The sequence below is a fragment of the Sulfitobacter sp. 1A12157 genome (genome assembly GCF_043557345.1).
GTDB lineage: Bacteria > Pseudomonadota > Alphaproteobacteria > Rhodobacterales > Rhodobacteraceae > Sulfitobacter.
In genome coordinates, this window is record NZ_JBIFFV010000001.1 from 330,974 (window position 1) to 443,418 (window position 112,445).

Annotated in this window: 111 protein-coding genes (2 of these 111 running past the window's edge); 46 read left to right on the forward strand and 65 right to left on the reverse strand. The window is 62.3% G+C overall.

Going from position 1 to position 112,445, the window contains the following annotated elements:
* A protein-coding gene (gene secA, locus ACGYLC_RS01680; RefSeq protein WP_394421293.1) for a preprotein translocase subunit SecA crosses the window boundary here: on the reverse strand, positions 1-624 show its 5' end (the start). The gene continues 2,079 nt to the left of window position 1, outside the view; the window shows 624 of its 2,703 coding nt (coding positions 1-624); the start codon lies at positions 622-624; the stop codon falls past the left edge of the window.
* Between the two features lie 173 nt (positions 625-797).
* On the opposite strand from secA, the gene ACGYLC_RS01685 reads away from it, so the two are divergent.
* The 5 genes from ACGYLC_RS01685 to ACGYLC_RS01705 all read left to right on the forward strand — a co-directional run bounded on the left by ACGYLC_RS01685 (position 798) and on the right by ACGYLC_RS01705 (position 5,320).
* On the forward strand, positions 798-1,646 hold the full coding sequence (locus tag ACGYLC_RS01685) for a peptidylprolyl isomerase (RefSeq protein ID WP_394398168.1): 849 nt from the start codon (positions 798-800) through the stop codon (positions 1,644-1,646).
* A gap of 3 nt (positions 1,647-1,649) precedes the next feature.
* Positions 1,650-2,876: a bifunctional glutamate N-acetyltransferase/amino-acid acetyltransferase ArgJ gene (gene argJ, locus ACGYLC_RS01690; RefSeq protein WP_394421295.1), complete on the forward strand. Its 1,227-nt coding sequence runs from the start codon at positions 1,650-1,652 to the stop codon at positions 2,874-2,876.
* Between the two features lie 4 nt (positions 2,877-2,880).
* Positions 2,881-3,279 carry a (deoxy)nucleoside triphosphate pyrophosphohydrolase gene (locus ACGYLC_RS01695; protein ID WP_394421297.1) on the forward strand — a complete coding sequence of 133 codons (399 nt, stop codon included), beginning with the start codon at positions 2,881-2,883 and terminating at the stop codon, positions 3,277-3,279.
* A 320-nt stretch (positions 3,280-3,599) separates the two neighbouring features.
* Positions 3,600-4,517: a diacylglycerol/lipid kinase family protein gene (locus tag ACGYLC_RS01700; protein WP_394421298.1), complete on the forward strand. Its 918-nt coding sequence runs from the start codon at positions 3,600-3,602 to the stop codon at positions 4,515-4,517.
* Complete coding sequence (locus ACGYLC_RS01705; RefSeq protein WP_394421300.1) at positions 4,514-5,320, forward strand: metallophosphoesterase family protein; 807 nt, start codon at positions 4,514-4,516, stop codon at positions 5,318-5,320. The genes ACGYLC_RS01700 and ACGYLC_RS01705 overlap by 4 nt, the downstream gene beginning before the upstream one ends.
* Before the next feature lie 9 nt (positions 5,321-5,329).
* Here the strand turns inward: ACGYLC_RS01705 and infB are convergent, their stop codons facing one another.
* The 6 genes from infB to pip form a co-directional block, all read right to left on the reverse strand.
* Entirely contained in the window at positions 5,330-7,798 is a 2,469-nt protein-coding gene (infB, locus tag ACGYLC_RS01710) for a translation initiation factor IF-2 (RefSeq protein WP_394421302.1), read from the reverse strand.
* Between the two features lie 9 nt (positions 7,799-7,807).
* Positions 7,808-8,428 carry an RNA-binding protein gene (locus ACGYLC_RS01715; RefSeq protein ID WP_394398180.1) on the reverse strand — a complete coding sequence of 207 codons (621 nt, stop codon included), beginning with the start codon at positions 8,426-8,428 and terminating at the stop codon, positions 7,808-7,810.
* Positions 8,429-8,448: 20 nt separating this feature from the next.
* The gene (nusA, locus tag ACGYLC_RS01720) at positions 8,449-10,077 is read right to left on the reverse strand and encodes a transcription termination factor NusA (RefSeq protein ID WP_394421304.1); all 1,629 of its coding nucleotides are present in this window, start codon (positions 10,075-10,077) and stop codon (positions 8,449-8,451) included.
* Positions 10,077-10,655 (reverse strand): ribosome maturation factor RimP, encoded by a 579-nt coding sequence (gene rimP, locus ACGYLC_RS01725; protein ID WP_067265355.1) that lies wholly within the window; start codon positions 10,653-10,655, stop codon positions 10,077-10,079. Before rimP ends, nusA begins: the two co-directional genes overlap by 1 nt.
* A gap of 136 nt (positions 10,656-10,791) precedes the next feature.
* Positions 10,792-11,655 carry an ABC transporter substrate-binding protein gene (locus tag ACGYLC_RS01730; protein WP_394421305.1) on the reverse strand — a complete coding sequence of 288 codons (864 nt, stop codon included), beginning with the start codon at positions 11,653-11,655 and terminating at the stop codon, positions 10,792-10,794.
* Positions 11,652-12,623 carry a prolyl aminopeptidase gene (gene pip / locus ACGYLC_RS01735; RefSeq protein ID WP_394421306.1) on the reverse strand — a complete coding sequence of 324 codons (972 nt, stop codon included), beginning with the start codon at positions 12,621-12,623 and terminating at the stop codon, positions 11,652-11,654. The genes ACGYLC_RS01730 and pip overlap by 4 nt, the downstream gene beginning before the upstream one ends.
* A 48-nt stretch (positions 12,624-12,671) precedes the next feature.
* Between pip and ubiG the strand changes: the two genes are divergently transcribed.
* On the forward strand, positions 12,672-13,442 hold the full coding sequence (ubiG, locus tag ACGYLC_RS01740) for a bifunctional 2-polyprenyl-6-hydroxyphenol methylase/3-demethylubiquinol 3-O-methyltransferase UbiG (RefSeq protein WP_394421308.1): 771 nt from the start codon (positions 12,672-12,674) through the stop codon (positions 13,440-13,442).
* Here ubiG and ACGYLC_RS01745 read toward each other — a convergent pair.
* Genes ACGYLC_RS01745 through ACGYLC_RS01760 form a run of 4 tightly spaced genes read right to left on the reverse strand, consistent with a single transcriptional unit; the run spans position 13,417 to position 15,725 of the window.
* Complete coding sequence (locus ACGYLC_RS01745; RefSeq protein WP_067265366.1) at positions 13,417-13,857, reverse strand: MarR family winged helix-turn-helix transcriptional regulator; 441 nt, start codon at positions 13,855-13,857, stop codon at positions 13,417-13,419. The two genes, ubiG and ACGYLC_RS01745, sit on opposite strands and share 26 nt — an antisense overlap.
* Positions 13,858-13,868: 11 nt before the next feature.
* Complete coding sequence (locus ACGYLC_RS01750; RefSeq protein WP_394421310.1) at positions 13,869-14,699, reverse strand: carbon-nitrogen hydrolase family protein; 831 nt, start codon at positions 14,697-14,699, stop codon at positions 13,869-13,871.
* Positions 14,696-14,956, reverse strand: coding sequence for a glutaredoxin 3 (gene grxC / locus ACGYLC_RS01755; RefSeq protein ID WP_067265371.1), 261 nt, complete (start codon positions 14,954-14,956; stop codon positions 14,696-14,698). Before grxC ends, ACGYLC_RS01750 begins: the two co-directional genes overlap by 4 nt.
* A gap of 37 nt (positions 14,957-14,993) precedes the next feature.
* Positions 14,994-15,725, reverse strand: a complete 732-nt coding sequence (locus tag ACGYLC_RS01760) for a ComF family protein (protein WP_394421312.1) — start codon at positions 15,723-15,725, stop codon at positions 14,994-14,996.
* Between the two features lie 14 nt (positions 15,726-15,739).
* On the opposite strand from ACGYLC_RS01760, the gene ACGYLC_RS01765 reads away from it, so the two are divergent.
* Together ACGYLC_RS01765 and hemH are read left to right on the forward strand one after the other, a co-directional pair.
* Complete coding sequence (locus ACGYLC_RS01765; RefSeq protein WP_394421313.1) at positions 15,740-16,558, forward strand: methyltransferase domain-containing protein; 819 nt, start codon at positions 15,740-15,742, stop codon at positions 16,556-16,558.
* Positions 16,559-16,610: 52 nt separating this feature from the next.
* Entirely contained in the window at positions 16,611-17,684 is a 1,074-nt protein-coding gene (hemH, locus tag ACGYLC_RS01770) for a ferrochelatase (protein ID WP_394421315.1), read from the forward strand.
* 103 nt (positions 17,685-17,787) lie between these two features.
* On the opposite strand, the gene ACGYLC_RS01775 is transcribed toward hemH, so the two are convergent.
* On the reverse strand, positions 17,788-17,970 hold the full coding sequence (locus ACGYLC_RS01775; protein WP_067261136.1) for a hypothetical protein: 183 nt from the start codon (positions 17,968-17,970) through the stop codon (positions 17,788-17,790).
* A 141-nt stretch (positions 17,971-18,111) separates the two neighbouring features.
* On the reverse strand, positions 18,112-18,723 hold the full coding sequence (locus tag ACGYLC_RS01780) for a L,D-transpeptidase (RefSeq protein WP_394398200.1): 612 nt from the start codon (positions 18,721-18,723) through the stop codon (positions 18,112-18,114).
* A gap of 168 nt (positions 18,724-18,891) precedes the next feature.
* On the opposite strand from ACGYLC_RS01780, the gene ACGYLC_RS01785 reads away from it, so the two are divergent.
* Positions 18,892-19,389: a CAP domain-containing protein gene (locus ACGYLC_RS01785; protein WP_394421317.1), complete on the forward strand. Its 498-nt coding sequence runs from the start codon at positions 18,892-18,894 to the stop codon at positions 19,387-19,389.
* Positions 19,390-19,451: 62 nt separating this feature from the next.
* Here ACGYLC_RS01785 and ACGYLC_RS01790 read toward each other — a convergent pair whose 3' ends face one another.
* The 7 genes from ACGYLC_RS01790 to ACGYLC_RS01820 all read right to left on the reverse strand — a co-directional run bounded on the left by ACGYLC_RS01790 (position 19,452) and on the right by ACGYLC_RS01820 (position 27,885).
* Positions 19,452-19,949 (reverse strand): murein L,D-transpeptidase family protein, encoded by a 498-nt coding sequence (locus ACGYLC_RS01790; RefSeq protein ID WP_394398204.1) that lies wholly within the window; start codon positions 19,947-19,949, stop codon positions 19,452-19,454.
* 112 nt (positions 19,950-20,061) lie between these two features.
* Entirely contained in the window at positions 20,062-21,285 is a 1,224-nt protein-coding gene (locus tag ACGYLC_RS01795) for a class I SAM-dependent RNA methyltransferase (RefSeq protein WP_394421318.1), read from the reverse strand.
* Positions 21,286-21,322: 37 nt separating this feature from the next.
* Entirely contained in the window at positions 21,323-23,155 is a 1,833-nt protein-coding gene (locus ACGYLC_RS01800) for an ABC transporter ATP-binding protein (protein WP_394421320.1), read from the reverse strand.
* Positions 23,152-24,990: an ABC transporter ATP-binding protein gene (locus tag ACGYLC_RS01805; protein WP_394421322.1), complete on the reverse strand. Its 1,839-nt coding sequence runs from the start codon at positions 24,988-24,990 to the stop codon at positions 23,152-23,154. Before ACGYLC_RS01805 ends, ACGYLC_RS01800 begins: the two co-directional genes overlap by 4 nt.
* A 165-nt stretch (positions 24,991-25,155) precedes the next feature.
* Positions 25,156-26,316: a CCA tRNA nucleotidyltransferase gene (locus ACGYLC_RS01810; RefSeq protein ID WP_394421324.1), complete on the reverse strand. Its 1,161-nt coding sequence runs from the start codon at positions 26,314-26,316 to the stop codon at positions 25,156-25,158.
* On the reverse strand, positions 26,313-26,909 hold the full coding sequence (locus tag ACGYLC_RS01815) for a CoA pyrophosphatase (protein WP_394421326.1): 597 nt from the start codon (positions 26,907-26,909) through the stop codon (positions 26,313-26,315). The genes ACGYLC_RS01810 and ACGYLC_RS01815 overlap by 4 nt, the downstream gene beginning before the upstream one ends.
* A gap of 1 nt (position 26,910) precedes the next feature.
* Positions 26,911-27,885 (reverse strand): Hsp33 family molecular chaperone HslO, encoded by a 975-nt coding sequence (locus ACGYLC_RS01820; RefSeq protein WP_394421328.1) that lies wholly within the window; start codon positions 27,883-27,885, stop codon positions 26,911-26,913.
* Between the two features lie 76 nt (positions 27,886-27,961).
* Between ACGYLC_RS01820 and ACGYLC_RS01825 the strand changes: the two genes are divergently transcribed.
* Complete coding sequence (locus tag ACGYLC_RS01825; protein ID WP_394421329.1) at positions 27,962-28,399, forward strand: NUDIX domain-containing protein; 438 nt, start codon at positions 27,962-27,964, stop codon at positions 28,397-28,399.
* On the opposite strand, the gene ACGYLC_RS01830 is transcribed toward ACGYLC_RS01825, so the two are convergent.
* Positions 28,396-29,655 carry a PP2C family protein-serine/threonine phosphatase gene (locus ACGYLC_RS01830; RefSeq protein ID WP_394421331.1) on the reverse strand — a complete coding sequence of 420 codons (1,260 nt, stop codon included), beginning with the start codon at positions 29,653-29,655 and terminating at the stop codon, positions 28,396-28,398. The two genes, ACGYLC_RS01825 and ACGYLC_RS01830, sit on opposite strands and share 4 nt — an antisense overlap.
* 78 nt (positions 29,656-29,733) lie before the next feature.
* Positions 29,734-30,966 carry a threonine ammonia-lyase IlvA gene (ilvA, locus tag ACGYLC_RS01835; RefSeq protein WP_394421333.1) on the reverse strand — a complete coding sequence of 411 codons (1,233 nt, stop codon included), beginning with the start codon at positions 30,964-30,966 and terminating at the stop codon, positions 29,734-29,736.
* A 124-nt stretch (positions 30,967-31,090) separates the two neighbouring features.
* On the opposite strand from ilvA, the gene ACGYLC_RS01840 reads away from it, so the two are divergent.
* Entirely contained in the window at positions 31,091-32,317 is a 1,227-nt protein-coding gene (locus ACGYLC_RS01840) for an argininosuccinate synthase (RefSeq protein ID WP_394421334.1), read from the forward strand.
* Between the two features lie 140 nt (positions 32,318-32,457).
* Here ACGYLC_RS01840 and ACGYLC_RS01845 read toward each other — a convergent pair whose 3' ends face one another.
* Both ACGYLC_RS01845 and ACGYLC_RS01850 read right to left on the reverse strand, forming a co-directional pair.
* On the reverse strand, positions 32,458-32,871 hold the full coding sequence (locus ACGYLC_RS01845) for a hypothetical protein (RefSeq protein ID WP_394398226.1): 414 nt from the start codon (positions 32,869-32,871) through the stop codon (positions 32,458-32,460).
* A 67-nt stretch (positions 32,872-32,938) separates the two neighbouring features.
* On the reverse strand, positions 32,939-33,637 hold the full coding sequence (locus ACGYLC_RS01850) for an HAD family hydrolase (RefSeq protein ID WP_394421335.1): 699 nt from the start codon (positions 33,635-33,637) through the stop codon (positions 32,939-32,941).
* A 154-nt stretch (positions 33,638-33,791) separates the two neighbouring features.
* On the opposite strand from ACGYLC_RS01850, the gene msrA reads away from it, so the two are divergent.
* The gene (gene msrA, locus ACGYLC_RS01855) at positions 33,792-34,457 is read left to right on the forward strand and encodes a peptide-methionine (S)-S-oxide reductase MsrA (protein WP_394421337.1); all 666 of its coding nucleotides are present in this window, start codon (positions 33,792-33,794) and stop codon (positions 34,455-34,457) included.
* 14 nt (positions 34,458-34,471) lie between these two features.
* On the opposite strand, the gene ACGYLC_RS01860 is transcribed toward msrA, so the two are convergent.
* Positions 34,472-35,347 (reverse strand): ribokinase, encoded by an 876-nt coding sequence (locus ACGYLC_RS01860; RefSeq protein WP_394421339.1) that lies wholly within the window; start codon positions 35,345-35,347, stop codon positions 34,472-34,474.
* Positions 35,347-37,605 carry an NADP-dependent malic enzyme gene (locus tag ACGYLC_RS01865; protein WP_394421341.1) on the reverse strand — a complete coding sequence of 753 codons (2,259 nt, stop codon included), beginning with the start codon at positions 37,603-37,605 and terminating at the stop codon, positions 35,347-35,349. The genes ACGYLC_RS01860 and ACGYLC_RS01865 overlap by 1 nt, the downstream gene beginning before the upstream one ends.
* 192 nt (positions 37,606-37,797) lie before the next feature.
* Here ACGYLC_RS01865 and mutS point away from each other — a divergent pair, with 192 nt between their 5' ends.
* The gene (mutS, locus tag ACGYLC_RS01870; RefSeq protein ID WP_394421811.1) at positions 37,798-40,419 is read left to right on the forward strand and encodes a DNA mismatch repair protein MutS; all 2,622 of its coding nucleotides are present in this window, start codon (positions 37,798-37,800) and stop codon (positions 40,417-40,419) included.
* Positions 40,420-40,450: 31 nt separating this feature from the next.
* On the opposite strand, the gene ACGYLC_RS01875 is transcribed toward mutS, so the two are convergent.
* A complete protein-coding gene (locus ACGYLC_RS01875; protein ID WP_067267873.1) occupies positions 40,451-41,014 on the reverse strand; it encodes a nucleotide exchange factor GrpE in 564 nt (187 codons plus the stop codon).
* Between the two features lie 9 nt (positions 41,015-41,023).
* The gene (gene hrcA, locus ACGYLC_RS01880) at positions 41,024-42,088 is read right to left on the reverse strand and encodes a heat-inducible transcriptional repressor HrcA (RefSeq protein ID WP_394398234.1); all 1,065 of its coding nucleotides are present in this window, start codon (positions 42,086-42,088) and stop codon (positions 41,024-41,026) included.
* 110 nt (positions 42,089-42,198) lie between these two features.
* Between hrcA and rph the strand changes: the two genes are divergently transcribed.
* Genes rph through hemW form a run of 3 tightly spaced genes read left to right on the forward strand, consistent with a single transcriptional unit; the run spans position 42,199 to position 44,667 of the window.
* The gene (gene rph, locus ACGYLC_RS01885; RefSeq protein ID WP_394421343.1) at positions 42,199-42,912 is read left to right on the forward strand and encodes a ribonuclease PH; all 714 of its coding nucleotides are present in this window, start codon (positions 42,199-42,201) and stop codon (positions 42,910-42,912) included.
* A complete protein-coding gene (rdgB, locus tag ACGYLC_RS01890) occupies positions 42,909-43,520 on the forward strand; it encodes an RdgB/HAM1 family non-canonical purine NTP pyrophosphatase (RefSeq protein ID WP_271688631.1) in 612 nt (203 codons plus the stop codon). The genes rph and rdgB overlap by 4 nt, the downstream gene beginning before the upstream one ends.
* Positions 43,513-44,667, forward strand: coding sequence for a radical SAM family heme chaperone HemW (gene hemW, locus ACGYLC_RS01895; protein ID WP_394421345.1), 1,155 nt, complete (start codon positions 43,513-43,515; stop codon positions 44,665-44,667). The genes rdgB and hemW overlap by 8 nt, the downstream gene beginning before the upstream one ends.
* On the opposite strand, the gene ACGYLC_RS01900 is transcribed toward hemW, so the two are convergent.
* From ACGYLC_RS01900 to ACGYLC_RS01930, 7 genes are all read right to left on the reverse strand, one after another.
* Positions 44,664-45,563 carry a ParB/RepB/Spo0J family partition protein gene (locus ACGYLC_RS01900; RefSeq protein WP_067267864.1) on the reverse strand — a complete coding sequence of 300 codons (900 nt, stop codon included), beginning with the start codon at positions 45,561-45,563 and terminating at the stop codon, positions 44,664-44,666. The genes hemW and ACGYLC_RS01900 overlap by 4 nt on opposite strands.
* Positions 45,564-45,575: 12 nt before the next feature.
* Positions 45,576-46,373: a ParA family protein gene (locus ACGYLC_RS01905; RefSeq protein ID WP_394421347.1), complete on the reverse strand. Its 798-nt coding sequence runs from the start codon at positions 46,371-46,373 to the stop codon at positions 45,576-45,578.
* Complete coding sequence (gene rsmG, locus ACGYLC_RS01910) at positions 46,366-46,971, reverse strand: 16S rRNA (guanine(527)-N(7))-methyltransferase RsmG (RefSeq protein WP_394421349.1); 606 nt, start codon at positions 46,969-46,971, stop codon at positions 46,366-46,368. The genes ACGYLC_RS01905 and rsmG overlap by 8 nt, the downstream gene beginning before the upstream one ends.
* Positions 46,968-48,830 (reverse strand): tRNA uridine-5-carboxymethylaminomethyl(34) synthesis enzyme MnmG, encoded by a 1,863-nt coding sequence (gene mnmG / locus ACGYLC_RS01915; protein ID WP_394421351.1) that lies wholly within the window; start codon positions 48,828-48,830, stop codon positions 46,968-46,970. The genes rsmG and mnmG overlap by 4 nt, the downstream gene beginning before the upstream one ends.
* A 13-nt stretch (positions 48,831-48,843) precedes the next feature.
* Positions 48,844-50,130 carry a tRNA uridine-5-carboxymethylaminomethyl(34) synthesis GTPase MnmE gene (mnmE, locus tag ACGYLC_RS01920; RefSeq protein ID WP_394421352.1) on the reverse strand — a complete coding sequence of 429 codons (1,287 nt, stop codon included), beginning with the start codon at positions 50,128-50,130 and terminating at the stop codon, positions 48,844-48,846.
* Positions 50,131-50,162: 32 nt separating this feature from the next.
* On the reverse strand, positions 50,163-51,434 hold the full coding sequence (rho, locus tag ACGYLC_RS01925; RefSeq protein WP_067267859.1) for a transcription termination factor Rho: 1,272 nt from the start codon (positions 51,432-51,434) through the stop codon (positions 50,163-50,165).
* Positions 51,435-51,558: 124 nt separating this feature from the next.
* Positions 51,559-52,008 carry a CopD family protein gene (locus ACGYLC_RS01930; RefSeq protein ID WP_394421354.1) on the reverse strand — a complete coding sequence of 150 codons (450 nt, stop codon included), beginning with the start codon at positions 52,006-52,008 and terminating at the stop codon, positions 51,559-51,561.
* A gap of 406 nt (positions 52,009-52,414) precedes the next feature.
* On the opposite strand from ACGYLC_RS01930, the gene ACGYLC_RS01935 reads away from it, so the two are divergent.
* From ACGYLC_RS01935 to dnaQ, 4 genes are read left to right on the forward strand one after another with little or no spacing between them, the layout of a single operon-like run.
* Positions 52,415-53,014, forward strand: coding sequence for a Maf family protein (locus ACGYLC_RS01935; protein WP_394421355.1), 600 nt, complete (start codon positions 52,415-52,417; stop codon positions 53,012-53,014).
* A complete protein-coding gene (locus ACGYLC_RS01940) occupies positions 53,011-53,844 on the forward strand; it encodes a shikimate dehydrogenase (protein WP_394421357.1) in 834 nt (277 codons plus the stop codon). The genes ACGYLC_RS01935 and ACGYLC_RS01940 overlap by 4 nt, the downstream gene beginning before the upstream one ends.
* A complete protein-coding gene (gene coaE, locus ACGYLC_RS01945; RefSeq protein WP_394421359.1) occupies positions 53,844-54,434 on the forward strand; it encodes a dephospho-CoA kinase in 591 nt (196 codons plus the stop codon). Before ACGYLC_RS01940 ends, coaE begins: the two co-directional genes overlap by 1 nt.
* Positions 54,427-55,116, forward strand: coding sequence for a DNA polymerase III subunit epsilon (gene dnaQ, locus ACGYLC_RS01950; RefSeq protein WP_394421361.1), 690 nt, complete (start codon positions 54,427-54,429; stop codon positions 55,114-55,116). Before coaE ends, dnaQ begins: the two co-directional genes overlap by 8 nt.
* A gap of 3 nt (positions 55,117-55,119) precedes the next feature.
* On the opposite strand, the gene secB is transcribed toward dnaQ, so the two are convergent.
* Both secB and ACGYLC_RS01960 read right to left on the reverse strand, forming a co-directional pair.
* On the reverse strand, positions 55,120-55,602 hold the full coding sequence (gene secB / locus ACGYLC_RS01955) for a protein-export chaperone SecB (protein WP_067267736.1): 483 nt from the start codon (positions 55,600-55,602) through the stop codon (positions 55,120-55,122).
* Between the two features lie 65 nt (positions 55,603-55,667).
* Entirely contained in the window at positions 55,668-56,165 is a 498-nt protein-coding gene (locus tag ACGYLC_RS01960; protein ID WP_394421363.1) for an FxsA family protein, read from the reverse strand.
* A gap of 104 nt (positions 56,166-56,269) precedes the next feature.
* Here ACGYLC_RS01960 and ACGYLC_RS01965 point away from each other — a divergent pair, with 104 nt between their 5' ends.
* The 3 genes from ACGYLC_RS01965 to ACGYLC_RS01975 are packed head-to-tail and all read left to right on the forward strand — an operon-like array spanning position 56,270 to position 58,544.
* A complete protein-coding gene (locus tag ACGYLC_RS01965) occupies positions 56,270-56,929 on the forward strand; it encodes a Tim44/TimA family putative adaptor protein (protein ID WP_394421365.1) in 660 nt (219 codons plus the stop codon).
* 41 nt (positions 56,930-56,970) lie between these two features.
* A complete protein-coding gene (locus ACGYLC_RS01970; protein ID WP_394421367.1) occupies positions 56,971-57,963 on the forward strand; it encodes a murein transglycosylase A in 993 nt (330 codons plus the stop codon).
* Complete coding sequence (locus ACGYLC_RS01975; RefSeq protein ID WP_394421369.1) at positions 57,960-58,544, forward strand: Smr/MutS family protein; 585 nt, start codon at positions 57,960-57,962, stop codon at positions 58,542-58,544. Before ACGYLC_RS01970 ends, ACGYLC_RS01975 begins: the two co-directional genes overlap by 4 nt.
* Here ACGYLC_RS01975 and ACGYLC_RS01980 read toward each other — a convergent pair.
* The 11 genes from ACGYLC_RS01980 to regB all read right to left on the reverse strand — a co-directional run bounded on the left by ACGYLC_RS01980 (position 58,541) and on the right by regB (position 73,737).
* Positions 58,541-59,758 carry an MFS transporter gene (locus tag ACGYLC_RS01980; protein WP_394421370.1) on the reverse strand — a complete coding sequence of 406 codons (1,218 nt, stop codon included), beginning with the start codon at positions 59,756-59,758 and terminating at the stop codon, positions 58,541-58,543. The genes ACGYLC_RS01975 and ACGYLC_RS01980 overlap by 4 nt on opposite strands.
* A gap of 38 nt (positions 59,759-59,796) precedes the next feature.
* Positions 59,797-61,098 carry an ATP-dependent protease ATPase subunit HslU gene (gene hslU, locus ACGYLC_RS01985; RefSeq protein ID WP_394421372.1) on the reverse strand — a complete coding sequence of 434 codons (1,302 nt, stop codon included), beginning with the start codon at positions 61,096-61,098 and terminating at the stop codon, positions 59,797-59,799.
* Positions 61,095-61,655 (reverse strand): ATP-dependent protease subunit HslV, encoded by a 561-nt coding sequence (gene hslV, locus ACGYLC_RS01990; protein WP_067623712.1) that lies wholly within the window; start codon positions 61,653-61,655, stop codon positions 61,095-61,097. Before hslV ends, hslU begins: the two co-directional genes overlap by 4 nt.
* Before the next feature lie 198 nt (positions 61,656-61,853).
* Positions 61,854-62,174 (reverse strand): thioredoxin, encoded by a 321-nt coding sequence (trxA, locus tag ACGYLC_RS01995; protein ID WP_007118424.1) that lies wholly within the window; start codon positions 62,172-62,174, stop codon positions 61,854-61,856.
* 36 nt (positions 62,175-62,210) lie between these two features.
* A complete protein-coding gene (gene addA, locus ACGYLC_RS02000; RefSeq protein ID WP_394421374.1) occupies positions 62,211-65,582 on the reverse strand; it encodes a double-strand break repair helicase AddA in 3,372 nt (1,123 codons plus the stop codon).
* A complete protein-coding gene (addB, locus tag ACGYLC_RS02005) occupies positions 65,579-68,536 on the reverse strand; it encodes a double-strand break repair protein AddB (protein WP_394421375.1) in 2,958 nt (985 codons plus the stop codon). Before addB ends, addA begins: the two co-directional genes overlap by 4 nt.
* On the reverse strand, positions 68,529-69,221 hold the full coding sequence (locus tag ACGYLC_RS02010) for a nucleotidyltransferase family protein (RefSeq protein WP_394421377.1): 693 nt from the start codon (positions 69,219-69,221) through the stop codon (positions 68,529-68,531). Before ACGYLC_RS02010 ends, addB begins: the two co-directional genes overlap by 8 nt.
* Entirely contained in the window at positions 69,194-70,207 is a 1,014-nt protein-coding gene (locus ACGYLC_RS02015) for an aminoglycoside phosphotransferase family protein (protein ID WP_394421379.1), read from the reverse strand. Before ACGYLC_RS02015 ends, ACGYLC_RS02010 begins: the two co-directional genes overlap by 28 nt.
* Positions 70,204-70,677, reverse strand: a complete 474-nt coding sequence (tsaE, locus tag ACGYLC_RS02020) for a tRNA (adenosine(37)-N6)-threonylcarbamoyltransferase complex ATPase subunit type 1 TsaE (protein ID WP_394421381.1) — start codon at positions 70,675-70,677, stop codon at positions 70,204-70,206. The genes ACGYLC_RS02015 and tsaE overlap by 4 nt, the downstream gene beginning before the upstream one ends.
* Positions 70,678-70,733: 56 nt before the next feature.
* Complete coding sequence (locus tag ACGYLC_RS02025; protein WP_394421383.1) at positions 70,734-72,260, reverse strand: PAS-domain containing protein; 1,527 nt, start codon at positions 72,258-72,260, stop codon at positions 70,734-70,736.
* An 85-nt stretch (positions 72,261-72,345) separates the two neighbouring features.
* Complete coding sequence (regB, locus tag ACGYLC_RS02030) at positions 72,346-73,737, reverse strand: sensor histidine kinase RegB (RefSeq protein WP_394421385.1); 1,392 nt, start codon at positions 73,735-73,737, stop codon at positions 72,346-72,348.
* 99 nt (positions 73,738-73,836) lie between these two features.
* Here regB and ACGYLC_RS02035 point away from each other — a divergent pair, with 99 nt between their 5' ends.
* Positions 73,837-74,451, forward strand: a complete 615-nt coding sequence (locus tag ACGYLC_RS02035; protein ID WP_394421387.1) for an SCO family protein — start codon at positions 73,837-73,839, stop codon at positions 74,449-74,451.
* A 46-nt stretch (positions 74,452-74,497) separates the two neighbouring features.
* Positions 74,498-75,052 (forward strand): ActR/PrrA/RegA family redox response regulator transcription factor, encoded by a 555-nt coding sequence (locus ACGYLC_RS02040; protein ID WP_394421389.1) that lies wholly within the window; start codon positions 74,498-74,500, stop codon positions 75,050-75,052.
* On the opposite strand, the gene ACGYLC_RS02045 is transcribed toward ACGYLC_RS02040, so the two are convergent.
* Positions 75,049-75,528 (reverse strand): GNAT family N-acetyltransferase, encoded by a 480-nt coding sequence (locus ACGYLC_RS02045; RefSeq protein ID WP_394421390.1) that lies wholly within the window; start codon positions 75,526-75,528, stop codon positions 75,049-75,051. The genes ACGYLC_RS02040 and ACGYLC_RS02045 overlap by 4 nt on opposite strands.
* Positions 75,525-76,121, reverse strand: coding sequence for an HD domain-containing protein (locus tag ACGYLC_RS02050; protein ID WP_394398282.1), 597 nt, complete (start codon positions 76,119-76,121; stop codon positions 75,525-75,527). The genes ACGYLC_RS02045 and ACGYLC_RS02050 overlap by 4 nt, the downstream gene beginning before the upstream one ends.
* Positions 76,122-76,196: 75 nt before the next feature.
* Between ACGYLC_RS02050 and ACGYLC_RS02055 the strand changes: the two genes are divergently transcribed.
* The 4 genes from ACGYLC_RS02055 (at position 76,197) to ACGYLC_RS02070 (ending at position 79,606) form a co-directional block, all read left to right on the forward strand.
* Positions 76,197-76,499: an S-adenosyl-L-homocysteine hydrolase gene (locus tag ACGYLC_RS02055; protein ID WP_394421392.1), complete on the forward strand. Its 303-nt coding sequence runs from the start codon at positions 76,197-76,199 to the stop codon at positions 76,497-76,499.
* Between the two features lie 84 nt (positions 76,500-76,583).
* Complete coding sequence (ahcY, locus tag ACGYLC_RS02060; protein WP_394421394.1) at positions 76,584-77,975, forward strand: adenosylhomocysteinase; 1,392 nt, start codon at positions 76,584-76,586, stop codon at positions 77,973-77,975.
* Positions 77,976-78,179: 204 nt separating this feature from the next.
* A complete protein-coding gene (locus ACGYLC_RS02065) occupies positions 78,180-79,091 on the forward strand; it encodes a PRC-barrel domain-containing protein (RefSeq protein WP_394421395.1) in 912 nt (303 codons plus the stop codon).
* A gap of 173 nt (positions 79,092-79,264) precedes the next feature.
* On the forward strand, positions 79,265-79,606 hold the full coding sequence (locus tag ACGYLC_RS02070; RefSeq protein ID WP_394421397.1) for a DUF2853 family protein: 342 nt from the start codon (positions 79,265-79,267) through the stop codon (positions 79,604-79,606).
* Positions 79,607-79,856: 250 nt separating this feature from the next.
* Here the strand turns inward: ACGYLC_RS02070 and ACGYLC_RS02075 are convergent, their stop codons facing one another.
* From ACGYLC_RS02075 to tsaD, 4 genes are read right to left on the reverse strand one after another with little or no spacing between them, the layout of a single operon-like run.
* A complete protein-coding gene (locus tag ACGYLC_RS02075; RefSeq protein ID WP_394421398.1) occupies positions 79,857-80,276 on the reverse strand; it encodes an EVE domain-containing protein in 420 nt (139 codons plus the stop codon).
* Entirely contained in the window at positions 80,276-80,548 is a 273-nt protein-coding gene (locus tag ACGYLC_RS02080) for a YciI family protein (protein ID WP_394421399.1), read from the reverse strand. Before ACGYLC_RS02080 ends, ACGYLC_RS02075 begins: the two co-directional genes overlap by 1 nt.
* A gap of 1 nt (position 80,549) precedes the next feature.
* A complete protein-coding gene (locus ACGYLC_RS02085; protein ID WP_394421401.1) occupies positions 80,550-81,503 on the reverse strand; it encodes an NAD(P)H-dependent glycerol-3-phosphate dehydrogenase in 954 nt (317 codons plus the stop codon).
* Positions 81,500-82,603, reverse strand: coding sequence for a tRNA (adenosine(37)-N6)-threonylcarbamoyltransferase complex transferase subunit TsaD (gene tsaD, locus ACGYLC_RS02090; RefSeq protein WP_394421402.1), 1,104 nt, complete (start codon positions 82,601-82,603; stop codon positions 81,500-81,502). The genes ACGYLC_RS02085 and tsaD overlap by 4 nt, the downstream gene beginning before the upstream one ends.
* 75 nt (positions 82,604-82,678) lie before the next feature.
* Here tsaD and ACGYLC_RS02095 point away from each other — a divergent pair, with 75 nt between their 5' ends.
* Entirely contained in the window at positions 82,679-83,377 is a 699-nt protein-coding gene (locus ACGYLC_RS02095) for a uroporphyrinogen-III synthase (protein WP_394421403.1), read from the forward strand.
* 127 nt (positions 83,378-83,504) lie between these two features.
* Here ACGYLC_RS02095 and ACGYLC_RS02100 read toward each other — a convergent pair whose 3' ends face one another.
* On the reverse strand, positions 83,505-84,068 hold the full coding sequence (locus ACGYLC_RS02100; RefSeq protein ID WP_394421405.1) for a hypothetical protein: 564 nt from the start codon (positions 84,066-84,068) through the stop codon (positions 83,505-83,507).
* On the opposite strand from ACGYLC_RS02100, the gene ACGYLC_RS02105 reads away from it, so the two are divergent.
* Both ACGYLC_RS02105 and ACGYLC_RS02110 read left to right on the forward strand, forming a co-directional pair.
* Positions 84,055-84,999: a COG4223 family protein gene (locus tag ACGYLC_RS02105; RefSeq protein WP_394421406.1), complete on the forward strand. Its 945-nt coding sequence runs from the start codon at positions 84,055-84,057 to the stop codon at positions 84,997-84,999. The genes ACGYLC_RS02100 and ACGYLC_RS02105 overlap by 14 nt on opposite strands.
* 10 nt (positions 85,000-85,009) lie before the next feature.
* Positions 85,010-86,515 carry a heme biosynthesis protein HemY gene (locus ACGYLC_RS02110; RefSeq protein ID WP_394421408.1) on the forward strand — a complete coding sequence of 502 codons (1,506 nt, stop codon included), beginning with the start codon at positions 85,010-85,012 and terminating at the stop codon, positions 86,513-86,515.
* Here ACGYLC_RS02110 and ACGYLC_RS02115 read toward each other — a convergent pair.
* The 5 genes from ACGYLC_RS02115 to ACGYLC_RS02135 form a co-directional block, all read right to left on the reverse strand.
* Positions 86,505-86,954 (reverse strand): GNAT family N-acetyltransferase, encoded by a 450-nt coding sequence (locus ACGYLC_RS02115; protein ID WP_394421409.1) that lies wholly within the window; start codon positions 86,952-86,954, stop codon positions 86,505-86,507. The genes ACGYLC_RS02110 and ACGYLC_RS02115 overlap by 11 nt on opposite strands.
* Positions 86,955-86,999: 45 nt before the next feature.
* Positions 87,000-87,845, reverse strand: coding sequence for a carboxylating nicotinate-nucleotide diphosphorylase (nadC, locus tag ACGYLC_RS02120; RefSeq protein ID WP_394398308.1), 846 nt, complete (start codon positions 87,843-87,845; stop codon positions 87,000-87,002).
* 2 nt (positions 87,846-87,847) lie between these two features.
* A complete protein-coding gene (locus ACGYLC_RS02125) occupies positions 87,848-89,404 on the reverse strand; it encodes an L-aspartate oxidase (RefSeq protein ID WP_394421410.1) in 1,557 nt (518 codons plus the stop codon).
* Between the two features lie 11 nt (positions 89,405-89,415).
* Positions 89,416-90,468 carry a quinolinate synthase NadA gene (gene nadA, locus ACGYLC_RS02130; RefSeq protein ID WP_394421411.1) on the reverse strand — a complete coding sequence of 351 codons (1,053 nt, stop codon included), beginning with the start codon at positions 90,466-90,468 and terminating at the stop codon, positions 89,416-89,418.
* 136 nt (positions 90,469-90,604) lie between these two features.
* Positions 90,605-91,477: a MurR/RpiR family transcriptional regulator gene (locus ACGYLC_RS02135; protein ID WP_394398314.1), complete on the reverse strand. Its 873-nt coding sequence runs from the start codon at positions 91,475-91,477 to the stop codon at positions 90,605-90,607.
* A gap of 120 nt (positions 91,478-91,597) precedes the next feature.
* Between ACGYLC_RS02135 and ACGYLC_RS02140 the strand changes: the two genes are divergently transcribed.
* The 7 genes from ACGYLC_RS02140 to ACGYLC_RS02170 are packed head-to-tail and all read left to right on the forward strand — an operon-like array spanning position 91,598 to position 99,302.
* Positions 91,598-92,365 (forward strand): N-formylglutamate amidohydrolase, encoded by a 768-nt coding sequence (locus tag ACGYLC_RS02140; RefSeq protein WP_394421413.1) that lies wholly within the window; start codon positions 91,598-91,600, stop codon positions 92,363-92,365.
* A gap of 5 nt (positions 92,366-92,370) precedes the next feature.
* Positions 92,371-92,928: a TRAP transporter small permease subunit gene (locus tag ACGYLC_RS02145; protein WP_394421813.1), complete on the forward strand. Its 558-nt coding sequence runs from the start codon at positions 92,371-92,373 to the stop codon at positions 92,926-92,928.
* Complete coding sequence (locus ACGYLC_RS02150) at positions 92,928-94,253, forward strand: TRAP transporter large permease subunit (RefSeq protein WP_394398318.1); 1,326 nt, start codon at positions 92,928-92,930, stop codon at positions 94,251-94,253. Before ACGYLC_RS02145 ends, ACGYLC_RS02150 begins: the two co-directional genes overlap by 1 nt.
* A gap of 50 nt (positions 94,254-94,303) precedes the next feature.
* Positions 94,304-95,341, forward strand: coding sequence for a TRAP transporter substrate-binding protein (locus ACGYLC_RS02155; protein WP_136720278.1), 1,038 nt, complete (start codon positions 94,304-94,306; stop codon positions 95,339-95,341).
* Between the two features lie 59 nt (positions 95,342-95,400).
* Positions 95,401-96,765 (forward strand): glutamine synthetase family protein, encoded by a 1,365-nt coding sequence (locus tag ACGYLC_RS02160; RefSeq protein WP_394421415.1) that lies wholly within the window; start codon positions 95,401-95,403, stop codon positions 96,763-96,765.
* A gap of 2 nt (positions 96,766-96,767) precedes the next feature.
* Positions 96,768-98,141: an aldehyde dehydrogenase family protein gene (locus tag ACGYLC_RS02165; protein WP_394421416.1), complete on the forward strand. Its 1,374-nt coding sequence runs from the start codon at positions 96,768-96,770 to the stop codon at positions 98,139-98,141.
* A gap of 3 nt (positions 98,142-98,144) precedes the next feature.
* Entirely contained in the window at positions 98,145-99,302 is a 1,158-nt protein-coding gene (locus ACGYLC_RS02170; protein WP_394421418.1) for an iron-containing alcohol dehydrogenase, read from the forward strand.
* A gap of 58 nt (positions 99,303-99,360) precedes the next feature.
* On the opposite strand, the gene ACGYLC_RS02175 is transcribed toward ACGYLC_RS02170, so the two are convergent.
* Complete coding sequence (locus ACGYLC_RS02175; RefSeq protein ID WP_394421420.1) at positions 99,361-99,852, reverse strand: c-type cytochrome; 492 nt, start codon at positions 99,850-99,852, stop codon at positions 99,361-99,363.
* A gap of 166 nt (positions 99,853-100,018) precedes the next feature.
* Between ACGYLC_RS02175 and idi the strand changes: the two genes are divergently transcribed.
* Both idi and hemF read left to right on the forward strand, forming a co-directional pair.
* A complete protein-coding gene (idi, locus tag ACGYLC_RS02180) occupies positions 100,019-100,570 on the forward strand; it encodes an isopentenyl-diphosphate Delta-isomerase (RefSeq protein WP_394421421.1) in 552 nt (183 codons plus the stop codon).
* A 16-nt stretch (positions 100,571-100,586) separates the two neighbouring features.
* Complete coding sequence (hemF, locus tag ACGYLC_RS02185) at positions 100,587-101,468, forward strand: oxygen-dependent coproporphyrinogen oxidase (protein WP_394421422.1); 882 nt, start codon at positions 100,587-100,589, stop codon at positions 101,466-101,468.
* Positions 101,469-101,707: 239 nt separating this feature from the next.
* On the opposite strand, the gene hemE is transcribed toward hemF, so the two are convergent.
* Positions 101,708-102,748: a uroporphyrinogen decarboxylase gene (gene hemE / locus ACGYLC_RS02190; protein ID WP_394421424.1), complete on the reverse strand. Its 1,041-nt coding sequence runs from the start codon at positions 102,746-102,748 to the stop codon at positions 101,708-101,710.
* Positions 102,749-102,832: 84 nt separating this feature from the next.
* On the opposite strand from hemE, the gene hemC reads away from it, so the two are divergent.
* From hemC to ACGYLC_RS02215, 5 genes are all read left to right on the forward strand, one after another.
* Positions 102,833-103,780: a hydroxymethylbilane synthase gene (gene hemC, locus ACGYLC_RS02195; protein ID WP_394398334.1), complete on the forward strand. Its 948-nt coding sequence runs from the start codon at positions 102,833-102,835 to the stop codon at positions 103,778-103,780.
* On the forward strand, positions 103,777-104,709 hold the full coding sequence (locus ACGYLC_RS02200) for a LysR family transcriptional regulator (protein WP_394421426.1): 933 nt from the start codon (positions 103,777-103,779) through the stop codon (positions 104,707-104,709). Before hemC ends, ACGYLC_RS02200 begins: the two co-directional genes overlap by 4 nt.
* A gap of 62 nt (positions 104,710-104,771) precedes the next feature.
* Positions 104,772-106,847 carry a hydantoinase/oxoprolinase family protein gene (locus tag ACGYLC_RS02205; protein ID WP_394421428.1) on the forward strand — a complete coding sequence of 692 codons (2,076 nt, stop codon included), beginning with the start codon at positions 104,772-104,774 and terminating at the stop codon, positions 106,845-106,847.
* A 4-nt stretch (positions 106,848-106,851) separates the two neighbouring features.
* Entirely contained in the window at positions 106,852-108,561 is a 1,710-nt protein-coding gene (locus ACGYLC_RS02210) for a hydantoinase B/oxoprolinase family protein (protein ID WP_394421430.1), read from the forward strand.
* A gap of 98 nt (positions 108,562-108,659) precedes the next feature.
* The gene (locus ACGYLC_RS02215) at positions 108,660-109,349 is read left to right on the forward strand and encodes a fumarylacetoacetate hydrolase family protein (RefSeq protein WP_394421431.1); all 690 of its coding nucleotides are present in this window, start codon (positions 108,660-108,662) and stop codon (positions 109,347-109,349) included.
* A 15-nt stretch (positions 109,350-109,364) separates the two neighbouring features.
* Here the strand turns inward: ACGYLC_RS02215 and ACGYLC_RS02220 are convergent, their stop codons facing one another.
* The 3 genes in view from ACGYLC_RS02220 to ACGYLC_RS02230 are tightly spaced (each overlapping or abutting the next) and all read right to left on the reverse strand, a layout consistent with a single transcriptional unit that may run on beyond the window.
* The gene (locus tag ACGYLC_RS02220; RefSeq protein ID WP_394398344.1) at positions 109,365-110,732 is read right to left on the reverse strand and encodes a tetratricopeptide repeat protein; all 1,368 of its coding nucleotides are present in this window, start codon (positions 110,730-110,732) and stop codon (positions 109,365-109,367) included.
* Positions 110,729-111,538 (reverse strand): alpha/beta fold hydrolase, encoded by an 810-nt coding sequence (locus ACGYLC_RS02225; RefSeq protein ID WP_394421433.1) that lies wholly within the window; start codon positions 111,536-111,538, stop codon positions 110,729-110,731. Before ACGYLC_RS02225 ends, ACGYLC_RS02220 begins: the two co-directional genes overlap by 4 nt.
* Positions 111,531-112,445: the 3' portion of a P1 family peptidase gene (locus ACGYLC_RS02230; protein WP_394421815.1), read on the reverse strand. It continues 75 nt past the right edge of the window; only the last 915 of its 990 coding nucleotides appear in the window; its start codon lies off the right edge, out of view; the stop codon is at positions 111,531-111,533. The genes ACGYLC_RS02225 and ACGYLC_RS02230 overlap by 8 nt, the downstream gene beginning before the upstream one ends.

Consider the following 112,445-nt stretch of genomic DNA (forward strand, 5'->3'; position numbering starts at 1 on the left):
GGCAAAGTTATGCCCGCGTTGCAGCATGTCCGAGAGGTTCGACTTCATATTGTCGCGCAGGTAGTCGAAGCCCAACTCGTTGTTGGTGGCATAGGTGATGTCGCAGGCATAGGCCGCGCGTTTCTGATCCTCGGGCATGCCGGAATAGGCGACCCCGGTGGTCAGACCGAGCGCGCCAAAAACCTTGCCCATCCATTCGGCGTCACGTTTGGCGAGGTATTCGTTCACGGTCACCACATGGACGCCCTTATGCGTCAGACCGTTGAGGTAGGCCGCGAAGGTCGCGGTCAGGGTCTTGCCCTCACCGGTCTTCTGCTCTGCGATATTGCCCTGATGCAGGAAGATGCCGCCCAGAAGCTGGGTGTCAAAGGCGCGCAGACCAAGGGTGCGGCGGGCGGCTTCGCGGCAATTGGCAAAGGCTTCGGGCAGCAGATCGTCAAGGCTTTCGCCCGCCTCGGCCCGTTTGCCCAGTTCCGCGGTGCGCGTTTTGATCTCGTCGTCGCTTAGCTTTTCGAACTCAGGCTCCAGCGCATTGATCCGTGCCACAAGCGGACGGGTCGCCTTGATCTTCCGGTCGTTTGGCGTGCCAAAGACCTTTTTGGCGATTGTTCCGATACCCAGCATGTAATCTCCCGCCGAAGTTATGATGTCTTGCGCCGATCTGGTTGCCGAGCGCCATGGCAGCCCATAGATAGTGGATGAGCCCGCGCCTCTCAGCGCCATAAGGCGATGTAAGGGGCGTGCCATACACTGTCAATGTAGCAGCCCTGCTACGAAGGAAGCGATTGGACCCAACCATGCAAAAACCCCTCACTTTTCTGTCGTCTTTGGCGCTTGCCGCCGCTGTGGCGCTGCCTGTGGCCGCCCAGGACGAACCGGGTCTCGACACGGTTGTTGCCACCGTCAACGACACTGAAATCACGCTTGGGCATATGATCGTCGCCCGCGCAAGCCTGCCCCAGCAGTACCAACAACTGCCCGAGGACGTGCTGTTCAAAGGTCTTCTGGACCAGCTCGTGCAGCAAACGGCCCTCGCCGACAGCTTTACCGGCGAATTGCCGCCGCGTGTGACCCTGTCGCTCGAGAATGAGACCCGCTCGCTCACCGCCGGTGAAGCGATCGAAGGCGTCATGGCCGAGCCGGTCAGCGACGAAGAACTGCAAGCGGCCTATGACGCGCAGTACAAAGATGCCGAGCCTGAGCCAGAGTTCAACGCCTCGCATATCCTTGTCGAAACCAAGGAAGAAGCCGACGCGATCAAAGCAGAACTTGATGGCGGCGCGGACTTTGCCGAGCTTGCCAAAGAGAAATCGACCGGTCCCTCCGGCCCCGGTGGCGGCTCCTTGGGGTGGTTCGGCCCCGGCATGATGGTGCCCGCCTTTGAAGAGGCTGTGACCGGCATGGAAGCTGGCAGCGTGTCCGAGCCGGTGGAAACCCAGTTCGGCTGGCATGTCATCAAGCTGAACGAGACGCGCACCGCCGAAGCCCCCGCGCTGGAAGACGTGCGTGAAGAGCTGGAAACCCAAATCCGCCAGACCAAGGTGCAAGAGGCTATCGAAAGCCTGACTAACTCCGCCGAGGTGGACCGCAGCGCGGCCGAAGGCATCGACCCTTCCGTTCTTAACAACATTGAATGGCTGAACTAACTCATGGCTAAATCCCTGGCTGTCTCGCCGCTCGCCCCGGCCCGTTTTCCCGATCTGCCGGTTATCGACGGCGTGACATTCGCCACCATCGCCGCAGGCGTGCGCTATCAAGGGCGCACCGATGTGATGTTGGCGAAACTGGCGCCGGGCAGCGCCGTGGCGGGGGCGTTCACACGCTCCGCCACCCGCGCGGCCCCGGTGCTGGATTGCCAGGCCAAGATCGGCGGCGCCTCGGACGAAGGCGCCGCCATCGTCGTGAACTCCGGCAACGCCAATGCCTTTACCGGACGCGGCGGCATCGACGCGGTCGAAGCGATCACCGCCGCCGCTGCCGATGCCTGCGGCGTGCCGCAAGCTCGTGTCTTCACCTCCTCCACCGGGGTGATCGGCGAGCCGCTGCCACATGAGCGTATCACTGCCGTATTGGGAGACCTCCACGCGAAACTCGACCCCGCGGGAATCGAAGACGCGGCGCGCGCCATCATGACGACAGACACCTTCCCCAAAGGGGCCAGCGCCAAGGTTGAGATCGACGGCAAAACCGTCTCTATCGCGGGGATCGCCAAGGGCTCGGGCATGATCGCGCCCGATATGGCCACCATGCTGGTCTATATCTTTACCGATGCGGTCCTGGCGACCGACGCGCTGCAACAGCGCCTTTCGATCCATACCGAGACGACATTCAACTGCATCACCGTCGACAGCGACACCTCCACCTCTGATGCTCTGATCATGGCCGCGACAGGCGCCTCCGGTGTCGATGTATCGGGCAACGAGGCATTCGATGCGGCCCTGCGCGACGTGATGATGGACCTCGCACATCAGGTCGTCAAAGATGGCGAAGGCGCGCAGAAATTCGTCGAGGTGGCCGTGACCGGCGCCTCCAATGACAACGAGGCCAAGGTTCATGCCATGGCCATCGCGAACTCCCCCCTGATCAAAACCGCCATCGCCGGCGAAGACCCCAACTGGGGCCGCGTCGTCATGGCCATCGGGAAATCGGGTGCTGCGGCGGACCGTGACCGTTTGTCGATCCGGTTCGGCGATATCGAAGTTGCCCGCGAGGGATGGCGCAGCCCCGACTACTCCGAAGAGGATGCCGCCGCGCATATGAAGGGTCAGAATATCACCATCGGGGTCGATCTGGGCCTTGGTGAGGGGCAGTGCACCGTTTGGACCTGCGACCTGACCCATGGCTATATCGATATCAACGCCGACTATCGGTCCTGAGCAGATGAAGACAGTGCTGGTTTCCGCCGCGGCCTTGATCGACATCGATGGCCGCGTGCTCTTGACCCAACGGCCCCAAGGCAAGCCGATGGCGGGCCTTTGGGAGTTTCCGGGCGGCAAGATCGAACCGGGAGAGACACCAGAGGCGGCGTTGATCCGCGAGTTGCACGAGGAACTGGGGATTGAGACATGGGAATCCTGTCTTGCCCCGCTAACCTTTGCCAGCCACAGCTACAGTGATTTCCACCTGCTGATGCCGCTGTTCGCCTGCCGCAAATGGGGCGGCACCCCGGTTTCGCGCGAGGGGCAGATCCTGAAATGGGTGCGCCCGAACGAAATGCGCGCCTATCCGATGCCCGAGGCAGACGTGCCGCTAATATCAATATTGCGTGATTGGCTCTAGCGCAGAGTGGCAGAATTGCACTAGTGAACGGCAATCGCTCAGCATGTTGCGGATTTTTTAACCGAATGCGCATCATCCTGAGGCAGAGTTGTAACATCTGTATGAAAGGGTGCCGACATGTTGAGAACCATCGCAATCGGAAGTTCCATTTACGTTCAGGGTATCTTTGTAAAAATGTTGGCGGGCGGTCGCATGGCCGTTCAGGTCGACGGGAAGATTTTCGAAGGCAGACCTGTCTGAAAAATCTCTTCGGAACGCCTATTGAGGTGAACAAATAGGCGTTCCACCGCGTTTTCCCCGAGCATTTGGCAGGGGAACTTATGTCATCGAAGCGCGCTATCGTCATTCTGAACCGCGGTTCAGGCCGTCAAGACGGTGACCAAGCCGAAAACACGATCCGCTCCGCCTTTGCGCGGCATGGGATCACGGCAGAATTCATTCACATTGACAAACGCAACGACCCCGCCAGCGCAGCGCGTGAGGCGCTGTCTAGTGGCGTTGGGATCATCGCCGTCGCGGGCGGGGATGGCACGATCTCGGGCGTGTCCTCGGCGATGGTGGGCCACGACCGTCCGCTCGGCATCATCCCGCAGGGCACCTTCAACTATTTCGCGCGGTCGATCGGCATTCCCGAGAACCTCGAAGAAGCCGTCGACGTCATCGCCGCTGGTGACAGCCGCCCGCTGCATGTGGCGACGATTAATGGTGAGACCTTTTTGAACAACGCCAGCATCGGCGCCTATCCCGCGATCCTCAAGACCCGCGAAGGCATCTACCGCCGTTGGGGCCGCAGCCGGATCGCCGCCTATTGGTCAGTGATCAAAGCCTTGATCGGTTTCCGCACCTCGCTCAAACTGACCATCGTGGTGGATGAGAAAGAGACACAGCTGCGCACTCCGCTGGTTTTCGCGGTGAACAACGCCTTCCAGTTGGATCAAATGGGGCTCGACGGGCAAGACTGCATCGCCCGCGGCGATATGGTGCTGCTGGTCGCCCCTGACACCTATCGCTTCGGCCTGCTGCGCCATGCGGTGGCGCTGGCCACGGGCCGCGCGAAACATCACACGGACTACGAAATGCTCTGCGGGTCCGAGATCGAAATACGCATGAAACAGCGCAAACGCTATGTCGCGCGGGATGGGGAGATCGCGGTGATGCGCGGGCCGTACCGGCTCACCCGCGCCAGTTCGCCCATTCATATCTACGTGCCGAGCGCGCGCGGAAAGGCCGTAAGATGAGCCGTTTGATCCACCTATCCGACCTGCACTTCGGCAAGGACCGCCCCGACCTTCTGCTACCTTTGCTGGAAGCCGTAAATGGCTATGACCCCGATCTGGTGATCATCTCGGGCGACCTGACCCAACGCGCCCGGGAAAAGGAGTATCGCGCCGCACGAGCCTTTATCGATCGGATCAACGCCCCGGTGCTGAGCGTGCCGGGCAACCACGATATCCCGCTGCACCGCCCCTTTACCCGGTTCTTTGCTCCTTGGCGCTATTACCGGCGCTGGATCAATCACGACCTCACCCCGGTCCATGAAGGCGCGGATTTTGTTGCCGTGGGGATCAACACCGTCGACCGGTTCAAATGGCAGACCGGCAAGTTGGGCCTGCGCCGTTTGGGCCGCGCCTGCCGCGCCCTGTCACGTGGGAGCGAAAAAACCCTGCGCATCGCCGTTTGCCACCATCCGCTGGATCACCCCAATGAGACCCACAAGAAGCCCATCCCCGGCGCGCCACGGGCGCTCAGGCGGCTCTTGGACTGCGGAGCGGACCTGATCCTCTCGGGACATCTGCACATCTGGCACGCGGGCACCTTTGCCCATCCGGCGCCGGAGCATGACGGCCATCTGGCGATCCAGCTACACGCGGGCACCAGCCTGTCTTCGCGCCAACGGGGGGAGCCGAACGATTTTAACCTGATCGATATCTCGCCCCTGCATGTCAATCTGGCGCGGATCAGTTTCGACGACAGCAAAAAGGCCTTCACAAAAGCAGAGGCCCGGCAATTTGACCGGGCCTCTGGAGAATTTGTTTTGTAAGCGCTCGGCTTAGGCCAAGGTGCGGGTCACTTCTTCGCGTTCGAAAATCTCGATCACATCGCCGGGACGGATGTCTTCGTAGTTTTCGAATGCCATGCCGCATTCCTGACCGGACTGAACCTCGGGCACCTCGTCTTTGAAGCGCTTGAGCGTCTTCAGCGTGCCTTCGTGGATCACGACGTTGTCGCGCAGCAGACGCACACCGGCGCTGCGGCGGGCGACGCCCTCGGTGACCAGACAGCCTGCGACTTTGCCCACACCGGTGACCTTGAAGACCTCTTTGATATTGGCGTAGCCAATGAAGTTCTCTTTGATCTCGGCGCTGAGCAGGCCGCTTGCAGCCGCTTTGACGTCATCCACAAGGTCATAGATGACCGAATAGTAACGGATCTCGACGCCTTTCTGGTTGGCCGTGTTCCGGGCCGAGGCATTGGCACGCACGTTGAAGCCCATGATCGGCGCGCCGGAGGCTTCGGCAAGGCCGACATCCGTCTCGGTGATCGCGCCCACACCGGAGTGAAGAACCCGAACGCGGACTTCGTCGTTGCCGATCTTTTCCATCGCCTGAACGATGGCTTCGGCAGAACCTTGCACGTCGGCCTTGACCAAGATCGGCAGCTCGCTCACGTTCTCATCCGCCTTGGCGTTGGCCATCAGCTGTTCCAGCGTGGTGGCCGCACCGGCAGCGGCACGTTTGTCCTTGGCGGCCTGTGCGCGATACTCGGCAATCTCACGGGCCTGCGCTTCGGTCTCGGTCACGTTCAATACGTCACCGGCCTCGGGCGTGCCGTTGATGCCCAGCACCTCCACCGGCACCGAGGGCCCGGCTTCTTTGACGCGCTCGCCTTGGTCGTTGATCAGCGCACGAACCTTACCGTACTGCTCACCCACGACGAAGATATCACCCTGACGCAGCGTGCCGTTCTGAACCAGCACAGTCGCGACGGGGCCGCGGCCCACGTCAAGCTGCGCTTCGATCACTGCACCTACGGCGGCCCGGTTCGGGTTCGCCTTGAGTTCGAGGATTTCCGACTGCAGCGCGATGGCTTCGAGCAGATCGTCCAGACCTTGACCCGTGGCCGCCGAAACTTCGACATCTTGCACGTCGCCCGACATCTTCTCGACGATGACTTCGTGCTGAAGCAGGTCGGTACGGACCTTGTCGGCATTGGCGGCGGGTTTGTCGATCTTGTTGATCGCCACGATCATCGGCACTTTGGCCGCTTTCGCGTGGGCAATCGCTTCGACCGTCTGCGGCATCACAGCGTCATCCGCCGCGACCACCAGAACCACGATATCCGTCACCTGAGCCCCGCGCGAGCGCATGGAGGTGAAGGCCGCGTGACCCGGCGTGTCGAGGAAGGACAGCACGGTGCCATTGTCGGTTTTCACCTGATAGGCGCCGATGTGCTGGGTGATGCCACCGGCTTCGCCCGCCACAACTTTGGCGTTGCGGATCGCGTCCAGCAGCGAGGTTTTGCCGTGGTCGACGTGGCCCATGATCGTGATGACCGGGGGACGCGATTGCAGATCCTTCGGATCGTCCTCAACCTCTTTGATGACATCTTCGACATCGGCGTCGGAAACGCGCACCACTTTGTGGCCGAATTCCTCGATAATCAGTTCAGCTGTATCGGCGTCGATGGTTTCGTTCTGGGTCACCATCAGGCCGTTTTGCATCAGTGCCTTGACCACCGCGCCGGTCTTCTCGGCCATACGGTTGGCGAGTTCAGAGACCACGATGGCGGGCGGCAGTTGCACGTCACGCACGATCTTTTCACGCTCGACCTGACCACCCATCGCTTTTTGACGCGCACGTTCTTGCTTGCGCTTCATCTGCGCCATGGAGCGCTGACGGCCACCTTCGCCACCGGCAAGTGCCTGATTGACGGTCAGCTTGCCCGCGCGGCGGCTGTCGCCACCTTTGCTGCGCTTCTTGGTGTCGTCGCGGTCACGGTCGGTGGTTTTGCGCGGCGTGGCGGCGGGCGCAGGTTTGTTGCCCGGCTCGCGTGCAGCGGCAGGTTCCGGCGCGGGGGCAGCAGCCGCCGCTTCGGCCTCTGCCTTGCGACGGGCGTCTTCCTCGGCCTTGGCCTTGAGGCTTTCTTCGCGCTCACGCTCTTCGCGCTCTTTGGCCTCAAGCTCGGCCCGGCGACGCTCACGCTCTTCGGCGCGGGCTTTTTCTTCGGCTTCACGCTGCGCGGCTTCCTCGGCCTCACGGGCCTTGGCGGCCTGAACGGCCTTCAGACGGCGCTCCATCTCGGCATCGGTGATGCCTGCGGGGCGCTTCTTGGGATCGCCAATCGGCCCGGCGCCCGGACCTGTTGATTTCTGGCCACCCGGTTTGGGCACCACAACACGTTTGCGCTTGGTTTCGACCACAACGTTTTTGGTACGCCCGTGGCTAAAGCTTTGCTTTACGTTCCCCGGACGTGCGCCACCGCGCAGACCCAATGTTTTCTTGCCGTCACTATCGCTCATGAAGCTCGTCTATCCTTTCGGATGGCCGTTGCCACCCTCGTTTACGCGCACGCCTTTAAGTCTACCGGCTTCCTCTACAACACGTTGCGTGAGTCCACCAGAGGCGAGCGCCCCATGTATCACAGTTTGGCGACCGAATGCCAAACCCAATTCATCGGCTGTCAACCAACCGATGTAATGACCATAGTGTGGGGTGCTCAGCTTGGACTTACCGCGCCCTGACCCATCTACGGCCTGTATCAATACTTCGGCCTCTTCGGTTTGTAACCAACCCTTGACCTTTTCGTAACCGGCGACCGCCTTGCCCGCCTTGCGCTGGAGCGAGATCAACTCGACCACCCGGCGCGCCAACTGCTGCTCGACCTCGTCGACCAGCCCGTCGGGCAGGGTAACCGGCTGTTTCGCCGAGCGGGAAAAGGCCTTTTTCTTGATGGCCAATTCCAGCGCCGCACGATCCGCCGCGACATAGATGCCCCGGCCCGGCAGTTTACCCAGAATATCCGGGTACACCTGATTGTCCGGGCCGATCACGAAACGGATCAACCCGTGTTTCGGCTGCACCTCGCCCGTGGCGATGCACTTGCGTTCCGCACCGTCTGAGCGGTCTTTCGAGGCGCCACCGCGTCCCATGTGCAACCCCCGAGGCCCGATTAGGCCTCGGCCTCCTCGGCGGTTTCGCCGTCTGTTTCTACGTCGTCTTCTTCCGCGTCGCCCTCAAGCTCGGCCGGGTCGACCCAGCCCAGCATGACGCGCGCGGTCATGATCATGGCCTGCGCATCTTCAAGGCTAACATCAAAGGGCTCAAGCGCGCCGTCGTCTTTGACACGCTCGCCATTGACCGTGGTCCAGCCGCCAGCCAGTTCCCAATCGGCACAGGTGGCGAAATCTTCCAGCGTTTTGACATCGTCTTTGGCCAGCGCTTCTATCATTTGGGGGGTCAGCCCCTCAAATTCAACCAGACTGTCTTCGACACCCAGTGCGCGGGCGTTATCAAGCGCCGCCCTGTTCTGCGCTTCAAGCACGTCACGGGCGCGGGCCTGCAACTCACCCGCCGTGTCTTCGTCCACACCGTCGATGACCAACAGTTCGTCAACTTCGACATAGGCCACTTCTTCGAGGTTGGTGAAACCTTCGGAGACCAGAAGCTGGGCGAAGAATTCGTCGAGATCGAGGTTGTCCATGAACAGCTTGGTGCGCAGTTCGAACTCGGCCTGACGGCGCTGACTTTCCTGCTCTTCGGTCATGATGTCGATGTCGAGACCGGTCAACTGGCTGGCCAGACGCACGTTTTGACCACGACGACCAATGGCGAGCGACAGCTGCTCTTCGGGCACGACGACTTCGATCTTGCCGGCTTCTTCGTCCAGAACCACTTTCGACACTTCCGCGGGCTGAAGCGCGTTCACGAGGAAGGTGGGCTGGTCTTCGTTCCACGGAATGATGTCGATCTTCTCGCCCTGAAGCTCGTTCACCACGGCCTGCACGCGGCTGCCGCGCATACCGACGCAGGCACCCACGGGGTCGATGGAGCCGTCATGCGAGATCACGGCGATCTTGGCGCGCGAACCGGGGTCGCGGGCGACCGCTTTGATCTCGATGATGCCGTCATAGATCTCCGGCACCTCCATCTTGAACAACTCGGCCATGAATTCAGGCGCGGTGCGGCTGAGGAAAATCTGCGGGCCGCGCTGCTCGCGGCGCACGTCTTTGATATAGACGCGGATGCGGTCGTTCGGGCGATAGCTTTCGCGGCCGATCTTCTCGTTCCGGCGCAGGATCGCTTCGCCAGCGCCCACGTCGACGATGACGTTGCCATATTCCTCGCGCTTGACCAGACCGTTGATGATGGTGCCGGCGCGGTCTTTGAACTCTTCGTACTGGCGGTCACGCTCGGCTTCGCGGACCTTTTGCAAGATCACCTGCTTGGCCGACTGCGCCGCGATACGGCCCATTTCGACCGGGGGCACTTCCTCGACGAAAGTATCGCCAACCTTGGGATCGGCCATATACTGCTTGGCCTGCTCCACGGTGAACTCGGCCTGATAGTTCTCAAGCTCGTCATCCTCGACCACGGTGCGGACGCGGGTAAAGGTGGCCTTGCCGGTCTTGCGGTCGATGTCGACCCGGATGTCCATCTCGGCGCCATAGCGGGACTTGGCGGCGCGGGCGAGGGATTCCTCCATCGCTTCGACGACCAGACCGGGGTCGATCATCTTCTCGCGCGCCACCGCCTCGGCGGTTTGCAACAGCTCAAGCTGGTTTGCAGATGTAATGGCCATTAGGTGTCTCCCTCAGCAGACTCTTCAGTCTCGATATCATCAAAATCGGTTTCGTCGATCGCACCAGACGCTTTGCGCTGGCGGAGCATTTCCTTGATCAGGTCGTCGGTCAGAACCAGTTTGGCATCGCTGAGCCAGTCGAATTGCAACCCGATGGTGCCTTCTTCGACATTGATCAGCACTTCGCCGCCCTCGACGCCAGCCAACTCACCCTTAAAGCGGCGGCGGCCGTCGATCAGCTCGGTCGTCTCGATCTTGGCCTCATAGCCTTCGAAAGCGTCAAAATCCTTAAGCCGCGTCAACGGGCGGTCGATGCCAGGACTGGAGACCTCAAGCGAATATTCGTCCAAGATCGGGTCTTCGACATCCAGCACGGCGCCGATGGCCTGCGAGATCTTGGCGCATTCATCCACCTCGATCCCGCCCTCGGGCCGGTCGGCCATGACTTGCAGGGTGGTGGACTTGCCCGACATCAGGCGCACGCGCACCAGTTCAAAGCCCATGTCCTCGATCACCGGGGTGATGATCTCGGCCAGGCGGCGGTCGATGGCGGCTTTGGCGATCAGGTCATTCGACATGAGACATCCATTTTCACTGGGCACAAAAAAACGGGCGCGCGGCCCGTTCACGAATTCGGTGGAGCCTTCGGTTTGGACCCGGAAGCGCCGCTGTTGAAGGGGATATAGGCCGAATGCGGCGAAACTGCAACCCCTCTCAGCCGAACCACCACCGCTCGGGCGCGCGCAGGTTGTCCATAGGCGCTTGCCGTCCGGGGTTCGGGGGCTGACGCAGATCGCCCGACAATGCGCTGACCCCGCCTGCGCTGTCGGCCTGAAGGGTCACATCCCCCCGGTCGCGGTAACGGGGCCGCGCGGGTAAATCCGCTGCATCAACAAGCCCTTCGCTCAGCGCCTGCGCCCGCACTTCTCGGGCGGGGATCGAGACCAGTTCGACCGTATCGAACCACCCGGCGGTGCCGTCCTTGTAATGCGTCTCTACCCGTTCGGCCAAAACCTGACGTCCGGCGGAAAAGCGCCGCAGACGGTAAAGCCCGGTGCCGATCCCGGCCTCGGGCGCATGGGCGGGGCGGATCACATAGCGCGATTGCGCCAGCAGCAGCGGCAGGTCGGGATTCGCCGCCGCCAATGTGACCTGCACGCGCAGATCGTCCTGAACCGTGACCTCGGCACCCGCTAGCGGACCGCGCAGGCTGGCCACTACATCGCGGGCGGTCAGGGGGTGACCATCGTGAAAACGCACATCGGGGCGCAGATCGAACTGCCACTGCCGCGCGCCATCGCTGGCCTGCCAAGCCACCGCCAACTCGCCCTTGAGGATGCCATTGCCGGTAACCTCGGTCAGCGTGTCAAAGATCATGCCCTGACGCGCGACCTGCATGAAGAGCCCGTGACCATCGACCCAAGTATCCTCTCGCGTGGCGCCCGACAGCGCCAGCCGCAAACGACCGCCGCGCCGGGGTGGCTCCCCTGCGCTCGCACCTGTCGCGGCCAGCAGGGCCGCCGCCGCACCGCTGGTGAAAAGCGCGCGGCGATCCAGCAGAGAGTTGCGCCCGCTCATCGCTGCCCGATCCTATCCATCGTGCGCACCAATTCGGCACTGATCCCCGGCTCCGACAGGGCGTGGCCCGCATCCCGGATCATCCGCAGGTCGGCATTGGGCCAGCGTTCGGCCAGCGCATAGGCGCCCGAAGGGGGGCAGATCATGTCATAGCGCCCCTGCACGATGACCCCCGGGATATGCGCGATCCGCCCCATATGTTCGAGGATCTGACCGTCGAATTCTAAAAAGCCATTGTTGGTGAAATAATGATTTTCCAACCGCGAAAAGGCCCGTGCATAGGCGGATGGACCGCCATGGGACACGCCATCGGAATGCACCGAGGCAAGCGCGTTCTCCCAAGCGGCCCAGGCGCGGCCATAGTCCTGCTCGACCCGCAAATCGCCCGAGAACAGCCGCCGGTGATAGGCCGCGATCAGATCGTGCCGCTCATCTTCGGGGATGAGGTTCACGAAACGTGCCCAAAGCTCTGGCCAGAACCGTCCGGCCCCACCACCGTAGAACCAATCAAGCTCGGCCTGCGTCATCAAAAAGACGCCGCGCAGGATCAGATGGCGCACCGCTTCGGGGTGCGCTTGGGCATAGATCAGCGACAGCGTCGCGCCCCAAGAGCCGCCGAAAACCATCCATTTGTCGATGCCGAGAGTGGTGCGAATCAGCTCGATATCCGCGACCAAATGCCATGTCGTGTTGTCCGTGACCGAGGCGTGCGGGGTGGAGCGCCCGCAGCCGCGCTGATCGAACAGCACCACGCGGTAAACCTTAGGGTCGAAATACCGCCGCATCGCCGGGCTGCAACCGCCGCCGGGGCCGCCGTGCAGCACCACGACGGGAATGCCCTCGGGGTTGCCGCATTGCTCGACATAGACCTGATGCCCCTGCCCTACGGACAACATCCGCTGGTCGAAAGGCTCAACCGGCGGATAAAGATGCGGCGCGCCGCGTTTTTGGTCGGGATACTTGTCCATTGCCGCCCTATATAGTCATTGAACCCAAAAGAGCACAGGGAGATCAGAATGCAAGCGGATCAATCAACCATCGACCCCGCCGAGATCGCCAAATTCGAAGCCATGGCCGCCGAATGGTGGGATCTGAACGGCAAGTTCAAACCGCTGCACATGCTGAACCCCTGCCGGTTGGACTATATCACCAGCCAGATCGCGGGGGAGTTCGACCGCGATCTGACGGCCCCCACCCCCTTCGCGGGGCTGCGCATTCTCGACATCGGCTGCGGCGGCGGGTTGCTGTCCGAACCGATGGCGCGGCTTGGGGCCGATGTGGTGGGCGCGGATGCGGCGGCGGGCAACATCCCCGTGGCGCAGATCCACGCGCAGCAATCGGGGCTGGAGATCGACTACCGCCACACCACCGCCGAAACCATGGCCGATGCCGGTGAGAAATTCGACGTGGTGCTGAACATGGAGGTGGTCGAACATGTCGCATCTCCCATCGACTACCTGATCGCCTGCCGCCGCCTGCTGAAACCCGGCGGGCTGCACATCTGTTCGACCCTGAACCGCAACCCGAAGTCCTTTATGATGGCGATTGTCGGGGCCGAGCATGTGATGCGCTGGCTGCCAAAGGGCACCCATGACTGGAACAAGTTCATCACCCCGGACGAGCTTTACGATCTTTTGAGCCGCGCCGGGCTGGAGCCGGTGGACCGCAAGGGTTTCGTCTTTAACCCCGTCGCATGGTCGTGGCGCCTGTCGGATCGGGATTTGAGCGTGAACTACGTTACAGCCAGCCTTAATCCGGGCCTCAACCCTGGCTCAACTGGCGTCTGAGCGCGCGCAGGATCGGGAGCGTGGCGCGGACCTGTTCTTCGCCAAGCTCCCCCACCACGTTCGAGATCATCGGCGTGATCGCATTCACCGCCGCATCCCGTGCCTGCCGCCCGGCGGGGCTGATCGCGACCATCTTGCGCCGCGCGTCGTCCCAATCGGGGCGGATATGGACGTAACCGGCCCACTCCAGTTTGCTCAGCGTATTGGTCATCGCCCCGCGAGTGACATTGAATGTCTCGGCCAATTGCGCGGGCGAGCGTTCGCCGCCGTGCCACGACAAGCTGTTCAGCACCGAGAAATGCGAAATCTCCATGCCCCGCGGCAGCACCCGTGTCAGGCGGCTGCGCACCGATTGGTCGGCGGCCAGCAATTCTCCGAACAACATGATCGCAAGGGTATTTTTATCGTCGGTCATTTTCGGTCCGGTCAGGGCGCGGCAAAGAGGCGGCGGTTGGCAAGGCTGGGCACTTTGGCGCGGGCCTTGTCACATTCTTCCATGTCCATGTCACAAAAGTAAACGCCGGGGGCCGTTCCGGCATCCAACACCACCTCCCCCCAAGGGGCCACGACCAGCGAATGGCCATAGGTGTCGCGGGTCTTATGCGCGGTGCTGGCATGGGTGCCCGTCTGGGCCGGGGCCAGCACATAGCAGCCATTCTCAATCGCCCGCGCCCGCAGCAGGCTGTGCCAATGCGCAGCCCCGGTGACCGAAGAGAAGGCCGCAGGCATGGTCAGGATACGCGCGCCCGCCTCGGCCAAGGCTTGATAGAGCGCCGGGAAGCGCATGTCATAGCAGATCGACATGCCTATCTTGCCAAAAGGCGTCTCGGCCAGCACGGCCTTGTCGCCGGGGCGATAGCCCGCGGACTCGCGGTAGCTTTCGGTCTCGTTGATATCCACGTCGAACATGTGGATTTTGTCGTAACGCGCGACGATCTCCCCCTGCGGGGAAATCAGGAAACACCGATTGGCAAAGCGCCCGTCGCCCCCGCGCGTTTTCAGACCGAGCGAGCCGATCAGCAGCCAGATGCCCGCCTTCGCCGCCTCTTCGCGCAGGGCTGCGAGGGTGGCATCGTCTTCCTCATAGGCCAGCACCGACTGTTGGTGAGACCGACTGGTGCTGACGCAATTCGTCACCTCGGGGGTCAAGACAAACTCGGCCCCGCCCGCCACGGCCGCGTGCAGCAGGGCGCGGGTCTCGACCAGGTTGGCGGCGGGGTCGTCCGAGACGTTGAGTTGCAGCAGCGCGATTTTCATCTGTCGCTCAGCAATGCGTCCAGCTTGCCGGCACGGTCCAGCGCATAAAGCTCATCGCAGCCACCGACATGCACATCGCCGATGAAAATCTGCGGCACGGTGCGGGCACCGCCGGCGCGCTGGATCATCTCTTTCTTACGCTCTGGTTCCGACAGCACATCGACTTCGTCAAAGGCCGCGCCCTTCTGGGTCAGCAGGCGTTTGGCGGAATGGCAAAAACCGCAGAGCGGCGACGTGTAGATTTCGACAGGTTGCATAGGATCACCCTTTGAACAGTTAACGTTGCCCAGTGATCTAGGTCTCTTTGGCCACGCGCGCCAGTGCCAGCACGAAAACCGGGCCGGACCCGGCAGCCAGACAGGCCTGCGTGCAGGCGGTCAATGTGGCGCCGGAGGTAAAGACATCGTCCACCAAGATCACCGGTCGCGTAATGATACGGTGCCGCCGCCGCGGATGCACGCGGATCGCCTGCTCCAAGACGCGATACCGGGCTGCACGGCCCAAACCCTCCAACGAGGGCGTATGCCGGACCCGCTGCAACAGATCGGGACACCAGCGGAGCCCGGTTTCCGCCGAGAGCGCCTTGGCCAGCAGAGCCGATTGATTGTACCGCCGTTTCAGCAAGCGGAGCCAATGCAGCGGCACCGGCGCGATCAACGCCTCTTGCGGCAAGATGCCCTGCGCCGCTTGCGCCATCCAGCGCGCGGCAGGGCGGGCGATCTCTTGCCGGTCGCTATGTTTCAGCGCCAGAACCAGCCTGCGCCCCATATCGCGGTAGATGAGCGCCGTGCGCCCCTGCGCCCATGGGCGCGGCATGGCGAGACAGGCATCACAATGGGGTGAACCCACATCGCCGCCACCCGGCAGGGGCAGCCCGCAGGCATCGCAGACCGTCCCCCCGATAAAGGCCGTATCCCGCCAGCAAGCGCCGCAGAGCTCGAAATCCGCATCGACAAGCCCCCCGCATCCCAGACAGCGCGGCGGATAGATAAGCGACACTGCTGTTTGAAGTCCCCGTGGCGGCATTCTATGTGTTCCCCATGACAGCACAGCCCACCCTGACCGACCCCAAGGCCCTCGCCCAGCACCGCGCCCGCGCGACGGCGCGGGGCATGTTCCTGCAACAGGCAGCCGCCGCTGAGGTTCAGGATCGGCTCAGTTTGGTTAAGAAAACGTTTACCGCACCGGCCATCGTGACCGGCTTCCCCCAAGTCTGGGCAGAGGCCTTCCCGAAGGCCAAGATCGTCGCCGAGGCCGAGGTGCTCGCGCTGGAACCGCAGGCGCATGATCTGGTGATCCACGCCATGGGGCTGCATTGGGCGAATGACCCCATTGGCCAGTTGATCCAATGCCGCCGCGCGCTGCGCCCTGACGGGCTGTTGCAGGCCGTGGCGCTTGGCGGGCAAACCCTGCATGAGTTGCGCGCCTGCCTTGGGCAGGCCGAAGCCGAAGTGACCGGCGGCCTGTCGCCCCGTATCGCCCCGATGGGCGAACTGCGCGATCTGGGCGCGCTGCTGCAACGCGCAGGGCTGGCCCTGCCCGTGGCCGATAGCCAACCGCTGTCCGTGGAATATGAAGACGCATGGGCCCTGATGCGCGACCTGCGCGAGATGGGAGAGACCAACGCCCTGCAAGCCCGGCTGCGCCGCCCCACCGGCCGCGCCGTGCTGACCCGCGCGGCCGAGCTTTACGCCACGCATTTCACCGCCGCCTCGGGCCGGATCACGGCGACCTTCGACATGATCTTTCTTGCCGGTTGGGCGCCGGACGAAAGCCAACAGAAACCGTTGCGCCCCGGATCGGCGCAGCAACGGCTGGCAGATGCGCTGAATAGTCGCGAGGAACCCCTCCCCGATTGACCCAATCGGCAAAGCGGCTATCTCTGCGCGGATCATATGCGAGGAAACCCCCATGCAGGCAGCCCAGCCCCAATCCGCCCAAGCCGACCCCACCCGGCCCGAACACGGCCCCAGCGATCATCCCAAAGTCCCGCGTCCCAAGGTTGGTGTTCTGCTCGCCAACCTTGGCACGCCGGACGGCTATGACTATTGGTCGATGCGCCGTTACCTGAGCGAGTTCCTTTCGGACCGCCGGGTGATCGACTACAGCCCGTGGAAATGGCAACCGCTGTTGCAGACGGTGATCCTCACCAAACGCCCTTTCGCAAGCGGCGCGGCCTATAAATCCATCTGGAACGAGGCCGAGAACGAAAGCCCGCTGGCCACAATCACCAAATCGCAAACCGCCAAGATCAAGGCGGCGATCGAAGCGCGCTACGGGGCCGATGTGATGGTCGATTACGCCATGCGCTATGGCAACCCTTCGACCCGTTCCAAGGTCGAGGCGATGGTCGCCGCCGGATGCCAGAAGATATTGTTTTTCCCGCTTTATCCGCAATATGCCGGGGCCACCACGGCGACGGCGAATGACGCTTTCTTTGCCGCTCTGGCGAAGGAGAAATGGCAACCCGCCTCGCGCACCGTGGCCCCCTATTTCGACCGGCCCGACTATATCGAAGCGCTGGCGCAATCGGTCGAACGGGCCTATGCCGCGAAGGACAAGAAGCCCGATCTGCTGGTCTGCTCCTACCACGGTCTGCCGCAGCGCTATCTGATTGAAGGCGACCCCTACCATTGCCAATGTCAGAAGACGACGCGCCTGCTGAAAGAACGGCTAGGCTGGGACGGCAGCGAGATCATCACGACCTTCCAATCGCAGTTCGGCCCGGAGGAATGGCTGCAACCCTATACCGTCGAAGAAGTCGCGCGTCAGGCCAAGGCGGGCAAGAAAAGCATCGCCGTCTGCGCGCCTGCCTTCTCAGCCGATTGCATCGAAACGCTGGAAGAGATCAACGAAGAGATCAAGGAAAGCTTTGAAGAAGCAGGCGGCGAGGATTTTACCTATATTCCCTGCCTGAACGACGATGCGGCGCATATCGAAACGCTGACCACGATCATCAGTGAAAATCTGGCCGGCTGGGTCTAATCCCGCTTTGGGGTCGCGCCGGCGGCCCCTTTTCAGAACCTTGCGCAGAATACAAAAAAGGCGGTGCATTGCACCGCCTTTTCCGTTTGATCGTCAGTTCCGATTAGTCGGAAGCAACAGCTGCGGCAACCAGAGCCAGCAGGATCAGGGGAACCAGGATGCCCGAGGACGAACCTGTTGTTTCTTCCACGATGACCGGTGCTTCGACGATCGGCTCGGCCAGCGAACCAGCAAAAGCAGTCGATGCAGCAGCGGACAGAGCAGCGGCGAGAACGAGTTTCTTCATAACATAACCTCCAGAATAGGCGTGCTGTATCATATACATACACGCACCCAAGACTTACCTCGTAATCCTGTTCTAAACAGTATCGGCAAAAGTTTGCAAACCCGGAATCAGCTATTGCATCAAGGAATCAGGGGGATGTCGTCAAATTAGCAACACCTGTGTGCCGACCTTTGTCAGGGCAAAAAGTTCGGCGATATGTTCGTTGTAGAGCCCGATGCAACCATTGGAAGACTTACGTCCAATTTTTCTTGTGTCGTGGGTTCCGTGGATACGATAGTAGGTCCAGCTGAGGTACAGCGCATGGGTGCCCAGAGGGTTGTCCGGGCCGGGGCCGACATAGGGCGGCCATTCGGGATTGCGCTTGAGCATGGAGGGCGTCGGACGCCAGCTTGGCCCCTCGACCTTTTTGATAACACGGGTCCGGCCACGGCGTGTGAGGTCTTCGGTCAGCGGCACCGAGGAGGGGTAAAGTTTGTAAACGCTCTGATCCTCGGACCAGTAGTGCACCGCCCGGCTGTCGATATCGACCAGCACCGCGCCATTGCGCGTGTTGCTGAAATAGGGGCGCCAATCCAGCATCCGGAAGCTCGAGACATTGCGCTTGACCGCTTCGGTCAGATCACGCTCCGTCTCGGTCGTGGCGGTGGAGTTGAAAGATGAGGTGCTTTGCGCCAGCGCGGGTGCGGCGAGCATCGCGGCGCTGCCAGCGAGGAAGCCACGGCGGCTCTTGATCGAAAAACGGGGAGCGGACATGGAGCGTCTCCAAAACTGTAATTATGCTAATTAATGCCACTTATATGGCTCGAAAGACGCAGTTTCAATTGAAACCGGGGCCGCACGGCAGAGTCATGCCTATGTGCGTTTGAACTGCAACGCGCCCCGATGTAAGGCAGAAAAAACTTCATTGCGTGGAGCGCTCATATGATCCGTATCCTGTCCATTCTGCTGGCGCTGACGGTTGCGCTGGCTGCCTGTACCCCCGCCAGTACGACCGGCGGCAAAGCCGGCGGTTCCTACCGCATCAGCCGCTCCGACGCGGGTACGATCCAGTTCCGCATGCTCGATTCCGTCAACGCGCTGCGCAGCTCTGCCGGGGTGACGCCGCTGGCGCTGGATGCCAAGCTGAACGCCGCTGCCGCGACCCATTCGCGCGACATGTCGGTGCAAAACCGCCCTTGGCATTTCGGCTCCGACGGATCCTCGCCCATCGATCGTATCCAGCGTGTGGGCTATACCGGCGGTTTGGTCGGTGAGGTGATCTCGGAAACCTATGAGACCGAGCTTGAGACCCTCGCGGCTTGGATGGAACAACCTGACACGCGCCGCATTCTGATGGCCCCCGATGGCCGCCAGATGGGCTTTTCCTGGTATCAGGAAAACGGTGGCAAGATCTGGTGGACGCTGGTCGTCGGCAACTGATCTCTGCCTGATTAACCGACCGATCCGGCCCCTGCGGGGGCCGGTGTCGTTTTGAACGATGCTTAGGGCGTGATCAGGATCGGCGTGCCGTCGCGCACCATCGCGTAGACATCTTCGATTTCCTTGTTGGTGACCGCGATACAGCCCCAAGTCCAGTCGTGCTTTTCCTTCTTCCGCGGGTCTTTCTGCCCGTGGATAAAGATATCGCCACCGGGGCTTTTGCCCATGGCGCGGGCATTCTCGATATCGCGGGCGTTCGGGTAGTCGATCCCGACGGAAAGATGGAAACGGCTGTTCGGGTTGCGCCGGTCGATTCGGTATAGCCCTTCGGGCGTGCGCCCATCCCCCTCAAAGGCTTTGTGACCCACCGGAGCAAAGCCCAGCCTGATCGGGTAATCCTCTAGCACACGGTTATGGTGCAACAGCATCATGCGGCGTTGGCTTTTATTCACAACCACATAGGTCACTTCGGGACCGTTGTAGCGTTTGAATTTGCTGCTGCTGCACGCGCCAAGCGCCACCATAGCGGTGCCGCCAAGTATCATTGTCCTGCGTTTCATCACTGTGCCCTCAACGCCCTGGCCATTCCGGCCCTTTTTATTCGCGTTACCATAGAGAGGGATTAATTTCACTCAAAAAGCTGTGAGCCACAGTGCCAAATCGGCCCGTGGCTCAGCTTTCAGGTAGGGTCAGACAGGCGGCGAGTTCCACATGGGACGACCAGCGGAATTGGTCCACCACCTGCACCCACTCCAACCGATAGCCCGCCGCGACCATGTTCTGCACATCGCGGGCAAAGCTCACCGGATTGCAGGAGACATAGGCCACGCGCGGCACCGCGGCGCGGATGATCTCGGCCACCTGCGCCTCCGCCCCCGCGCGCGGCGGGTCGAGCACAACGGCGTCGATCTTGGCCAGTTCATCCGGCAAAAGCGGGCGGCGAAACAGGTCGCGCGCCTCGGCGGTGAGGGGTTTTGCCCCCTTGGCCCGACGCCAGCCCCCTTCCAGCGCGGCGATCATCTCGGCATCGCCCTCCACCGCATGCACCCGCGCCTGCTGCGCCAGGGGCAAGGCAAAGGTGCCACAACCTGCGAAAAGATCGGCCACGACCTCGGCCTCGCCCAGGGCATCCTTGACCGCATCGAGCAAGGCCGCTTCGCCATGGCGGGTCGCCTGCAAGAAAGCGCCCGGCGGCGGCGTGACCGGCGCCCCGCCAAAGCGCTGCGCCGGTGGCGCGCGCATCGCGATCACCTCGCCATCCCATGTCAAACGGGCCAGCGCCAGCGCCTCACATGCCTGTGCCAATTGCTGCCGCAGCGGCCCGTCCAGCGGTTTGCCGTTGGCGACAGAGACGTCGAGCCCCTCTTCCGACAGGGTCACGGTGACGGCCAATTCGGCCTTTCGGCTGGTGCCGATCAGCGCGAGTTCCTCGGCCACCTTCAGCCCCGGGAGCAAGGCAGGATCGACCAACTGACAGCCCGGCACCTCGATCAATACGTCAGAGGCGCGGCCATGAAAGCCCGCCATGGCACCCTTTTTCGTCCGCCGTGCGGCAAATGTCGCCCGACGGCGCGATTGCGCGGGGGAGGTTTGGATGGGGCGAAATTCTGTCTCTAACCCATGAGCCGAAAGCGCATTGCGCACCACATCGACCTTCCACGCCGCCACGAAATCATCCGCGGCATGTTGCAGCTGGCAGCCGCCGCAGGATTTGAAATGGCGACAGGGCGGCGCGACCCGCTGGTCGGAGGGGGTGACGATCCGCACATCGCGAAGCTGCTGCCCATCGACAACGCCGGTGACGGTTTCCCCCGGCAGGGTCATCGGGGCAAAGATCGGACCTTCGGCGATGCCATCGCCGTGGTGGCCGAGACGCAAGATTTCATGTTCTGTCATAGCCTGCCCATAGCGCGGCAAAGGCGACTGGGAAAGCCTATTCCGCCGCCTTCACATCCAGAAACCCGCCCGACTGCCGTTGCCAATAGCGCGCATAAAGCCCGTCTTGGGCAAGCAAATCGGCATGGCTGCCGATCTCGGCAATGCGGCCCGCGTCCAGCACCATGATCCGGTCCATCTCGGTCAGGGTGGACAGACGGTGGGCGATGGCCAGCACGGTTTTGCCCTCCATCACACGGTCTAGGGTCTGCTGAATCGCGGCCTCCACCTCGCTATCCAGCGCACTTGTCGCTTCGTCCAGCACCAGTATCGGCGCGTCTTTCAGGATCGCCCGGGCCAGGGCGATGCGCTGGCGCTGGCCGCCGGAGAGCTTCACCCCCCGCTCGCCCAGATGCGCGTCATAGCCGCGGCGACCTTTATGATCTTCGAGTTGCTGAATGAACTCATGCGCCTCGGCGCGTTCGGCGGCGGCAATGACCTCGGCCTCTGTCGCGTCGGGGCGACCGTACAGGATGTTGTCCCGCGCGGAGCGGTTGAACATCGCCGTCTCCTGCGTGACCATGCCGATATTGCGGCGCAGGCTCTCTTGGGTGACCGTTGTGGTATCTACCCCGTCGATCAATATCTTGCCCTGCTCCGGTTCATAGAGCCGCAAAAGCAGCGCCACGAGGGTCGATTTCCCCGCCCCCGAAGCGCCGACGATGCCCAGTTTTTCACCCGGTTGGATGGTCAGCGAAATGCGGTCGATCCCCCCAGTCTGGCGACCATAGGCAAAGCCCAGATCGCGTAATTCGATTTGCCCGGCCTCGACCACCAATTCCTGCGCATCAGGCTCATCATCGAGGCGCACGCGCGGCGTCAGCGTGCGCATGCCGTCTTCGACCTCCCCGATATTGGAATAGATCGCCATCAGCGTGAAAGAGACCCAGCCGGTCATCTGCGCGATGCGGATCGCGATGGCGCCGGAGGCGACGATATCGCCCTCGCTCGCCAATCCGCGCTGCCACAGCAGGATCGTCCCGCCCAAAAGCAGAACCGGCAAAAGCCCCGCAAGGCTCATCAGCGCCAGACGGAACCCGGCGGCGAGATAGCCAAACTCCAACGCCCGGGCGCGAAAGCTCTGCATCGCGGAAAGTGCGGCGCGGTCTTCGTGATCGGCATGGGCAAAGAGTTTCACCGTCTTGATGTTGGTGATCGTATCGACCACCTGCCCCGACACCATCGCCCGCGCCCCGGCCCGGCCTGCGGCTCGCTTGCGCACGCGCGGCAAGAACCAGTTGATCAGTGCCAGATACATCACCAACCAGACGGAAAATCCAACCGCCACGCGCCAGTCGATCGCCAAAAGCAGCGCCACCGACCCCACGAGAGAGGCGAGCGCAAAGGCCACCACGTTGATCACCTCGGCGGCCACATCCGTCACCGCCCGCGCCGCCTGCATCTGCTTTTGCGCGATGCGCCCGGCGAAATCTTCGTCAAAGAAATTTACGTTCTGCCCCAATGTCCAACGGTGCAGCCGCGACAGCACCAGCGGGTTCACATTGGGCTGCACCATGATCGCGTTGGAGGCCGAAGAAAGGCCAAACAGCACGGGACGCGCCACAAGGAAAAAGGCGATCGCGCCCAAGACCAGAACCAGACTGCTGCCTTCAAAAAACCGCTCCGGCCCCGCGCTGACCGTGGCATCGATCACCTTGCCCAAAATCCACGCCGTGCCCGCCTCCATGGCGCCCGCGGCGGCCGACAGGAATGCCGCGAGCCAGAGCACCGGCCAAGCGCCCGCAAGGCACCAGCGGATGAAGGCCCAAAGGGTTTGCGGTGGCGGCCCCTCGGCGGGGCGAAACGGATTGATCCAGTTCGAAATGCTCACGTCTTGTCATCCAATGCGAGAAAACCGCCCGACTGACGGTGCCAGAAAGCTGCATATAGGCCAGCTTTCTGCAAAAGCGCGTCATGGCTGCCTTCTTCGACGATACGGCCTTGATCCAGAACCAGAATTCGGTCCATTTCGGCAATCGTCGACAGCCTGTGCGCGATGGCGATGACCGTCTTGCCCGCCATCATGCCATAGAGCGTTTCTTGAATGACGGCCTCCACCTCACTGTCGAGCGCGCTTGTCGCCTCGTCCAGCAACAAGATCGGCGCGTCCTTGAGGATCACCCGTGCCAGCGTGATCCGCTGCCGCTGCCCGCCGGACAGCTTCACGCCCCGCTCGCCCACCCGCGCGTCATAGCCCGCGCGCCCCTCTGGGTCGGTCAGATCGAGGATGAACTCATGTGCCTGCGCCTGTTTCGCCGCCGCAATCATCTCGGCCTCGGTTGCGTCGGGGCGGCCATAGAGGATATTCTCCCGCACCGAGCGATGCAGCAGCGAGGAATCCTGCTGCACCACGCCGATATGGCGTCGCAGACTGTCTTGCCGGACCTGCGCGATGTCCTGCCCGTCGATCCGGATTTCACCCGTTTCGGCGTCGTAGAACCGCAGTATCAGCTTCACGAGGGTCGATTTCCCCGCGCCCGAGCGGCCCACAAGGCCGATCCTCTCGCCCGGCTGCACGGTGATATTGATGCCCTGAACCCCGCCACTGTCGCGCCCGTAGTGATGGCTGAGCCCGGCCATTTCGATCCGCCCTTCGGTCAGCTTCAGCGGCGGCGCGTCGCGGCGGTCAGTGAGCGCGAGGGGCTGGGCAATGGTCTCCATCCCTTCGGCGACGACACCCAATTCGCGGAAAAAGCTCGACAGCGCCCACATGATCCAACCGGTCATGGAGTTCAGCCGCAAAGCCAGTGCGGCGGCAGCGGCGACGACACCAACACTTGCCTCGGCCCCCATCCACAGCACCAAGGCCCAGCCGACCACGCCCACGATCAACATGCCGTTGAGGAGGGTCAGAACCACATCCATGATGGTGAAAATACGCATCTCACCTTGAAACGTGCGCCGTGCCTCTTCAATCGCCTCGCCCGCGAAATCCACCTCTAGATCATGATGCGCGAACATCTTGACCGAATGGATATTGGTATAGGCATCCACCACGCGCCCCGTCACCTGCGAGCGCGCGTCCGACGCCGCTTTAGAGGCGGGACCAACCCGTTTGATCGTCCAAGCCACCAAGCCGCCATAGAGAATGAACCACCCCAAAAGCGGCACTAACAAACGGATATCCGAGGTGGAGAGCAGGATCGCCGCGCCGATCATATAGGCCAACGAGTAAGAAATCGCATCGAAGACCTGAAAGACCACCTCCCCCGCTGCCGGTGGCGTTTGCATGATCCGGTTGGCAATACGCCCGGCGAAGTCGTTCTCGAACCAGCCCACGGATTGCCGCAAGACATGACGATGCGCCCGCCAACGGATCAACGTCCCGAAGTTCGGCAAGATGGCATTGTTCAGTAGCATCACATCGACCGCCTGCACCATGGGCCGCAGCAACAACACGGCCAACGCTACGAGGATCAGCTCGGTCCCACGGTCCGCCCACATCTGCGCGGGATCGCTGCCCAGCAGATCGACGATGCGGCCCATGTAGTAGATCAGACCAACCTCGATCGCGGCGACGAGGATCGCCATCACGCTGGCGAGGGCGAACACCTTTTTGAACGGCTGCGCATAGTCCCGCAGAAAGGGCCAGAGCCCCTGGGGCGGGACGTCTTTTTCGCGATAGGTGACATAGGGATCGACGAGATTTTCGAAAAAGCGAAACATGGGGAGACCTTGAAAAATAGATGTCAAAATGTTCGGCGCTGCCCAATAGCAAAGCCGCAAAGGGGCAACGGTTATGCCAGCTTAGCTGAACCAGATCCCGCGGTACATTTCGCCCATCTCCCTCGTAATGCGCTTTGGATAGACGAATTTCCCCGCAATGTCGACCTAGCTGCGGCGTGCCAATAGGTCCGCTCTGCTCAGCGTAAAACCTGAGTTGACCCAAAGCTGTTCGAGCCGGGCAAGCTCTTGGCCCAAAGCCGGGCCTTTGAACGCCGGCATCAGGTCTTTGGCCATTACCGGGAAACGGGCCGCAGCGGCGGCTTTTATTGTCTCTAACACGGCGGTCTCGGGCATGTCCTCCGCCATACAGCCCCGCAGCAAAGCCGCCCCGATGGCCACCTCCGCCCCGTGGCGATAGGCAAGCTCAGGCAGTGGTGGCCCTGCAAATCCCTGCTCTTGCAGCAGGATGAGATGTTTGGCCTCTGCTTTGCTGAGCCTCAGACGGTCGGTTAAACCCTCCCCGCCCAGCGCCGCCAGACGCACCAGCCAATCGGGATCAAGGCCAAGACCCTGTTCGAAATGGACAAGCATGGAAATCCAACGGTCATTACTCCCCGGCAAAAGCACGGGCAAAGCACCGGTTTGCCGCATCAGAGCCAGTGCGGGGGCAGGATCAGGCGCGCGCAGAAGTTTCTTGAACTCCTGCCCCACACGTTCTGCCGATAGCGTCTCTAGCCCATCCAAATTCGACGCGATGGCATTCAGCGCCTCCGGCTCTGGCCCCACTTCAGGGTCGCCATACCACGCCATGAAGCGGAAATAGCGCAGAGTGCGCAGGTAATCTTCGCGGATACGCTGACCTGCGTCCTCGATGAAACGCAACCGGCGCGCGCGCAGGTCGGGTAGCCCGCCCAAAGGGTCGATCACACAGCCCTCCGGCGTGGCATAGAGCGCGTTCATCGTGAAATCGCGGCGGCGGGCATCATCGGCAATATCGGAGGAAAAGGCGACGACAGCCCGGCGGCCATCGGTCTCTACATCGCGGCGAAAAGTGGTGATCTCAAAGGGTTTGCCGCCCGAGACCAGCGTCACCGTGCCATGGTCTATCCCTGTCGGCACGGCCTTCACCCCGGCAGCCTCGGCCAGCGCCATTACCGTTTCAGGCGTCGCCTCGGTAGAGAGGTCAACGTCGCTATCCGGCAAGCCAAGCAGCGCATCGCGCACACAGCCGCCGACGAAATAGATAGGATACCCCCCATCCTGCAGCACGCGGCAAACCCGCTGTGCGTCTTCGTCATATAGCCAGCGCGTGCCGGTGGGAATCATTTGTTCATGCGTGTCGCCCATGCCCGCAACATACGCGCGGTCGCACCCCAGATGTAATAGGGGCCGTAGGGAACGGCGTAATAATACCGTCGCTGGCCGCGCCAACGCCGGGAATGCACAAGGTAGTTGCTGGGGTCGAGCACATGGTCGAGCGGCACGCGAAACACCTCTTCGACCTCACCGGGCTCAGGCTCCACGGTAAAATCGCGCGTCACATAGCCGATCACGGGCGTCACGCTGAAGCCGGTGACCGTCTCATGAGCCGGGAGCACGCCCAAGACATCGACGATATCGGACGGCAGGCCAATCTCTTCGCGGGCTTCGCGCAGGGCGGCGGCGATGACATCCGCATCCCCGCCGTCTTGCTTGCCTCCGGGAAAGGCGATCTGACCGGGGTGATGCTTCAGCGCCGAAGAGCGTTTGGTCAGGATCAGTTCAAGCCGCGCACCGGTATCCACCACCGGGGCGAGCACACCCGCAGGGCGCAGGGCGCGCCCCTCGGGGAGGGTGACCTCTGGGTTCAGATCGAAATCAGAGGATTCCACCCCGGTCTGGGCAAGCGCCTCGCGAAAGGACTGGAACCGGTCGCTCACATTAGGCCTTGGCGTCGAAACCGACCGTGGCCGGATCAAGGTCGTAATGCGCGCCGCAGAACTGGCAATCGGCGGTGACCCGCCCTTCGTCCGTAGTCATCTTTTCGATATCTCGGGCCGAGTAGATCGACAGGCTTTGCCGCACGCGGTCTTCGGAACAGGTGCAGCCGAAACGCACCGGCTGGGGGTCATAGACCCGCGGTTGTTCCTCGTGAAACAATCGTAGCAGCAGATCGGTCGGCGGAACGCTGGGGCCGATCAGCTCCAAATCCTCAACGGTGCCGAGCAGGATGTTCACACGGTTCCAATCCTCGGCCTCATCGCCCTCGACCAAATCATCGGCCTTGAGGATGTCACCGCTCCCCTCACCCGACGCCGCCAAGGGCGAGGCTTTGGGCATATGCTGCAACATGATGCCACCGGCGCGCCAATGCTCCGGCTCATCCGGGCCGGACGATTTACCAAAGCTCAGGGAAAAGCGGGTCGGCAACTGTTCGGATTGGGCGAAATAGGCTTCGGCACAGGCGGCCAGAGACCCACCCGCCAGCGGCGTGATGCCCTGATAGGGGGTCATGCCTTGGCCTTGGTCGATCATGATCGCAAAATAGCCTTCGCCAACCTGGTCGAACGGGGCGTCATCGGTCAGCCGATCCGCGTCATAGCTGGCATAGGCACGGATGCGTGCCGGTTCGCCTTCCTTATCGGGGCCGTAGTAATCGGTCGCGATCATCCGAACGGCACCTTTGGACTGCACCTGCAGCGACAGTTTCCAACGCAGCTTGATCGTCTGGCCGATCAATGCGGTCAGCAACGCCATCTCGGCCACCAGCGCTTCGACCTGCGGCGGGTAGTCGTGCTGTTTCAGAATGCCTTCCAACACGCCATCAAGCCGCGCCACGCGGCCGCGCATGTCGACATCATCAAGCTGAAAGGGCAGAACGGTATCGTCCCACGCGATTTTAGTTCCTTGGGTCATCGGGTTTCCTTATCGGGGGCCGCTTGGCATACCGCGTCTATATAGGCGCAGCAACCCATGGAAAAAGGGGCAGCACATGATCCGACGCACAGGTGAGACACCACAGCCCGGCCAAAGCTACACGCCGCGCCCCGGCGTCTATGCCATTCTGCCGCTGCAACGCCGCTTTCTGATGACGCTGGAAATGGCGGAGGAAGCCGAGGTGCAACTCCCCGGCGGCGGTATCGAAGCGGGGGAATCCCCGCTGCAAGCGCTGCACCGCGAGGTGCTGGAGGAAACCGGCTGGCGCATCGCCCGCCCGCGCCGGTTGGGCGCTTTCCGCCGCTTTACCTATATGAAGGATTACGACCTCTGGGCGCAGAAGATCTGCCACGTTTATCTCGCCCACCCCGTGCGCCAAATCGCCGCCCCGACAGAGCCGCATCACGCTACGCTGGTGCTATCGGCCAGCGAAGCGCTGGCAACCCTCGCCAATGAAGGCGATCGTCTGTTCCTGCAACGCCACCTGCGCTAACCCTCGCCGTGATACTCAAGCAATATCCCCGAGACATCATCGGGGAAACCGCGGCTACCAGCGAATTCCGAAAGCTTCCAAACCAGCGCACTCAGCAGCGCCGGGCCGCTGAAGCGGCGCAATTCGCCCAACATGCGGGCCAACCCTTCTTCGCCCAACATCTCCCCACCCGGATCGGGGCATTCCGTCACCCCATCGGATAGGATCAACAAACGATCGCCGGGCGCCATCTGAAGTTTATAGTCTTCGAACCCGACCCCAGAGAGCAGCCCCACCGGAAAGCCCCCGGTGCCCGACTGTTCGACCCGCCCATCCGAGCGCAGCAATGCCGGGTGCGGATGCCCCGCCTGCGCCACGGTGACCTCTCCGGTCTTGAGGTCGGCAATCGCCAGCATCAGCGTGAAATAATGTTCCGTCTCCATTTCGTGAAGGACAAGATCGTTCAGTTCCGCGATCACCTCGCCCGGTGGACGCGCCGCGATGCCCCCCCCGGGCAAAAGCGTGAGCGCAAGGTTCTGATCCGGTGTGGCCGCCGACAGATACCCCGCCAGCCGCGCCGTCATCAGGGCCGAACTGATTCCATGTCCAGACACATCTAAGCCAAACAACCCCACGACCCCCGGTCGTACAGGGAAATAGCCCACCAAATCCCCGCCAACATGCCCGGCAGAGCGCAGCATCATCGACAGGTTCCCCCCCTCCATGGCGCGATAACGCTCGCGGAGCAGCGATTGCTGGAATTTCTTCGCCTCAACCAAATCCTTGTCGATCCGCGCATGCACTTGTCGCAGAACATCCAAAGTCTCGGTAATCAGTTGGTTTTTCTGCGTCAGCTCACGCTGCATGGCCAGAAAACGCGCGCTCGCCAATATACGCGCGTGTAATTCCGGCAGGCCTGCGGACCGCATCAAAACATCGTCGACCCCCGCATCAAGGGCGCGGTCCACAACCTCCTCCACCTGTCTGTCGACCAACAGAATGAGATAACTGCCTCGCCCTTGCGGGGCCCCCCGAAAAGCCCGGCAAAAATCCAGCCCCGCTATCGCGCCACTGCAAAGCACGATGTCAGGCCACCGCCGCGCAGAAAGGGCCAAAGCGTCGGCTTCCGAGGTGGCCGAAACCACCTCATATCCCCATCCCTTCAACGCGGTCGAAAGACAGGCCCGCCGGGCCTCCTCCCCCTCGACCACCAAAACCAAAGACGCCACAGCAGGCGCCGCCACCGCTTCGGACAGGCTGGGGATATCCAATTTCATGCGACACGATCCTAACAGACCTTGCCGAGTTAAACCGCCGAGCCTTACCAGAAGGTGAATCCCCCTGGCCTTCCGTCTCTACAGAACGAACTGCGCCAAGGTCTCGTCGTTGGTGATATCCGTATAGGTAAAGCCGGATTGCCCCAACTGCTCGAGAAACGGTTTGAAATTCTCCGGCCGCCGCGTCTCGATCCCGATCAGGACCGAGCCAAAGTTCCGCGCCGACTTTTTCAGATACTCGAAGCGGCAGATGTCGTCCTCCGGACCCAGCAGCATCAGGAATTCCTTCAACGCCCCGGGCCGCTGCGGCAGGCGCAGGATGAAATATTTCTTTACGCCCGAATAGCGCTGCGCCCGCTCCTTGACCTCGGGCAAACGCTCGAAATCGAAATTACCACCCGAGGCCACGCAAACCACCGTCTTGCCCACAATCTGATCGGCCACCTCGCCCAGCGCATCAATCGACAATGCGCCTGCCGGTTCCAACACGATGCCTTCGACATTCAGCATCTCATTGATCGTCACGCAGATCCGGTCCTCGGGCAGATGCACCACATCCGCCAGGTTCACCCCGCGCAAACGCTCAAAGGTCCGCGCGCCGATCTTGGCCACCGCAGCCCCATCGACAAAGTTGTCGATCGGAGAGACATCGACCGGCGCACCGGCCTCCAACGCCCGCGCAAGGCTCGGCGCACCGGCAGGTTCGACGAATGTATAGTCGCAGGCATCACCGAAATAACTGACCACCCCCGAAGACAGCCCGCCACCGCCCACGGGCAGGATCACCCGATCCGGCACCCGGCCCAACTGCGCGGCAATCTCCACCGCGACCGACGCCTGCCCTTCGATCACATCGTCGTCGTCGAAAGGCGACAGAAAATGTGCGCCCTCCTCCCGACAGAAACCCTGCGCCGCGGCCAGCGTGGCGTCGAAATAATCCCCCACCAGCCGGATCTCGACATTCTCACCGCCGAACATGCGGGTCTTCTGCACCTTCTGTTGCGGCGTCGTCACCGGCATGAAAATCACCCCGCGCACCCCGAAATGGCTACAGGCAAAAGCCACCCCCTGCGCATGGTTGCCGGCAGAGGCACAGACGAAAACCCCTTGCCCCGGGATCACCTTGCGCATCGCGTTGAAAGCGCCGCGCAGCTTGTAAGAGCGCACCGGGCTCAGATCCTCGCGTTTCAGCCAGATATCCGCGCCAAAACGCTCCGACAGATGCTCATTGCGCAAAAGCGGTGTCGCTGGGAACAAGGCCCGCAGCGCCTCTGCCGCCGCCTGTGCTTTTCGTGCAAATTCATCCGCCATCTGTGCTCTCCTTGCTGCCATCCGTCGATAGGCGCGCAGCCAGCATAGGTCAACGCGGGCTTCAATCTTGCCCGCGCCCGCGAAAACCGCTACCTCGCAGGGCGAACTTGAAAGGAAACCCGTCATGTCCGCGCCCAAGAAAGTCGTGCTTGCCTATTCCGGCGGCCTCGATACCTCGATCATCCTGAAATGGCTGCAAACCGAATACGGCTGCGAGGTGGTGACCTTCACCGCCGACCTCGGCCAAGGCGAAGAGCTGGAACCGGCCCGCAAAAAGGCCGAGATGATGGGCATTGCGCCTGAGAACATCTACATCGAAGATGTGCGCGAGGAATTCGTCCGCGACTTCGTCTTCCCGATGTTCCGCGCCAATGCGGTCTACGAGGGTCTCTACCTGCTGGGCACCTCCATCGCCCGCCCGCTGATCTCCAAGCGTCTGGTCGAGATCGCTGAGGAAACCGGCGCCGATGCGGTCGCCCATGGCGCCACCGGCAAGGGCAACGATCAGGTCCGGTTTGAACTGGCCGCCTATGCGCTGAACCCCGACATCAAGGTCATCGCCCCCTGGCGCGAATGGGATCTGTCGAGCCGCACCAAGCTTCTGGCCTTCGCCGAGCAGAACCAGATCCCGATCGCCAAAGACAAGCGCGGCGAAGCGCCCTTCTCGGTCGACGCCAACCTGCTGCACACCTCCTCCGAAGGCAAGGTGCTCGAAGACCCGGCCGTCGACGCGCCCGATTACGTCTACCAGCGCACCGTGAACCCCGAAGATGCCCCCGACACGCCCGAATACGTCGAGATCGGGTTCGAGCGCGGCGACGCGGTCAGCATCAACGGCGAGGAGATGTCGCCGGCCACGATCCTGACCAAACTCAACGAGCTTGGCGGCAAACACGGCTGCGGCCGCCTCGATCTGGTCGAAGGCCGCTTCGTCGGCATGAAATCCCGCGGCATCTATGAGACCCCGGGCGGCACCCTGCTGCTCGAAGCGCACCGCGCCATCGAATCCATCACGCTCGACCGTGGCGCCATGCACCTCAAGGACGAGCTGATGCCGAAATACGCCGAGCTCATCTACAACGGCTTTTGGTACAGCCCCGAGCGGACCATGCTGCAGGCCGCCATCGACGCGAGCCAAACCCATGTCACCGGCACCGTGCGCCTGAAGCTCTACAGGGGCCATGTCCGCACCGTCGGGCGCTGGTCCGATCACAGCCTCTACTCCGAGGCCCATGTGACCTTCGAAGACGACGCCGGCGCCTACGACCAGAAAGACGCCGCCGGCTTCATCCAGCTAAACGCCCTGCGCCTCAAACTCCTCGCCGCCCGCGACAAGCGCAGCAAAGGCTGAAGCACGGGACACCCCCCTCCTTCATCCTTTCTTAAATACCGCGGGGGTCCGGGGGCAGCGCCCCCGGCGGCCAGCCCCGGATAGAAACGCAAAAGGCCCGGACGCTCCCGCCCGGGCCTTTCTCTTTATCGCCTATGGGATCACTCGGCGGTGACGACCGTCATGACCAGTTCCCCATCCGGCTTGATCGGCCCGTCTTCCTTGGCGCCCAATGTGTATTCAAACACGCCGGTTTTCATGCCGCCATCTTCGGAATGCACCATGAGCATCAGCATATCGCCCGAAGCCACCTCCTCTTGCAGGATCGCGACCACATCCATGTTCTCGCCCGCGCGCAGCGGAGCGTAACCGACCACGGGGCCGGGCTTCATATCGGCATCTGTGCGGTGCACGACCAGCCAGCCATTCTCGCCTGCCATCACCTTATCGGCAGTGACGACGCCATTCGATACGTCCTGACCCGAGGCTTCGACCATGGCCATGGCATGGGCATCTGCCCATGCGCCGCCGGCGATCATGGACAGGGCGATTGCGGTGCTTGCAAATTTTTTCATCTGGTTTTCCCTCCGTTTGAAATAGCGGCGTAGTCACGATAGCACCGCGAAATAAGTTTCAAGTTCTTCAGGAATTTTTCAGACGCCTCGAAAATAACTGTTCATAATAGGGCATGGCGGCATCCAGAACCTCCGCCTCCGCCCCTTTCAGCAAGGGCAATTCCCCCTCCGGCCCGGCAAAACCGGTGCTGCGGTGGATCGCCCCGTACCAATGCGGCGCCCAAACCCCATCTTCTGCCCGCGGCCCGGCGGGCCAATGGAGCATCGCAGGATCAAAGGGCAAGTCGATCGCGGCGCAAAGCCTGCGCAGCATTCCCTCCGGGTCCGCGCGGATATCGCCGCTGTCGATGACCAGCCCGCCCAACCGTTCAAAGAGCATGACTTGCCGGTCAAATCCGATATCCGCCAAACCGGGCGCTTCGCGCTTTTCCGCATAGCTCGCGATCACCCGGGCAGGATGGCGGATCAGGTGGATGTTCACGCAATCCTCGGCCCAATCGAGCGGGAAACCGTCGATCATATGCTGCGCCATATGTTTCATATAAAGATGCCGGGTGCCGTCTTGCACAAAGCCAAGAGGCACAAGCGCCGGGTCTTGCTCCTGCGCCGCCAGAACCGCGTCGCGCATCGGATGATCCAGCCCCGTCACCTTGAGATAGGCCGCGTAAAATGGTTCATCCATCGCGGTGAAATCCTGCCGCGCGCCGAAACTATACATCATCGCAGTGCTGAGATTGCGCGGCCCTGACCACATTGCAATTCGCATGACAGGCTTCTCCATTGCCGTTGAACCCGGAACGCTAAAAAGAACGCGCCCGCTCGCCAAGTGGTAAATTGCTTTCACCAGCGCGTGACTTTCCCCGCACCGGCCTTGCGCTATCTCCGCCCCAGCGGCAACCCTAGGCCCGAGGAGGACCGATATGTTCCGAAAATCAATGTTCAAACCCGCCCTTTTGACCCTCGCGATCACTCTGGGCCTCGCCGCGCAGAACCGACCCGCAGCGGCGGCGGAGACCGAGGTGCTGACGGTGGCGGGCGGCTGTTTCTGGTGCGTCGAAGCCGATTTCGAATCCGTCAAAGGGGTGAAAGAGGCCGTCTCGGGCTTTGCCGGAGGCCGCACCAAGAACCCGACCTACAAAGAAGTCACCGGCGGCAACACTGGCCATTACGAAGCGGTGCAGATCCAATTCGATCCGGATGTGGTCAGCCGCAAGACGCTGCTTGATCTCTTCTTCCGCTCGATCGACCCCACGGATGCGGGCGGGCAATTCTGTGACCGGGGTGAAAGCTACCGCACCGCGATCTTCGCGGGCAGCCCCACCCAGAAAAGCGCAGCAGAGGCTGCCAAGGCCGAAGCGCAGGCCGCTCTCGGGACCAAGGTTGTGACGCCGATCCTTGGCGATGCGCCCTTTTACCCGGCCGAGGATTATCACCAAGACTACTACAAAAGCAGCGACCGGCTGGCGTTCAGCAGTGTCGGTGTGGCCGTGAAAAAATCGGTCGCCTACAAACGCTACCGCAAGGGCTGTGGCCGTGACGCCCGCGTGAAACAGCTTTGGGGCAGTGCGGCCCCTTTCGTGAAGTAACCGCCCCCGAAAGCCTAACTGCGAAAATCGTGATCCCGGATCTCTTTCAGATCGGGGATCACATCCGCCGTGCCATGGCGTGTGACCATCAAGGCTCCGGCGCGCATGGCCAGATCAATCGCCTGCGGCATGGTCATCCCCCGATCCAGCCCGGCCAGCAGATAGCCAGTGAAAGTATCGCCCGCGCCGGTCGTATCCACCGCATCGACTTGATAGGCAGGAAAGCTTTCGACCAAATGCGCCTTGTTAGAGACCCATTCACAGCCACCCGCCCCCAGTGTCACCACAATGTCGTCGATTGGCAGCTGCCGCAACTCGCCCCCTGTCGCGGCCCGCAACTGCGCCGCTTCGACCTCGTTCAGAACCAATAGGTCGATCTGTTCGAGGATCGCCGTCACCGCATCCGCTTCGAAGGGGGCGGCAGCATAGGCCAGTCGTAGGCCCAAGGTCTTTGCCGTTCGTGCCGCGAACCGCTGCCCGTTGGTTTCGTTCTGCATCAACAGCCAATCGCCCGAAGATGCCTCGCTCAGCGCGGCACCGATCATCTCATCGGTGATCTCGTGATTGGTGCCGGGGAAGATGACGATATTGTTCTCCCCCTCCAGATCGACGGCAATATTGGCGTGACCGGTCACGCCCTCCATCAAGGTGATATGCGCCGTCTCGACCCCGTATTCCAACAGCCGTTCCAGCGCCCAGCCGCCATCGGCGCCCAGCGCGCCAACATGCATCACCCGAGTCCCGGCCCGGGCGGCGGCGACCGACATATTGGCTCCCTTGCCGCCCAGACCTTGCCGGAAATTCAGGGCTGAAATGGTCTCTCCCGGTCCCGGTAGATGGGGCAGCAGATAAAAGTTATCCGCGTTGATAGAGCCGAGATTCCAGATCATCAGCCCACCTTGCAGGCCGCAAGAATGGCCATGTTAAGGATGTCATTCGCCGTCGAGGTCGAAGAGCAGATCTGAATCGACTTATCGAGGCCCGTGAGGATCGGCCCGATCACCGTGGCCCCCGCCATCTCCTGCATCAGCTTGACCGAGATGCTGGCCGAGTGCCGCGCCGGGACCACGAGGATATTCGCCGGCCCCGTCAACCGCGAGAAGGGGTAGTTCGCCTGACTGGCCGCGTTCAGCGCCACGTCGACGGTCATCTCGCCCTCATATTCGAAATCCACCCCGCGCTTGTCCAGCACCTCGGGCGCGAGGTGCATCTTCTCGGCCCGTTCCGAGACGGGATAGCCGAAGGTCGAGAAGCTGACGAAAGCCACCCGCGGCTCAAGCCCCAGATGCCGCGCCACGCGCGCCCCGCTCTCGGCGATATTGGCCAGATCGTTCTCATTGGGCCATTCATGAACCAAGGTATCGGCGATAAAGACGATGCGCCCCTTGTGCAGCAGCGCCGTGATGCCTGCGGCCCCGGCCTCGGCATTGGCATCGAAAACGTGGTTCAGCCGCTCCAGCACATGCGCCGACTTGCGGGTCGCCCCGGTCACCAGACCGTCGCCATGACCATGTGCCAGCATCAGCGCGGCAAAGACATGACGGTCGCGCGAGGCAAGACGGTGGATGTCCTTGCGGTCAAAGCCCTTGCGCTGCAACCGGCCATAGAGGAAATCCTTATAGGTCGCCAGATGCTGGGTGTTGGCGGCGTTCACCACCTCCAACTCGCGCACCGCGTCGGCCATGCCCGCCTCTTCGAGCTTGGCGCGCACGTCGTCCTCCCGGCCAACCACCAGCGCCTTGCCCAAGCCCGCGCGCTGGTACATGACCGCCGCGCGCAGCACCTTGGGATCGTCGCCCTCGGCAAAGATCATCCGCGCCTGATTGGCACGGGCACGGGCGTTGATGCCGCGCAGGATGCTGGCGGTCGGGTCCATCCGCGATTTCAGCCCGACCTCATAGGCGTCCATGTCGATGATCGGCCGCCGTGCGGCCCCGGTGTCCATCCCCGCCTTAGCCACGGCAGGCGGAATGCGGTGGATGAGGCGCGGATCGAAAGGCGTGGGGATGATGTAGTCGCGGCCAAAGCTGAGCGTGCGGCCATAGGCCAGCGCCACCTCATCCGGCACATCCTCGCGCGCCAGCTGCGCCAGCGCATGGGCGCAGGCGATCTTCATCTCGTCGTTGATGGCCCGCGCATGAATGTCCAGCGCGCCGCGGAAGAGATAGGGAAAGCCCAGCACGTTGTTGACCTGGTTCGGGTAGTCCGAACGCCCGGTGGCGACGATGGCGTCCATGCGCACCTCATGCGCCTCTTCGGGGGTGATCTCCGGGTCCGGGTTGGCCATGGCAAAGATCACCGGGTTGTCGGCCATGGAGGCCACCATCGCGGGCGTCACCGCCCCTTTGACCGAGACGCCAAGGAAGACATCCGCGCCCTTCATCGCCTCTTCGAGCGTGCGCAGCTCTGTATTGGCGGCATGGGCCGATTTCCACTGGTTCATGCCCTCGGTACGGCCCTGATAGATCACACCTTTGGTGTCGCACATGATGCAGTTGTCGTGTTTCGCGCCCATCGCCTTGAGCAGTTCCAGACAGGCGATGCCCGCCGCCCCCGCGCCGTTGAGCACGATACGCACGTCCTCGATCTTCTTGCCCGAGAGGTGCAGCGCGTTGATCAGACCCGCGGCACAGATCACCGCGGTGCCGTGCTGGTCGTCGTGGAAGACGGGGATGTCCATCTCTTCCTTCAGACGCTGCTCGATGATGAAACACTCAGGCGCCTTGATGTCTTCAAGATTGATGCCCCCAAAGGTCGGCCCCATCAGCTTGCAGGCGTTGATGAAAGCCTCCGTGTCCTCGGTATCGAGCTCGATGTCGATGGAGTTCACATCCGCGAAACGCTTGAACAGAACCGCCTTGCCTTCCATCACCGGTTTGGAGGCCAGCGCGCCGAGGTTGCCAAGCCCCAACACTGCTGTCCCGTTCGAGATCACGGCGACCAGATTGCCCTTGTTGGTGTAGTCATAGGCCGTCTCGGGGCTCTCGGCGATGGCCTCGCAAGGGACGGCCACACCGGGGGAATAGGCAAGGCTCAGATCGCGCTGCGTGGTCATCGGAACGGTGGCCGAGATCTCGAACTTGCCGGGGGTCGGTTCAAGATGAAAGGCAAGCGCCTCTTCAGAGGTGATACGGTTCTTTCTCGTCACGACATTACCCTTCTTCTGCTTTGGGATCTTCTTAGCCACGATCCGAGTTCAGCACAACGCAAGCCCCGCGTCAGTGCAAATCGCATGACAAAGCCCGCCCAAGGCGCCGCACCCCCTTTCGCTGCGCCGGGGGGTTTTGTAGGGTCCGCGCGGCAACAGGGGGCAGCCGTGCAGACAGAAAAAGTAACGCCAATGATGGCGCAATATCTCGAGCTTAAAGCGGACCACGCGGATGCGTTGCTGTTCTACCGCATGGGCGATTTCTACGAGATGTTCTTTGACGATGCCGTGGCCGCCGCCGAGGCGCTGGACATCGCGCTCACCAAACGCGGCAAGCATCAGGGCAAGGATATCGCCATGTGCGGCGTGCCGGTCCATGCCGCCGAAGGCTACCTGCTGACGCTGATCCGCAAAGGGTTTCGCGTGGCGGTCTGCGAGCAGATGGAAAGCCCTGCCGAAGCCAAGAAACGAGGCTACAAAGCGGTCGTGAAACGCGATGTGGTGCGGCTGGTGACACCCGGCACCCTGACCGAAGAAAGCCTGCTGGAAGCGCGGCGCCACAACTACCTCGCGGCCTTTGCCGAGGTGCGCGATGCCTGCGCGATGGCTTGGGTCGATATCTCGACCGGCGCGTTTCATGTGATGCCATTGGCGCAGGTTCGGCTGGGGCCGGAATTGGCGCGGCTGTCCCCGTCGGAACTGATCGTCTCAGAGGTGAAAGAGACGGAATTGCACGAGGTCGTCTCTGATTTCGGGATTGCGCTGACGGGTCTGGCCCGGTCGGCCTTTGACAGCACCAGTGCGGAAAAACGGGTCTGCGACCTGTTTGATATCGCCACACTAGAGGCTTTCGGCAGCTTTACCCGCGCCGAAGTCTCGGCCATGGGCGCGGTAATAGAATACCTCACTATCACCCAACGTGGCAAGCTACCCTTGCTCCGCCCGCCCCAGAAAGAGGCAGAGGCCCGCACCGTTCAGATCGACGCGGCAACCCGGCGCAATCTGGAGCTTACCCATTCCCTCAACGGTGGCCGCGCCGGGTCTTTGCTGTCAATCATGGACAATACCGTCACTGCCGGGGGCGCGCGCCTGCTGGAGCGGCGGATCTCAAGCCCCTCGCGCGTTGTCGATGTGGTCACCTCCCGCGCCGACGCGGTCAGCTTTGCCTATGACAATGCCCGCGTTTCCGAAGACATCCGCCAACGTCTGCGCAATGTGCCGGATCTCGACCGGGCACTGTCACGCCTCTCGCTTGACCGGGGTGGGCCGCGCGACCTTGCCGCGGTCCGTAACGGGCTGATCGAGGCGGAGGCTTTGCACCAAAGCCTGACGCAACAAGACCTCCCCGACCTGCTGCGCGAAGCTGCCGAAGGGTTGCAGGGCCATGGTGAGCTTATTGACCTGTTGGATCACGCGCTGGTGGCCGAGCCCCCGCTGATGGTGCGCGACGGCGGTTTCATCGCCCCCGGACATGACGCCGAGCTCGACGCCGCGCGAGAGCTGCGCGACGAAGGCCGCAGCGTAATCGCGGGCATGCAGCAGCAATTCGTCTCTGATACGGGGATTTCCTCGCTCAAGATCAAGCACAACAATGTGTTGGGCTATTTCGTCGAATGCACCGCGACCCATGCGGAAAAGATGCTGAACCCGCCCCTGTCAGAGACCTTTATTCACCGCCAGACCACGGCGAACCAAGTGCGCTTTACCACTGTCGAACTGTCGGAGTTGGAGACGAAAATCCTCAATGCGGGCAACCACGCGCAGGAGATCGAAAAGCGGCTCTACGAAAGTCTTCGGAGCGCAATTCTAGAGCATGCGGCAGAGATCGGACAAGCCTCTGCCGGGCTGGCCGAAGTCGATCTGGCCACCGGTCTGGCCAACCTCGCCCGGAGTGAGAACTGGACCCGCCCGCGCGTGGATATGTCCCGCGCCTTCGACATCCAAGGTGGGCGGCATCCAGTCGTGGAACGCGCTCTGACCCAGCAATCGGGGGAGCCTTTTATTGCCAATGACTGCGACCTGAGCGCCGAGGGCGAGGCCGCCAACATCTGGCTGCTCACCGGCCCGAACATGGCGGGTAAATCGACCTTTTTGCGGCAGAACGCGCTGATCGCCCTGATGGCGCAGATGGGCAGCTTCGTGCCCGCAACCTCGGCGCATATCGGCGTGGTCAGCCAGCTTTTCAGCCGCGTCGGGGCCTCGGACGATCTGGCGCGGGGCCGCTCGACCTTCATGGTGGAAATGGTCGAGACCGCCGCGATCCTCAACCAAGCCGATGACCGCGCGCTGGTGATCCTCGACGAGATCGGGCGCGGCACGGCCACCTATGACGGGCTCTCGATCGCTTGGGCCACGCTGGAACATCTGCACGACGTGAACCGGACCCGGGCACTGTTCGCCACCCATTACCACGAGATGACGGCGCTGGCCGGCAAGCTGCCGGGGGTCGACAATGCCACGGTGGCGGTCAAGGAGTGGGAGGGCGAGGTCGTTTTCCTGCACGAGGTGCGCAAGGGCGCTGCGGATCGGTCTTATGGCGTGCAGGTGGCGCAACTGGCGGGCCTGCCGGCCCCGGTGATCGCCCGCGCCCGCGTGGTGCTGGAGGCATTGGAGAAAGGCGAACGCGAAGGCGGGGCCACACAAAAGACGCTGATCGACGATCTGCCGCTCTTCGCGGCCAGCCCGCCCCCGCAACCGGCCCCTGCGAAAACCTCGGCGGTCGAAGAGAAACTGGCAGAGATCATCCCTGATGAACTCTCCCCGCGCGAGGCGCTTGAGTTGATCTACAAACTGAAAGAGGCGGCCAAATCCTGACCGCCTCCCTCGAAAGTGACTGATTGCGCGCTCAGCTCGCGGGCGTCGAAGACACGCCAACCTGCGCCGGACGCAGCAGACGGTCGTGCAGCATGAAGCCTTCGGCGGCGACCTGAATGATCTCGCCCGCAACGGTGCCGGGCACTGGCGCTTCGAACATCGCTTCGTGATGCTTGGGGTCGAACTTGTCGCCCACTTCGGGTGCGATCACTTCGATGCCGTGCTTCTTGAAGACGTTCAGCAGCTCGCGCATCGTCAGTTCCACGCCTTCAAGCAGCGGGCCAAAAGCCTCTTTCTGCTCATCGGTGGTGGTTTCCAGCGCGCGTTTCATGTTGTCGTAAACGGGCAGCATGTCACGGGCCAGTTTGGAGCCGCCATAGTTCTCGGCCTCGCGACGGTCCTTGTCGGAGCGCTTGCGCGCATTCTCGGCATCGGCGAGCGCGCGCATGAAACGGTCGCGGTACTGGTCACGCTCGGCGCGCAGTTCCTCAACCGCAAGGGCTTCTTCGTCGATCTCGGCCATGTCTTCGGCGTATTCTTCAGCTTCGGCGCTGTCGATCTCGTCCAAAAAGTCGTTTTCTTTCGGCTCTGCCATGTTCCACCTCTAGTTCCGGTCGGAAATCAGCTTTCCCACCAGTTGTGCCGTGTAGTTCACAATCGGCACGATACGTCCATAATTTAAGCGTGTCGGGCCAATGACACCCACGGCGCCGATCACCTTACGATCAGCGTTCATATAAGGGGAAACGACCAGAGAGGAACCCGAAAGTGAGAAAAGTTTGTTTTCCGAGCCGATAAAAATGCGCACACCGTCCCCATCTTCGGCCAGTTCGAGGAATTCGGCAATGTCCCGCTTGCGCTCAAGATCGTCGAAAAGGCTTCGGATGCGCTCAAGGTCCTCGGCCTCCGCCTCCCCGCCCAGCAGATTCGAGCGGCCGCGCACGATCAAACGCTCTGAATGCTCCCCTTCCGCGTCCCACAGCACCGCCCCGCTTTCGACAAGCTGCTGCGCCAGAACGTCGATCTCCTGACGGCGCTTGGCGATCTCTTGCTTGATGCTGCGTTGCAATTCGCTGAGGGTTTTGCCTTCGACGAAAGCATTCAGGAAGTTCGCCGCCTCACGCATCGAACTGGGGGTCTGCCCGGGTGGCGGCGTGAACAGTCGATTTTCTACATGACCATCGGAGAAAACAAGCACGACCAAGGCTCTATCAGGCGAAAGAGAGACGAACTCGATATGTTTGATCGGCGCTTCGTGTTTCGGCGTCAACACGAGGGAGGCGCCATGGGTGACACCTGACAGGGCCGAGCCGATCCGATCCAGAAGCCCGCCGACATCAGAGGAGTTATTGCCCAGTGTCGCGTCGATCTTTTCGCGGTCAAGCTCCGTCGGATCGCCGATCTCGATCATTCCATCGACGAACATCCGCAGCCCCAATTGCGTTGGAATGCGCCCGGCTGAAACATGGGGGCTGTCGAGCAGCCCCATATACTCGAGATCCTGCATCACATTGCGGATCGTCGCCGCCGAAACCTTCTCACTGAAGTCCCGTGTCAGCGTGCGTGACCCCACCGGATCGCCACTTTCCAGATAGCCTTCGACCACCCGGCGAAACACTTCGCGGGATCGGTCGTTCATGTCTTTCAGCAATTCAGGCGTGTTTTTCATCGGTGCTCGCTCTCTTGTCTAATAAAGGTACAAGCCGGGCAAACGTCAATCGGGGTTGCATCAAAGCCTTGTGGGGCGGTATCCCAGGGCAACATCAAAAAGGATATGTCATGCGTCCCTCTGGCCGGAAACTCGATGAAATGCGCGCCGTCTCGATCGAGACAGATTTCACCAAACATGCCGAAGGGTCGGCCCTGATCAAGATGGGCGATACCCATGTGCTCTGCACCGCGACGATCGAAGACCGCGTGCCGCCCTTCATCAAAGGCTCCGGTCTGGGCTGGGTCACCGCGGAGTATGGCATGTTGCCCCGCGCCACCAACACGCGGATGCGCCGTGAAGCTGCATCAGGCAAGCAAGGGGGCCGCACGGTCGAGATCCAGCGCCTGATCGGGCGCGCCCTGCGCGCCGGCGTTGACCGCTCCGCTTTGGGCGAGCGTCAGATCACCGTCGATTGTGACGTGTTGCAAGCCGATGGCGGCACCCGCTGCGCGTCGATCACCGGCGGTTGGATCGCGCTGCGTCTGGCGGTGAACAAGCTGATGAAAGCGGGCGATGTCGTCTCTGACCCGCTGGTCGATCCGGTCGCGGCGGTTAGCTGCGGCATCTACGCAGGCCAGCCGGTGCTCGATCTCGACTACCCCGAGGATTCCGAGGCGGGCGTCGATGGCAACTTCATCATGACCGGATCCGGCAAGCTGATCGAAGTGCAGATGAGCGCCGAAGGCTCTACCTACACGCGCGATCAGATGAACCAGCTGATGGACCTGGCCGAAAAAGGGGTCGGCGAACTGGCCTCCATCCAAAAATCGGTTACCGCATGACGCGCAAGTTCACCGAAAATCGCATTCTCATCGCTACCCACAACGCGGGCAAACTGGCGGAAATGCGTCAACTCTTCGCCCCCCACGGGGTCGAGGTGGTCGGCGCGGCAGAGATGAACCTGCCCGAACCGGAAGAGACTGAGACAACTTTCGTCGGCAATGCCCGCATCAAAGCCCATGCCGCCGCAAAGGCGACCGGCCTGCCCGCGCTCGCCGACGATTCCGGCATCGAGGTCGAAGCGCTCGACAATGCGCCCGGCGTCTATACCGCCGATTGGGCCGAAACAGAGAATGGCCGCGACTTTGTCATGGCCATGACCAAAACGCGCAACCTGCTGGAAGAAAAGAACGCCCCCCACCCCCGCCGTGCCCGTTTCTGCGCGACGCTGGTACTGGCATGGCCCGATGGTCATGACGAAGTCTTCGCGGGCAAGGTGAACGGCACGCTGGTTTGGCCGATGCGCGGCGAACAGGGCCACGGCTATGACCCAATGTTTCAACCTGATGGCCATGAAGTCACCTTTGCCGAAATGGACGCCGAGCAAAAGAACAGCATCAGCCACCGCGCCGATGCCTTTGCGAAACTGATTGCGGGCTGTTTTGGCTGAAGATTGGCAACAGGGCGGCTTCGGCCTTTATATCCATTGGCCATTTTGCGAGGCGAAATGTCCCTATTGCGACTTTAACAGCCACGTTAGCCGCCAGATCGACCAAGCCGCTTGGCGGGATGCCTATCTTGCCGAGCTTCAGCGCGCTGCCGATGAGACACCGGGCCGCGTACTAAACGCGGTCTTCTTCGGCGGCGGCACGCCCAGCCTGATGGATCCCGATGTCGTTGAAGATATCATCAGCGCGATCCGGCGCCATTGGCCTACGGCGAACGATTTGGAAATCACCCTCGAAGCCAATCCCGGCTCGGTCGAAGCCGGCCGCTTCGCCGCCTATCGGCAGGCTGGTGTGTCCCGCGTTTCAATGGGCATTCAAGCACTGAACGATCCAGACCTCAAACGTTTGGGCCGCCTGCATTCGGCGAAAGAAGCGATGACTGCTTTCGACATCGCCCGTAATACCTTCGACCGTGTCAGCTTCGATCTGATATACGGGCGGCAGGACCAATCCGCCGCGGATTGGGAAGCCGAGTTAAAACAGGCTTTATCACTCGCGATAGACCATATTTCGCTCTATCAGCTTACGATCGAACAGGGCACCGCCTTTGGCGATCGCTACGCCCGTGGGAAACTACGCGGCCTGCCCAACGAAGATCTCGGCGCGGATATGTTCACCCTGACCCAAGGCATTTGCAATGACATGGGCATGCCCGCTTACGAGGTGTCGAACCACGCCCGGGATGGCGCCCAATCGCGTCACAACCTGATCTATTGGCGCTATGGTGACTATATCGGGATCGGTCCCGGCGCCCATGGGCGGCTGACGCTAAACGGTGAGAAACTCGCGACGGTTGCCTATAGCAATCCACAGCGGTGGCTCGACGGTGTCGCAAAAGGCGAAGCGGAGAAACCCCGAACCGCCCTGAACCGTAGCGAACAGGCGACCGAGTTTCTCCTCATGGGCTTGCGCCTTAAGGAAGGCGTCGACCTCGCCCGCTACGCCGACATTGCCGGGCATGAAATTGACGACAAAGCCGTCAAACACCTGCAAGAGATCGGCATGGCAACACGCGTGAAAGACAGATTAATCGTTTCAGATCAGGGCGTTATACTCCTAAACGCCGTGATCGAAACGCTTCTGCCTTAAGATCCACCCAGCAAGCGGCAAATCTCATCCAACTGGTCAAGCGTGGTATAGTGCAAGGTCACCTTACCTGCTTCCTGACCCGGTTTGTGGTCCAAACTGACCTTCATACCCAGGTTCGCTGACAGATCACCTTCAAGAGCCTGGGTATCGGCATCTTTCTCTGGACGTTGCGAGAGACGCTCTTTATTTACCATATTACCGCGCTCACCGGCCTGATCTTTCTTGACCAAAGCCTCGGTTGCGCGGACTGAAAGACCGCCCTTGATGACCTGTTGCGCAAGTTTCAGCGGATCCTTCGCTGGGATCAGTGCCCGCGCATGGCCCGCGCTCAACTCATTCTGGCGCACCATCTCTTGGACCGGATCTGGCAGGTTCAAAAGACGCAATAGGTTCGCAATATGGCTCCGGCTTTTGCCGAGCGCTTCGGCCATTTTTTCCTGTGTATGGCCAAACTTATCCATCAACTGCCGATAACCCGCCGCCTCTTCGACCGAGTTCAGATCTGCCCGCTGAATGTTCTCGATGATCGCAACTTCGAGCACCTCGACATCGGTGAACTCGCGCACGATCACCGGAAGGCTATGGACCTTCGCAATCTGCGAGGCCCGCCAGCGCCGCTCGCCTGCAACGATCTCGAAATTGCCATCGGCCAGCGCCCGAACGATCAGGGGCTGAATGACCCCCTTTTCCTTGATCGAGGCCGCAAGATCGTCAAGGTGCTCTTGCTCAAATCGCTTACGCGGCTGGTCCGGGTTCGGTTTGATCCGCTCGATCGGAACGAACTGCTCCGCCGCCGCGGCGCCCTTGGCGGCCACGCTCTCTGTTTCCGCTACATCTGCCATTAGGGCCGAAAGCCCCCGGCCGAGGCCCCGTTTCCGCTCTTGTTTGTCTGCCATACTGCCACCTTATTAACCATTGTTTTTTGTCAGCTCCGCCGCCAAATCGCGGTAGGCTTGTGCCCCTTTCGATGTGGGATCATAACTCAATACGGGCATGGCGAAGCTCGGTGCTTCGCTCACCCGAACATTACGCGGGATAACGGTCTGGAACACCAACTCACCAAGGTTCGCCCGCGCGTCATTCTCAACCTGTTGCGAGAGATTGTTACGGCGATCATACATAGTAAGAAGAACGCCCTCAATCCGCAGGTCTTTATTCCCACTCTGCCGAACCTCTCGTATCGTCAACATAAGCTGAGAGAGCCCCTCCAGCGCGAAAAACTCGCTCTGCAAGGGCACGAGAACAGAATGTGCCGCGATCATCGCGTTTACGGTCAACAGGTTCAATGACGGAGGACAGTCGATTAGAATATAGTCAAATTGGAACGCGTCCATTTGCGTCTGCCGCAGTGCATCATGCAACAAAAAGCTTCTCTTCTCATTGGAAAAGAGTTCGATATCCGCGGAACTAAGATCAACGGTCGCCGGAACGATTAGCAATCCATCCGTCTCTGTACGCTGAATTACGTCCTGCGGCAGGCTATCGTCCAGCAGCAGATCGTAGGTCGTAAATTCGCGGTCTTCAACCTCAATGCCCAGCCCCGTAGAAGCATTGCCTTGCGGGTCGAGGTCAACCACCAATATGCGCTTACCCGCCTCAGCAAGTGCGGCTGAAAGATTGATCGTCGTCGTCGTTTTCCCGACACCACCCTTCTGGTTCGCGATTGCGATAATTTTAGGTCCAGATGGACGAGAAAGGTCAGACACGGGCGATATCCTTAATCTTTAGAATGGCAGCCTCGGGATTGGTCTGAGAGGGTACCGATTCGAGGCCGTAAGTCCAACCCAGCCGCGCCTCTGCGTCCTCCCTCTGCCAACTCTGACCTTTCGGAAAAAGGGCGGTACCTTCGGGCTTGAGATGCAATTCGGCGAACCCTAATAGCTTTGTCAAATCAGCCAAGGCACGCGCTGACAGGACGTCGGCATTTAGGCTTTTTATTTCCTCAATCCGCTCATTTTTTACAGAGGCCTCTAGTTTCAGCTCTCGAATGGCAGTCCGTAGGAATGCGCATTTCCGCTGGTCACTCTCCACCAAAGTAACGTCGAAATGTCGTTCCTCTTGGTTAAGGATCGAAACGACAATTCCGGGAAACCCCCCGCCGCTACCGAGGTCTACCCACACGCCGCTGCCTTCGGAAAGCTTGAAGACCTGAACGGAATCTACAATGTGACGCGTCCAAAGGTCGCCCAAGCTACTCTTAGAAACTAAGTTTATCCTCGGGTTCCATTTCCGAACAAGCTCCGCAAAGGCTTCGAGCTTTTCAAATGTTTCACGTGAAACATCGAGTTTACTCAATTCTCTCATGCTGTCTTTTTCCCGGCGCCTCTTTTAACCCGGGCCAGAATTAATGTGAGCGCAGCGGGCGTCATTCCATCGACACGTGCGGCCTGGGCCATCGTCTCGGGACGTGCAGCTGCGATCTTAGTTTTTAATTCATTTGAAAGCCCCGAAAGCGACTCGAAGGAGAAGTCGGCCGGAATGCGTACATTCTCGTCTTTCTTTAACAGATCAATCTCCTTCTGCTGCCTTACGATGTAGGTCGCATAGAGTGCGTCGCGCTCGAGCTGACGTCGAACCTCAACTGGGGTATCGCCTAAATCGGGATCGAGCGTGAGCAGGTCTTCGAACCTAACATCAGGGAATGCCAAGACCTGATAGCCATTCCGCTTTGAACCGTCTTGATTGACATTGATCCCAACATTGGCAAGCTCTTTCGGGGTGTACTCCCTACTCTGCAGTCGTGTTTTCAGGGCACTTAGACATGAAGTTTTCTCTTCAAAGAGCTGACGGCGAGTTTTAGAAACGCAACCCAACTTGATCGCAAGAGGCGTGAGACGCTGGTCAGCATTATCCGCCCGGAGTGACAAGCGGAACTCAGCGCGTGACGTAAACATCCGGTAGGGTTCTGTGACCCCACGCGTCGTCAGATCGTCGATCATGACGCCGATATAGCTCTCGGACCTAGTGAAGGTTACCGGATCTCGGCCCTGGGCGTGAAGCGCTGCATTCAGGCCGGCGACCAGCCCCTGCGCTGCGGCTTCTTCATAGCCGGTGGTGCCATTGATCTGTCCTGCGAGATACAGGCCGGGAACTGTACGGACCGCAAGGGTCGATGCAAGCGCCCGCGGGTCGATATAGTCATATTCGATCGCGTAGCCAGGTTGCAAAATGACTGCGTTTTCAAGGCCGACCATGCTCCGAACATAGGCTTCTTGTACGTCTGCTGGAAGGGAGGTCGAAATACCATTGGGATAGACCGTATGGTCATCCGCACCTTCAGGTTCCAAAAATACCTGGTGCGAGTCTTTATCCGCAAATCGCACGACTTTGTCTTCGATAGAAGGACAGTATCGCGGGCCTACCCCGTCAATATGCCCGCCATACATCGCAGACCGTTCGAGATTTTCTCGGATAATCTGGTGGGTTTTTTCGTTGGTATGCGTAATACCGCAGACGACTTGGGGTGCGGATACGCTATCAGATAGGAATGAAAACAAGACGGGATCATCATCGCCCGGCTGTTCTTCTAGGATATCCCAGTTGATCGTTCGCCCATCAAGACGCGGGGGCGTGCCAGTTTTCAACCTACCCATCGGAAGGCTAAAGGAGTCGATGCGTTCGGCAAGTTTAACCGAGGCTTTATCGCCCATACGGCCGCCTTGCTGCGACCTATCTCCGATATGAATGACGCCCCGGAGGAATGTCCCTGTTGTGAGAACCACCGAGGATGCGGTAATCGATGAACCGTCAGCCAAGACTACGCCTGTAACGGTATCACCATCCATCTCAAAATCGACGACCTCGCCCTCAATGATATCGAGGTCAGATTGCGCTTCAATCTCGCGCAGCATTTCTGTGCGATAAATCTTCCGATCAGCCTGCGCACGCGGTCCCTGCACAGCCGGACCTTTCCGACGGTTTAATAGACGGAATTGAATGCCCGCTTCATCTGCGACGCGCCCCATGACGCCATCCATCGCGTCAATTTCCCGGACCAAGTGACCCTTCCCCAGTCCTCCGATTGCAGGATTGCAGGACATGACGCCGATTCCATCACGACTCATGGTAACGAGCGCCGTTCGTGCTCCTAGCCGCGCCGAGGCATGGGCCGCCTCTGCGCCGGCATGGCCGCCGCCGATCACGATCACATCAAAATGTTTCACGTGAAACACTCCATCATTTACCTACGCAAAAGCTGGTGAAGATTTCATCCAGCAGGTTCTCGACGTCTATGCGGCCAACTAGAGTTTCCAATGCGCGGATCGCAAATCGAAGCTCCGCGGCAGCCAAATCATAGAAATCCGGTCCCCGAGTCAGGATAACATCTACTTCAGCCAAACACGAGACGGCTTGCTGCAAAGCGACGCGATGCCGCTCATGGGTGGCCAATCCGATGGCTGAACTGCGTTCCGAGAGCGTAGATTGGATGCGGTCAATAAGGTCTGACACGCCCTGCCCGGTCTTCCCTGAGATACCATTCGCAGCAATACCAAGGAGATCTGCTTTAGGCTGAAGAACGATATCCCCTTCATGCGGCGTAAGGACCAGCGTCTCATCTGGTGCGGCAAGGAACACCCGCAGATCCGCCGCTTCGGCGCGTTCAATTGCGCGCTCGATCCCGATGGTTTCGACTTTATCTTCGCTCTCTCGGAGGCCCGCCGTATCCAACAGGGTGACCGGCAGCCCGCCGAGGTCCATCCGAACTTCGATTACATCGCGGGTGGTGCCCGCGATTTCGGAGGTGATCGCCGCGTCGCGACCGGCGAGCGCATTCAAGAGCGTCGATTTACCCGCATTTGGTGCGCCAATGATGGCGACTTCAAAGCCATTTCGAACCCGTTCGGCGACATAGGTGCCTTGTGCTTCTGCCCGCAATGCCTTGCCGACCTTCGAGAGCAGCGCCGTCACTTCGGGGGTGACATCGACGGGCACTTCTTCATCCGCGAAGTCGATCGTGGCTTCCAGAAGCGCAGCGGCGCGGATCAGGTCTTTCCGCCATTCTTCGACGCGCGCGCCAAGGTAGCCAGACAATACGCGAAGCGCTTGCTTTCGCTGGGCTTCTGTTTCGGCCTCAATGAGATCTGCCAGCCCTTCAACCTGCGCGAGGTCGAGCTTTTCATTCTCCAGCGCGCGGCGGGTGAATTCCCCCGCTTCTGCCATCCGAGCTTCGGGGAAGGTCGACAGCAGCGAAAGCATTGCCCGCATCACGGCAATGGAGCCATGCAGTTGAAATTCGACAACATCTTCGCCGGTGAAGGAGTTCGGCCCGGGGAAACTCAGGACCAGCGCTTGGTCGATCACCTCTCCGCCCGTGCCGCGGAGATTACGCAACACGCTTTCGCGCCCTTCAGGGCGTTTCCCGGTAATATCTTGCGCGATCACGAAGGCCTGCGGGCCGGAAATGCGGACTACCGCAACCCCGGCACGGCCCGGCGCTGACGCTTGGGCGAATATCGTGTCCATATTTCACTAACCTATTGTTATTATTTAATAACTCAGGTGTTCATAGAGTCGAAGAAGTCAGAATTCGACTTGGTTTGCTTGAGCTTGCCGAGCAGGAATTCGATGGCGTCGGTGGTGCCCATCGGGTTAAGGATGCGGCGCAGGACGAAGGTTTTTTGAAGGTCCACCTTGTCGACCAAAAGATCCTCTTTCCGGGTGCCGGACTTGAGGATGTCGATCGCCGGGAAGACGCGCTTGTCGGCGATCTTGCGGTCGAGAACGATCTCGGAGTTGCCGGTGCCCTTAAATTCTTCGAAGATGACCTCGTCCATACGGCTGCCGGTGTCGATCAGTGCGGTGGCGATGATGGTGAGCGATCCGCCCTCTTCGATGTTCCGCGCGGCACCGAAGAAACGTTTGGGGCGCTGCAGGGCGTTGGCGTCGACACCGCCGGTCAGAACCTTGCCCGAGGACGGCACCACGGTGTTGAAGGCGCGGCCCAGACGGGTGATCGAATCGAGCAGGATGACAACGTCGCGCTTGTGTTCCACAAGACGCTTGGCTTTTTCGATGACCATCTCGGAGACGGCGACGTGACGGGTGGCCGGCTCGTCGAAGGTGGAAGAGACGACCTCCCCCTTCACCGAACGCTGCATGTCGGTGACTTCCTCGGGGCGTTCGTCGATCAGCAGAACGATCAGATAGCACTCGGGGTGGTTCTTCTCGATGCTGTTGGCAATGTTCTGTAGCAGAACGGTCTTACCGGTGCGCGGCGGGGCCACGATCAGCGAACGCTGACCCTTACCGATGGGAGAGACCAGATCGATGATCCGCGCCGAGCGGTCCTTGATCGTGGGGTCGTCCACCTCCATCGTCAGGCGCTCGTCGGGGTAAAGCGGCGTGAGGTTCTCGAAGGCGACCTTGTGGCGCGCCTTCTCGGGCGCCTCGAAGTTGATCTTGGTCACTTCGGTCAGCGCGAAATAGCGTTCGGTGTCGTCGGGCGCTTTGATCAGCCCCTCGATGGTGTCCCCGGTGCGCAGCGACCATTTGCGGATCATGTCGGGCGAAACGTAGATGTCATCGGGGCCCGGCAGGTAGTTCGCCTCCGGAGAGCGCAGAAAACCGAATCCGTCTTGCAGCACTTCCAAGACACCGTCGCCCGAGATCTCCCAGCCGTCATCCGCACGTTCGCGGAGAATCTGGAACATCATCTCGCCTTTACGCATGGTCGAGGCGTTTTCGATCTCCAGCTCTTCGGCCATGGCGAGCAGGTTTTTCGGCGTCTGCGCCTTGAGATCAGCGAGGTTCAGCGTTTCGGTTGTCATTGAGCATCCTGTTCAGCCGCAGCAGAATGCGGGCTGGTCGATCATTTGAATGTGGCAAGCAGAAACCGCCCCGGACGGGACAGTGGCGCAGATATAGGCGGCCGCAACGCTTGAGTCAATTGCCTCAGAATTTCACGACCACGGAGAAGACGATCACGATCATCAGCAGCGTCGGCACCTCGTTCAAAAGCCGGAACTGGCGGCCCGTGACGGTGCTCTTGCCGCTTTCAACGGATTTGACCTGTTTTTTCAGCCAAACATGGAAAACCGTCATGGCGATGACACTGGCGCCCTTGGTCCATGGCCAGACCATCGTCCAATCCACGATTCCGGGCGTCAGAACGAGGGCGAGGCCGAATGCCCATGTCGCCATCATCGCGGGCCGCATGATGAACTGAGCGAGCTTGAATTCCATCATCGAGAAGGTCTCGTGCAACCGCCCGGCGGAACCCGCCTGTTCGACATGATGCACGAAGAGCCGCGGCAGGTAGAAGAGCGCAGCCATCCAACTGATGACCGACACGATATGGAGCGCTTTAATCCATGGATAAGCGAGGCTGAGAAGATCGAACATGGGGAAGGCTCCGGTGTGCGTGCTTCTTTCTTAATAAATAAGAAAAGAGAAAAGATGTAGTTGATTGTAGGGCGTCTGAATCCTGTGGATTAATGATTTATACCGCCGCTTATCAACAGGTGAACAAACTTCACGGCCCCCTGTGGATGAATCGGCCTCGATTTGCGAAAGTTAAATTTTCTCAAGATCTTGCTGGCGTATTTTCCGGGGGACAAAATGTATCAAAGCGGGGATAACCGGTGAAGTCTCGTGGTTATACGCACAAGCGGCTTATCCCTATTCATCGGGGTGGGAATCGGCGACAAAAACCGCGACTCGGGGCGAGATCTGCGGGCTTGTGCTGTCAACTTTTATCTCCCAGAACAAATCCTCAAGATTTGCGCCAGATCATCACAGGGTTATCCACATGCCGCAGAAAATCATCCTCGCCTCCGGCTCGGAGATCCGGGCGCAGCTCTTGGCGCAGGCCGCGATCCCGCATGAGGTGATCCCCGCGAAGATCGACGAAGAGATGATAACCGCCGCGCTACGCGCCGAAGAGGCCAAGCCGCGCGACATCGCCGATACATTGGCCGAGATGAAAGCCCGTAAGGTGAGCGAGCGGCACCCCGGCGCCTTGGTTCTGGGCTGCGATCAGGTGTTGGAGCATCGCGGGAAGATGCTGCACAAGCCGCAAGACCGGGGCGAGGCGATTGCGCAGCTTCACCGGCTGCGCGGGGATCGGCACTCGCTGCTCTCTGCCGCGGTGCTTTATGAAGACGGTGAGCCGCTCTGGCGGCATGTCGGTCAAGTGCGGCTGCGCATGCGTGAGGCCAGCGATGCCTATATAGAAGACTACGTCGCGCGAAACTGGGAGAGCATTCGCCACGCAGTGGGCTGTTACAAGCTCGAAGAGGAAGGCGTGCGACTCTTCACCCAGATCGAGGGGGATTACTTTCACGTCCTCGGTATGCCATTTCTTGAATTGCTGAATTACCTGACGCTGCGCGGAGACCTCACAACATGAGCCTGCCCAAAATCCCCCTTGCCGGTGTGATCGGATCGCCCATCGCGCATTCCAAATCCCCGCAGTTGCATCGCCATTGGCTGGAGACCTATGGCATCGCCGGTCATTATGTGCCGCTTGATGTCGCCCCCGATGATTTGGAAAAGGTGCTGAGAACGTTGCCCAAGATGGGCTTTGTCGGGGTGAACCTGACGATCCCCCATAAAGAAGCGGTGATGGAGATCGCGGATCTCATCACCGACCGCGCCACTCTGATCGGCGCGGCCAATACCTTGATCTTTCGCGCCGATGGCAAAATTCACGCGGACAATACGGATGGCTACGGTTTCATCGAAAACCTCAAGGCCGGTGCGCCGGAGTGGGATCCGAAGGCCGGTCCGGCGGCTGTTTTGGGCGCGGGTGGCGCGGCGCGGGCGGTTGTCTCGTCGCTTTTGGACGCGGGCGCGCCTGAGATCTGCCTGTCAAACCGCACCCGCGTGCGGGCGGAGCAGTTGCAGCGCGATTTTGGCGGCAGGGTCAAGGTTGTCGATTGGGTGCAGGCAGGCAATATGATTGATCACGCCACTTTGTTGGTGAACACCACATCGCTTGGCATGATCGGCAAAGGCGCCTTGCGGGTGCCGCTGGATGGGCTGCGCCCCGGCACCGTGGTCACGGATCTCGTCTATGCCCCGCTGCGCACCCATCTGCTTGAAACGGCTGAGGATATGGGCTGCGTTACGGTCGACGGGCTGGGCATGTTGTTGCATCAGGCGGTCCCGGCGTTCGAGCGTTGGTTCGGCCAGCGGCCCGAGGTCGACCGCGCCACGCGGACGGCGGTGCTGCGCTGATGTTTCTCCTCGGGCTCACCGGCTCCATCGGCATGGGCAAATCGACCACGGCAAAGTTGTTCGCCGCGGAAGGCTGCGCCGTTTGGGATGCGGATGCGGCGGTGCACCGGCTTTACGCCCCGGGCGGGGCTGCCGTGGCGCCGATCCAGGCGGCTTTCCCGCGAGCGATCGTAGGCGGTGGCGTCTCTCGTGCCGCGCTGAAAGAGATCATCGCCGCCGATCCGACCGCCCTGCCCCGGATCGAGGCCATCGTTCATCCGCTGGTGGGAGAGGACCGCGCGGCCTTCCTCGCGGAAGCCGAGAGCGACATCGCCGTTCTCGACATCCCGCTGCTGTTCGAGACCGGCGGCGAGGCGGCGATGGATGCCGTGGTCTGTGTGACGATCCCGGCAGAGGTGCAGCGCGACCGCGTGCTTGCGCGCGGCACGATGACGGAGGCTCAATTCGACGCCATCCGCGCCAAGCAGATGCCCGCCGAAGAGAAGTGCGCCCGCTCGGACTATGTGATAGTGACCGACACGCTCGACCATGCCCGCGCGCAGGTGCGGGCGGTGATCCGCGACATCAGGGAAAGGCTGCGCCATGCGTGAAATCGTGCTCGATACCGAAACCACTGGCTTTGACCCCGAAAGCGGCGACCGTATCGTCGAGATCGGCGCAGTCGAGCTGATGAATCATATGGCCACGGGCGAGACCTATCACCAGTACATCAACCCCGAACGCTCGATGCCCGAGGAAGCCTTTCAGGTGCACGGGCTTGGCGATGACTTTCTGCGCGACAAGCCCAAGTTCGCGCAGATCGGGCGCGCTTTCCTCGATTTCATCGGCGATTCAAAGCTGATCATCCACAACGCCGCTTTCGACATAAAATTCCTGAATGCCGAGTTGCGCTGGATGGGGCTGCCGCAGATCCCGTGGGAACAGGCGCTCGACACGCTTGAAATCGCGCGCAAACGTTTTCCGGGCTCGCCTGCTTCGCTCGATGCGCTGTGTCGACGTTTCGGCATTGATAACACCTCGCGGACGCTGCACGGCGCCTTGCTTGACAGTGAGATCTTGGCCGAAGTCTATCTGGAACTGATCGGGGGGCGGCAGCCGGATTTCGCGCTGTCCTCGGCGCCAGAGCGCAAGACGGGCGAGCCTGACACGCGCTGGATGCCGAAACCGCGGCCCACGCCCCTGCCCTCGCATCTGACCGAGGCCGAAGCCGCCGCCCATGCCGAATTTGTCGGCAAGCTGGGCGACGACGCGCTGTGGAAACAGCTTGGCTGACGCTTAGGCGTCGGCTTTGGGTGGGTTCTCGGCCTGACGACGCGCGACCTCGTTGCGGTAGAGCGACAGGAAGTCGATGTTTTCAAGGTTCAGCGGCGGGAAGCCGCCGTCGCGGGTCACGTCGCTGACGATGCGGCGCAGGAAGGGGAAGATCATGCGCGGGCATTCGATCAGCAGATAGGGGTGCATCTGCTCTTCCGGCACGTTTTCGACTTGGAAAATACCGACATAGTCGATCTCCAGCACGAAAAGTGTCGCGTCGCCGTCTTTCGCCTTGGAGGTGATGTTCAACTTGATCGCGGTTTCATACTGGTTCTCGCCCGAACGCTTTTTCGCGTCGAGGTTGACCTGAACCTGCACGTCGGGCTGCACATCCGCCGGGGCACCCTTCTGCGCCATGATGTTTTCGAACGACATGTCGCGGATGAACTGGCCCAGCACACGCATCTGCGGTTGCTTGGGTTGTGCGGTTTCGTTTTCTGCCATTTTCTGTGTCCTGTTGTGGTGAATTTCTTAAATCTACCCGGACTTAACAGGTCGGCACGGGCCGCTCAATCCTTAGTCCAGCCCGAGGGGCCCTTGTTCTGGCGCGGCTGTTCGGGGATCTCGTGAAAATCCCCGTCGATCACGTCGCCGCGCGGATCGCCCCGGCGTTGCGGACCGGGCCGCGGCCCCATGCCGCCCGGGGTGCCAAAGCTTTGGACCTTTACCCGGTTGCGGATGGCGCGATAGGCGGCGGCGCGGAAGCGCGGCACCAGAAAGGCGAAGCCTACAGCGTCGGTAAAGAACCCCGGCGTGAGCAGCAGCGCGCCGGAAAACAGGATCATCGCACCATGCACCAAAGGCTCGGTCGGGTCGCGCAGATCATTGAAAGAACTGCGCAATTGGCCAAGCGCCAGCGCGCCCTGAGACCGCACCAACCATGTGCCCAGAATGGCGGTCAAAACCACCACGGCCAGCGTCCAGCCAAGGCCGATGGCGCCACCGACTTGGATGAAAAGCGTGATCTCGATCAGAGGCACGGCGATAAATGCGATCAATAGCCACATGCGGCAGAGTCCTTTCGCTGGGGGCAGAGTGGACTTGCCCCGGTCGAACACCTACATAAGAGCTTAACTCGCATGTTTCCATGCCACCCCTGAATGAGGTTTCGATGAATTCTCCCCTGATACAGCTTCTGGTGCTTGCCGGTATCGCCGTATTCCTGATCCTGCGACTGAAAAACGTGCTTGGCACGCGTGAGGGTTTTGAAAAGCCCCCGGTCACCGATCAAACGCCAAGCGCGCGCAGCGGCCCCGCGTTCGAAGTGATCGAAGGTGGTCCGGATCTCGATATCACCGACCATGTTCCCGAAGACAGCCCCTCGGGCAAGGCCTTGGCCGAGATGAAGCGGGTCGAGCCGTCCTTTGGCGTCAGCGATTTCCTGCAGGGCGCGCGCGGCGCCTATGAGATGATCGTCATGGGCTATGAGCGGGGTGATCTGGCGGAAATTCAACCGTTTCTGGCCGACAACGTTTATGAAAGTTTTGTTGATGGCGTCGCCGCGCGGGAGGACCAAGGTCTGACGATCGACGCGAATTTCATCGGCGTGCGCGAAATGGAACTGATCGACGCCAAGATGGACGAAACCACGAAAGAAGCGGAGCTTACCATCCGTTTTGTGGGCGAGCTGACCTCGGAGGTTCGCAACCGCGAGGGCGAGGTTATCGAGGGCAGCAGCACCGAAATCAAACGCCAAAAAGATACATGGGTTTTCGCCCGTGTCATGGGCTCGGACGATCCGAATTGGCTGTTGGTTTCCACAGACGGGTAGCGCGTGCGCTTGGCGCTCTTGCGCTGTTGGGCGGTGTGTCGATGAACACGCCGTCCGCAGCAGAGGTGCATTATACCGTCATGGATTTCGACCAGCTTGAGGGCTGGGCCGAGGATGACCACGCCGCCGCCTTCGAGGTTTTCACCAGCACCTGCGGCGACATGAAAGATGTCGATTGGCGCGCGCTTTGCAAGCTGGCCAAAGATGGCCCCGACCCCCGGCAGTTTTTCGAATTGTTCTTTCGCCCCGTTTTGATGGAAGACGGCAAAGACGCGCTTTTCACCGGCTATTTCGAGCCTGAGTTGGACGGCGATCTCTACCCCTCCGCCCGGTTTCAATACCCCCTCTACGCCATGCCCCCTGAGGCCGAAGAGATCCGCCCCTGGCTCACCAGACGCGAGATCCTAGATGGTGACGTGATGCGCGACCGCGGGCTCGAGATCGCTTGGGTCGATGACCCGGTTGAGCTTTTCTTTCTGCAGATTCAAGGCTCTGGCCGTATTCGTCTGCCCGATGGCAGCTACCTGCGCGTGGGCTACCGGGGCGCGAATGGCCATGATTACCGCTCTGTCGGGGTCGAATTGGTGCGGCGCGGGGTCTATGAGGCGCATCAGGTCAGTGCCGATGTCATCAAGAATTGGGTGCGCCGCAACCCCGAAGATGGCCGCGAATTGCTCTATCACAACCCGTCATACGTTTTTTTCCGCGAAGTTAGACGGGTGCCTGCCGACAAGGGGCCGCTGGGGGCGATGAACCGGTCCATCACCGCCATGCGCAGCATCGCGGTGGACCCGTCGCATGTGCCGCTCGGCGCGCCGGTCTGGATCGAGAAGGACGGAAAGAAACCCCTGCGGCGTTTGATGGTCGCACAGGATACAGGCTCGGCCATCAAGGGGGCGCAGCGTGCGGATGTGTTCTTTGGCACCGGTGACGAAGCGGGCCGCGCGGCGGGCCGTCTGCGCGATCCGGGGCGGATGATGGTCTTGATGCCCATTCAACGCGCCTATGCTTTCCTGCCCGAGAGCGCGATATGAAACGCCGCCGCTTGAACGAAGACGATCTCGAACTTTGGCGCCGGGTGACCGAGCGGACCGAGAAGCTGGAGCTGAACAAGCTGTTCACGCCTGAGATTGACGCCCCCGCCCCTGCCCCGCCGCAGGTTCGGCGCGCCAAGATCGCGCTGCAGGGCAACAAGCCACAATCCAACATGAAAAAGCGCAGCAACGACCTGCGCCCGACATTGGCCGAGCAGATGAAAGCCGCCCCGGTTCAGATGGACCACAAGGCTTACGGCAAGCTCAAACGCGGCAAGCTGCGCCCCGAGGGCCGGATCGACCTGCACGGCATGACCCTCGACCGGGCGCATCCGGCACTCAATGGTTTCATTATGGATGCCCATGCCCGGGGCAAACGGCTGGTGCTGGTGATCACCGGCAAGGGCAAGCGGCGCGATGATGGTGGCCCGATCCCCGTGCGCGATGGCGTGTTGCGCCATCAGGTGCCGCAGTGGCTGTCGATGCCACCGCTGAGCAGTCTTGTGCTACAGGTCGCGCAGGCCCATGTCAGCCACGGCGGCGGCGGGGCCTATTACGTCTACCTGCGGCGCAACCGTTAACCGCGCAGCAGCGGTTTGTAGCGCGCAATCGCCCATGCGGCCAGGCCTGCGGCAATCAGATAATAAAGCGCGATGGGCAGCATCTGCTGCGGAAAATCGACGCCGAGGTCGATGAACAGCCCCGTCACCCCCGGCCCGATGGCCGAGCCAAAGACCATAAGCGCCGCCGCCACCGCCTTGATCGACCCCACATGGCGGGTGCCGAAATACTCGGCCCAGAAGGCCGCCGGCGCGGTAGATTGCATCCCCTGCCCTATGCCGAAAATTACCAAGCCGATCCCGGCCATCCAAAGCGTGTCGGTATAGGCGAGCACCGCGAATGACAGGGCAAAGGGCAGCATCATCACCGGCACCACGCGGCTGACGCCGAAACGATCGATCGCCCAGCCCGAGAGGAAGGTCGAGGCCACCGCCGAGATTGTGTAGACCGGCATCAAAGCCACGAATTCAACCAAGGCCCATCCCTTCACTTGGGTCAGATGCACCTGCTGAAAGAACAGAGCCGTGCCCCAAGCCGCGGGGCCGATGGCCAACGGGATGATCATCCAGAACAGGCCCGAGCGGAACATCTCGGCCCGGGTCCAATGCCGCCCTCTCATGCCTGCGCGCTGCGCCTGATCGGCCATGCTTTGCGGGGTACGCTCTTGCCGAAGCAGCATCAGGAGCACCGGGATCGTCAGAAGCACCAGCACCGCGGCCAGCACCCAAAGGCTGCGCCATTGGAAGCTGGCGAAAAGCGCGACGAAGATCACCGGCAGAAATGCCTGCCCGGCGGCAAAACCCATTGAAGAAAGCGACAGCGCTTTGCCACGCGAGGCTTCGAACCAGCGCACCATCGCGACCTGTCCAAGCTGAGACATCATCCCCTGCCCGGTCAGCCGCAAGGCGTAGATGACAAAGATCAGCGCAAGCCAGTTCGGCACCGCCGCCATCGCCAGACAGGCCCCCGCCAGCGCCAGCATCACGCCAAGGGCCAGCACCCGCACGCGAAAGCGGTCTGTCAGCACCCCGGCCCAGACCATGGTGATGGCCGATAGCGTGGTGCCAATGGTATAGATGCCGCCCCATTGACCGTCGCTGAGGCCAAAGTCGCCCTTCACTGCGCCCGCGAAGAGCGAGATGAAATAGGTTTGCCCATAGGACGAGGTGAAGGTCAGCAGGAAACCGGCCAGTAGAAACAGCCAGTTGCGCCGCAGAAACGAGAGATACGCCATGCCCCTTTCATCGCCGGGGCATGGAGGAAAGGAAAGCCCTAAAGAACGTAGCGGCTGAGATCGGTGGAGCGGGTCAACTCGCCAAGGTTCCTTTCGACGAAATCGGCATCGACGGTGATCTCTTGCCCCGACCGGTCCGGCGCGTCGAATGAGACTTCTTCGAAGACCCGTTCCATCACCGTATAAAGTCGCCGCGCGCCGATGTTCTCGACCGAGGTGTTCACCTCTGCCGCGATCTTGGCCAGTGCCGCGATGCCCTCTTCGGTGAAGGTGACGGTCAGTTCCTCGGTCCCCATCAGGGCGGTGTACTGCCGCGTCAGCGCATTGTCGGTCTCGGTCAGGATACGGACGAAATCATCTTCGGTCAGCGCCCGCAGTTCGACGCGGATCGGCAGACGGCCCTGCAATTCAGGCAAAAGGTCCGAAGGCTTGGCAATATGGAACGCGCCCGAGGCGATAAATAGGATATGGTCGGTCTTCACCGGGCCATATTTCGTCGAAACGACGGTGCCTTCGATCAGCGGCAGCAGGTCGCGCTGCACCCCTTCACGTGAAACATCGCCGCCGCGCGCATCGGAACGGGCGCAGACCTTGTCGATCTCATCAAGGAAGACGATGCCGTTTTGCTCTACCGCTTCCACGGCGGCGCGGTTCACGGCTTCGTCGTCGAGCAGTTTGTCGGCCTCTTCGCCCACCAGCACGTCATAGCTATCTGCTACGGCCATGCGTTTCTTGGTGGTGCGGCCCCCCATGGCTTTGCCAAAGAGATCGCCGAGGTTCATCATCCCCATGCCCTGCTGGCCGGGAATATCCATCATCGGGAAGGGGCTGGAGGTATCGGCGACCTCGAGCTCGATCATCGTGTCGTCAAGCTCGCCCGCGCGCAGTTTCTTGCGAAACATCTCGCGCGTGCCGTCGCGGGCATCGGTGCCGGCGATGGCGTCGATCACGCGATCCTCGGCGGCCTGTTCGGCCTTGGCTTTGACGTCTTCGCGCATGAACTCGCGGGTCATGGCGATGGAACTGTCCACCAGATCGCGGATGATCTGCTCCACGTCACGGCCGACATAGCCGACTTCGGTGAATTTCGTCGCTTCAATCTTGATGAAAGGCGCGCGGGCGAGCTTCGCCAGACGGCGGCTGATCTCGGTTTTGCCGACGCCGGTGGGGCCGATCATCAGGATGTTCTTGGGGTAGACTTCGTCGCGTAGGTCATCGCTCAGCTGTTTGCGGCGCCAGCGGTTGCGCAGGGCCACGGCCACGGCACGTTTGGCGTCGTTCTGGCCGATGATATAGCGGTCCAGTTCGGATACGATCTCGCGGGGGGTCAGGTCGGTCATGCGGTGATTTTCTCCACGGTGAGTTTGCCGTTGGTGTAGACGCAGATGTCGGCGGCGATCGCCATGGCATCACGAGCGATGGTTTCGGCGTCCCGGTCGCTATCCATCATGCCGCGCGCGGCGGCGAGGGCATAGTTGCCACCCGATCCGATGGCTGCGACCTCGTGTTCCGGCTCCAGCACATCGCCCGCGCCGGTGATGACCAGCAGGTCTTTGCCGTCGGTCACGATCAGCATCGCTTCGAGTTTCTGCAGGTATTTATCGGTGCGCCAGTCCTTGGCCAATTCGACACTGGCACGGGCCAATTGACCCGGTGTCGCTTCCAATTTGGCCTCCAGCCGCTCCAGCAGGGTAAAGGCATCCGCCGTGGAGCCCGCAAATCCCGCCACCACGTCATAGCCGCCGGGGCTGAGCTTGCGCACCTTGCGCGCGGTGCCTTTGATCACGGTCTGGCCAAGGCTGACCTGTCCGTCACCGGCAATCACCACTTCGCCGCCTTTCTTGACGCCAATGATCGTGGTCCCGTGCCAACCGGGGAAATCGTCGTTCTGTGCCATGGGGCCTCCTGTCGCTTGGCGCTCTATATGGCCCCCGTGGCAGGGCAGGACAAGGGCAGCGCCAGTTGCGCGCGAGGCAGGCGCACTGTTGATGACGCAGGGGCACTCCTAGCCTGAAGTGGCCAGAGGCTTGACCCCAATGAAAAGGGCGCCCCGCAGGACGCCCGTTTTCGGAACTCAGTGCCTAAGGCCTTGGCCTTAGATGGATTCTTCGATCCAGCTTTGCAGCGCCGCTTTCGGGCGCGCACCGGCGAGGTTGGACACGACCTGCCCGTCCTTGAAGATGAACAGCGCCGGGATACCGCGCACGCCGACTTGTGCGGGCGAGTTCGGGTTTTCGTCGACGTTGACTTTGACGATCTTCACGCGACCGTTCATTTCATCCGACAGCTCTTCCAGCGAAGGGCCGATCTGTTTGCACGGGCCGCACCATTCGGCCCAGAAATCGACCAGAACCGGAATGTCCGAATTTTTGACTTCGGCGTCGAAAGTGTCGTCGGTGACTGCGACGGTTGCCATGATGCTCTCCTGACAGGAATGGGTTGAGGCCTGAACCTATGAATGCGCGGCAGTGGCGTCAAGATATGGCAGGGCGCGCAGGGCATTTGTCACGATATCGTTGGGTAACACCATAAGCGCGGGGGTCGCGGTCCATAGAATGGCCGTCTCGATCCGTCGATCCGGGTAGATTTGGCGCAGCATATGGGCATAGGCTCCCATCTGGCGCAGCAGCCCGTCGGGGCAGGCCTCAGCCGTGCCGGGGACCACGCGGTTCGTCTTGAAATCGACGGCGAGGATATGATCCTCGGTGATCACCAAACGGTCGATTGTGCCGTGCAGGCGCTGGTCTTTGAGGCTGCCAGTCACGGGCACTTCGGCGAGGGTTGTCTTGGCAAACAATGGGGCGAGGGCAGGGGTGTTCAGCACCGCTTCCGCCTCATCTTCCGCGCGGGCGATCATCTCGGCGGGGTGCGTGCGGGACAACCTCTCCAGAAAGATCTCCCGGGCATCCGGGGCCATCAGCGGCAGATGTTCCAGCAGCTCATGGACCAGCGTGCCATAGCTTAGCGCGGTGTCCATATCGAGCCCGGCCTCACCCGCAAGCGCCTTGGCTCCGCCGAGATCTGAGGGAGAGAGGGTCTTATCCTCCCCCTTTGGAGAGGGGGCAGAACGGGTGAAAACAGTGTCTAACTCAGGCGTTGTGACGGTTTTCTCAGGCGTCTCTATGATGTCGAGCGCATCCCAATCGCCCTGCTGATAGCGCAGCGTGCCATCGTCGCCCAAAGGCTCGGCCCGGAGCCGGGCCAGAGCGGCAGCGGTGATTTGATACCAAGAGGATTCATCTTTCGACAATTCCCCCGCCGCGGCCACGATCAGCCATTTCTCGGCCCGTGTCATGGCGACATAGAACAGGCGGAGCCGCTCTTGCAACGCGGCTTCTTTCATTTCGTCCAGCCGGGCGCGCATGGGCTGGGGCATGTCATCCGCCGAAGCTTTCCAGACGGGGGTGCCATCGACGGTGATGATCTCATCCTTGATCGTCACATCGCGCCGCCCGGTGTCGGGCAGGATCACGATTGGCGCTTCCAGACCCTTGGCGCCATGCACCGTCATCACCCGGATCTGGTTCGACGCGCTGTCGATCTGACGTTTGATTTCCAGATCATCGGTCTGCATCCATTGCAGGAACCCGGTCAGGCTGGGCACCGTGCCGCGCTCGTAGGATAGCGCTTGGCTCAGCATCGCATTGATCCCATCCTCCGCCTCTGGCCCCAGCCGCGCGAGCAATTTGCGGCGCCCATCGTGGCGGGTGAGGATGCGTTCGATCAGATCGTAGGGGCGTAGGTAATCGACATGTCCGCGCAGGTCGCGCAACACGGCGAGGGTGGCGGCGTGGGCCTCGGTCTGGTTGCGCAGGGCTTGCCAGAGGTGATCCTCTTTGCGGTAATGGGCGAGGGAGAATAGCTCTTGTTCCGACCAGCCGAAAAGCGGCGATTTCAGCGCGGTGGCAAGCGATAGGTCGTCGTCCGGCGTCGCGAGGAACGACAGGATCGCCGCCAGATCGCGCACCGCCAGTTCGGCCCCGACCTTGAGCCTGTCGGCCCCCGCGATGGGCAGTTCCGCCGCTTTGCAAGCGCGGATAATCTCGGAAAACAGGGCCGAGCGGCGCTGCACGAGGATCAGAAAATCGCCCGGTTGGATGCGCCGCCGCGCCATGCCGCCCTTGCTGTCGTCGGGGAGGTAATGCTCCTCGGTCGTCAACTCCTTGATGCGCCGCGCGATGCGTTCGGCCAGTTGCACCGTGTGATGCCGTGCGCTGCGCCGGTCGACGGGATCGGTCCAATCGCCTTCCTCATCTGGTCCCGCCTTTTCGATGAAGGGCCAAAGATCAACGCGGCCGGGCAGGCGATCTTTGAAGGCCATATGGCCTTCATTGGCGAAACCGATCTGGATCGCGGGGTCGAAAACCCCATCGACCGCCTGCAAAATCGCCGAAGAGGAGCGGAAGGAATAGGCAAGGCTGCGGCGCTGGAAAAACTGCCCGGCCTCACCGATCTTCTGTTCGAATGTCGCGCCTTTGCGGTCCAGTTCTTCCGGGTCCGCGCCTTGGAAAGAATAGATTGATTGCTTCTTGTCACCCACGACGAAGAGCGTGCGATCCACCTCGTTGCGCGCCCCGGCGCCCGAGTAAAATTCATCTGTCAGCCGTTCGATCACGTCCCATTGCCGGGGGGAGGTGTCCTGCGCCTCGTCGACAAGGATATGGTCGATGCCGCCGTCGATGCGGAACAGCACCCAAGCGGCCACGGCCTTGTCGGTCAGCAATGCGCGGGCTTTGAGGATCAGATCGTCAAAGTCGAGCCAGCCGCGTTTTTGTTTCTCATCCGCGTAGCGTTCAAGAAAACGGGCCGCGAAACGGTGGAGCACATAGGATTTGCGCGCCGTCTTTAGTGCCAAACGGGCTTCGCGGGCATCTTCGACGCGTTGCATCAATTGCTCAAGCTGCGGCATCTGTTCGGCGATGACCTTTTGCGTCGGCTTGGTCGGGAAACTGCCGATCTTGGCGGTAAAGGGCGCCTTGGCGCCGCTTCCGGTCAGAAGGATGTTTTCGAGCTGGGGCAGGGCGGACAGATCATAGCGGTCGATCTCTTGCAGCGCCGCGCCCGCCTTGCCATCGTTGCCGCCTTTGGCCAGCAGATGGGGAATGATCTCCGCCATCATCGCCGCTTCGCTGCCGAGGAAAACCGAGGCTGCGATATTCTCTTCGGTCAGGTCTTCGGGCTGCGCGAAAAGCGTCAGGTTCTCGGGCCAAGAGCGGGGCGCGGCGAAGGCGTCGCGCTGACCTACGATGCTACGGGTAAGGCTGGCGAAATCCTCGCCGGTGTAGTGCCGCGCAATATCGGCAACCAGCGGGGCGTCTTCGCTTTCGGCCATCTCATCGACGATCTCGGCCCGCAGCAGATCGGCGGCGCGGTCTTCGATCTCGGTGAACTGCGGGCTGACCTGCGCCTCCAACGGGAAGCGGCGCAGAAGGGCCGCGCAGAAAGAGTGGATGGTCTGAATCTTCAGCCCGCCGGGCGTTTCAATCGCGCGGGCAAAAAGGGTGCGGGCATTGCGCAGTTGCTCGGGCGTCAATTCCCCCTGCACGCCAAGATCGGCCAAGGCGCTGCGCAGCGTCTCATCTTTCAGCATGGCCCATTCGCCCAAACGTTTGAACAGACGGTTTTGCATCTCTGAGGCCGCCGCCTTGGTATAGGTCAGGCAAAGGATATGCTGCGGCTCCACGTCGTCGAGCAGCAGCCGCGCCACCCGGTCGGTCAGCACGCGGGTCTTGCCAGAGCCCGCATTCGCCGTCAGCCAGGTGGAAGCATCGGGCCGCGCCGCTTCGATCTGGGCGCGGGTGGCATCGTTGAAATCACGCATCATTCCAGATCCTCCGGTCGGGCGGGGCTGGTGCCGTCCCATTCCCCGAACCGCGCCAATTGGTCGAAGTTTCCGGCAAAGGCATCGCTTTGCACCATCCGCCGCGCGGTAAAGCCCTGCCCCTCATCAAGGTAGCGCGAGAGCAGCGCGTGCAGCCCGGCCAGCACCTCTTGCGGGTTTTCCTCCTCCAGCGGGGCGGGGACTTCGACGGGTTTGGAGCCGAGCCCGATGAAAGTCGCCTGCGCTACATGGGCGACGCCCACCTCCGGGAAACCGCCGCGTTCGACCATGGCGGCTTCGATCAAGAGTTGCTTGTCGAAAAGCCGCTGTTCCTTTTTGCCGGGCGGGGTGCCGGTCTTGTAGTCGTAGATCAGCACATCGCCATCGTCAGTCTGGTCGATCCGGTCGGCAAAGCCGCTGAGGGTAAAGCCGAGGTCGGCAAAGGTGTGGCTGCCCCGCGCGCCCTGCTCGAAGGCGACGGGGCTGGAGAATGCGGCGCGTTGGCTTTCGCGGGCGATGAACCAATCGGCGATCCGGTCGATGCGGGCCAGCCACATCGCGCGGGCAGCGGGCCATGGGGCTTCTTCCTCCAGCACCTCGGCGGCCACTTGCATCAGCGTGTCGCGGGTCAGCCGCGCAGGGTCGCGGGCGACCAGTTTGACGAAATCTTCCATGATGCGGTGCAGGACGATGCCCCGCACGGGCGCGTCCGGCGATTGCACCAGCGGGTTGATCGGGCGCAGTTTCAGGCTGTGCTTTACGTAGATCGCGTAAGGGTCGCGGATTAGCGTCTTGATCTCGGTCACCGACAGCTTGCGCGGTCGCGCGGCCCGCGGCGGGCGCGGAGAGGGACGCGGGGCGGGAGGCACGCGCTCCACCGCTTCCAGTGCGCGCACCTGATCGAGCCAGCGGTTGCCGCGCTCCTGCATCGCGCGCCAGGCTTCGGGGCCGCCGGTGTCCCCCAGACCGCCAAGCAGGTTACCCAGACGGTTGAGCCAGCGCGAGGGCACCATCTCGGCCTCGTCCGAGCGGATCGCGCGGGTGATCCAGACCTCGGGGCTGGCGATGGCCTGTTGATAGTCATGCGCTGACAGGCCGATGCGCCGTTCGGGCAGCAGCAGCCCGGCTTTCTCGCGCATCTGACGGTTGAGCCATGGATCGGGCGGCGGCGCTTCGGGCCATGTGCCTTCGTTCAGACCGCCAAGGATGACCAGATCGGCCCCCTGAACCCGTGCCTCCATCGTGCCCCAGATCATAATGTCGGGATGGGGGGTATCGGCCTCGCGCACCTCTTCTTGGGCCAGGAGCGCGCCCAAAAGATCGGCATAATCGGCGGCGTTCATCGCCCCGCCGTGGGCCGCATGTTCCGTGAGGTTCGCCATCACCGCCTCGGCCGAAATGCCCGCGCCTTGCTGCCAAAGCAGGTGGTCGGGGTCGGCGGGTTGACCGGCGGCAATCTTGTCGGCCAGCGCCAGATGCGCGGCGACGCAATCGGGCAGGGGCCGCTCTCCGGGGGTGTCATGGCCGGGGAAGGTCTCGCCCAGCCAAGCGACCCAATCGCGGAAACCGCTGGGGTCTTCCATCCGTTTCGCGGCGCGCTCTGCAATCTCGGCCAAGCCTTCGGCGTCGGGGTAGGGCAGCCCGTGGCGGCGGATCTCAGCCTCCAAGCGCTGGGTATAGAGCTGGTGGAAATTGCGCCCCGCGCCGCTGTGGGTCAGCGGGTGTTTCAACAGGGTCAGCAGCGCTTCGGCATCCAGTTTTCGGACAAAGAGCGCCGCCACATGGCGCAGGAACCGCCCCGGCGGGGAGAGTTGCAGCGGCATCCCGGCGCTGTCGTCGGGCAGGATGCTCCACCGGTCGAGCGCGGCGGTGACCTGCCGGGTGAGCATCCGGTCGGGGGTGATCAAGGCGGCTTTTACGCCATCCTCGGCAGCTTGGCGCAGGCGCAGCGCGATGGCCAAAGCCTCGACCCGCGGGGTGGGCGCTTCGATCAGGGTGATGTCAGCGGTGGCACCTTGCAGGTCTTCCAGCTTCGGCCCTTCGTTCAGCCAGGCATGGGTCACGGGCGCAGGCCGGAGCGAGAGCGACACCAGCTTGTTGCGGGCGGTGGAAACCGGGGGCATCTCGCACCACGGTGCGATTGCGCCGCGCGCCACGCCGAGCATATTCATCAGCTTGCGGAAGCGGTATTGCGGGTGATCCTCGGCCAAAAGCGCCTGATCCAATTCGTTCCAGACGGCGGTCGGCATCTCGAAATCGAACCCCGGCAGGATGATCGCGCCTTGTGGCAGCCGGGCCACGGCCTCCATCAGCAGCGCCGTGGTCCCGCGCGAACCGGTGGACCCGGCAAGGATCACCGGATGCTGCGGTGGCGCGTCCTGCCAACGGACGATGATCCGGGCGACCAACTGCCGCCGACGTGCTTCGGCATCCGGGCGGGTGGTGGTTTGGCCCAGATAGTCATGCGCGATGGCGAGGAAGCGTTGCGCCCGCTCCCAGTGGGCCGAGAGGTTGCCAACGTCCAGCCCGGCCACCGTCTCGGGCGAGACGCCTTCGCCCTGCATTTCGTCGATCAGCCCCGCAAGACTGTCCGACAGCGCATAGAGCGAGGCGCGCGGCGCGAGATCGGGTGCGGCATCCAGAAGGCGTGACACCAGTTGAATGAGTTCCAGCCGCCGTTGCAGCGGCGGTGTCGGGGCGGGCAGCGCAATGCCGGGGGCCAATGCATCAAGGTCGGTGATCAGCCGGATGCGCGGCAGGAAGCCTGCCGGACCCGCGTCGAAATCATGACGCAGCCGGCGCGCCATGCGGTTGGTGTTGACCAGCAACTCGACACGGGCCATCGCCTCGGGCGGGCCATTCTCCAACCGGTCGCACAGCCCGCGCACCAATCCGCGCGGGAAATCGACACCGGGGGCGAGGCCAAAGACCCGGGGACTGTCCTGCGGCTCAAACATCGGCACCTGCCAAGAGGCTTTCGGCAAGGAGAATGCCGCCGGGGTGGCCGACGTCGCACCAGCGTCCGGTATAGGGCAGGCCAAACAGCGTCCCCCGTGCCAGCATCATGTCCCACAACAGGTTGAGCGAGAATGCCTTGGCTTCGATATCGGCCAACAGGTCGGTCTTGATGATCTGCACCCCGCCATAGACCTCGCCCGGCCCGCGTTGCAGACGGCCATCCGCGGCGCGGATAAAGTCGCCCGTGCCGCCGTGGCCGAGGGTATTTTCCAACGGCACGGTCATCAAAAGCGCGTCCATCCGCGCCGGATCCCATGCGTCGCGCAGCATCCTGAGCGGGTTTGCCCCGGCCCAGATCGCGTCACTGTTCGTGGTGAATACCGGACCCGCGCCCAGCAGTGGCAGCGCGTTGCGCAAACCGCCGCCAGTGTCGAGGATCTGGGGCGTTTCGATCACCGTTTGCACATTCTGCGCTTTCAGATGTGCCTCCAACTGGTCGGGCAGGTAATGCAGGTTCGCCACGATCCGCGCAGGCGATATCCCGCGGGCAAGGTCGAGCGCATGGTCGATCAACGGGCGGCCCGCGACCGGCACCATGGGCTTGGGTTGGCTCTGGGTGAGATGTTTCATACGCGTGCCGAACCCGGCCGCGAACATCATGATGGCGTCGGGATTGTCGCGCATTGGTTTCTCAGATGCTCCAGAAATTCGGGGGTCGGCGGGGGCAGCGCGCCTGCGATTGCTTTCGCCACATCGGCAAGCGCGGGATGGCGCAGGTTATGGTGCAGCTGCTGCCAGACACGCGGGATTAAATCGACGTAATGCGGTTTTCCGTCGCGCAGACAGAGACGCGCAAAGATACCCAAGATGCGCAGATTTCGCTGGGCGCCAAGCAGCGCATAGGCACGGCGAAATGCGGTGTCATCCTGCCCGGTTTGGGCAAGATAGTCGTTGATGATCTGCGCCTCCACCGCGCGGGGCACATCGCGACGGGCGTCTTGCAGGATGGAGACGAGATCATAGGCCGGATGACCCAGCAGCGCGTCTTGGAAATCCAGCAAACCGGCCCGCGCCGCCCCTTCGCGCTGCGGCAGCCAGAGCAGGTTCTCGGCATGGTAGTCGCGCAGGATCACGACCTTTGGGCTTTCATCCAGCTGAGCGGCGAGCGGGCGGAAAGCCTGCGCGAAAGCGGCGTTTGCGTTCTGCCCGCCTGCGGGCGCGTAGAAGTCGAAGGCGGGGGCCGCCATATCGGTCAGCCAACCGGCATCGCACATTGGCAGATCCGGCAGGGGGGCAGCGTGCAGTTTGACCAAAACGTCAGCCGCCGCGCGGTAGAGGGGGAGTTCCCAGGCCGGATCCGCCGCCATGAGCCGGGCAAAGAGGTCATCGCCAAGGTCTTCGATCAGCAGCAGGCCAGTGTCATTGTCCGCATGGTAAATCTTGGGCGCGCTGAGGCCACAGCTTGTCAGATGCGCCGCGACATGACGGAAGGGTCGCACGTCTTCGCCGCGTTCCGGCGGGGCGTCCATCAAGATGGCGCGCGCGCCATCCGCTTTGCGCAGCCGGTCATACCGCCGGTTGGAGGCATCGCCCGCCAGCAGCTTGCGGGCGGCTTCGGCCCAGCCGGCGGTTTGCAAAAAACCTTCGATCAATGCGGCGCGTTCGGTCATTTGCGCCACGCCGCCAGCTTCTCGGCCCAACCGCCGCCGGACCATTCTGCGGTCAGCCTGCGGCTATCTTCTTCGGTGCCGGGGCTGAGGCTGATCTGTAACGCAGCGGCGGGTGCGAGTGGGCCGAGGCGATCCGGCCATTCCACCAGACAGATCGCTTCGTGAAAGGCGTCGATCAGCCCCAGTTCCTCAATCTCATGGGTGGAGGTCAGCCGGTAGAGATCGGCGTGCCAGATCGCGCTGCTTGTCGCGTCATAGGTCTGCACCAGCGTGAAGGTGGGAGAGGGGATATCCTCGGGGTGGTCGAGCAATTCGGTGATCAGCGCGCGGGCGAAATGGGTCTTGCCCGCGCCGACATCGCCGCTGAGCAGGATGACATCACCGGGGGACAGGCGGCGGGCCAGTTGCCGGGCGCGCCCGGCGGTGTCATCGGGGCCGCTGAGCAGGAGGGAAAGGGTATCGTCGGACATGCCCCATGCTTAGCGTCCCGACGCGCAGCCGCAAGATTAAAGCGGCTGGGAATGCCCTAGTTGGAGGGTTGCCGCCGGTCGCCCGCCGAGGGGGCGCGGGTAGGCTCCGACCGGCCCGCGCCGATGGGGATCGGGCGAAAGCGAATGAGCGTGACACCCGATGCGATGGCCGAGACTTCGCAAGAAAGCGGCGCGCCCTGATGCGGGTAGATGGGCATGTTCCAGCCCGCACGGTTGCCCCGGCCCATGACGAATTCCGCAACATCGGGCCAGAGCGGATTGGCCGCCGACATTTCCTGCCAAACACGGATCGCATCGTTGATGGTGATTTCGGCAAAGCTTTTGTCCGGATCCTGTTTCCACCGGGCGCGATAGGCGGCGTTGCAGAAGGTTAGCACGCCGGAGGCGGAGAAGACGGCGAAACCGTCTTCAAGCCTGTCGAGCAGGCTTTGGCTCTGTTCAAGTTCGGCCCGGAAATTGCGGGTCAGGGTCACCTCGGCGGTGATGTCTTCGATCAGGAAAGCGGTGGCGCCATCGGGGTGGGGCCGGCCCCGGATGCTGTAGGTCTGGCCGTTCTCCAGCGACCAAGTCTCTTGATAGCGGCCATCGGTTGCGGCGGCGATAACTTCGGCGATTTCGTGACGCCAATTCTTGTAATCCTTCGGCTCCGGCATGCGGCGGCTTTCGCGCAATTGGTCAAAGAAAGAGACCATCGTAGGCCGGGCGCTGAGAAAGGGGGCAGGCAGGTCGGTCAGGTCTACCAGCGCGGGGTTGAACAGGGCCAATTGCCCGTTGCGGTCAAAGATCGCCAGTCCGATGGACAGATGCGCAAAGGTTTTGGCGAGGGTTTGGACAAAGTTGCGCTGCGCCTCTTCGGCGGCAACCACGGCGTTGATGCAGGTGGCGTGGTAGACCTGCACATTATCCTCGGTCGTGGTGGTGAGCGCGTACCAATCGGTCTTTTCCCCATCGCTACGGCGCAGACAGACGCGGTTGGGGTGATCGGGCGAGGGCGTGCTGAACAAGGCGGCGCCGCCGCAGTCCGGGTTTGGTTGGGCATTGCGTTTCAGGGCCCCGTAGGCCCGGTTGTGCCAGATGATATGCCCGCCCGCATCGGTCTGCCACGCGGGGTTTGGGCTGGTTTCGCAGGCGCGGCGCAGGGCGGCGAGTTTCTGAAAGGTTTCTTCCGTGATCTCTTCGGTCGCGCGCGTCTGGGGCAGGTGCAGCCAACAGAGCGCGTCGCGCCAAGTGATCCGCAGCTCCAACGGGCTGTCGCCATCCTCTGCCCTGAGGGTCAGATTGCCGGTGGCCCCATGCCGGGGCGTGCGGGGGAATTCGGGAAACCGCGACAGCAGCGCGTCGCGAATATCCTCCCACTGGTGGTAGCCGGGGGCGAGGGCAAAGCGGGTCAGCGCGTTGTCAGAGCCATGGACCAACTGCCCCTCTTCGAACAGCAGGCTCATGTCGTCGATGCCGGGGGGTGCCGCCGCCGGTCGGCCCGCAGCCGAGCCGAGCCACCAAAGAGCGGCCAGCGCGGTGACGAAGGCGGCGGCAAGCACGATGATGACATCCGGCAATGCCATGACGGAGAACCCTTTCGGCAAATGCGACGCCCTATTTTGAGCGCCAAAGGTTAACGGTGGGTTAACAAAAGCGCCGATCCCGCCCTCAGGCCGTCAGACGCTGGTTCTCGCCCATCACGCTGTCATCGGGGCCAAGGTCCAGCAGGCGGCGTGGCCAGACGACTTCGACCACAGCGCCGCTGCCAGCGGGGGGCAGCCCGCGCAGCCACTCGCTGTCTGATCCATTGGCAAAGCGCAGCCGCGCGCCGGAGCGTTCGAGGAAGGTTTTGGCAATGAACAGCCCCAGCCCCATGCCCTCGTATTCGGGCCGCGCCGTCTCGCTCGATGCACCCCCTCGGCGGCGCAAAAACGGATCGCCGATCCGGCCCAGATGCTGCGGGGGGAAGCCCGGTCCGTTGTCGATGATCCGCACCGAGATATCCTCGGCGGACCATTCGGTTTCGATCCAAACCGTGGTTTCGGCGAAATCCACGGCGTTCTGCACCAGATTGCGCAGCCCGTGGATGATCTCGGGCTTGCGCGGGATCGTCGGGGCGCGGGCCGGGTCTCGGGCCATCGGATTGTCGGAAAACATCACCGTCTTACCGCGCTCCAGATGCGGCTCGGCGGCCTCTTTCACCACGGCGGTCAGCTGCGCGCGCTGCATGTGCAGATCGTCTTTGCCGATGCGGCCCATGTCGCGCAGGATATCCCGGCAGCGGTCGGCCTGATCGCGGATCAGCGCGGCATCTTCGGCCAGATCGGGACGGTCTTCCAGATCGCCCAGCAGTTCGGTGCTGGCCAGTTTGATCGTGGCAAGGGGCGTTCCCAATTCATGCGCGGCGGCGGCGACGACGCCGCTGAGGTCAGAGAGTTTCTGCTCCCGTGCCAGCACCATCTGCGTGGCAGAGAGCGCGTCGGCCATGGAATGGACTTCGGTTGTGACGCGCCGCGAATAGGCGCTGGTAAAGACGATGGCGATCAGCAATGCCGCCCAATGGCCAAAGACGAAGATGCCGGGCTGGCGCAGCACGTCGCCCGATTGCGTCACCAGCGGCAGATGCCACAGCGCCAGCACCGAGGCCGCGATAATCGCCGTGCCGCCTAGAACCAGTGTCGAGCGCAGGCTGAGCGCGGTGGCCGAGATCGTCACCGGGGCCAGCAGCAGCAGTGCAAAGGGATTGTGCAGCCCGCCGGTCAGCGCCAAAAGTGCGGTCAGTTGCAGCAGGTCAAAGAGCACCATGGCGAGGTTCTCGCGCTCGGACAGGCGCTTGTTCTGCGGAAAGACGAAGGCCGCGACAAGGTTGCCCACCACCGAGGCCCCGATCGTCAGGTAACACAGGCCAAAGGCCAGTTGCAGTCCAAGCGCCCATTGCGCCACGGTGACGGCGGTCAACTGTCCGGCGATGGCGAACCAGCGCAGCAGGATCATCGTGCGCAGGCGGATCCAACTGGCGCGGGTGCGCCCATCGAGGGGCCGGATATTTGCCTGCGTCATCTTAGCCCCATCACTTTATTGCGTCTTGCATCACCTGCCATCTAGCGTAGGTCTGCGGCGAAACACGATCAAGACCGGCCAGCATGGCGGAGGACTGACATGAAACGAATGATTGCATTTGGTGCGGCTGGGGTTGCGGCGGTATTTCTGGCCGGGACGGCTTTCATGGTGCTGCGTGGCGAGGACGATCCCTATGCCTCTTGCCGGTCGAGCCAGGTGGCGGGCGGCGACATCGGTGGGCCGTTTGAATTGGTGAATGGGGCGGGCGAAACCGTGACCGATGCCGATGTCATCAAAGAACCAGCCTTGCTTTATTTCGGCTATACCTCCTGCCCCGATGTCTGCCCGCTGGACGTGGACCGCAACGCGGCGGCGACAGAGATTCTTGAGGAGCGCGGCCAGAGCATCACGCCGGTTTTCATCACCGTCGACCCTGTGCGCGACACGCCCGAAGTGGTCGGTGATTTCGCCGAGGTGATGCACCCGCGCATGGTCGGGCTGACGGGCTCGCCCGAGCAGGTCAAAGCCGCCAGCCAAGCCTACCGCACCTACTACAAGGCCCACCCGGCGGATGAGAATGGTGAATACCTCGTCGATCACTCGACCTTCAGCTATCTGGTCATGCCCGAGGAAGGCGTAGTCGACTTTTTCCGCCGTGAAGTACGCCCCGAGCAGATGGCCGACAGCATCGGTTGTTTTCTGGATCGACGCTGAAATTGACCCGCCGCCTTGGCCGCCCCATATTAGCCTTTGAGAGGGGATGTTGATGCAGGATATTTCTGACTTGGGCCCGGACCGCAGTTTGCTTTTGGTCGATGACGATGAGCCGTTTCTGCGCCGTTTGGCCAAGGCGATGGAGAAACGCGGTTTTGAGGTGGAAACCGCAGGCTCTGTCGCGGCGGGCAAGGCCATCGCCACCGCGCGCCCCCCGGCCTTTGCCGTGGTCGATCTGCGGCTTCAGGATGGCAACGGGCTCGACGTGGTCGAAGTGCTGCGGGACAAACGCGCGGATGCGCGGGTGGTCGTGCTGACGGGCTATGGTGCGATTGCCACGGCGGTGGCGGCGGTGAAATCCGGGGCGACGGATTACCTGTCGAAACCCGCCGACGCCAATGACATCGTCAACGCGCTTTTGGCGACCGGAGGGGACTTGCCCGAACCACCGGAAAACCCGATGAGCGCGGATCGCGTGCGGTGGGAGCATATCCAACGGGTCTATGAACTGTGTGACCGCAACGTCTCGGAAACGGCCCGGCGGTTGAACATGCACCGACGCACCCTGCAGCGTATCCTCGCTAAGCGCTCTCCGCGCTAAAGCTCGAACCGTTTCCAGATTTTATCGACGCGGGTGCCATCGGCCAATGTGCAATCGGGCAGCCGTCTGAAATCCTCGAACCCGCGGCTTTGGTAATAGGCCAGCCCGCCCTGATTGTCGGCGCGGATGATGGCGTGGATATGGGCATAGCCCAGTTCCCGTGCCGCCTGTTTGGTCCGGTCGAACAGGGCCGAGCCGATGCCGAACCCCTTCTCTCCCAACCGCACGAAAGTTGCGACATCCACACCGCCTTCGGGCAGGTCGGGGTGGGGTTCGATGTATTGAAAGCCTTTCAGCACGCCCTGCTCGTCCTCCGCCAGATGCCACGCGCTGTCGGGCGCGGCCATCCAGCCTTGCAACTCGCGCGGGGTGACGGGGCTGACTATGGCGGTGGTCCCGCCCTTGGCGATGATCGCGTTCAGCAATTCGGTCAAGGCGCGGGTATCGAGCGCCCCGGCGCGGCGGATGTGGATCACGCCATGTCGCGCAGCAGCGCCGCGTGGCGTTCGGTGAACTCGGCCCGCACCTCGACCGGCGGGCGCAGCAGGATGCTCAGCCCCTCCATCAGTGCCGTATCGGGGCGGCCAAAGAAACGGGTCGCCTCGGTCTCGGAGAAGCCGGCGATCTGGCTGGCCTCCATCCAAGCGCTGACGCGATCCGCCTTCTTGATCTGCTGCTTCACCCGCACCGGCAGGCTGGCGGGAAGGCCGAAACGGAGGTGCACAGCAGTGGTCAACCGCTCATCCAAAGCGCGATAATCCGGCCCCACGGCGGTTTTCACAGGCGAGATCATGTCGCCGATCACATATTCCGGCGCATCATGCAACAAGGCGGCCAAGCGCCATTTCGCAGGCGCGCGGGGGGCGATGCGGGCAAAAATCGTCTCGACCAAAAGCGAATGTTCGGCCACCGAGTAGGCATAGTCACCCCGCGTCTGACCGTTCCAGCGCGCGACAAAGGCCAGACCATGGGCGATATCTTCGATCTCAATATCGACCGGGGTGGGGTCCAGCAGATCGAGCCGTCGACCTGACAGCATCCTTTGCCATGCGCGTGGTTTCTGCGCCATCAGCGGTGGTCCTTACCTCGTGAGCCTTGGGAACAAATCCCTGTCAAACCTGTTCATCCCACGAAGGAGATGATCATGAAACCCGTTTTTTCCGGTACGATAGTTGCAATTACCTTGGCCACCCTCGCCGGTGCCGCACAGGCAGAAGAAGTCTGCATGCCCGCCAAGGAAATGAAGTCCGCCCTGATTGATTGGTACGGCGAGGAGCCTGTGCCGGGTCAGCGTGAGGACAACAGCCAGCTTTGGGCATCGGATCAATCGGGGACATGGACCTTGGTCAAGACATTGGCCGACGGCAACGCCTGCGTGCTGGCCCAAGGTGACGATTGGATGGCGGGCCTGTCGGGTGATAAGCAACTGGCCGCTCTTCAAGAGTGATCCGGCGCGGCCTTTCCCCATTCACATTGAGAATTCGCGGCGAAGGTGCTAACCGCCCTGCAACACTTCAAACAGGAGCGCCGCATGGCCCACGACTATATTGTTAAAGATATCAATCTGGCGGCCTACGGGCGTAAAGAGCTGGACATCGCCGAGACCGAGATGCCGGGCCTGATGGCGCTGCGCGAGGAATATGGTGACAGCAAACCGCTGAAGGGCGCGCGGATCGTCGGCTCATTGCACATGACCATCCAGACCGCCGTTTTGATCGAAACATTGGTGGCCCTTGGTGCAGATGTACGTTGGGCGTCTTGCAATATCTTCTCGACCCAAGATCACGCGGCGGCGGCCATCGCCAAAGCGGGCGTGCCGGTCTTTGCCATTAAAGGCCAGTCGCTGGTTGAGCATTGGGATTACCTTGACAAATCCTTCATGTTCCCCGAAGGCCCGAACCTGATCCTCGACGATGGCGGCGACGCGACGCTCTATATTCTGCTGGGTGCGCGGGTGGAAAATGGCGAAGACGCGCTGATCGCCGTGCCGAAGTCCGAAGAGGAAGAGGCGATCTTTGCCCAGATCAAAAAGCGCATGGCCGAAAGCCCCGGCTGGTTCACCAAAATGCGCGACCAGATCAAAGGCGTCTCCGAGGAGACCACGACCGGCGTTCACCGTCTCTATGACCTCGTGAAACAGGGCCAACTGCCCTTCCCCGCGATCAACGTGAACGACTCTGTGACCAAGTCGAAGTTCGACAACAAGTATGGCTGCAAGGAAAGCCTCGTCGACGGTATCCGCCGCGCCACCGATACAATGATGGCGGGCAAGGTCGCTGTCGTCATGGGCTATGGCGACGTGGGCAAAGGCTCCGCCGCGTCTCTGCGCGGTGCGGGTGCCCGCGTGAAAGTCACCGAAGTCGACCCGATCTGCGCGTTGCAAGCCGCGATGGACGGTTTCGAGGTGGTGCTATTGGAAGACGTGGTCGCGACCGCCGATATCTTCATCACCACCACCGGCAACAAAGACGTGATCCGTATCGAGCATATGCGCGAGATGAAGGACATGGCCATCGTGGGCAACATCGGCCACTTCGACAACGAAATCCAAGTTGCCGCGCTGAAGAACCACAAGTGGACCAACATCAAAGAGCAGGTGGACATGATCGAGATGCCGAATGGCAATCGTCTGATCCTGCTTTCGGAGGGCCGTCTGCTGAACCTCGGCAATGCCACCGGGCACCCGTCTTTCGTGATGTCCGCCTCCTTCACCAACCAAGTTCTGGCGCAGATCGAGCTGTGGGAAAACACCGACAGATACGAGAATGACGTCTATATCCTGCCCAAACATCTGGATGAGAAAGTCGCCCGTCTGCACCTCGATCGGATTGGTGTGAAACTGTCGAAGCTGAACCCGGAGCAGGCTGCCTATATCGGTGTGACGCCCGAAGGGCCGTTCAAGCCCGAGCATTACCGCTACTAAACGGGAAGAGTTCTCTCTTTCAGCAGATTTCTACGCCGTCCCGCAGTCACCGGGGCGGCGTTTTTATTTCAAGTGACTGCGATATATAGGAATATTTTCTCAATCGGCGGATTCAAGCACATATCTGCCAGCGGCGGATGGCGGGCGGAACATAGTCAATCGGGCGGTGTTTCATCCCCAGACCATTGAAAAGGAGTATCGAAGATGAAACGTACATTCCTGAAGTCCACCGTCGCCGCCCTCGCTCTGACCGCGGGCACCGCATTTGCTCAGACCGCCGATACCGAAGCCGGTGCTGCTGCGGAAGCCGAGGCCACAATCTCAAGCGAGAGCGCTACAAACACGGCCAACGATCTGACCGCCACTGTAGAGCAGCAGGCGAAGAAGACCGCCGAAATGTCGCGCGAGAATTCCGACGACTATGAAGGAACCAACGACGCTAACGCCACCGATGAGGTTCTGACCGCGCCGACACAGGGCGCAGAGTTCGAAGGTGAGACCGAAGTCGACAACGAAGCGGAGCTGACCGCCGAGACCGATGGCGCAACGCCAACGACTGAAGCCGAAGCGGATCTGGCCGGGAACGCCGATTCAGAGTCGAATTCGACCCTGAGCACCGACACCAGCGGCACAGCCATGACGGAAACAGACACCGATGTGGCAGCCGATGAAGACACTGATATCGACAGCGAGATGACTGCCGAAATCGAAAGCGAGTCCGAGACTGAACTCGACGAAAACGTCGCTTCCGACACCGAAGCGAACATGGAAACCGACGTAACCCGGACAGACACCGGCATGAGCAACGCATTCTCCGGCATGGTGGTTGGTGATCTGATCGGCCTGACCGTGGTCGAAGCGGATGGCGACACCATCGGTGATGTCGACTATGTCATCAAGACTGACGAAGGCTATGCCGCAGTGGTTGGCGTGGGCGGCTTCCTCGGCTTGGGCGAACACACCGTCGCCGTGCCGCTTGAGCAAATCTCAATGGCCGCCGAGAACGACCTGAAGCTGAGCTCTTGGACCAAAGCCGAGTTGGAAGCCCAGCCGGAAGTTGATGAAGATACAATCGAAGGTCTGGAAGACGACGTTCGTCTTGACGACGCTTCTTAAGCGACAGCCGATATCCTGACCAAGAGGCGCCCCATTCGGGCGCCTCTTTTTCTGGCGGCCACGGCGACAGCCCCGCCGCGCTCGAAATAAATCTTTTGCAATACAGGGATATCGCCTTAGGCTCCGGTCTCAGGAACCCCTGAAGGGCCGAAGACACTATTGGGAGAGATTTTATGGGCAAGCGTGACGAATGGATCGCCAAATACGCAGAAGAGCTGAAGAACAAATGCGGCATGGAGCCGGATATGGACCTTTTGACCAAGGTGACCATCGGCTGCGGTCCCTCGATCTATAACGCCGACGCGCAGACGGTGTCTTCCAGCGATACGGCTGAATTGAATACCGTGAAGGACAATTTCCTGATCAAGAAGCTTGGCCTGCCGGATGATGAGCATCTTATGGGCGGCATTCAAAAGGTGATCGAGACCTATGGCCGGTCCGAGCGGAACAAGTACCGCGCGGTGGTCTATTACATGCTGGTCAAACACTTCGGCAAAGAGCCTGTCTACGGCTAAGCAAGCCCTAAGAAGCTTATCAAATCCTTACGCTGGACGCGCGCTTGGTTAAGCGCGCGTTTCGTTTTTGCGCGGGCTTTGACAGAGTAGAAAGTTGAGTAAATCACTGTTTTTTGCTATCACGCTTATATCGGCGAAAATGGCCGTGAGCGTTACGAACATGTGTGGTGGTTATGGGAGCACATGGGGTGAGAAGGGTTCTGGCGGGGTGCCGGAACCCTTTTTCGTAAACGCCGATGCGCTGTTAATGTCAGGGCGCGGTCTTGCCCAAGGCGCAGATATGCTGCCATTCCGCGTCAGTGACAGGTTGCACGGATAGGCGCGAATTTTTCACCAGAACCATGTCCTCCAGCCGTGGGTCCGCTTTGATATTATCCAAACTGACCGGTTGGGCGAAGGACCGCACCGCTTTGATGTCCACACATTCCCACCGTGGGTCATCGGTGCTGCTGTCGGAGTGAGCCTCGGCGCAGACTTCCACGATGCCGACGATCTCACGGTCCTTTTGCGAGTGGTAAAAGAACCCGAGGTCACCAATCTTCATCTCACGCATGAAATTGCGCGCCTGATAGTTGCGCACCCCGTCCCATTCTTCACCCGCATCGCCTTTGGCCATCTGGTCGGCCCAGCTCCAAGTTGCGGGTTCGGATTTGAACAACCAATAGGCCATCAGCCGATCACCCGGTTCCAGTGGGTCAGGGTCACGCTTTGGAACAGGCCGGCCTTGGCATAGGGGTCATTCGCGGCCCAATATTCGGCTGCGGCCATATCGGGCACGTCCAGAATGATGAGCGAACCGATCATGCCGCCTTCGGCGTCCAAAAGCGGGCCAGCTTGGGCCACGGCATCGCTGGACTTCAGATAGGCCAGATGGTCGGGCCGGTTTTCCTGACGGATTGGCAGGCCATCGGCTTTGTCATGGGCGATCAGGGCAACAAACATATCATTCTTCCTTTAGGGGGCGGGTCAGCAGAGACTTCATGGCACCAGCCACATCTAGCTGGTTGTCGAGCAATCCGGCAACCGCGCGGGTGATCGGCATATCAAGCGCTGCTTCGCGCGCCAGTGCATCGACGGCGCGGGCGGTCGCGGCCCCTTCGACCGTGGTCGACGGGTCAAAGGGGGTGCCTTGCCCCAGCGATTGCCCCAAACGGTAGTTGCGCGATTGCTCGGAGGTGCAGGTCAGCGTCAGATCGCCAAAGCCGGAGAGCCCGGCCAGCGTCGTCGGCTCGGCCTTCAGATGGGCGGCGAGGCGCTGCATTTCGGCGTATCCGCGGGTCATCAACGCGGCGCGGGCGCTTTCGCCCAGACCCGCCCCAATCGCGGCCCCGCTGGCAATGGCGACAACATTTTTCAGCGCCCCGCCCAGTTCCGCGCCGGTGGTATCCGTGGTGCGGTAGAGGCGCAGGTTCGCCGTGGTGAGTTCCGCCTGCAGCTGTTCGCCCGCCGCAGGGTCAGCACAGGCCAGGGTCAGCGCGGTGGGCAGACCCCGTGCGATATCGGCGGCAAAGCTCGGCCCCGTCAGGATCGCGGCGGTGGCCTCGGGAAGGGTCTCTTCGATCACGCTGACCGGCCCCACGCCGGTGCTGAGTTCGATGCCTTTGCAGCAGGCGACCAAATGTTTCCCGTGAAGCGCGGCGCGATGTTCCTCCAAAACGCTGCGCAGTTTCTGCATCGGTACGGCCAGTAAAAGGATCTCGGCCTCAGCGGCTTGGGCAAGGCTTTCGGTCACGCTGAGCGTCTCGGGGAAAGGGCAGCCGGGCAGGCGTTTGGCGTTCTCGCGCCGTGCGGCCATGTCCCCCGCGTCACGCGCCCAGAGCGTCACCGGCCCTTTGCCGGCAAGCGATATGGCCAGCGCCGTGCCGAATGCCCCTGCGCCGAGGATGGAGATGCTCATGCCTTGGCCCCCTTCTTGCCACTGCCCAGCATCGACGGGCGCGCGGTGTCCAGCGGCCAGCGGGGGCGTGCGGCAAGGGTCAGGTCATCGGCCTCCCGCAGGGCGGCCTGCTCTCCGGCCGCGAAGGCGATCATCGCGGCGTTGTCGGTGCAAAGCGCCAAGGGTGGCGCCACAAAGGTGGCCTCTTGCGCTGCCGCAACTGTCTCTAACGCAGCGCGGATGGACTTGTTCGCCGCCACGCCCCCCGCCACGCAAAGGCTCCGCGCACCCTCTGCCGGATACTCCGCAAAGGCGCGGCGCGTTTTATGGGCCAGCACATCGACCACGGCGGCTTGGAACCCTGCCGCGAGGTCCGCTTGATCCTGTCGCGTCAGCCCGCCACGTTCCGCGACGCATTTGTCACGGGCGCGCAGCACGGCGGTTTTCAAACCCGAGAAGGACATGTCGCAGCCGTCGCGATCCAGCAGGGGGCGCGGCAGGGCAAAGCGCGTCGCATCGCCCTTTTTGGCGCATTCTTCGATCGACGGCCCGCCCGGCTGGGGCAGGCCCAACAGCCGCGCAACCTTGTCAAATGCCTCTCCCGGGGCATCGTCGATGGTACCGCCGAGACGGTCGAAGCTTTCGGGCCCGCGCACCAGTAGAAACTGACAATGCCCGCCCGAGACCAGCAACATCAGATAGGGATAGGGCACGTTATCGGTGAGCCGCGGGGTCAGCGCGTGTCCCGCGAGGTGGTTCACCCCGTAAAGCGGCTTGCCCGTCGCCGCCGAGAGCCCCTTGGCGCACATCACGCCCGACACCACGCCGCCGATCAGCCCCGGTCCGGCGGTCACTGCGATGGCGTCGATCTGCGGCAGGCCGATCCCGGCCTCGGCCAAGGCATCCTCGACACAATGGTCCAATTTCTCGGCATGGGCGCGGGCGGCGATTTCGGGGACGACGCCGCCAAAGTCGGCGTGCAACTCGGTCTGGCCCGCCACGACCGAGGCCAGCACCTTGCCGCGCCCGTCTTCCTCCATGCGCACCACGGCGGCGGCGGTATCGTCGCAACTGCTTTCCAAACCAAGGATCAAGCGGGTCTGAGACTGGGTAGAGGGCATGGGGGCTTTCCGTTGCAAGGCACCTGTACCGCAGGTAACACCGCTAACACGCGCAAACAATGCCGGAGCCTTGCGATGCCGCAGCCAAGATTGCTTCTGACACGTCCCCAGCCCGGTGCCGCGCAGTTTTTGGATCGGCTTTCGCCCGCGCTGCGCGACGGGGCCGTGATCTCTCCGCTGATCGAGATTACCGCGACGGATGCCCCTGTTGATCTTTCACCCTATGCCGGGGTGATCTTTACCTCGGCCAATGCCGTGGCCCATGCGCCGCCGGGGGACGGGCGGCCCGCCTATTGCGTCGGCCCGCAGACCACGGCAGCGGCGGCCAAAGCGGGCTGGCAGGCGCAGATGGTCGGGCTGGATGCCGAGGCGCTGATCGCGACCCTGTCGAAGCGCGCCCAGATCGGCCCGCTCTTGCACCTTGCCGGGCGGCACCGGCGGGCAGATATTGCCGGAATTTTAAGCGCTTCGGGTCAAAGGGTGGAAACCGCCACGGTCTATGACCAAACCCTTCTGCCGCTCTCTACCGCCGCGCAGACCCTTCTAAGCGGCCCGGACCCCGTTATCGTGCCGCTGTTTTCCCCGCGCAGCGCGCAGCATTTCGCGCGCGAGGCCGCTTCGATGGAACGGGTCATCGCCCTGTCGATCAGCCGCGCCGCGGCGCAGGCGCTTGAAGCTCTGCCGCTCTATGCGCATGATGTCGCCGCAGAGCCCACCGGCGAAGCCATGGCAGAGGCCGTTGAAAAACTTTTCCGCTGCACCACCTTGCCTTGAGGGGCATAGGTATGCCGGGTAAGCTCGCCGTTGCGAGTGAATGACAGGTTCAGAATCGAAAGGCGTGAGGCGTGGCAAAACCCAAAAAGACGGTCAGCAAAAGCGAAGCGGACAAGACCACAGCCGATCAAACGCCTCCTGCGGCGGAAAAGGCGACAACGGCGGGCAACGCCGAGGCCCAGAAACCTATCCAAAGCGATGGAAAAGCTACGGAGCCGGCAAAGCCCGACGCGCCCAAGACCGAGGGTGCCAAGCCCGGCGCGGCGAAAACCGAAACGGTCAAGGCCGACTTGTCGAAGACATCCAGCACCACGCCTACAACGGACAAGCCCACGCCTGCGGCCAAGCCGGACGACAAAGCCCCGGCGAAGGCCGAGAGCACTACACCGGCTAAAGATAAGCCCGAGAGCGCTACATCGGCCAAAGAGACGAAGCCCCAGACGGCTTCGCCCAAGGACGATCCCAAGACAAGCGCCACCAGCGCTGCACCTAAGGACAAACCGGCCGCTGATCCCGCGCCCTCGCGCGCCTCGGCGGCTGCGTCCAAGCCGAGCGTTAGCTCCTCCAGACCCGCGCCGGAAAAGACCGAAAAGTCAAGCGCCGCCACGTCCAAGCCGACGCCACCGCCCGCCTCGACCCCGGCGCCTGAGCCCGCCCCGAAAGAGCGCAAGCGCCCTGTGTTCTTTCCCATGCTGCTGGGCGGTGCCATCGCTGCGGGGCTCGGCTTTGCCGCATCTGAATATGACGTATTGGGCACCCGCGCACAAAGCGCGGCGGAATTGCAAAGCGCGATGGAAGCGCAGCAGGCCCGCATCGCGGAACTGGAAGCCCGGGTCGCAGCGCCTGCCACCCTGCCCGAAAGCCTGCCGCAGGTCGACGCACTGCGCGAAGAACTGACAGCCAGCCGCGAGACACTCTCGGCGCTGCAAAGCCAATTGGCCGAGATCGACGCCCGCCTCACCACGGTCGAAAAGCAGCCCGCCACGGGCGGGAACAATCAAGTTGCAGTCGCGGCCTTTGAGCGTGAGATGGAAGCCCTGCGTGCCTCTGTCGCCGAACAGCGCAGTGAGATCGAGAGCCTGCTGGAAAACGCACAAACCGCTGAAGAGGCTACCGCCGCCGCCGCGGAAGCGGCCCGTGCCCAGACCGCGATGACCCAGATGAACGCTGCAATCAGCGCCGGTCGCCCCTTCGAAGCGCCGTTGGCCGAGTTGCAGCAGGCTGGGGTCGACGACATACCCGAAACCCTGCGTGAAAGCGCCGCGGGCGGAGTTGTCACCCTCGCCAATCTCCAAGCGCGCTATCCCGATGCCGCGCGGCAGGCGCTGGCCACCGCCCGTGCCGCCGTGCCGGAAGAGGGCGAAGGCGGCTTTGGCAGTTTCTTGAAACGTCAACTCGGTGCCCGCTCGGTCGCGCCGCGCGAGGGGACGGATGCCGATGCTGTCCTGTCTCGTGCCGAAGCGGCGGTGCGCGATGGCCGCTTGACCGATGCGTTGGCCGAGATCGACACGCTGCCGGCCCCCGCGCAGGACGCGATGGCGGAATGGCTGGCCGATGCCCGCGCGCGTCAGGCGGCTGAAACCGCCGCCAATGAACTCTCCCAACGCCTGACGGCCAACTGAGGAACGAAAAATGCTCTGGTCTCTTATTAAAATCGTTCTTTTCGTCGTGCTGGTCGCCGCTCTGGCTTGGGGCGCGGGTTTCCTGTTGGAAAGCGAAGGCGGCATTCAACTGACCGTGGCGGGCACGGAATATACCCTAGGGCCGCTGCAATCGGTGATCGCCGTTTTGCTGCTGATGCTGGCGGTTTGGGTGTTGCTCAAGATCGTGTCGCTGCTTTCGGCGGTCTGGCATTTCCTGAATGGCGATGAGACGGCGCTGTCGCGCTACTTTGACCGCAACCGCGAGCGTAAGGGCTATGAGGCGCTGTCGGACGGGTTGATGGCGCTGGCCAGCGGCGAGGGTCAGGTCGCGATGGCCAAGGCCGCCAAGGCGGACCGCTATCTCAAACGCCCGGCACTGACCAATCTGCTGACCGCGCAGGCGGCGGAGCTGGCGGGGGACCGTCGCAAGGCTGAGCGGACCTATCGCAAGCTGGTCGAAGACGAAAAGACCCGGTTTGTCGGCGTGCGCGGCATCATGAAGCAGAAGCTGGCCGACGGAGATACCGAAACGGCGCTGAAACTGGCCGAAAAGGCTTTTGCCCTGAAGCCCAAACATGAGGAAACTGGCGATACCCTGCTGAAGTTGCAGGCCGAGAAACATGATTGGGTCGGGGCGCGCAGCACCCTGCAGGCCAAGTATAAAAACGGCCATCTGCCGCGCGATGTGCACAAACGCCGCGACGCGGTTCTGGCACTCTCCGAGGCGCGCGAGGTGATCGACGAGGGTAACAGTGTCGAGGCCCGCGAGGCCGCGATCGAGGCCAACCGCCTGTCGCCCGATCTGGTGCCCGCCGCCGTGATGGCCGCGCGCAGCTATATCGCGCAGGACAAGCCCCGCAATGCTTCCAAAGTGCTGCAAAAGGCTTGGAGCGTGCAGCCGCACCCCGATCTTGCCGCCGCCTTTGCCGAAATTCAGCCGGATGAGACACCGCCCCAGCGGATCAAACGGTTCCGCGCGCTGACCAAATCTCAGCCCGACCATCCCGAGACGAAAATGCTGCTGGCCGAACTGCACATCGCCAACGAAGACTTCCCCGAAGCGCGCCGGGCGCTTGGCAATTTGGTTGAGACCGATCCCTCGGCCCGGTCCGTGACCCTGATGGCGGCGATCGAGCGGGGCGAGGGCGCGCCGGACACCGTGGTCAAAGGCTGGCTGACACGCGCGCTGAACGTCTCGCGCGGGCCGCAGTGGATTTGTGAGAACTGCCATCACATCCATGCCGAATGGGTGCCGATCTGCGAGAACTGCAAGAGCTTCGACACGCTGGAATGGAAGACACCGCCGCTGTCGGAAGTGGCCATGCCGAGCGGTGTTCAGATGCTGCCGCTGATCGTCGGCGCGCCGGAAACGACCCCGACGGAAGGGGCGCTGACCACGCGGACGGAGGATATCGAAGACGCGGAACTGGTGACCGAGGCGGAGAAGCCGACCGATCCCGAGACGCCCAGGAAAGCCCCGGACCCTACAGCTTGATGTCGTAGGTGACCCAATTGGTCCGGGTGGCCAGCCTGTCATAAACACCACGGCCGCGGTAGTTATCCTCGGCCGTGATCCAGCGGACGAGGCTCCAGCCGCGTTTCTGGGCGATCTTCTTGACCTCGGCGATCAGCGCGTCGGCAGCGCCGCTGCCACGGGCTTCGGGGGCCACGAAAAGATCGTCGAGGAAACAACCCGTCGCCGCCGCCAAGGGGCGGGCGAAATGCCGGAAATGGGTCAGTCCGATCACCCGTCCTTCGGCATCTTCGCAGACCAGCCCTTCGACTTCGGTCAGCGGATCATGCAGCCAAGACCAGACCCGCGCGCGCATCTCGGGGGTCTGCTCGACCTTATAGAATTCGGCATAGCCTTGATAAAGCCGCTCCCAATCGGCGCGGTCATGGTCTCTCACGGTTCGGATGGTAAGGTCGGACATGGCGGGGCTCCCTTCGCTGGCTGCGCGATCTTTGCCCCAGTTGGTTCAGAAATCCAGTCCAAGGTCCAGCGTTGTCGCAGAATGTGTGAGCGCGCCCATAGAGATGTAGTGCACCCCGGTCGCTGCGACCTCGGCCAGGCGCGGCAGGGTCATATTGCCCGAAGCCTCCAGCACGATACGCCCCTGCGCCATGTCGACCGCCTGCGCGAGCATCGGCGTGTCCATGTTATCCAACAGCACCACATCTGCGCCGCCTTCGTCCAAGACCTCTTGAAGCTGTGCCAGCGTGTCGACCTCGATTTCGACCCGGATCATATGCGAGGCATTGGCCTTGACTGCCTGCAACACGGGCCGGATGCCCCCGGCGGCGGCAATGTGGTTGTCCTTGACCAAGATCGCGTCGGAGAGGGAAAAGCGGTGGTTGAACCCGCCGCCATGCAGCACCGCTTGTTTCTCAACCATGCGCAGCCCCGGCGTGGTTTTGCGGGTGCAGGTGATCCGGGTCTCGGTGCCCTTCGTCTCGGCCACGCAGGCCGCCGTCAGGGTGGCGATGCCCGAGAGCCGGCCGGCAAAGTTCAGCGCCACACGTTCCGCCGAGAGGATTGCGGCGGCGGAGCCCTCGATCTCCATCAGCGTGTCACCTTTTGCGATCCTGCTGCCGTCTTCTTTCAGCGTGCGCACGTCAAGCGTTGGATCGACAAGGTGAAAGGCCAGCCGCGCGATTTGCATGCCAGAGACGACCCCCTCGGCGCGGGCGCGCAGCCGGGCGGTATAGGTCGTGCCCTCGGGGATCACGCTGCGGGTCGTGACATCACCATAGGTGCCGAGGTCTTCCATCAAGGCGGCACGGACCAGCGGCTCAAGGATCAGGTCGGGCAGGGCGGTGGGCATTTTCAAGCGTCCTCGGGGTTGGTGCGGCGGGCCGTGGCCTCGGCCAATGTCATGAAACTGCGGGCGGCGTCGGGCAGCGTTTCGGGGTAGTCGGTGCGGCAATGCGCGCCCCGGCTTTCGCGGCGGGCGAGGGCCGCGGCGGCGATCAGGGTTGCGGTGGCGGTCATGTTTTGCAGCTGCGCACATTCGGGTTGCGCCGCTTCGATCTCTGCAATGGCCGTCAAGGCGCGGTGCAAGCCCGCCGCATCCCGCAGCACGCCAACCTCTGCGGTCATGGTCTGGCGCAGACGGGTGACGAGGGTTTCGTTCGGCGTTTCGCCAGCGGGCAGATCCGGCAGTTGTACGGCGTCATCCTCGCCCGCCTCGCATTCCTCAAGCATGTCCTGCGCCGCGCGACGGGCAAAAACCAGCGCTTCGAGCAGCCCGTTGGACGCCAGACGGTTCGCGCCGTGCAGCCCGGTCGAAGACGCCTCCCCACAGACCCAGAGCCCGGCGAGGCTTGAGCGGCCATGCGCATCCGTGGCAATGCCGCCCATATGGTAATGCGCCGCGGCGGCGACGGGGATGGGCTGGGTCACCGGGTCGATGCCGTTGCGCGCGCAGGCGGTTGCAACGGCGGGGTAGTCGGTCAGCACCGCCGCGCCCAAAGCCGCGCGGGTGTCGAGCATGGGGCGCAGCCCCGTCTGGGTCTGGGCAAAGATCGCGCGGGCCACCACATCGCGCGGGGCAAGCTCAGCAAGGGGGTGAACCGCCTCCATAAAACGCAGGCCTTCGCGGTTGATCAGATGCGCCCCGGCCCCGCGCAGTGCTTCGGTCGCCAAGGGCGCGGGGTCTTCGCCGCAGTCGATGGCGGTGGGGTGGAACTGTACGAATTCCGCATCTGCAATGAGTGCGCCCGCGCGGGCGGCCATGCCGATTACCTGACCGCGAATGCGGGCCGGGTTGGTGGTCAGCGCATAAAGCCCGCCAGACCCGCCGCCCGCCAGCAAGACCCCCGCGCCGCGCAGCATTGCCGGGGCAGAGCCTTCGGGCCGGGCCAGTTCAACCTCGACCCCGGTGACTTTGCTGCCGTCACTTTCCAAACCGCGGGCCAGCACCCCTTCGAGCACTTGGATCGAGGGTGTTTCGCGCACTTTTTCGATCAGGGCGCGCATGATCTCGGCCCCGGCTTGATCACCCTGCACGCGCACGACGCGGGCAAAGCTATGCGCCGCCTCGCGCGACATGACATAGCCCCCATCGGCGCTGCGGTCGAAGGCGGTGCCGAAATCCGTCAGGGCGAGGATATGGGCGCGGGCCTCATCCGTTACGGTGGCGGCGACGCGCGGCTCGACCGTGCCCGCCCCCGCTTTGATGGTGTCGAGCGCATGGGCTTCGGGGCTGTCGGCCTGCGCCATGGCGGCGGCCACGCCGCCCTGCGCCCAAGCGGAACTGGCCCCCGACCCCAATGGATCGGGCGAGATCAGCAAAACCGGACGCGGCGCAAGACAAAGCGCGGCATAGAGCGCGCCCAGACCGGCCCCAACGATGATGATCCTGCCGGTTGTGATCTGCTCCACGCGCGCGCCCTTCAGAGCCCGAGTTCGCGGGAGAGGTCGATCATCCGTTGCACGGCCACCCGCGCCTTGCTGGCAACCTCGGCCTCCACTTCGACGGCGCCGGACATCGTGTGCAGGGACCAGAGCACCTTTTCCAGCGTGATCTTCTTCATGTAGGGGCACATGTTGCAGGGGCCGACGAAATCGACCTCGGGCAGTTCATCGGCAATGTTCGACGCCATGGAGCATTCGGTGACCAGCATCGCCTTGGCCGGTTTTTCGCGGTGCACGTAGTCGAGGATGCCGCTGGTCGAGCCGGAGAAATCCGCCTCTGCCACCACGTCGGGCGGGCATTCGGGATGCGCGATGATGCGGGTGTCGGGGTTCCACTCGCGGTAGTCGGCGATGTCCTTGGCGGTATAGCGTTCGTGCACGATGCAGGCGCCGTCCCACCAGACGATGCGCTTTTGCGGCACCTGTTTGGCGATGTTCTGTGCCAGATATTTGTCCGGCGTCATGATGATCGTGTCGGCCTCAAGCGCGGCGACGATCTGTGCCGCATTCGATGAGGTGCAGCAGATGTCCGACGCCGCTTTCACTTCCGCCGTGGTGTTTACATAGGTCACCACCGGCGCGCCGGGATATTGCGCGCGCATCTGTGCGACGCCTTCGGCGGTGATGCTTTCGGCCAGTGAACAACCCGCTTCCATGTCGGGGATCAGCACGGTCTTGGCGGGGTTCAGGATTTTCGAAGTCTCGGCCATGAAATGCACGCCGCATTGCACGATGACATCGGCCTCGACCTCGCTCGCCTTCACGGCCAGTTGCAGGCTGTCGCCGACGAAATCCGCGATGCCGTGATAGATGTCGGGCGTCATGTAATTATGCGCGAGGATGACCGCGTTACGCTCTTTCTTCAGCTTGTTGATCGCGGCGACATAGGGCGCATGGATGGCCCAATCGGGGGGCGAGATCACGCGGTCCATCTTGGCGTAGATATCGGCCATTTCAGCCGCCAGCGCTGGCGATGGCGCGAGGTCATAATGGCGCTCAAGCTCGCTGGGCGAAAAGATTTCATCACGCATGGTCGGTCCCCCTCCGGCCTTGGCGCGTGTCACGGCACCGCGCTGGACACCACACCCGGCGTGCTGGCCATAGACGACTGGCGGGGTTTGGGCAAGCCAATACCCTTTAGGGCAAGGCGCTGGCCGCCCGGGGGCGTTAGGTGAATTTGCGGAACAAACGGGTCTGGTCGAACATGTCTTCCAGGCGTTCGGCGCGGTCCTTTGTATCCTCCCAGTTGATGTCCTGCATGGCGGAAATCACGCTCTCCACCAGCAGCAGCGTGGCCGCCGCGCTGTCCCAAGCCGAGGGCGCGACGATCCGGCTGGAGAAACAGATATCGGCAAGGCTATGCACCGGAGAGCGCCACTGGTCGGTGAAGAGGATGATCTTGGCCCCCCGCGCATGGGCCATTTCCGCCAGCTTCAGCGTGTTGTTCTCATAGCGCCGCACGTCAAAAATAACGAAAACATCGCCTTCGCCCACGTCCAGCAGGTAATGCGGCCAAGCGTTTGATGTGGACTGGATATGTGTCACCCGCGGGCGGATGATCTGGGCGTGGAGGAAGAGGTATTCGGCCATCACATGGGTGATGCGCCCGCCCACGATATAGAGCGGATGCGCGGTGTCGGCGATCATCGCGCAGGCGCGGTCGAAGGTGGCAGGCTCGATCTGGCCCAACGTATGGCGAATGTTGTCGATCACCGCATCGGTGAAACGGTTCAGCACATGGCCCGAGGGTGCGCCTTCAGCCCAAGTGTCATGTTTGGCGATGGGGTTCTTGGCCTTGGCCTTCAGTTCTTCGCGCAACTCGTTCTGAAACTCAGGGTAACCCTTGAACCCCAGCTTTTGCACCATCCGCGCCACGGTGGGGGTCGAGACATTGGCATCCTTCGCCAGCGCCGTGAGCGGGCCGAGGCCGGAAGCGGGGTAATTCTCCAAAATCGAATGGGCGAGTTGCCGTTCCGCACGGGTCAGCCGGTCCAACTCTTGCTGGATGCGATCAGAAATGGTCAGCGTCGGTTCAGCCATGGATGCCCCTCTTTTGATGAGTAATAACACAAACTGAACAGCGTTGTAATAAATTTGACATTATTCTGTTGACAGAAGCCCCCCGCCCGAATGAGGTTTGATCTAACTGAGGGGGATAGGGTGTCAGAACAGACAGATCTTTCGAATGAAGCCGTCGAGGTGATCAACGCCGGGGCCAAGGCTCCGCTGGTGTTGGTCTGCGAACATGCGGCGCGTGAGATACCGGCCTGCTACGACGGTCTGGGGCTGGATGCCGCGGCCCGCGAAAGCCATGTGGCTTGGGATCCCGGTGCCTTGGGTGTGGCCCGGGCCATGGCGCAGGATCTGGATGCGGTGCTGGTGGCCGGGCGCGTCTCGCGTCTGGTCTACGATTGCAACCGCCCGCCCGAAGCCCCGGGCGCAATGCCAGCGCAAAGCGAGATTTTCGCGATCCCCGGCAATGCCACGCTTGATGAGGCTGGCCGGGCCGAGCGGGTGGCGCGCTATTACGAGCCGTTCCGCGCGACTTTGGCGGCGACGATCGAACGGGTCGACGCGCCCGCGATCGTTACGGTGCATAGTTTCACGCCGATCTACCACGGCAAGCCGCGCCGCGTAGAGATCGGCATTCTGCACGACAGCGACACGCGCCTTGCCGATGCGATGCTCGCGGTGGCGTCGGGGTTCACGGACCTCTACGTCGAACGAAATGAGCCCTACGGTCCGCAGGACGGGGTGACCCATACGCTAAAAGAACATGGGCTGGCCCATGGTCATCCGCATGTGATGCTAGAGATCCGCAATGACCTCATCACCACCGAAGCCGACCAGCAGCAGATGGCCGAGATGATCAGCAATTGGCTCCGCGCCGCCATGGCTCGGCCCGAGATGAAGGAGGCCACAACGTGAGGTTCATGCGAGGCTATATCCGGGGCATCGACGCGATGAACCGGCGGATCGGGCGGTTCATGATGTATGGTATCTTTGTCCTGATGGGGGTGCTGCTGTGGTCCACCGTCAGTAAAGCCTTCTTCGTCCCTTCGCTTTGGACGCTGGAAATGGCGCAGTTTGTCATGGTGGGCTATTACATCTTGGGCGGTCCCTATTCGATCCAACTGGGGTCGAATGTGCGGATGGACCTCCTTTATGGCGATTGGTCGCTGCGCCGCAAAGCGTGGTTTGACCTCTTCACCGTCTTCTTCCTGATCTTCTATCTCTGCGTGCTGCTCTATGGGGCGGTAAGCTCTACCGCCTATTCGCTGGGCTACTGGGGCACCGAGCCGTTCAGCTTTTTCGGCGGCTTGATCACCGGTAGTGAAGAGGTTGGCCATATGGAGCAATCCAGTTCCGCATGGCGTCCCTATCTCTGGCCGATCAAGGTCGTGATGATCGTCGGCATCTTTCTGATGCTGCTGCAATGTCTGTCCGAGCTCGCGAAAGACGTGCTGCGGCTCAAGGGTGAGGCCATCTGATGTCCTATGAAATGATTGCGACATTGATGTTCTCGTCAATGATGCTGATGCTACTGACCGGCCAGCGGGTGTTTGGCGCCATTGGCTTTATCGCCGTGGTCTCGGCGCTGCTGCTCTGGGGCGACAAGGGCGGCTATGACATCGGTTTCGCCGCCGCGATGAAGCTAATGAAATGGTATCCGCTGCTGACGCTGCCGATGTTCATCTTCATGGGCTATGTGCTGAGCGAGAGCCGCATTGCCGATGACCTCTACCGGATGTTCCACGTCTGGATGGGTGGGGTGCGCGGCGGTCTGGCGATTGGCACGATTGGCTTGATGGTGCTGATCTCGGCAATGAATGGGCTCAGCGTGGCAGGCATGGCGATTGGCTCGACCATTGCGCTGCCGGAGCTTTTGAAACGCGGCTATGACAAAAGGATGGTGACGGGGGTGATCCAAGCGGGGTCGAGCCTTGGCATCCTCGTGCCGCCCTCGGTCGTGCTGGTGCTTTATGCGATGATCGCGCGGCAGCCGGTGGGTCAGTTGTGGCTGGCTGGGGTCATCCCGGGGCTGATGATGGCCGCGATGTTCGTCGCCTATATCGTCATTCGCTGCCGGATGAATCCCGAACTCGGACCCATCCTCTCGGCCGAGGATCGCGACATTCCCCGTGCCGAGAAGCTGCGCCTTCTGCGGGCGGGCATCCTGCCGCTGGTGATCTTTGCGGTGATGATGGTGCCTTTCGTCAATGGCTGGACAAGCTTGGTCGAAAGCTCGGCCATCGGGGCTGCGGCGGCGTTCTTTGCCGCGGTCCTCAAAGGCCGCATGACCCGCGAGGTTTTCGAGAACTCCCTGCGCAACACCTTGGGCATCACCTGCATGTTCATGTGGATCATCCTTGCCGCCCTCGCCTTTGGCGCGGTCTTCGACGGGTTGGGTGCGGTGAAGGCGATCGAGAGCCTGTTCACCGAGAAGATGAACCTCAGCCCCTGGATGATCCTGATCATGATGCAGCTTAGCTTCATCATCATGGGCACCTTCCTCGACGACACCGCGATGCTGGTGATCGTGGCGCCGCTCTATGTGCCCTTGGTCGGTGCGCTCGGCTTCGATCTGATCTGGTATGGTATCCTTTACACGATCACCACGCAGATCGCCTATATGACCCCGCCGTTTGGCTACAACCTGTTCCTGATGCGCGCGATGGCTCCGCCAGAGATTACCCTGCGCGACATCTATGCTTCGATCACGCCCTTCGTGCTGGTGATGGTCTTGGCGCTGATACTCGTCATGGTCTTCCCGCAGATCGCGACATGGCTGCCCGATTACATCTACGACAAATAACAATGAGAGCCGCGCAAAGACGGCCTGACATTTCAACAAAGGAGAGACGTATGACCACTCGCAGAAAGTTTCTATCCGGGGCCGCCGTCGCCGCCCCTGCGGCCCTCGCCGCGCCTTCCATCGTGCATGCCCAAGCGCCGATCAAATGGCGCATGCAGACCTATGCCGGCGCCGCTTTGGGTGAGCAGGTGACCAAACCGGCGGTCGATTACATCAATGCCGCCGCCAATGGCGAGATGGAGATCGAACTGTTCTACGCCGACCAGATCGTGCCCACCGGCGAGCTGTTCCAAGCGATGCAGCGCGGCACCATCGACATGGTGCATTCCGATGACGACTCCATGGCCTCGCCCACGCCGCTGCAACAATTCGGCGGCTACTTCCCCTTTGCCACCAAGCACATCCTCGATGTGCCTGTGCTGTTCAACCAGTACGGTTTGGCCGAAATCTGGAAAGAGGAATACGCCAAGGTCGGCGTTGAATGGCTGTCGGCTGCGGGCCAAGACCCCTGCAACTTCAACACCACCAAAGAGATCAAATCGGTCGCCGATCTGGACGGTCTGAAGCTCTACACCTTCCCCACCGCGGGCCGCTTCCTGTCGAAGTTCGGCGTGGTGCCGGTGAACATTCCATACGAGGACGCCGAGGTCGCGGTGCAGACCGGTGAGCTCGACGGCATGGCGTGGTCCGGCATCACCGAGGATTACACCGTCGGCTGGGCCGATGTGACCGACTACTTCCTGACCAATAACATCTCGGGTGCTTGGATCGGGTCGTTCTTCGTCAATCAGCAGCAGTGGGCCGATCTGCCGGATCACCTCAAGCAGTTGGTCATGGCCGGGATCGAAGCGGGCCACACCTACCGCAACCAGTGGTACTGGGGCGGCGAGGCGCGTCTGCGCGCGCAGGGCGACAAGCTCAAGCTTAGCACCGTGCCTGCCGACGAATGGGCCGAGGTTGAAAACGCGGCCAAGGACTTCTGGACCGAGATCGCCGAAGAGGGCGAAGTGCACGCCAAGATCGTGCAGATCTTCCGCGACTATAACGAGGTCATCAACAAAGCCGGTCCGCCCTACACCAACGGCTGAACCGACAACCGGGGGCGCGCTGCCCGCGCCCCCGCCTTACCCCCTGAAGTGGACAGAACATGCCCGGCACACTGACATTCGACGCGCTGAAAAAACTGGTCAAAGAAGGATCCGTCGATACGGTTCTTGCGTGCCTTGTGGATATGCAAGGCCGGTTGATGGGCAAACGCTTCCATGCCGTCAACTTTGTCGAGACCTCTTATAAGGAAACCCATTGCTGCAACTACCTGCTGGCCACCGACCTTGAGATGGCCACGCCCGAGGGCTTTGCCTCGACCTCGTGGGAGACGGGTTACGGCGACTACGTGATGCAGCCCGACCTCGACACGATCCGCCCGGTGCCATGGCTGGAGGGCACGGTGATGGTGCTCTGCGACGTGCTGGATCACGACACCCACCAGCCGGTGCCGCATTCCCCCCGCGCCATGCTGAAGAAACAAATCGCCCGGCTGAAGGAGCTTGGCTTTGACGCGATGATGGCGACCGAACTGGAGTTCTTCCTTTTCGAGCAAAGCTTTGACGCCATCCGCAAGGGCGGCTACCGCTACCTCACGCCGATCAGCGGCTATAACGAGGATTACAACATCCTCCAGACCACCAAGGAAGAGAACGTGATGCGCCCGCTGCGCAACCATCTCTTCGCTGCCGGTCTGCCCATCGAAAACTCCAAGGGCGAGGCCGAGGCCGGTCAGGAAGAGCTCAACATCCGCTATTCAGCGGCTCTGGACTGCGCCGATTATCACACGATCGCCAAACATGCGGTCAAAGAGATCGCTTGGCAGCAGGGCCATGCGGCAAGCTTCCTGCCCAAGTGGCACAAGGACCGCGTCGGCTCTTCCAGCCACGTCCACCAGTCGCTGTGGAAAGACGGCGAAGCGGCATTCTATGACAGCGAGGGCGCGTTGGGCATGTCCGAGCTGATGCGCCACTATATGGCCGGTCTGATCGCCTATGCCCCGGAATATACCTATTTCCTCGCCCCCTATGTGAACAGTTACAAGCGTTTCGCCAAAGGCACATTCGCCCCAACCAAAACCGTCTGGTCCGTCGACAACCGCACCGCCGGGTTCCGCCTCTGTGGGGCGGGGACAAAGGGCGTGCGGGTCGAATGCCGTATTGGCGGATCGGACTTGAACCCTTATCTGGCGCAGGCGGTCATGCTGGCCGCCGGGATCAAAGGGATCGAAGACAAGATGGAGCTTGCCCCGCCCACACGCGGCGATGCTTATGGCGAGTCCGACGCTGTCGATATCCCCCAGACCCTGCGGGCAGCAACCGAGACCCTGCGCGGCTCGACCTTCCTGCGCGAGGTCTTGGGCGACGATGTAGTGACCCATTACACCCGCGCAGCGGAATGGGAACAGGAAGAATATGACCGGGTGGTGACCGATTGGGAAATCGCCCGCGGCTTTGAAAGGGCCTGAGAATGACGACGGTAAAATGTATCTCTCCGATTGACGGTTCGGTCTATGCGGAACGCGAAACCCTGAGCACGGAAGCAGCGCAAGACGCTGTTGCCCGCGCCCGCCGCGCGCAAAAGGCATGGGCCGCGCGCCCCTTGCAGGAACGTGTTGATCTGGTGATGGCTGCGTTGAAAGAGATCGAGAATTCGACTGACCGGATGACCGAGGAACTGGCCCATCAGATGGGCCGCCCGGTGCGCTACGGCGGTGAGTTTGGCGGGTTGCAGGAACGCACCAGCCACATGGCCAAGATCGCCGCCGATGCGCTGGCCCCTACGGTAATTGAAGACAGCGCCGCCTTTAACCGCAAGATTATGCGTGAGCCGCATGGCGTGGTTTTCGTCGTGGCGCCGTGGAACTACCCTTATATGACCGCGAACAATACCATCGCGCCCGCGCTGATCGCGGGCAACGCGGTGATCCTGAAACACGCCTCCCAGACCATTCTGGTCGGTGAACATCTTGCCGATGCGTACCGCGCTGCGGGCGTGCCGGAGGATGTGTTCCAGAACGTCGTGCTGAGCCATGACACCACCTCGGCGCTGATCGCGGATAACGCCTTTGATTTCGTCAATTTCACCGGCTCCGTCGGCGGCGGTCAGGCGATGGAACGCGCCGCGGCGGGCACCTTCACCGGCGTCGCGACCGAGTTGGGCGGCAAAGACCCCGCCTATGTCCGGGCCGATGCCAATCTTGACGCGGCGGTCGACGGGGTGATGGACGGCGCCATGTTCAACGCGGGCCAGTGCTGCTGCGGGATCGAGCGGATCTATGTGCACGAAAGCCTTTATGATGCCTTCGTCGAAAAGGCCGTAGCATGGGTGAACAACCTCAACCTCGGCAACCCGCTGGATCAGGCCACGACGCTTGGCCCGATGGCCAACGTGCGTTTCGCCAATGAGGTCCGCGCGCAGATTGAAGAGGCCGTGGCGGCAGGTGCTAAGGCACATATCGAGAAGATGGATGCCGACGATGGCGGTGCCTATCTGACGCCGCAGGTGCTGACCGATGTGACCCATGAGATGCGCGTCATGCGCGACGAAAGTTTTGGCCCCGTTGTCGGCATCATGCCGGTCAAGGACGATGAAGAGGCCATTGCGCTGATGAACGACAGCCAGTTCGGCCTGACCGCCGCGATCTTTACCGCCGATGCCGAGGCTGCCGAGGCCATCGGCCAGCGGTTGGAAACCGGCACCGTCTTCTTGAACCGTGCCGACTATCTGGACCCGGCGCTGTGCTGGACCGGCTGCAAGCAAACCGGGCGCGGCGCGGGCCTGTCTGAACTGGGCTATCACGCGCTGACACGCCCCAAATCCTACCACCTCAAGAAAGCCTGAGACATGTCCCTGACTGCAAATTGGTCTTACCCCACCGCCATCCGCTTCGGCGCGGGCCGGATTAAAGAGATTGCCGAGGCCTGCGCCGCTGCGGGCATCAAGAAGCCGCTGCTGGTCACCGACAAGGGGCTGGCCTATCTGCCGATCACCCAGTCCACACTGGACCTGATAGAGACCGAAGGTCTGGGCCGCGCGATGTTCTCGGACGTTGACCCGAACCCGACCGAGATGAACGCCGAGGCGGGCATCAAGGTCTACCGCGACGGCGGCCATGACGGCGTGATCGCCTTCGGCGGTGGCTCCGGTCTCGATCTGGGCAAGGTCATCGCCTTCATGGCGGGCCAGACCCGCCCCCTGTGGGATTTCGAAGACATCGGCGATTGGTGGACCCGCGCCGATGCGGATGGCATCGCGCCCATCGTGGCCGTGCCGACGACCGCCGGCACAGGCTCGGAAGTGGGGCGCGCCAGCGTCATCACCAATTCCCAGACCCATGAGAAGAAGATCATCTTCCACCCCAAGATGCTCCCCGCCGTCGTGATCTGCGACCCGGAACTGACCGTCGGCATGCCGCCGATGATCACCGCAGGCACCGGGATGGACGCTTTCGCCCATTGTCTCGAAGCCTTTTGCTCGCCGCATTACCACCCGATGAGCCAAGGCATGGCGCTGGAAGGGATGCGGCTGGTGAAGGAATACCTGCCGCGGGCCTATGCCGATGGCAGCGATCTCGAGGCGCGCGGCCACATGATGTCCGCCGCCGCCATGGGGGCCACCGCCTTCCAGAAGGGTCTCGGCGCGATCCATGCATTGAGCCACCCGATCGGCGCGGTGCATCACACGCATCATGGCACCACCAATGCGGTGGTCATGCAGCCGGTGCTGCGCTTCAACCGCCCGGCGGTGGAGGAGCGTCTGGCCAAGGCCGCGGCCTATCTCGACATCGTCGGTGGCTTCGACGGGTTCTACGACTATGTCGGCAAGCTCAACGCGGAACTCAACATCCCCGCGACCCTGACCGACCTCGGTGTCACCGACCCCGACATCGACGCGCTGGTGACCTCTGCCTTGCAGGACCCAAGCTGCGGCGGCAACCCCATCGAACTGACGCGGGAGAACACGACGCAGTTGCTGCGTGAGTGTTTCCAGGCACCCGTTTGACTGATAAGACAAAAAGAAAGGGCCGCATCACGCGGCCCTTTTTCGAATTTTGGCGAGATCACTCTGTCGGCTTTGCCTCTTCCTCGGTCTCGGCGTCTGCCTCGGCCTCCATCTCGACCTCGGGGCCGACCGAGACCAGATAGGCCCAGACGTCCTTCGCATCGTCCTCGTCCTTCAGACGGTAGGACATCTTCGATTTCGCACTGGTCTGGTCGAGGTAGTCGGCAAGGAACCCCTTGGTGTCGGCGAGATAGGCGACGAAGTCTTCTTCGTTCCATTTCAGGCCGGCCTCGCCCGCTGCGACGATGGAATCGCCATAGCGGTAATCCTCAACCGACCCCGCGACGCGGTCGAAAATACCATAAAGGTTCGGCCCCGTGCGGCCGCCCTTCTGGATGTCGTTGCCCTCGTCATCGGTGATCATGTGGCAGCTTTTGCACTTGCGAAAGACCTTCTCCCCGGCCTCGGGGTCGCCGCTGGCGTGGCTTTCCGCCAGAAGGGGCGTGGCGCCGAGGCAGAGTGTCAGGATCGTTGCGATGGATGTTTTCATTTGGGGTTCCTCCGGTTTCCGGTGAGAGACTAGCGCCGCGGACGGCCGGGTAAAGACGGCGCCGTTGCGCCAAAATGAAGCAGCGGCGGCGCCTTGGGGGGTTATTGGTTGAGCCGAAAGGCAATTCCCCCGATAAGCGGCGGTGGATTTTTCGCAAGGGGACCAGATGGGCGACGGGCAATGCACAACCGGGATCATACTGCCGGCATGGGTCGACGGCATACTGCAGCCGGTCGAGAAGCTCTCGGCGCATAAGCGCGGGTTGCGGCACAAGGCGGTCTCGGTCTTCGTGATGGATGGGTCGCGCTTGCTGCTGCAACGGCGCGCGCTTGGCAAGTACCACACGCCGGGGCTCTGGGCGAATACCTGCTGCACCCATCCGGCCTGGGAGGAGCCTGCCGAGCTCTGCGCCGCGCGGCGGTTGCGGGAGGAGCTGGGGATCACCGGCCTCGCGCTGCGGCACCGCGGGCAGGTGGAATACCGCGCCGACGTGGGCGGCGGGTTGATCGAACACGAGGTGGTCGAGGTCTTTCTGGCCGATGCCGAGGCGGGGCTGAAGATCGCGCCGAACCCGGAAGAGGTCATGGAGACGCGCTGGCAGGACCTCGACGATTTGCGCGTGGATCTGGCCCGCAATCCGCAAGCCTACACCCCCTGGCTGCGCATCTACATGGACCAGCACGCGGGGCTGATTTTCGGCGGCCACGGCAATGAGTGACAGGAAGGACGCGGCGATGACCGACGACATGCAAGACAAGAAAACACGGGCCGCCGACTGGTTCCGGAAGTTGCGCGACGAGATCGTGCAGGCCTTCCACGACATCGAGGCGCGCCACGTGGGCGAAGCCGAGGCCGGGCAATTCGTCGTCAGCCACACCAAGCGCAGCGCGCCCGACGGCTCGGACGCGGGTGGCGGCGAGATGTCGGTGATGCGCGGCGGGCGGGTGTTCGAGAAGGTCGGCGTGAACATCTCCACCGTCTACGGCGAGTTGGGCGAGCGCGCGCAGGCCGCGATGGCGGCGCGCAAGGGGCTGCCCGGCATGGCCGAGGACCCGCGCTTCTGGGCCTCGGGGATCAGCCTTGTTGCGCATATGCAAAACCCGCATGTGCCGGCGGTGCATATGAACACGCGCATGTTCTGGACCCCGCACGCCTGGTGGTTCGGCGGCGGGGCCGACCTGAACCCCTGCATCGAGTATGACGCGGACACCGCGCATTTCCACGCCCAGATGAAGGCCGCTTGCGACCCGCATGGCGAGACGCTCTATGACGAGTTGAAGGCCTGGGCCGATGAGTATTTCTACATCCCCCATCGCAAGCGGGCGCGGGGCGTAGGGGGAATTTTCTACGACGATCGCAACAGCGGCGATTGGGAGGCGGATTTCGCGCTCACGCAAGACGTCGGGCGCGCCTTCCTGCCCGCCTATGTGCCGCTGGTCGAGGCGCGGCGCGAGATGGAGTGGGACATGCACGACAAGGATGTGCAGCTGCGGCACCGCGGGCTCTATGCCGAGTATAATCTCGTTTATGACCGCGGCACGAAGTTCGGGCTGGAGACAGGGCATGACCCCGACGCGGTGCTGATGAGCCTGCCGCCGATGGCGAAGTGGGTTTGAGGTAGCCACCCCGGCCCGGAATCAAGCCGTAGGCGCCGGGCCATCGCCTGCCCGCCCGCCACGCCAAAGGCGTGCCGCAATATTGAGGGCGCACCTTCGGTGCGACCGGGTAGGCGATTTGGTAAGGCTTGGCGTGACCTCGAGGGCGCACATCAAGGCTGATAGATAAAGTGGCTATAACAGCCGTCAGATCGCCAACCCGCGGGCAGGCGATGGCCCTCATCTCTTAGCGCGGGTGTTCAGCCCCGCGTCCCGCGCACCGTATCAATCATCAACTGCACATTCTCCGGGTCCGCATCCGGTGTGATCCCATGCCCCAGATTGAAGATATGCGGCCCCTTCGACAGCGCGTCGCAAATCGCCCGCGTCTCCTGCACCAGCGCATCCCCGCCTGTCACCATATGCGAGGACTTCAGGTTGCCCTGCACACAGCCATGCGGTTGCACATGTTCGGCCACCCACTCCGCGCTCACGCCGTCATCGACGGCGATACAGTCCGCCCCAGTGGCGGCATGTAGATTGGCGAAACGCGCCCCGGCCCCGCGCGGGAAGGCGATTACCGGCACGCCCGGATGACGCGCCTTCAACGCGCTGATGATCTGGCGCAGCGGCTCGGTCGAATAGCGGTCGAAATCCGTGCCTTCCAGCGATCCAGCCCAGCTGTCGAAGAGCTTCACCACCTCGGCACCGGCCTTGATCTGCATGTCGAGGTATTCGATCGTCGCCAGCGTAATCCGCTCCATCAACGCGTCGAAGACCTCCGCGTTCTCGTCCTTCAGCGCATGGGCCGGCCCCTGATCCGGCGTGCCTTTGCCCGCGATCATATAGGTCGCCACCGTCCAAGGCGCGCCCGCGAAACCGATCAGCGTCGTCTCTTCGGGCAGTTCGCGCGACAGGATGCGCACGGTTTCGTAAATCGGGGCGAGGTGGTCATGGATGGCGTCCGCCGGTTTCAGCGCTTCCATCTCGGCCTTGGTCGTGATCGTCGACAGACGCGGGCCTTCACCGGTGACGAACCACAGGTCGGCGCCAAGCGCCTGCGGCACCAGCAGAATGTCGGCGAAAAGGATAGAGGCGTCGAAACCATAGCGGCGGATCGGCTGCAAGGTCACCTCGGCGGCCAGTTCCGGGTTGTAGCACAGCGACAGGAAATCCCCCGCTTGCGCCCGGGTCGCGCGATACTCAGGCAGGTAGCGCCCGGCTTGCCGCATCATCCAGATCGGTGGCGTCGGCAGGGTTTCGCCCGCAAGGGCACGCAGGATGGTCTTATTCGCAGTCATTATGGCGTTCCTATTTGTGGCAAACCCGTAGGTAGCGCAGGTACAGCAGTTGTCAGTTCATGTCGACGGGGGTAGGGATGCGTCATGACGTATCAGCTTCCCACCCCGGCCCGGCCTCTCAACATCGGCACACGCGGATCGCTTCTGGCGCTCGCGCAGGCAAATGAGGTGCGCGACCGGCTCGCCGCCGCCTTCGACCTGCCGTTCGAGGCTTTCACCATCGTTGTGATCAAGACCACGGGTGACAAGATCATCGACCGCCCGCTGAAAGAGATCGGCGGCAAGGGGCTGTTCACCCGCGAGATCGAGGCCGCGCTGCTGGACGGCTCCATCGACATCGCGGTGCATTCGATGAAGGACATGCCCACGCTGCAACCCGGGGGGCTGCTGATCGACACCTATCTGCCGCGCGAGGATTTCCGCGACGCTTTCATCTCGCCGCATCTCAAGTCCATCGCCGAGTTGCCCGAAGGCGCGGTCGTCGGCACCTCCAGCCTGCGCCGCCGCGCGCAGGTGAAACTGCGCCGCCCGGATCTGGAAGTTGTCGAGTTCCGCGGCAATCTGCAAACCCGGCTGAAGAAGCTCGACGATGGTGTGGCCGAGGCGACCTTCCTCGCCATGGCCGGGCTGAACCGCTTGCAAATGGACGACGTGCCGCAGGCCGCCGTGCATCCCGACGACATGCTGCCTGCCATCGCCCAAGGGGCGATTGGGGTGGAGCGCCGTGAGAGCGACAGCCGCGCCGCCGAGATGCTATCGGCGATCCATGACCGCAAGACCGGCGAACAGCTTGCCGCCGAACGTGCGTTCCTCGCCACGCTCGACGGGTCTTGCGAGACGCCGATCGCTGGTCTGGCCGAACTCAACGGCACTGAGATGCGCCTGCGCGGGCAGGTGTTGCGCCCCGATGGGTCCGATGCGATCGGCGATGACGTGACCTGCGCCATTTCCGACGGCGCCGCGGCGGGCGAGGCGATGGCCCGCAAGCTTCTGTCCGAGGCCGGACCGGGTTTCTTTGACTGGCGCGAATGATCGGCAATCTCTTCACGCTGAAACAGCTTGAAGCGCTGATCTGGGTCGCGGACCTTGGCAGTTTTCGCCGCGCCGCCGCGCATCTGAACACGACACAGCCCAATATCTCGGCCCGGATTTCCGGGCTGGAGGCAACGCTCGGCGTCACCCTGATGCAGCGCGATGCCGGGTCGATCCGGCTCACCGAAAAGGGCACCGCCCTGCTGACCCAAGCCCGCCGTGTCCTGCGCGAAGCCGAAACACTGGTCGAGACCGCCGCGCGGCCCGACCTGATCGACGACAGTCTGCGCCTTGGCGTGACCGAAGTGGTCGCCAGCACATGGCTGCGCCCCTTCCTGCGCGCTTTGGCCGATGCCTATCCCAATCTTACCGTCGAACTTACCGTCGATCTGTCGCGCGATCTGGATCAGGAGCTTGCCGCTCATGCGCTTGACCTGACCCTGCAAACCGCACCCTTCTCGACTCCGGCGAGCGGGCAGTTGGACCTTGCGACCTATGACTACATCTGGGTCGCCGCGCCTGAGTTGGCCGCGCAGATCGGCCCCGCGCCCGACTTTGCCGCCATGCTGCGCCATCCGGTGCTGGGCCATGCGCGCCATACGCAGGCCCATTTCGATCTGATCGGCCATTTCGACGGCACGACCGCGCCCAAGGCCCGTTTGGTGCCTTCCAGCAGCCTGTCGGCAGCGATGAATATGGTGCTTGACGGCATGGGTGTGGCGGTGATGCCGCGTGTCATGGTGGCAGCCGCGCTGGCCGACGGGGCGCTGCGCATTTTGCCCGCCGCGTGGCACCCGCGCCCGCTGCAAGTCGCGGCACGTTACCATGCGGATCGCACGCCCGCCTATGTCACCCGCGCCGCCGAACTGGCCCGTGACTGCGCCCGGGCTTTCGATGCCGAGGATCGAAAAAACCTTTCACACCCATAGAATATAATAATTTGCGCCGATGCTGCGCCCGCCCCTATCCTGTGTCCAAACAGGAGTGAGACATGGCATCAACCATCCGACTGGGCGTAGACATCGGCGGAACATTTACTGACGTGGTGCTGGAAAAGGGCGGCGAGAGTTTCTCGACCAAGGTGCTGACGACCTATGCCGCGCCCGAAAATGCGATCATCGACGGGATGCATCAGGTCTGCGCCAAGGCCGGGATCACGCCTGCCGACCTCACCCAGATCATCCACGGCACCACGCTGGCCACCAATGCGCTGATCGAGCGGCGCGGCGCCAAGACCGCGCTGATCACCACCCAAGGCTTCCGCGACGTGATCGAAATGCGGACCGAAAGCCGGTTCGAGCAGTATGATCTGAACCTCAACCTTCCCGAACCGCTGCTGCCGCGCCAGATGCGCTACACGGTGGAGGAGCGCGTCGATGCCACCGGCGCCGTGCTGCTGCCGCTCGACCGGGCCGAGGTCGAGGCGTTGGCCGGCCGGATCGCCGAAGCGGGCTATGACAGTGTCGCTGTGGGGCTTATCCACTCCTACCTGAACGACGCACACGAGCGGATGATCCGCGAGGTTTTGGAAGAGCGCCTGCCCGGCGTCATGGTCTCGATCTCCTCCGAGGTCTCGCCGCAGATGCGCGAATACGAGCGCTTCAACACCGTGGTCGCCAATGCCTATATCAAGCCGCTGATGAAGAGCTACCTCGGGCGGCTCGAAGGGCGGCTGCAAGACGAAGGCGTCTCCTGCAACATCTTCCTGATGCATTCGGGCGGTGGCATCATCTCGATCGAAAGCGCCGCCGAATTCCCGGTGCGGCTGGTGGAATCCGGCCCCGCGGGCGGGGCGGTCTTCGCCGCCAATATCGCCGCGCGCTACGGTCTCGACAAGGTGCTGAGCTTCGACATGGGCGGCACCACGGCCAAGATCTGCCTGATCAAGAACCAGACCCCCAAAACCAGCCGGGTTTTCGAGGTGGCGCGGACCTATCGCTTCAAGAAAGGCTCCGGCATGCCGATCTCGATCCCGGTGATCGACATGGTGGAGATCGGCGCGGGCGGCGGCAGCCTCGCCCATGTGGACGCAATGCGGCAGATCCGCGTGGGGCCGGAAAGCGCGGGCTCCGAGCCCGGCCCGGCCTGTTATGGCCGCGGCGGAGAGAAGCCCGCGGTGACCGATGCCGATCTGGTGCTGGGCAAACTCGACCCCGAGAATTTCGCCGGCGGCTCGATCCGGCTCGAGACCGGTAATTCAGAGACTGCATTGAGCCAAGTCATCGGGCAGGAACTGGACATGGACGCCGCCACCGCCGCCTTCGGTCTGGCCGAGGTGGTGGACGAGAACATGGCCAATGCCGCCCGCGTCCATGCGGTGGAGAACGGCGAAGACCTCAGCGACTACACGATGATCGCCTTCGGCGGCGCGGCCCCGCTGCATGCCGGGCGACTGTGCGAAAAGCTCGGCGTTGAGCGCCTGCTGGTGCCACCCGGCGCCGGTGTCGGTTCGGCCATCGGTTTCCTGCGCGCACCCTTCAGCTTCGAGGCCAACCGCTCGGTCTATATGAAACTATCGGATTTCGAGGCGGGCCGGATCAAGACACTGCTGGCCGAACTGCGCGACGAGGCCACCGGCTTTGTCCGCAACTGCGACGCCGGGGCCGAGATTCTGTCGGAATACAAGGTCTACATGCGCTACAGCGGGCAGGGCTGGGAGATCCCCATCGTGCTGGACGAGGCCGATGCCCTGACCCCCGATGCTGCGCGTTTCGAAGCGTTGTTCGAGGCAGATTACACCAAGCTTTTCGGCCGCACGGTCGAAGGCTTGGACATCGAGATCACGGTCTGGTCGGTCAACGCCACCACCCCGCCGGAAAAAGTCGCACGGGTCGCGGAAGAGAGACCGGGGAACGCGGCGGATGTGGCTCTAACCCGGCGCATTTTCGACCCTGCGCTGGCCGAATACCGCGAGGCCGACGTGGTGCTGCGCGGGCAGATGGCCCCCGGGCAGACCGCCCAAGGCCCCGCCGCGATCACCGAGGATGAGACGACGATCATCCTGCCCGCCTCGCGCCGGGCGATCTGCCAGCCCGACGGCTGCATCGACATCACCGTGAAAGGGTAAGCCCATGGCACAGACACATTCCAACGTCGCCTATCAGGTCATGTGGAACCGCCTGATCTCGGTGGTCGAGGAACAGGCGCAGGCACTTGTGCGCACCGCCTTCTCGACCTCGGTGCGCGAAGCGGGCGACCTCTCGGCCGGGGTCTATGACACCGATGGCCGGATGCTGGCGCAGGCGGTGACCGGCACCCCGGGCCACGTCAACGCCATGGCCGACGCGGTGGCGCATTTCATCCGGCGCATCGGGCGGCAGAACATCCTTCAGGGCGACGTCTATATCACCAACGACCCTTGGGAGGGCACGGGCCACCTGCATGACATCACCATGGTCACGCCCTCCTTCCACCGCGGCAAGATTGTCGGGTTCTTTGCCTGTACCGCGCATATCGTCGACATCGGCGGGCGCGGGTTCGGTGCGGATGCGGCGAGTGTTTACGAGGAAGGGCTTTACCTGCCGATCATGAAGTTCGCCGATGCGGGCAAGGTCGACGAGACGCTGGTGCGGATCATTCGCGGCAACGTGCGCGAGCCAGACCAGCTCATCGGTGACATCTACGCGCTGACCACCTGTAACGAGATCGGGCACCGACGCCTGATTGACATGATGGAGGAATTCGCCCTCGACGATCTCACCGGCATCGCCGGTTTCATCCTCGATAATTCGCGCCGAGCCACCTTGGAACGGATCGCAGCACTGCCCCGCCAGCAGGCGACGGGCGAGATGACCATCGACGGGTTCGACACGCCGATCACGCTGAAGGTCACGGTAAGCATTGCCGAGGATCACATCCTCTCGGACTTCGCGGGCACATCCGGGATCGACAAGAAGGGTATCAACTGCCCGCTGGTCTATACCAAGGCCTATGCCTGCTACGCGCTGAAATGCGCCATCGCGCCGGAAATCCCGAACAACGCCGCTTCGCTGGAGCCATTCCGCATCACCGCGCCCGAGGACACGATCGTCAACGCGGTGCACCCCGCGCCCGTGGCGCTGAGGCATATCGTGGGGCATTTCGTGCCGGATACGGTCTACGCAGCCTTGGATCAGATCCTGCCGAACCTCGTCCCGGCCGAGGGCGCGGGCTGTCTGTGTAACTTTCAGGTCAGCCTGCGGCCCCGCACCGATGCCAAACCGCCTGCGGGTGCGCGCCGGGCCGAGGTGCTGACCTTCAACTCCGGCGGTTCCGGCGCGCGGCCCGAACACGACGGGCTCAATGCCACCGCCTTCCCCTCGGGCGTGATGACCATGCCAGTGGAGGCCACGGAACACGCAGGCCCCGTGGTGATCTGGCGCAAGGAGTTGCGCCCCGACAGCGGCGGCGCGGGCCGCCAGCGCGGCGGGCTGGGGCAATACATGGTCGTCGGCGCCCGCGAGGGGCATGAGTTCGACATGCAGGCGATGTTCGACCGCGTCGATCACCCCGCGCGCGGGCGGCAGGGGGGCAAGCCCGGTGCCCCCACCACCATCGCCCGCGACGACGGCACGCCGATGCGCGGCAAGGGCAAGCAGTTCGTGCCGCAAGGCGCCAAGGTGATGATGGCCTTCCCGGGCGGTGCCGGCTACGGCCCCGCCGAGGAACGCCCCAAGGCGCAGGTCAAACGCGACCTGCTGCGCGGCTACATCAGCGCCGAGGTGGCGGCGGCGGATTATGGGCTGAGCGCCGAGGAGATCGCCGAGGTGCAAGAGGCCATCCGCAAAGGTGCCGAACTTTGAAAGAGTGGCCGTTCAAGGGCTTATAAAGGCGCGGGGTCATTGACTGTTACAAAGCGCGGGTGTTCCTTGGCGGCATTACGCCAAAAGGAACACCCGTGATGTATGTGATTGACCCCCCCAAGCAAAGCAGCCTTGCCGTTCAAGGCACCAGCGACCGTTTTCCGGTGCGCCGTGTCTTTTGCGTGGGCCGCAACTATGAGGCGCATGTGCTTGAGATGGGCAATGATATGCGCGACCCGCCGTTCTTTTTCACCAAGCCCGCCGATGCCACGCTGGATACGCCCTGCACCGTGCCCTATCCGCCGCTGACGGAGGATTTCCACTTCGAGGCAGAGCTTGTCATCGCCATCGGCAAGGGGGGGGCGAATATCGCGGAAGCGGATGTGATGGATCATATCTGGGGGGCCTCTGTGGGCATTGATTTCACCCGCCGCGATCTTCAGGCGCAGGCCAAGAAGATGGGCCGCCCGTGGGACTGGTCCAAAGCCTTTGACAACTCCGCGCCCATCGCGCCGATCCTGCCCATCGCCGATGTCCCTTCGGTCGAGAAGGGCCGCCTTTGGCTCGCGGTGAACGGCGAGATGAAGCAGGAGGCCGATCTGTCGCAGATGATCTGGTCGGTGCGGGAGCATACCGCCACCCTGTCGCAGGCCGTGACCTTGGCACCGGGTGACATCATCATGACCGGCACGCCCGCCGGTGTCGCGGCGGTAAAGCCCGGCGACGTGATCACCGGGGGGGTCGACGGCATCTCCGAATTCGAGGTCACCGTCGGCCCCCGCGCCTAAGGCGCGTCGCCCGGTCTAGGCCCCGGCCAGCGTGCGTTCCGCCCGCGCGCGGGCTTGGGCCGCCAGATCGGGCAGGCCGGTCTTTTCATAGACCTCGCCCAGCATCAGATTCAGCGGCACGCCATCGGGGTCATAGGTGCGACGCATCTCAAGCACCTGCTGCGCGGCCGAGGCGCGGCCATCGCGCACCAGCGCGTCGAGGTGGATCTGCTCGAACAGGTCACGCTGCGCATGGCTGCCTCCGCATTCGGCCATGCGGGGCAGGGCCATGCCAAGCTCGCGGATCGCCGTAGTCCACTCCCCCTTGGCGTGGGCGGCGATACCCCGGGCGGCGGGCAGCGCGACCTCGGCCCATGCGGCGTGGTCATGGGCGGTGGACTCGGTCGCGCGGGTTTCGATCGCGGTAAGCATACCTGCCGCCTCGGGCCGCCCGGTGCGGCAAAGGGCGTAGAGGTATTGAAGCGTGAGGAAGGGGCTCACCGTATCCGCCCCGCGCGCCGCCACATGCTCGGCCACATCGCCCCACCGGTCGCCCACATCGACGCCTGCGAATTCCATCCGCGCCAATAGGGACACCGCGCCGACTTGGTCTTGGGAATAGTCTTTCTCCAGCCCCCAAATATGCTGATCATAGGCAGCGCGCACATCGTCGTGACGGCCCTGCGACAGGTAGAACAGCGCCAGATGCCACCAATTGTGGCTTCGCATGAAGGAGTTCAGATCGCACCACGTCTCGGCCACGCTCTCCATGAAACGCGCGCCTTCGGCCACGCGGCCTTGGGTCAGCATCACATGGGCCAGCGCATGATGCGCCCAAGGCTCATCATGGCGCAATTCCATCGCCCGGCGGGCGGCAGCCTCGGCCCGGTCGAGCAGGTGGCATTGCTCATAGCCAAAGGCGATCATGCCGTGGGTATAGGCGATGTCTTCGGCCTCGGGCAGAGATTTCAACGCCATGCGCAACATGCCTGCGGCATCACCGGTGTTGAACAGGTGGTATTGCGCCAGTTTCAGCATCGCCAGATCGCGCGGCCATTGGTCGGTGATGGCGTCGCAGGCGGCGACGAGGGCAGGCACATCGCCGTCGATCCAAAGACCAACGGCGCGGATTACTTCTTGTTCGCGGGCATTCGCGCCGGGGGCCGCCTTGGCGCGGTCCAGATAGGGGCGGGCTTTCTCAGGGGCGATGGGGTGTTCGAGGAACATCCACAAAAGGGCAGCATAGGCATTGATCAGCGGGCCGTCGGGGTCGGCATCGGCGGCGGCGATCACGCCCGCGGCCTTGGGCTGGTAGGACAGGAAGCCGTGGATGAAGTCATTGATCGCCTGCAAGGTGTCCGGGCGGTCGGTAGAGGTTTCCAATCCATAAAGGTCTTGTGTCATCTCGGGTCTCCGGCGGTGTCATGGAACTGGTGCAGGTGTTGGGCGACGGCGGGGGCTGCGTCCCAATGGATCGAATGCCCTGCATCGGGCAGGGTGGTCTGCGTCACATCGGGGATTTCTGCAAAAGCCGCCTCGGCGGCGGCGCGGGGGATCAGCAGGTCTTCGGCCCCGTGGAGCACTTGGGTTTGGCAGGTCAGGTCCGAGGGCCGTACCGCCGGGCGGAAACCGCGCAAGGCTTCGAGTTGATGGGCCATGGCATCCGCACTCTGCGCATGGGGATAGGCCAGTGCGGCGGCGAGGGCGGCCTCGGTATTGTTGGGGTCAGTGAAGAAACCGGGGGCGAAAATCCAAGGGTAGAGCGCGCGCAGCCAAAGCTGCTCCCCTTCCGGCGCGCGGCGCACGGCGAGCAACGCGTCGAAGACTGCCATGGTACGCGGCGCGCGAACTGGGGCAGAGGCGAGGATGCTGAGCGCTTGGATGCGCTCGGGCGCGAGGCCAAAAAGCTCAATTGCCATCAGCCCGCCCATGGAATGGCAGACGACATGAAAGGTCTCATGCCCCAGATGATCCATCAGCGCCAGCGCATCCCGCGCCATCTGCGCGACAGAGGTTTCGGCATCCCAAGGGGTCGTGCGCCCGGTGCTGCGGTTGTCGGGCCGGATCAGGGTGAAGCGATCGGAAAGCAAAGGGGCCAGTGCGCCCCAACTCGCGCTGTCGCTCAGCATCCCGGCCAGCATCAAAAGCGGCGGGCCACGCCCGTCGACCTCGTAATGAAGTGAGATATCGGAGAGGGGCAGATCAGGCATTCAACATGCTCCAACAAGGCAAGAGATCCCCATCGGCAGGGGTGGCCGCATAGATGGCGCGGGCGATGGCGCGCGACAGGCAGAGCGCGGCGGCATGGCCGATCATCGCCACATCTCCCGCAGGCCGCGCCGCCGTCGAGAGGGAGAAGACCAGATCGCCGTCATTGGGCATATGCGCGGGTACCACGGCGCGGGCGATGCCGTCATGGGCCGCCACGGCAACGCGCTGGCATTCGGCCTTGGTCAGCGTGGCATCGGTGGCGACAATGGCGATGGTGGTATTGGCGCGGGCGGACATGGCGGCCATCTTGCGGTTCTCGAAGCTCAGCCCCAGCCCGGCGGAAGGGTCCGGCCCCAGCCCGCCGAACTCTGCGTCGATCTCAAAGGGGGCGGCGTGGAAGTAGCGGTCGCCGGGGGTGGTAACAGCCCCCACCGGATTGGCCCCGACAAGCGCGCCGACCATGCTGCCATCTGGCAATTGCAAACTGGCGGAGCCGAGGCCGCCTTTGACCATCGCGCTCAGCGCGCCGGTGCCCGCGCCGACTGAGCCTATTTCGAACTCTTGGCCCGCCGCCTCCAAAGCTTGGCGGCCAAGATCGGCATAGGGGTTCTGCGCCCAATCCTTTTCGCCGCCGTTCAGGAGATCGAACAGGATCGCGCCGGGCACCAGCGGGATCAGCGCGTCCCCCACACGAAAGCCGCGGCCCCGCGCGCGCAGGGCATCCACCACCCCCGAACAGGCATCCAGCCCATAGGCAGAGCCGCCCGAGAGCACCAGCGCATCGACCGCCGCGACGGTCTTGTCGGGGGCCAGCAGGTCCGTCTCACGCGTGCCGGGGGCGCCGCCCATGACGTGGACAGAGGCGGTGAAAGGCGCATCGCCGATCAGCACGGTGCTGCCGGATTT

Coding starts and splice junctions, on each gene's coding strand:
- ACGYLC_RS01775 (WP_067261136.1), bottom strand. CDS start 17,970: ATGAAGAAACTCGTTCTCGCCGCTGCTCTGTCCGCTGCTGCATCGACT.
- rimP (WP_067265355.1), bottom strand. CDS start 10,655: ATGTCGAATGACCTGATCGCCAAAGCCGCCATCGACCGCCGCCTGGCC.
- argJ (WP_394421295.1), top strand. CDS start 1,650: ATGGCTAAATCCCTGGCTGTCTCGCCGCTCGCCCCGGCCCGTTTTCCC.
- addB (WP_394421375.1), bottom strand. CDS start 68,536: ATGTTTGAGCCGCAGGACAGTCCCCGGGTCTTTGGCCTCGCCCCCGGT.
- ACGYLC_RS02170 (WP_394421418.1), top strand. CDS start 98,145: ATGTCCCTGACTGCAAATTGGTCTTACCCCACCGCCATCCGCTTCGGC.
- ahcY (WP_394421394.1), top strand. CDS start 76,584: ATGGCCCACGACTATATTGTTAAAGATATCAATCTGGCGGCCTACGGG.
- ACGYLC_RS01875 (WP_067267873.1), bottom strand. CDS start 41,014: ATGGCAGAGCCGAAAGAAAACGACTTTTTGGACGAGATCGACAGCGCC.
- ACGYLC_RS01845 (WP_394398226.1), bottom strand. CDS start 32,871: ATGAAAAAATTTGCAAGCACCGCAATCGCCCTGTCCATGATCGCCGGC.
- ACGYLC_RS01790 (WP_394398204.1), bottom strand. CDS start 19,949: ATGAAACGCAGGACAATGATACTTGGCGGCACCGCTATGGTGGCGCTT.
- ACGYLC_RS02065 (WP_394421395.1), top strand. CDS start 78,180: ATGAAACGTACATTCCTGAAGTCCACCGTCGCCGCCCTCGCTCTGACC.
- ACGYLC_RS01745 (WP_067265366.1), bottom strand. CDS start 13,857: ATGACCGACGATAAAAATACCCTTGCGATCATGTTGTTCGGAGAATTG.
- infB (WP_394421302.1), bottom strand. CDS start 7,798: ATGAGCGATAGTGACGGCAAGAAAACATTGGGTCTGCGCGGTGGCGCA.
- ACGYLC_RS01730 (WP_394421305.1), bottom strand. CDS start 11,655: ATGAGCGGGCGCAACTCTCTGCTGGATCGCCGCGCGCTTTTCACCAGC.
- ACGYLC_RS02040 (WP_394421389.1), top strand. CDS start 74,498: ATGTTGATGCAGGATATTTCTGACTTGGGCCCGGACCGCAGTTTGCTT.
- ubiG (WP_394421308.1), top strand. CDS start 12,672: ATGCAAGCGGATCAATCAACCATCGACCCCGCCGAGATCGCCAAATTC.
- ACGYLC_RS02055 (WP_394421392.1), top strand. CDS start 76,197: ATGAAACCCGTTTTTTCCGGTACGATAGTTGCAATTACCTTGGCCACC.
- ACGYLC_RS01965 (WP_394421365.1), top strand. CDS start 56,270: ATGAATTCTCCCCTGATACAGCTTCTGGTGCTTGCCGGTATCGCCGTA.
- hemE (WP_394421424.1), bottom strand. CDS start 102,748: ATGACTGCGAATAAGACCATCCTGCGTGCCCTTGCGGGCGAAACCCTG.
- ACGYLC_RS01780 (WP_394398200.1), bottom strand. CDS start 18,723: ATGTCCGCTCCCCGTTTTTCGATCAAGAGCCGCCGTGGCTTCCTCGCT.
- ACGYLC_RS01900 (WP_067267864.1), bottom strand. CDS start 45,563: ATGGCAGACAAACAAGAGCGGAAACGGGGCCTCGGCCGGGGGCTTTCG.
- ACGYLC_RS02145 (WP_394421813.1), top strand. CDS start 92,371: ATGCGAGGCTATATCCGGGGCATCGACGCGATGAACCGGCGGATCGGG.
- ACGYLC_RS02225 (WP_394421433.1), bottom strand. CDS start 111,538: ATGCCTGATCTGCCCCTCTCCGATATCTCACTTCATTACGAGGTCGAC.
- ACGYLC_RS02010 (WP_394421377.1), bottom strand. CDS start 69,221: ATGCGCGACAATCCCGACGCCATCATGATGTTCGCGGCCGGGTTCGGC.
- ACGYLC_RS02135 (WP_394398314.1), bottom strand. CDS start 91,477: ATGGCTGAACCGACGCTGACCATTTCTGATCGCATCCAGCAAGAGTTG.
- rsmG (WP_394421349.1), bottom strand. CDS start 46,971: ATGAGAGAATTGAGTAAACTCGATGTTTCACGTGAAACATTTGAAAAG.
- ACGYLC_RS02050 (WP_394398282.1), bottom strand. CDS start 76,121: ATGGCGCAGAAACCACGCGCATGGCAAAGGATGCTGTCAGGTCGACGG.
- ACGYLC_RS01930 (WP_394421354.1), bottom strand. CDS start 52,008: ATGTTCGATCTTCTCAGCCTCGCTTATCCATGGATTAAAGCGCTCCAT.
- grxC (WP_067265371.1), bottom strand. CDS start 14,956: ATGCAACCTGTCGAAATCTACACGTCGCCGCTCTGCGGTTTTTGCCAT.
- ACGYLC_RS02160 (WP_394421415.1), top strand. CDS start 95,401: ATGCCCGGCACACTGACATTCGACGCGCTGAAAAAACTGGTCAAAGAA.
- ACGYLC_RS01960 (WP_394421363.1), bottom strand. CDS start 56,165: ATGTGGCTATTGATCGCATTTATCGCCGTGCCTCTGATCGAGATCACG.
- ACGYLC_RS01810 (WP_394421324.1), bottom strand. CDS start 26,316: ATGATTCCCACCGGCACGCGCTGGCTATATGACGAAGACGCACAGCGG.
- ilvA (WP_394421333.1), bottom strand. CDS start 30,966: ATGGCGGATGAATTTGCACGAAAAGCACAGGCGGCGGCAGAGGCGCTG.
- ACGYLC_RS01805 (WP_394421322.1), bottom strand. CDS start 24,990: ATGTTTCGCTTTTTCGAAAATCTCGTCGATCCCTATGTCACCTATCGC.
- nusA (WP_394421304.1), bottom strand. CDS start 10,077: ATGGCCATTACATCTGCAAACCAGCTTGAGCTGTTGCAAACCGCCGAG.
- ACGYLC_RS01970 (WP_394421367.1), top strand. CDS start 56,971: ATGAACACGCCGTCCGCAGCAGAGGTGCATTATACCGTCATGGATTTC.
- ACGYLC_RS02100 (WP_394421405.1), bottom strand. CDS start 84,068: ATGGGAAAGAACACAGGGCGCTTGCGCTCTTTCGGGGCGGGCTCAGGC.
- tsaD (WP_394421402.1), bottom strand. CDS start 82,603: ATGCCCTCTACCCAGTCTCAGACCCGCTTGATCCTTGGTTTGGAAAGC.
- ACGYLC_RS02150 (WP_394398318.1), top strand. CDS start 92,928: ATGTCCTATGAAATGATTGCGACATTGATGTTCTCGTCAATGATGCTG.
- dnaQ (WP_394421361.1), top strand. CDS start 54,427: ATGCGTGAAATCGTGCTCGATACCGAAACCACTGGCTTTGACCCCGAA.
- ACGYLC_RS01705 (WP_394421300.1), top strand. CDS start 4,514: ATGAGCCGTTTGATCCACCTATCCGACCTGCACTTCGGCAAGGACCGC.
- mutS (WP_394421811.1), top strand. CDS start 37,798: ATGATGGCGCAATATCTCGAGCTTAAAGCGGACCACGCGGATGCGTTG.
- idi (WP_394421421.1), top strand. CDS start 100,019: ATGGGCGACGGGCAATGCACAACCGGGATCATACTGCCGGCATGGGTC.
- pip (WP_394421306.1), bottom strand. CDS start 12,623: ATGGACAAGTATCCCGACCAAAAACGCGGCGCGCCGCATCTTTATCCG.
- ACGYLC_RS01760 (WP_394421312.1), bottom strand. CDS start 15,725: ATGCCGCCACGGGGACTTCAAACAGCAGTGTCGCTTATCTATCCGCCG.
- hemF (WP_394421422.1), top strand. CDS start 100,587: ATGACCGACGACATGCAAGACAAGAAAACACGGGCCGCCGACTGGTTC.
- hslV (WP_067623712.1), bottom strand. CDS start 61,655: ATGGCACAGAACGACGATTTCCCCGGTTGGCACGGGACCACGATCATT.
- ACGYLC_RS01785 (WP_394421317.1), top strand. CDS start 18,892: ATGATCCGTATCCTGTCCATTCTGCTGGCGCTGACGGTTGCGCTGGCT.
- tsaE (WP_394421381.1), bottom strand. CDS start 70,677: ATGTCCGACGATACCCTTTCCCTCCTGCTCAGCGGCCCCGATGACACC.
- ACGYLC_RS01820 (WP_394421328.1), bottom strand. CDS start 27,885: ATGACCCAAGGAACTAAAATCGCGTGGGACGATACCGTTCTGCCCTTT.
- ACGYLC_RS01940 (WP_394421357.1), top strand. CDS start 53,011: ATGAGCCTGCCCAAAATCCCCCTTGCCGGTGTGATCGGATCGCCCATC.
- ACGYLC_RS02175 (WP_394421420.1), bottom strand. CDS start 99,852: ATGAAAACATCCATCGCAACGATCCTGACACTCTGCCTCGGCGCCACG.
- ACGYLC_RS02210 (WP_394421430.1), top strand. CDS start 106,852: ATGGCACAGACACATTCCAACGTCGCCTATCAGGTCATGTGGAACCGC.
- ACGYLC_RS02080 (WP_394421399.1), bottom strand. CDS start 80,548: ATGTTTGTTGCCCTGATCGCCCATGACAAAGCCGATGGCCTGCCAATC.
- regB (WP_394421385.1), bottom strand. CDS start 73,737: ATGACGCAGGCAAATATCCGGCCCCTCGATGGGCGCACCCGCGCCAGT.
- ACGYLC_RS02025 (WP_394421383.1), bottom strand. CDS start 72,260: ATGGCATTGCCGGATGTCATCATCGTGCTTGCCGCCGCCTTCGTCACC.
- nadC (WP_394398308.1), bottom strand. CDS start 87,845: ATGCCCACCGCCCTGCCCGACCTGATCCTTGAGCCGCTGGTCCGTGCC.
- ACGYLC_RS01715 (WP_394398180.1), bottom strand. CDS start 8,428: ATGGGACGCGGTGGCGCCTCGAAAGACCGCTCAGACGGTGCGGAACGC.
- ACGYLC_RS02075 (WP_394421398.1), bottom strand. CDS start 80,276: ATGGCCTATTGGTTGTTCAAATCCGAACCCGCAACTTGGAGCTGGGCC.
- nadA (WP_394421411.1), bottom strand. CDS start 90,468: ATGCGTGATGAAATCTTTTCGCCCAGCGAGCTTGAGCGCCATTATGAC.
- ACGYLC_RS01795 (WP_394421318.1), bottom strand. CDS start 21,285: ATGACAGAACATGAAATCTTGCGTCTCGGCCACCACGGCGATGGCATC.
- rph (WP_394421343.1), top strand. CDS start 42,199: ATGCGTCCCTCTGGCCGGAAACTCGATGAAATGCGCGCCGTCTCGATC.
- ACGYLC_RS02115 (WP_394421409.1), bottom strand. CDS start 86,954: ATGTCCGACCTTACCATCCGAACCGTGAGAGACCATGACCGCGCCGAT.
- rdgB (WP_271688631.1), top strand. CDS start 42,909: ATGACGCGCAAGTTCACCGAAAATCGCATTCTCATCGCTACCCACAAC.
- ACGYLC_RS02085 (WP_394421401.1), bottom strand. CDS start 81,503: ATGAGCATCTCCATCCTCGGCGCAGGGGCATTCGGCACGGCGCTGGCC.
- ACGYLC_RS02070 (WP_394421397.1), top strand. CDS start 79,265: ATGGGCAAGCGTGACGAATGGATCGCCAAATACGCAGAAGAGCTGAAG.
- hrcA (WP_394398234.1), bottom strand. CDS start 42,088: ATGAAAAACACGCCTGAATTGCTGAAAGACATGAACGACCGATCCCGC.
- ACGYLC_RS01860 (WP_394421339.1), bottom strand. CDS start 35,347: ATGATCTGGAATCTCGGCTCTATCAACGCGGATAACTTTTATCTGCTG.
- ACGYLC_RS02215 (WP_394421431.1), top strand. CDS start 108,660: ATGTATGTGATTGACCCCCCCAAGCAAAGCAGCCTTGCCGTTCAAGGC.
- ACGYLC_RS02095 (WP_394421403.1), top strand. CDS start 82,679: ATGCCGCAGCCAAGATTGCTTCTGACACGTCCCCAGCCCGGTGCCGCG.
- ACGYLC_RS02110 (WP_394421408.1), top strand. CDS start 85,010: ATGCTCTGGTCTCTTATTAAAATCGTTCTTTTCGTCGTGCTGGTCGCC.
- ACGYLC_RS02200 (WP_394421426.1), top strand. CDS start 103,777: ATGATCGGCAATCTCTTCACGCTGAAACAGCTTGAAGCGCTGATCTGG.
- secB (WP_067267736.1), bottom strand. CDS start 55,602: ATGGCAGAAAACGAAACCGCACAACCCAAGCAACCGCAGATGCGTGTG.
- ACGYLC_RS01830 (WP_394421331.1), bottom strand. CDS start 29,655: ATGAAATTGGATATCCCCAGCCTGTCCGAAGCGGTGGCGGCGCCTGCT.
- ACGYLC_RS02205 (WP_394421428.1), top strand. CDS start 104,772: ATGGCATCAACCATCCGACTGGGCGTAGACATCGGCGGAACATTTACT.
- ACGYLC_RS01840 (WP_394421334.1), top strand. CDS start 31,091: ATGTCCGCGCCCAAGAAAGTCGTGCTTGCCTATTCCGGCGGCCTCGAT.
- hemH (WP_394421315.1), top strand. CDS start 16,611: ATGCAGGCAGCCCAGCCCCAATCCGCCCAAGCCGACCCCACCCGGCCC.
- ACGYLC_RS01765 (WP_394421313.1), top strand. CDS start 15,740: ATGACAGCACAGCCCACCCTGACCGACCCCAAGGCCCTCGCCCAGCAC.
- ACGYLC_RS01980 (WP_394421370.1), bottom strand. CDS start 59,758: ATGGCGTATCTCTCGTTTCTGCGGCGCAACTGGCTGTTTCTACTGGCC.
- hemC (WP_394398334.1), top strand. CDS start 102,833: ATGACGTATCAGCTTCCCACCCCGGCCCGGCCTCTCAACATCGGCACA.
- msrA (WP_394421337.1), top strand. CDS start 33,792: ATGTTCCGAAAATCAATGTTCAAACCCGCCCTTTTGACCCTCGCGATC.
- ACGYLC_RS02165 (WP_394421416.1), top strand. CDS start 96,768: ATGACGACGGTAAAATGTATCTCTCCGATTGACGGTTCGGTCTATGCG.
- ACGYLC_RS01825 (WP_394421329.1), top strand. CDS start 27,962: ATGATCCGACGCACAGGTGAGACACCACAGCCCGGCCAAAGCTACACG.
- ACGYLC_RS01750 (WP_394421310.1), bottom strand. CDS start 14,699: ATGAAAATCGCGCTGCTGCAACTCAACGTCTCGGACGACCCCGCCGCC.
- ACGYLC_RS02015 (WP_394421379.1), bottom strand. CDS start 70,207: ATGACCGAACGCGCCGCATTGATCGAAGGTTTTTTGCAAACCGCCGGC.
- ACGYLC_RS02220 (WP_394398344.1), bottom strand. CDS start 110,732: ATGACACAAGACCTTTATGGATTGGAAACCTCTACCGACCGCCCGGAC.
- ACGYLC_RS01975 (WP_394421369.1), top strand. CDS start 57,960: ATGAAACGCCGCCGCTTGAACGAAGACGATCTCGAACTTTGGCGCCGG.
- hslU (WP_394421372.1), bottom strand. CDS start 61,098: ATGACCGACCTGACCCCCCGCGAGATCGTATCCGAACTGGACCGCTAT.
- ACGYLC_RS01695 (WP_394421297.1), top strand. CDS start 2,881: ATGAAGACAGTGCTGGTTTCCGCCGCGGCCTTGATCGACATCGATGGC.
- addA (WP_394421374.1), bottom strand. CDS start 65,582: ATGATGCGTGATTTCAACGATGCCACCCGCGCCCAGATCGAAGCGGCG.
- trxA (WP_007118424.1), bottom strand. CDS start 62,174: ATGGCAACCGTCGCAGTCACCGACGACACTTTCGACGCCGAAGTCAAA.
- ACGYLC_RS01935 (WP_394421355.1), top strand. CDS start 52,415: ATGCCGCAGAAAATCATCCTCGCCTCCGGCTCGGAGATCCGGGCGCAG.
- ACGYLC_RS01850 (WP_394421335.1), bottom strand. CDS start 33,637: ATGCGAATTGCAATGTGGTCAGGGCCGCGCAATCTCAGCACTGCGATG.
- ACGYLC_RS01700 (WP_394421298.1), top strand. CDS start 3,600: ATGTCATCGAAGCGCGCTATCGTCATTCTGAACCGCGGTTCAGGCCGT.
- ACGYLC_RS01685 (WP_394398168.1), top strand. CDS start 798: ATGCAAAAACCCCTCACTTTTCTGTCGTCTTTGGCGCTTGCCGCCGCT.
- coaE (WP_394421359.1), top strand. CDS start 53,844: ATGTTTCTCCTCGGGCTCACCGGCTCCATCGGCATGGGCAAATCGACC.
- rho (WP_067267859.1), bottom strand. CDS start 51,434: ATGACAACCGAAACGCTGAACCTCGCTGATCTCAAGGCGCAGACGCCG.
- ACGYLC_RS02155 (WP_136720278.1), top strand. CDS start 94,304: ATGACCACTCGCAGAAAGTTTCTATCCGGGGCCGCCGTCGCCGCCCCT.
- ACGYLC_RS02035 (WP_394421387.1), top strand. CDS start 73,837: ATGAAACGAATGATTGCATTTGGTGCGGCTGGGGTTGCGGCGGTATTT.
- mnmE (WP_394421352.1), bottom strand. CDS start 50,130: ATGGACACGATATTCGCCCAAGCGTCAGCGCCGGGCCGTGCCGGGGTT.